The 89,350-nt window shown below is 57.5% G+C and carries 86 protein-coding genes, 2 tRNA genes and 2 pseudogenes (1 of these 90 cut by a window edge); 27 read left to right on the top strand and 63 right to left on the bottom strand.

Going from position 1 to position 89,350, the window contains the following annotated elements; all coding sequences use genetic code 11:
- Nucleotides 1–262: 262 nt before the first annotated feature.
- The 3 genes and pseudogenes from HBO10_RS05750 to HBO10_RS05740 form a co-directional block, all read right to left on the bottom strand.
- Entirely contained in the window at nt 263–1,678 is a 1,416-nt protein-coding gene (locus tag HBO10_RS05750; protein WP_019818107.1) for a heavy metal sensor histidine kinase, read from the bottom strand.
- Nucleotides 1,675–2,349, bottom strand: a complete 675-nt coding sequence (locus tag HBO10_RS05745) for a heavy metal response regulator transcription factor (protein ID WP_019818106.1) — start codon at nt 2,347–2,349, stop codon at nt 1,675–1,677. Before HBO10_RS05745 ends, HBO10_RS05750 begins: the two co-directional genes overlap by 4 nt.
- Before the next feature lie 486 nt (nt 2,350–2,835).
- Nucleotides 2,836–3,742, bottom strand: a pseudogene (locus HBO10_RS05740) (cation diffusion facilitator family transporter).
- Between the two features lie 848 nt (nt 3,743–4,590).
- Here HBO10_RS05740 and HBO10_RS05735 point away from each other — a divergent pair.
- Nucleotides 4,591–5,331, top strand: coding sequence for an NAD(P)-binding domain-containing protein (locus tag HBO10_RS05735; RefSeq protein ID WP_073845723.1), 741 nt, complete (start codon nt 4,591–4,593; stop codon nt 5,329–5,331).
- Nucleotides 5,332–5,816: 485 nt separating this feature from the next.
- Here HBO10_RS05735 and HBO10_RS05730 read toward each other — a convergent pair whose 3' ends face one another.
- The 18 genes from HBO10_RS05730 to HBO10_RS05645 all read right to left on the bottom strand — a co-directional run bounded on the left by HBO10_RS05730 (nt 5,817) and on the right by HBO10_RS05645 (nt 21,479).
- A complete protein-coding gene (locus HBO10_RS05730; protein WP_019818103.1) occupies nt 5,817–6,041 on the bottom strand; it encodes a hypothetical protein in 225 nt (74 codons plus the stop codon).
- Between the two features lie 83 nt (nt 6,042–6,124).
- Entirely contained in the window at nt 6,125–6,730 is a 606-nt protein-coding gene (locus HBO10_RS05725; protein WP_019818102.1) for a DUF3275 family protein, read from the bottom strand.
- Between the two features lie 77 nt (nt 6,731–6,807).
- A complete protein-coding gene (locus tag HBO10_RS05720) occupies nt 6,808–7,143 on the bottom strand; it encodes a hypothetical protein (protein WP_019818101.1) in 336 nt (111 codons plus the stop codon).
- A gap of 74 nt (nt 7,144–7,217) precedes the next feature.
- Nucleotides 7,218–7,436, bottom strand: coding sequence for a hypothetical protein (locus tag HBO10_RS31660; RefSeq protein ID WP_032873290.1), 219 nt, complete (start codon nt 7,434–7,436; stop codon nt 7,218–7,220).
- Between the two features lie 387 nt (nt 7,437–7,823).
- The gene (locus tag HBO10_RS05710; protein ID WP_019818099.1) at nt 7,824–8,360 is read right to left on the bottom strand and encodes an STY4534 family ICE replication protein; all 537 of its coding nucleotides are present in this window, start codon (nt 8,358–8,360) and stop codon (nt 7,824–7,826) included.
- 95 nt (nt 8,361–8,455) lie between these two features.
- Nucleotides 8,456–8,707 carry a hypothetical protein gene (locus tag HBO10_RS05705; protein WP_008437363.1) on the bottom strand — a complete coding sequence of 84 codons (252 nt, stop codon included), beginning with the start codon at nt 8,705–8,707 and terminating at the stop codon, nt 8,456–8,458.
- A 304-nt stretch (nt 8,708–9,011) separates the two neighbouring features.
- On the bottom strand, nt 9,012–9,311 hold the full coding sequence (locus tag HBO10_RS05700; RefSeq protein ID WP_073451708.1) for a hypothetical protein: 300 nt from the start codon (nt 9,309–9,311) through the stop codon (nt 9,012–9,014).
- A gap of 931 nt (nt 9,312–10,242) precedes the next feature.
- The gene (gene pilM, locus HBO10_RS05695; RefSeq protein ID WP_019818097.1) at nt 10,243–10,683 is read right to left on the bottom strand and encodes a type IV pilus biogenesis protein PilM; all 441 of its coding nucleotides are present in this window, start codon (nt 10,681–10,683) and stop codon (nt 10,243–10,245) included.
- Nucleotides 10,684–10,740: 57 nt separating this feature from the next.
- A complete protein-coding gene (locus HBO10_RS05690; RefSeq protein WP_124356003.1) occupies nt 10,741–11,178 on the bottom strand; it encodes a hypothetical protein in 438 nt (145 codons plus the stop codon).
- Complete coding sequence (gene pilV / locus HBO10_RS05685) at nt 11,111–12,427, bottom strand: shufflon system plasmid conjugative transfer pilus tip adhesin PilV (RefSeq protein WP_019818096.1); 1,317 nt, start codon at nt 12,425–12,427, stop codon at nt 11,111–11,113. The genes HBO10_RS05690 and pilV overlap by 68 nt, the downstream gene beginning before the upstream one ends.
- Nucleotides 12,417–13,358, bottom strand: coding sequence for an ATPase, T2SS/T4P/T4SS family (locus tag HBO10_RS05680; protein WP_034126246.1), 942 nt, complete (start codon nt 13,356–13,358; stop codon nt 12,417–12,419). Before HBO10_RS05680 ends, pilV begins: the two co-directional genes overlap by 11 nt.
- A gap of 10 nt (nt 13,359–13,368) precedes the next feature.
- Nucleotides 13,369–13,821 (bottom strand): type 4 pilus major pilin, encoded by a 453-nt coding sequence (locus HBO10_RS05675; protein WP_171902656.1) that lies wholly within the window; start codon nt 13,819–13,821, stop codon nt 13,369–13,371.
- Between the two features lie 88 nt (nt 13,822–13,909).
- On the bottom strand, nt 13,910–15,049 hold the full coding sequence (locus HBO10_RS05670) for a type II secretion system F family protein (protein WP_019818094.1): 1,140 nt from the start codon (nt 15,047–15,049) through the stop codon (nt 13,910–13,912).
- The gene (locus HBO10_RS05665; RefSeq protein WP_019818093.1) at nt 15,039–16,598 is read right to left on the bottom strand and encodes an ATPase, T2SS/T4P/T4SS family; all 1,560 of its coding nucleotides are present in this window, start codon (nt 16,596–16,598) and stop codon (nt 15,039–15,041) included. The genes HBO10_RS05670 and HBO10_RS05665 overlap by 11 nt, the downstream gene beginning before the upstream one ends.
- A 12-nt stretch (nt 16,599–16,610) precedes the next feature.
- Nucleotides 16,611–17,183, bottom strand: a complete 573-nt coding sequence (pilP, locus tag HBO10_RS05660; RefSeq protein ID WP_008437355.1) for a type IV pilus biogenesis protein PilP — start codon at nt 17,181–17,183, stop codon at nt 16,611–16,613.
- Nucleotides 17,173–18,504 (bottom strand): type 4b pilus protein PilO2, encoded by a 1,332-nt coding sequence (gene pilO2, locus HBO10_RS05655; RefSeq protein ID WP_024073376.1) that lies wholly within the window; start codon nt 18,502–18,504, stop codon nt 17,173–17,175. Before pilO2 ends, pilP begins: the two co-directional genes overlap by 11 nt.
- 3 nt (nt 18,505–18,507) lie before the next feature.
- A complete protein-coding gene (locus HBO10_RS05650; protein WP_019818091.1) occupies nt 18,508–20,322 on the bottom strand; it encodes a PilN family type IVB pilus formation outer membrane protein in 1,815 nt (604 codons plus the stop codon).
- Nucleotides 20,322–21,479, bottom strand: coding sequence for a TcpQ domain-containing protein (locus HBO10_RS05645; RefSeq protein ID WP_019818090.1), 1,158 nt, complete (start codon nt 21,477–21,479; stop codon nt 20,322–20,324). Before HBO10_RS05645 ends, HBO10_RS05650 begins: the two co-directional genes overlap by 1 nt.
- Before the next feature lie 456 nt (nt 21,480–21,935).
- On the opposite strand from HBO10_RS05645, the gene HBO10_RS05640 reads away from it, so the two are divergent.
- From HBO10_RS05640 to HBO10_RS05620, 5 genes are read left to right on the top strand one after another with little or no spacing between them, the layout of a single operon-like run.
- On the top strand, nt 21,936–22,286 hold the full coding sequence (locus HBO10_RS05640; protein WP_008437351.1) for a metalloregulator ArsR/SmtB family transcription factor: 351 nt from the start codon (nt 21,936–21,938) through the stop codon (nt 22,284–22,286).
- 22 nt (nt 22,287–22,308) lie between these two features.
- Nucleotides 22,309–23,598 carry an arsenic transporter gene (locus HBO10_RS05635; protein ID WP_008437350.1) on the top strand — a complete coding sequence of 430 codons (1,290 nt, stop codon included), beginning with the start codon at nt 22,309–22,311 and terminating at the stop codon, nt 23,596–23,598.
- Nucleotides 23,599–23,607: 9 nt separating this feature from the next.
- A complete protein-coding gene (locus tag HBO10_RS05630; RefSeq protein ID WP_008437349.1) occupies nt 23,608–24,078 on the top strand; it encodes an arsenate reductase ArsC in 471 nt (156 codons plus the stop codon).
- Nucleotides 24,078–24,812, top strand: a complete 735-nt coding sequence (arsH, locus tag HBO10_RS05625) for an arsenical resistance protein ArsH (RefSeq protein WP_008437348.1) — start codon at nt 24,078–24,080, stop codon at nt 24,810–24,812. The genes HBO10_RS05630 and arsH overlap by 1 nt, the downstream gene beginning before the upstream one ends.
- 19 nt (nt 24,813–24,831) lie before the next feature.
- Nucleotides 24,832–25,380 (top strand): arsinothricin resistance N-acetyltransferase ArsN1 family B, encoded by a 549-nt coding sequence (locus tag HBO10_RS05620; RefSeq protein ID WP_008437347.1) that lies wholly within the window; start codon nt 24,832–24,834, stop codon nt 25,378–25,380.
- Nucleotides 25,381–25,635: 255 nt separating this feature from the next.
- Here the strand turns inward: HBO10_RS05620 and HBO10_RS05615 are convergent, their stop codons facing one another.
- The 22 genes from HBO10_RS05615 to HBO10_RS05510 all read right to left on the bottom strand — a co-directional run bounded on the left by HBO10_RS05615 (nt 25,636) and on the right by HBO10_RS05510 (nt 45,570).
- Nucleotides 25,636–27,591 (bottom strand): DEAD/DEAH box helicase, encoded by a 1,956-nt coding sequence (locus HBO10_RS05615; protein WP_024073377.1) that lies wholly within the window; start codon nt 27,589–27,591, stop codon nt 25,636–25,638.
- On the bottom strand, nt 27,588–29,468 hold the full coding sequence (locus tag HBO10_RS05610; RefSeq protein ID WP_019818088.1) for a hypothetical protein: 1,881 nt from the start codon (nt 29,466–29,468) through the stop codon (nt 27,588–27,590). Before HBO10_RS05610 ends, HBO10_RS05615 begins: the two co-directional genes overlap by 4 nt.
- A 110-nt stretch (nt 29,469–29,578) precedes the next feature.
- Entirely contained in the window at nt 29,579–31,483 is a 1,905-nt protein-coding gene (topA, locus tag HBO10_RS05605) for a type I DNA topoisomerase (protein ID WP_008437341.1), read from the bottom strand.
- Nucleotides 31,484–31,582: 99 nt separating this feature from the next.
- The gene (locus HBO10_RS05600) at nt 31,583–31,780 is read right to left on the bottom strand and encodes a CrpP family ICE-associated protein (protein WP_073845721.1); all 198 of its coding nucleotides are present in this window, start codon (nt 31,778–31,780) and stop codon (nt 31,583–31,585) included.
- Nucleotides 31,781–31,958: 178 nt separating this feature from the next.
- Nucleotides 31,959–32,384, bottom strand: coding sequence for a hypothetical protein (locus HBO10_RS05595; protein WP_008437339.1), 426 nt, complete (start codon nt 32,382–32,384; stop codon nt 31,959–31,961).
- Between the two features lie 110 nt (nt 32,385–32,494).
- Nucleotides 32,495–32,959: a single-stranded DNA-binding protein gene (locus tag HBO10_RS05590; RefSeq protein WP_169921945.1), complete on the bottom strand. Its 465-nt coding sequence runs from the start codon at nt 32,957–32,959 to the stop codon at nt 32,495–32,497.
- Between the two features lie 15 nt (nt 32,960–32,974).
- Entirely contained in the window at nt 32,975–33,514 is a 540-nt protein-coding gene (locus HBO10_RS05585; protein ID WP_008437334.1) for a DUF3158 family protein, read from the bottom strand.
- A 5-nt stretch (nt 33,515–33,519) separates the two neighbouring features.
- Complete coding sequence (locus HBO10_RS05580) at nt 33,520–34,245, bottom strand: PFL_4669 family integrating conjugative element protein (protein ID WP_008437331.1); 726 nt, start codon at nt 34,243–34,245, stop codon at nt 33,520–33,522.
- A 68-nt stretch (nt 34,246–34,313) separates the two neighbouring features.
- Nucleotides 34,314–34,997: a hypothetical protein gene (locus tag HBO10_RS05575; RefSeq protein ID WP_125919920.1), complete on the bottom strand. Its 684-nt coding sequence runs from the start codon at nt 34,995–34,997 to the stop codon at nt 34,314–34,316.
- Nucleotides 34,994–36,295 carry an STY4528 family pathogenicity island replication protein gene (locus tag HBO10_RS05570; RefSeq protein ID WP_019816979.1) on the bottom strand — a complete coding sequence of 434 codons (1,302 nt, stop codon included), beginning with the start codon at nt 36,293–36,295 and terminating at the stop codon, nt 34,994–34,996. The genes HBO10_RS05575 and HBO10_RS05570 overlap by 4 nt, the downstream gene beginning before the upstream one ends.
- On the bottom strand, nt 36,292–36,987 hold the full coding sequence (locus HBO10_RS05565; protein ID WP_008437329.1) for a DUF2857 domain-containing protein: 696 nt from the start codon (nt 36,985–36,987) through the stop codon (nt 36,292–36,294). Before HBO10_RS05565 ends, HBO10_RS05570 begins: the two co-directional genes overlap by 4 nt.
- Nucleotides 36,988–37,015: 28 nt before the next feature.
- Nucleotides 37,016–38,782, bottom strand: coding sequence for a ParB family protein (locus HBO10_RS05560; protein ID WP_008437328.1), 1,767 nt, complete (start codon nt 38,780–38,782; stop codon nt 37,016–37,018).
- On the bottom strand, nt 38,779–39,015 hold the full coding sequence (locus tag HBO10_RS31625) for an Arc family DNA-binding protein (protein WP_008437327.1): 237 nt from the start codon (nt 39,013–39,015) through the stop codon (nt 38,779–38,781). Before HBO10_RS31625 ends, HBO10_RS05560 begins: the two co-directional genes overlap by 4 nt.
- A 33-nt stretch (nt 39,016–39,048) precedes the next feature.
- Complete coding sequence (gene yejK, locus HBO10_RS05550; protein ID WP_008437326.1) at nt 39,049–40,050, bottom strand: nucleoid-associated protein YejK; 1,002 nt, start codon at nt 40,048–40,050, stop codon at nt 39,049–39,051.
- Complete coding sequence (locus HBO10_RS05545; RefSeq protein WP_008437325.1) at nt 40,050–40,289, bottom strand: type II toxin-antitoxin system HicA family toxin; 240 nt, start codon at nt 40,287–40,289, stop codon at nt 40,050–40,052. Before HBO10_RS05545 ends, yejK begins: the two co-directional genes overlap by 1 nt.
- Nucleotides 40,286–40,807 carry a hypothetical protein gene (locus HBO10_RS05540; protein ID WP_008437321.1) on the bottom strand — a complete coding sequence of 174 codons (522 nt, stop codon included), beginning with the start codon at nt 40,805–40,807 and terminating at the stop codon, nt 40,286–40,288. Before HBO10_RS05540 ends, HBO10_RS05545 begins: the two co-directional genes overlap by 4 nt.
- A gap of 180 nt (nt 40,808–40,987) precedes the next feature.
- On the bottom strand, nt 40,988–42,337 hold the full coding sequence (gene dnaB, locus HBO10_RS05535; protein ID WP_008437319.1) for a replicative DNA helicase: 1,350 nt from the start codon (nt 42,335–42,337) through the stop codon (nt 40,988–40,990).
- Nucleotides 42,334–42,552 (bottom strand): hypothetical protein, encoded by a 219-nt coding sequence (locus HBO10_RS05530; RefSeq protein ID WP_008437317.1) that lies wholly within the window; start codon nt 42,550–42,552, stop codon nt 42,334–42,336. Before HBO10_RS05530 ends, dnaB begins: the two co-directional genes overlap by 4 nt.
- Nucleotides 42,536–43,255 (bottom strand): HNH endonuclease signature motif containing protein, encoded by a 720-nt coding sequence (locus tag HBO10_RS05525; protein ID WP_020301295.1) that lies wholly within the window; start codon nt 43,253–43,255, stop codon nt 42,536–42,538. Before HBO10_RS05525 ends, HBO10_RS05530 begins: the two co-directional genes overlap by 17 nt.
- A complete protein-coding gene (locus HBO10_RS05520; RefSeq protein WP_008437315.1) occupies nt 43,252–43,953 on the bottom strand; it encodes a DUF2786 domain-containing protein in 702 nt (233 codons plus the stop codon). Before HBO10_RS05520 ends, HBO10_RS05525 begins: the two co-directional genes overlap by 4 nt.
- A complete protein-coding gene (locus HBO10_RS05515; protein WP_008437314.1) occupies nt 43,950–44,708 on the bottom strand; it encodes a hypothetical protein in 759 nt (252 codons plus the stop codon). Before HBO10_RS05515 ends, HBO10_RS05520 begins: the two co-directional genes overlap by 4 nt.
- A gap of 1 nt (nt 44,709) precedes the next feature.
- Entirely contained in the window at nt 44,710–45,570 is an 861-nt protein-coding gene (locus tag HBO10_RS05510; RefSeq protein WP_008437313.1) for a ParA family protein, read from the bottom strand.
- 242 nt (nt 45,571–45,812) lie between these two features.
- Between HBO10_RS05510 and HBO10_RS05505 the strand changes: the two genes are divergently transcribed.
- Nucleotides 45,813–45,889, top strand: a tRNA-Pro gene (locus tag HBO10_RS05505).
- A 207-nt stretch (nt 45,890–46,096) separates the two neighbouring features.
- Here HBO10_RS05505 and HBO10_RS05500 read toward each other — a convergent pair.
- From HBO10_RS05500 to HBO10_RS05490, 3 genes are read right to left on the bottom strand one after another with little or no spacing between them, the layout of a single operon-like run.
- Complete coding sequence (locus tag HBO10_RS05500) at nt 46,097–47,395, bottom strand: NAD(P)/FAD-dependent oxidoreductase (RefSeq protein ID WP_034126247.1); 1,299 nt, start codon at nt 47,393–47,395, stop codon at nt 46,097–46,099.
- Nucleotides 47,396–47,455: 60 nt separating this feature from the next.
- The gene (locus HBO10_RS05495) at nt 47,456–47,629 is read right to left on the bottom strand and encodes a DUF3094 family protein (protein ID WP_034126248.1); all 174 of its coding nucleotides are present in this window, start codon (nt 47,627–47,629) and stop codon (nt 47,456–47,458) included.
- 54 nt (nt 47,630–47,683) lie between these two features.
- Nucleotides 47,684–48,313 (bottom strand): DUF1780 domain-containing protein, encoded by a 630-nt coding sequence (locus HBO10_RS05490; RefSeq protein ID WP_003188431.1) that lies wholly within the window; start codon nt 48,311–48,313, stop codon nt 47,684–47,686.
- Between the two features lie 128 nt (nt 48,314–48,441).
- Here HBO10_RS05490 and HBO10_RS05485 point away from each other — a divergent pair, with 128 nt between their 5' ends.
- The gene (locus tag HBO10_RS05485; protein WP_034126249.1) at nt 48,442–49,131 is read left to right on the top strand and encodes an energy-coupling factor ABC transporter permease; all 690 of its coding nucleotides are present in this window, start codon (nt 48,442–48,444) and stop codon (nt 49,129–49,131) included.
- Nucleotides 49,132–49,195: 64 nt separating this feature from the next.
- Nucleotides 49,196–49,411, top strand: a complete 216-nt coding sequence (locus HBO10_RS05480; RefSeq protein WP_034126250.1) for a hypothetical protein — start codon at nt 49,196–49,198, stop codon at nt 49,409–49,411.
- Here the strand turns inward: HBO10_RS05480 and yacG are convergent.
- Genes yacG through HBO10_RS05460 form a run of 4 tightly spaced genes read right to left on the bottom strand, consistent with a single transcriptional unit; the run spans nt 49,408 to nt 52,296 of the window.
- Nucleotides 49,408–49,608: a DNA gyrase inhibitor YacG gene (gene yacG / locus HBO10_RS05475; protein ID WP_003188437.1), complete on the bottom strand. Its 201-nt coding sequence runs from the start codon at nt 49,606–49,608 to the stop codon at nt 49,408–49,410. The two genes, HBO10_RS05480 and yacG, sit on opposite strands and share 4 nt — an antisense overlap.
- Nucleotides 49,605–50,228: a dephospho-CoA kinase gene (gene coaE, locus HBO10_RS05470; protein ID WP_034126251.1), complete on the bottom strand. Its 624-nt coding sequence runs from the start codon at nt 50,226–50,228 to the stop codon at nt 49,605–49,607. The genes yacG and coaE overlap by 4 nt, the downstream gene beginning before the upstream one ends.
- The gene (locus HBO10_RS05465; protein ID WP_034126252.1) at nt 50,225–51,091 is read right to left on the bottom strand and encodes an A24 family peptidase; all 867 of its coding nucleotides are present in this window, start codon (nt 51,089–51,091) and stop codon (nt 50,225–50,227) included. Before HBO10_RS05465 ends, coaE begins: the two co-directional genes overlap by 4 nt.
- Complete coding sequence (locus tag HBO10_RS05460) at nt 51,088–52,296, bottom strand: type II secretion system F family protein (protein ID WP_034126253.1); 1,209 nt, start codon at nt 52,294–52,296, stop codon at nt 51,088–51,090. Before HBO10_RS05460 ends, HBO10_RS05465 begins: the two co-directional genes overlap by 4 nt.
- Before the next feature lie 201 nt (nt 52,297–52,497).
- Between HBO10_RS05460 and HBO10_RS05455 the strand changes: the two genes are divergently transcribed.
- The 3 genes from HBO10_RS05455 (at nt 52,498) to HBO10_RS05445 (ending at nt 53,506) form a co-directional block, all read left to right on the top strand.
- Nucleotides 52,498–52,911 carry a pilin gene (locus HBO10_RS05455; protein ID WP_034126254.1) on the top strand — a complete coding sequence of 138 codons (414 nt, stop codon included), beginning with the start codon at nt 52,498–52,500 and terminating at the stop codon, nt 52,909–52,911.
- Nucleotides 52,912–52,975: 64 nt separating this feature from the next.
- A tRNA-Thr gene (locus tag HBO10_RS05450) sits at nt 52,976–53,051 on the top strand.
- 149 nt (nt 53,052–53,200) lie between these two features.
- Nucleotides 53,201–53,506: a DUF6388 family protein gene (locus HBO10_RS05445; protein WP_034126255.1), complete on the top strand. Its 306-nt coding sequence runs from the start codon at nt 53,201–53,203 to the stop codon at nt 53,504–53,506.
- Nucleotides 53,507–53,580: 74 nt separating this feature from the next.
- Here the strand turns inward: HBO10_RS05445 and nadC are convergent, their stop codons facing one another.
- On the bottom strand, nt 53,581–54,429 hold the full coding sequence (gene nadC, locus HBO10_RS05440) for a carboxylating nicotinate-nucleotide diphosphorylase (RefSeq protein ID WP_034126256.1): 849 nt from the start codon (nt 54,427–54,429) through the stop codon (nt 53,581–53,583).
- A gap of 245 nt (nt 54,430–54,674) precedes the next feature.
- On the opposite strand from nadC, the gene HBO10_RS05435 reads away from it, so the two are divergent.
- The 5 genes from HBO10_RS05435 (at nt 54,675) to HBO10_RS05415 (ending at nt 61,129) form a co-directional block, all read left to right on the top strand.
- The gene (locus HBO10_RS05435) at nt 54,675–56,822 is read left to right on the top strand and encodes a DUF1631 domain-containing protein (protein ID WP_169921944.1); all 2,148 of its coding nucleotides are present in this window, start codon (nt 54,675–54,677) and stop codon (nt 56,820–56,822) included.
- Nucleotides 56,823–56,883: 61 nt separating this feature from the next.
- Nucleotides 56,884–57,447: a 1,6-anhydro-N-acetylmuramyl-L-alanine amidase AmpD gene (gene ampD, locus HBO10_RS05430; protein ID WP_034126258.1), complete on the top strand. Its 564-nt coding sequence runs from the start codon at nt 56,884–56,886 to the stop codon at nt 57,445–57,447.
- Nucleotides 57,444–58,280 (top strand): regulatory signaling modulator protein AmpE, encoded by an 837-nt coding sequence (gene ampE, locus HBO10_RS05425; protein WP_034126259.1) that lies wholly within the window; start codon nt 57,444–57,446, stop codon nt 58,278–58,280. Before ampD ends, ampE begins: the two co-directional genes overlap by 4 nt.
- A 264-nt stretch (nt 58,281–58,544) precedes the next feature.
- Nucleotides 58,545–60,575 (top strand): methyl-accepting chemotaxis protein, encoded by a 2,031-nt coding sequence (locus HBO10_RS05420; RefSeq protein WP_034126260.1) that lies wholly within the window; start codon nt 58,545–58,547, stop codon nt 60,573–60,575.
- A gap of 125 nt (nt 60,576–60,700) precedes the next feature.
- A complete protein-coding gene (locus tag HBO10_RS05415; protein ID WP_034126261.1) occupies nt 60,701–61,129 on the top strand; it encodes a hypothetical protein in 429 nt (142 codons plus the stop codon).
- Here HBO10_RS05415 and HBO10_RS05410 read toward each other — a convergent pair.
- Nucleotides 61,076–61,852: a TatD family hydrolase gene (locus tag HBO10_RS05410; protein ID WP_034126262.1), complete on the bottom strand. Its 777-nt coding sequence runs from the start codon at nt 61,850–61,852 to the stop codon at nt 61,076–61,078. The genes HBO10_RS05415 and HBO10_RS05410 overlap by 54 nt on opposite strands.
- 2 nt (nt 61,853–61,854) lie before the next feature.
- Nucleotides 61,855–62,850 carry a catabolite repressor/activator gene (gene cra, locus HBO10_RS05405; protein WP_034126263.1) on the bottom strand — a complete coding sequence of 332 codons (996 nt, stop codon included), beginning with the start codon at nt 62,848–62,850 and terminating at the stop codon, nt 61,855–61,857.
- 284 nt (nt 62,851–63,134) lie between these two features.
- Here cra and ptsP point away from each other — a divergent pair, with 284 nt between their 5' ends.
- The 5 genes and pseudogenes from ptsP to HBO10_RS05375 form a co-directional block, all read left to right on the top strand.
- A complete protein-coding gene (gene ptsP, locus HBO10_RS05400; protein ID WP_034126264.1) occupies nt 63,135–65,993 on the top strand; it encodes a phosphoenolpyruvate--protein phosphotransferase in 2,859 nt (952 codons plus the stop codon).
- A complete protein-coding gene (gene pfkB, locus HBO10_RS05395) occupies nt 65,994–66,914 on the top strand; it encodes a 1-phosphofructokinase (RefSeq protein WP_034126265.1) in 921 nt (306 codons plus the stop codon).
- Between the two features lie 11 nt (nt 66,915–66,925).
- Nucleotides 66,926–68,635, top strand: a complete 1,710-nt coding sequence (locus tag HBO10_RS05390; RefSeq protein ID WP_034126266.1) for a PTS fructose-like transporter subunit IIB — start codon at nt 66,926–66,928, stop codon at nt 68,633–68,635.
- A 205-nt stretch (nt 68,636–68,840) separates the two neighbouring features.
- Entirely contained in the window at nt 68,841–70,382 is a 1,542-nt protein-coding gene (locus HBO10_RS05385) for an alkaline phosphatase D family protein (protein ID WP_096143135.1), read from the top strand.
- 117 nt (nt 70,383–70,499) lie between these two features.
- A pseudogene (locus HBO10_RS05375) lies at nt 70,500–70,859 on the top strand (alkaline phosphatase D family protein); the annotation flags it as partial.
- Between the two features lie 116 nt (nt 70,860–70,975).
- Here HBO10_RS05375 and HBO10_RS05370 read toward each other — a convergent pair.
- Together HBO10_RS05370 and HBO10_RS05365 are read right to left on the bottom strand one after the other, a co-directional pair.
- The gene (locus tag HBO10_RS05370; protein ID WP_034126268.1) at nt 70,976–73,501 is read right to left on the bottom strand and encodes a sulfite reductase flavoprotein subunit alpha; all 2,526 of its coding nucleotides are present in this window, start codon (nt 73,499–73,501) and stop codon (nt 70,976–70,978) included.
- A 123-nt stretch (nt 73,502–73,624) separates the two neighbouring features.
- Complete coding sequence (locus HBO10_RS05365; protein WP_034126269.1) at nt 73,625–75,910, bottom strand: TonB-dependent siderophore receptor; 2,286 nt, start codon at nt 75,908–75,910, stop codon at nt 73,625–73,627.
- A gap of 205 nt (nt 75,911–76,115) precedes the next feature.
- On the opposite strand from HBO10_RS05365, the gene HBO10_RS05360 reads away from it, so the two are divergent.
- Together HBO10_RS05360 and HBO10_RS05355 are read left to right on the top strand one after the other, a co-directional pair.
- Nucleotides 76,116–76,796, top strand: a complete 681-nt coding sequence (locus tag HBO10_RS05360; RefSeq protein WP_034126270.1) for a Fe2+-dependent dioxygenase — start codon at nt 76,116–76,118, stop codon at nt 76,794–76,796.
- Nucleotides 76,797–76,798: 2 nt separating this feature from the next.
- Nucleotides 76,799–77,542, top strand: a complete 744-nt coding sequence (locus tag HBO10_RS05355; protein WP_034126271.1) for a tetratricopeptide repeat protein — start codon at nt 76,799–76,801, stop codon at nt 77,540–77,542.
- A 123-nt stretch (nt 77,543–77,665) separates the two neighbouring features.
- On the opposite strand, the gene HBO10_RS05350 is transcribed toward HBO10_RS05355, so the two are convergent.
- The 5 genes from HBO10_RS05350 to HBO10_RS05330 form a co-directional block, all read right to left on the bottom strand.
- Nucleotides 77,666–78,829: a type III PLP-dependent enzyme gene (locus HBO10_RS05350; protein ID WP_014716890.1), complete on the bottom strand. Its 1,164-nt coding sequence runs from the start codon at nt 78,827–78,829 to the stop codon at nt 77,666–77,668.
- Between the two features lie 447 nt (nt 78,830–79,276).
- Nucleotides 79,277–80,434, bottom strand: coding sequence for an ABC transporter ATP-binding protein (locus HBO10_RS05345; RefSeq protein WP_034126272.1), 1,158 nt, complete (start codon nt 80,432–80,434; stop codon nt 79,277–79,279).
- Complete coding sequence (locus HBO10_RS05340) at nt 80,431–81,084, bottom strand: ABC transporter permease (protein WP_034126273.1); 654 nt, start codon at nt 81,082–81,084, stop codon at nt 80,431–80,433. Before HBO10_RS05340 ends, HBO10_RS05345 begins: the two co-directional genes overlap by 4 nt.
- Nucleotides 81,085–81,096: 12 nt before the next feature.
- Nucleotides 81,097–81,990, bottom strand: a complete 894-nt coding sequence (locus tag HBO10_RS05335) for a glycine betaine ABC transporter substrate-binding protein (protein ID WP_034126274.1) — start codon at nt 81,988–81,990, stop codon at nt 81,097–81,099.
- A 20-nt stretch (nt 81,991–82,010) separates the two neighbouring features.
- Nucleotides 82,011–82,727 (bottom strand): ABC transporter permease, encoded by a 717-nt coding sequence (locus tag HBO10_RS05330; RefSeq protein WP_003188475.1) that lies wholly within the window; start codon nt 82,725–82,727, stop codon nt 82,011–82,013.
- A 331-nt stretch (nt 82,728–83,058) separates the two neighbouring features.
- Between HBO10_RS05330 and HBO10_RS05325 the strand changes: the two genes are divergently transcribed.
- From HBO10_RS05325 to HBO10_RS05315, 3 genes are all read left to right on the top strand, one after another.
- Complete coding sequence (locus HBO10_RS05325; RefSeq protein WP_034126275.1) at nt 83,059–84,642, top strand: peptide chain release factor 3; 1,584 nt, start codon at nt 83,059–83,061, stop codon at nt 84,640–84,642.
- Between the two features lie 153 nt (nt 84,643–84,795).
- Nucleotides 84,796–85,041 carry a hypothetical protein gene (locus HBO10_RS05320; protein WP_034126276.1) on the top strand — a complete coding sequence of 82 codons (246 nt, stop codon included), beginning with the start codon at nt 84,796–84,798 and terminating at the stop codon, nt 85,039–85,041.
- Nucleotides 85,042–85,136: 95 nt separating this feature from the next.
- Complete coding sequence (locus HBO10_RS05315; protein WP_034126277.1) at nt 85,137–85,391, top strand: hypothetical protein; 255 nt, start codon at nt 85,137–85,139, stop codon at nt 85,389–85,391.
- A 79-nt stretch (nt 85,392–85,470) separates the two neighbouring features.
- Here HBO10_RS05315 and HBO10_RS05310 read toward each other — a convergent pair whose 3' ends face one another.
- The 3 genes from HBO10_RS05310 to HBO10_RS05300 all read right to left on the bottom strand — a co-directional run.
- Nucleotides 85,471–87,729, bottom strand: coding sequence for a TonB-dependent siderophore receptor (locus tag HBO10_RS05310; RefSeq protein WP_034126278.1), 2,259 nt, complete (start codon nt 87,727–87,729; stop codon nt 85,471–85,473).
- A gap of 412 nt (nt 87,730–88,141) precedes the next feature.
- Entirely contained in the window at nt 88,142–89,113 is a 972-nt protein-coding gene (locus HBO10_RS05305) for a peptide ABC transporter ATP-binding protein (RefSeq protein ID WP_003188483.1), read from the bottom strand.
- Nucleotides 89,113–89,350, bottom strand: the 3' end of a protein-coding gene (locus HBO10_RS05300) for an ABC transporter ATP-binding protein (protein ID WP_034126279.1). The gene runs 731 nt beyond the window's last position; the window shows 238 of its 969 coding nt (coding positions 732–969); its start codon lies off the right edge, out of view — the gene reads right to left on this strand; its stop codon occupies nt 89,113–89,115. The genes HBO10_RS05305 and HBO10_RS05300 overlap by 1 nt, the downstream gene beginning before the upstream one ends.

Raw genomic sequence — 89,350 nt, 5'->3', positions numbered from 1 at the left:
TTGTGTCATGGATGGTTGTGTGAATTTTTTTGACTCCGTCTGTGGTTCATTCCGAGGGGCGTGAAAGAGTTTAGGGGGGGGGGGGGGGGGGCGTGCCGATAAGGTCGCGTTATATGTGGCTGCTCGCCATATTTTCGGGTAGGGCTGCCTTCCCCTCTAGACGTCGAGCTAAAGACCAAAACAATACGGCAGCCCTCAGGCATTAAAGCTTTCAAGTAAAAAAGAGAGCTCTTCTAAAATCGGCCCCCTCCATATACGGGACCTAGGCTGCGCCCATTTGCGTTTGCTTCATTTGGGTGTCGGGAAAGTTGAGGTGAAACCAGGTAAAATTCTGATCAGTCACTTCTACGCTCGCAGAACCCTGATGCAATCCCATAATTGACTGTACTATAGCTAGGCCCAGACCCGTACCACCTTCATTTCGTGCTCGGCTTTTGTCTACACGGTAGAACCGCTCGAACAAATGCACCTGGTGTTCCTTGGCGATTCCGCGCCCCGGGTTACCAACACTCAAGGTAGTTCCGTTAGCACCGCGTTGAACTTTCACGTAAACCGTCCGGCCTCTTGGGCAGTAGCGAATCGCGTTCGAGACAAGGTTCGAGATGGCTCGTTGAATCATTATCTGATTGCCACGCACCACGCCATTTCCTGTGAGCTGGAGTTGTATTTCGCCTTCTTCGGCCGTAATGCTGAAGAGGTCGCAGACCCGCTGAATTTCGTCGAGCAAACAGACATTTTCGAATTCTACCATTGACGCGGGGTGGCTGACCTGGGCTAGAAATAGCATGTCGGAAACCATTCGACTCATGCGGTCCAACTCTTCCGTGCACGACTCCAAGACTTCTCGGTACTCAGGAAGAGACCTTTCCCGGGTCAGCGCAACCTGAGCCTTACCCATGAGATTGGACAAAGGTGCACGCAGTTCGTGAGCAAGATCGTCCGAGAACTGCGATAGCTGCTGAACCCCATCATCTAGACGCATCAGCATGATATTGATTCCATCGCCGAGCTTCTTCAGTTCTGCCGGCATCCCCTTCGTTGGTAGGCGATGATCAAGGCTCTCGGTGGAAATTTTCGAGGCAATCCTCAAGAACTTGGTCAGAGGCAGTAGTCCTCTGCGCACAGTCCACCATCCAATGGCCAAGATCAGCAAGAGAATAAGAGGCGAGACCATCAGCGCCCAGGTTAGCAATGCATCGAGCAGGGCTTGGTTGGCTGACTGGTCCATGGTCATGAACACACTAACTTCGGTTCCATCGCCTAGATTCATTACTCGCGAAGCGCTAAGTAGCGGGCGACCCGTGGAGTCACGCCACTCGTGCTGTTTAACCTGCTCGGTTGGCTTGAACTTGTGCACTTCCAGGTTGACTGCCTTCGAACCTATTGAGAGCAGTGGAGTTTGCGTTTGTCCTGACTCAAAGATGCTGACGTACAGATTATTGTGCCCCATGACCAAGTCAACTAGCTGGTGCGCGTCTGGATTGACATCAGCGATACTAGTGATAGCGGATAGGTTGTGAGTCATACCCGCCATTTTCACTTCGAGGTCCATTCGGGAGTTTCTCTCGAGAGCTTGGCTCACCATCACATACCCAAAGGTGGCGAAAAGGAGGAGCAGCGCTGCGCTCATCAAACCGACTTTGAATCCCAGCTTCACAGCCAGACTGAACGGCCTCATGCGCGCTCCTCCAGAACGTACCCTATGCCTCGAAGTTTATGTATGAGCTTGGTCTCAAATGGATCATCGATCTTCGAGCGTAATCGCCGGATAGAGACGTCAATAACGTTATTATCGCAGTCAAAGTTCATGTCCCATATCAGCCAGATGCTCTGAGAGCGTGTAAGTGCTTTGCCAGCTCGACTAATGAGAAGGTGCAGGAGAGCAAATTTCTTGGTGTTGAGGTCTATGCGTGTAGATCCACGGAACACCCGATGGCGCACAGAGTCGAGCTCTACATCCGAAATTCTCAGCGCGTTTTTCTCAAAAAGCTCGTCGCCACGTCTTTGCAGCGAGCGCATGCGAGCAAGCAGCTCGGGAAACTCGAAGGGCTTGACGAGGTAGTCATCTGCGCCACCGTCCAAACCCTTGAGCTTGTCGTTGGTTCGTCCCCAGGCAGTCAGCATAATGACGCGGACCCGGCTGGTTTCTCTAATGACTTCCAAAAGGTCCAAGCCATTGATGTCAGGGAGGTTCACATCGAGAAGCAGAAACGAATAAATATTAGTATTGAATAAGTGAGCGGCATCAACACCATTGTTTGCTATATTTACGATGTACCCGCTTTCAGAAAGGCCCTGCTGAAGGTATTCTACGTTTTTGGTTTCGTCTTCCACAACTAGAACGCGCATAACTTATCTCAGGATGTGAGTAAAATAATAGTCCAATCGGCCGCCAGTGTGGTTATACGCTGATTGGTAGTACTGCTGTGTGCTTGGTGTTTAATTTCATTATTTATTTTCATGCGCATTACATTAACTCAATAATAACTGATCCTAGCGCGAATTGGCTAAATGCGCGTAAGCTTTGCAAATTTGTAATTTTTGCGCAATATTATTGATAGTTATGATAAATTGATTGTTTGGAATAATCGAGAATCTGTCAATGGTAAGGTTTTTAAGGCCAAAGCTGGCGGATGCCTTCAGTGCGCGTAGCAGGCGAATCTGCCTGAAGGCTCCTTTAATATTGGCCGCCGGTCAACTCGATTAGTCGTTAAATTTAGAGGTGGCAGTAATGCATATTTAAAAGCGCGTATAGTCTTGGGGAACGCATCTTAAGTCGATTTTTCTTAGGGCTTCTGCCTGCAAATACAACAATTAGCGTCATCAAAAAAACGACTAGTGTGAAGGCTTCGGAGCATTATCATGAAAGGCTGCTTGCTCCATTTGAATCGTGCAGTGATGAATTTCGAACGATTTACTCACCGCGTCAATGACTGATGCGAGAATAACATCTCGATTTAATGAATCTCGCACGACTACGTGCGACGTCAGGATATTGCGGCCACTACTTAGAGCCCAAACATGCAGATCATGGACCTCCATGACCCCATCTACTCCAAGTATCAGGGACTCTATTTCCGCAATATTGAGATTGTCGGGTACCCCTTCCATAAGTACCCCCCAAGCTTTCGCGCAACAACTGCCAAGTACGTGGAAACACCCATATACCGATTGCTACGGCGACAATCGTATCGACCCAGCTCCAACCTGTAAATCGGATGACAAGTGCCGCTATGATCACGCCCAATGAACCAAGCATGTCGCTCCAGACTTCAAGATAGGCTCCCTTGAGATTCAGACTTTCACTGCTGGCAGAGGAGAGCAGACGCATCGATATCAGGTTCACAAAAAGACCCCCAATTGCGATCCACATCATCGCACCGGTAGCAATCTCCGACGGTACTAGCAAGCGCTGATACGCCTCGTACAAAATGTAGGCAGCGACCATAAAGAGTAATAAGGCATTGAACGTTGAGGCTAGGATCTCTATGCGAGCATATCCAAAAGTCCGTTTCTGGTCCGCTGGCCGCTTGGCTATTTGGAGAGCAATCAGTGAAATTGCCAGAGCAGCAGTATCTGTGAGCATATGTGATGCATCAGACAGCAGGGCTAGGCTGCCGGTAACGCATGCTCCGATAACCTCCGCAATCATAAAAATACCAGTCAGGGCAAGCGCCATGAGTAGTTTTTTCTGGTGTCCTTCACGTAGAGCGGCACCGCCATGAGCGTGATTGGATCCCACATGCTTCTCCTTGCCTAATGTAGTGGTTGGCTTCAATCTAGATTCTCATCGCTACAAACAAAAACACAAATATGGATCCTACCTTTCAGAACGGCTAATAAAACTCATTTAAACTAATTGTAGTTTAGGATGAAAGTATGTTGTTGGTATGCGATTTTTTGCAGACCTGCGTCTCCTCTAGCCGGCGATACGGTGCTAGTCAACAGCCTACTTTGACACGGCTCAAAAAAAGAAGGTTCCGCTGGGATTGTGTCAGAATTGTAATTCTGCTGTAGCTATCTCGTTATCCGTCGTCAAAAATAATACGGCTAGCTAAAAATTTACGCTACGTAGCGGTGTCGCTAAGCACAGACACGAAATTACCTCAAACTCCTCGCAACGCTGCTGAGTAACATAATTACCTAGTTTTTTAACGCCGGCCGCGGTCAATATTTTCATCGCAAATTCTGATTCCTTAATCACTGAACTATCTCGTAAGGAAGAAACCGCGGGTTTTGAAATGATGCTCGGCGATACGGAGCTCGAGAGTGCCGTTCGATGTGAGGGGTTAGGTCGATGACACCGTTGAGATGCGGAACGGACTGAGGCTTAACCATTAACACCGATTGTCGAAAGTGGTCGTCGCTACCGACCCAAAAGGGGCGAATGGCGGTAATTTGGATGCCGCTAGACGCTGGCATCGTGTGCCGATTACCGACAGCGTAACCTTTCATTCTTGAAGAGTCGTATTTACCTGAGTCAAGCGACATGCGTGCTCACCCCAGATCGCAGCGGCTTTGCGACACGCTTGATTCATTCGCACACCTAGCCAGGTAGCAACTTGAATATTGGTTGTGGGTGAGGAGGTTATTGAAGTGAAAATCGGAGTTAGCGGCGCCGGCAATATTGGGGCTACCCTTGCCCGCAAGCTCGTCGCGTGCGGCCATGAAGTTAAGCTGGCAAATTCGAAAGGCCCCGAAAGCCTTCAAAACCTGGTCAGTGAAATCGGCGCACACGCTGTGACCAAGGAAGAGGCAGTGTCCGAGGTAGGCGTTGTGATCCTCTCGATACCCTTCCCAAAATATCCAGATCTCAAACAGACGTTAAAGAATGTCCCCGAGAAAGTCGTTGTCATTGACACGTCCAATTACTATCCGGGACGCGACGGGGCAATCATAGAAGTTGACGACGGCAAGCCCGTGAACGTTTGGGTAAGCGAGCAGTTTAGCCGCCCGGTCATTAAGGCTTGGAACGCCGTCCTTGCAGCGACTCTTGCCGACAATCGGCAACCAACTGGATCTTCGACACGCATTGGCTTACATGTAGCAGGGGATGACACTCATGCAGAGGCCGTCGCGCAGGATCTCGTTGAGGATACGGGCTTTATCGCGCTTGCCGCTGGTAGCCTTGAAGATTCGTGGCGTCAGCAACCAGGAACACCAGCCTACTGCACCGAGCTAACATTGCCGGAGCTGAAGATGGCGCTGGAGGCGGCAGACAAGGTACGGGCACCTCAAAACCGAGACGCACTTATCGCAAAATTTATGGTTCCCGGCAGTCAGTTTACAGATGAGCAAATTGTTGCCACAAATCGCGCTAGGACGGCCTGACTACCGGATTAGGCGGGATTCTTTGCTAGAATTTCGCCTAATTGATCTAGTCGCTAAACTCATCTCTTTACGTAAACAGGGCACTGCAGACGCGTGCCTAACTCAGCGTCTGGATGAGGCCGCGAATTTCCTAACCTGTCCTGTATCGCGGCCTAGGCCACGTCACGTTGTTCAAGCATCCGCTCAATCTCAGCGCCAGCTAAAGCGTCGCAAGCGTGCGGCGTGGTCTACTACCGATCTCAACTATTAAGGCGTTGGCGTCAGGAAGGCGTGTTTACCGGACGCTTACCTTCAAGGAATTCCGGGCAACACAGAAACAAGAACGCCGATTTGATTGATGATGTTCGTGCGAGCAAACACATCTAACAAACCGGCGTTCTTATGTGCGATATTATACTTTTCTTCCTTTTTGGGAGGGCTTTTCTGTCGTTAACACAAAGCCTGATGGTGATGCCCTCCAGATCGATCTGACTCCCCGCGCCAAACTAGACCGTCTCGTTTTGAAATAGTGGGCTGTGCCCAGTGAGAAAGATTTGCCCCAGGTATTTGGGGCGAAGGGCAACGGCGCCATCGGCTTGTTCTGCCGTCATTTCGAGCTCCTCTACGAAGAAGTCCCAAAGCTCCTCATTCGTCGATACCTCGTTATTGGCGAGCTGATCTTCGATGTTTTCAAGGATTTGTTGGGTCAGGTTATTGAAGATTAGATTCATGTGCTGCTCCTGTTGAGTCGAGGAGCGCCCAGGAGGGAGCCTCTCATGAATGTGCCGATTGGCTTGGCGTATCGCCGGCATCGTTAGGTATTGGAGATATTCCATACCTGCAGTTTGAAGTTGTGTAAATAGCCGAGCTCCGAGAGCCGACTGCACTGTTGGCGTAGTTGCTGACGATCAACAGTTGTGTCCAGCCTGACTGTATAGCTTAGAGGCCAGATTGTGCCGAACAACTCGGCATCTGCCTCGAGGTCGTTGGTTGCGCCGGTCGGGGTCATCCCGAACGGGGCATCCTCTTTTGATACCTGTTTATTGGTGGCCGGTAGGGCGGGCGGATTATTACGCTGCACAGGCTTGGAGAGGTTGGAAGAAGACTCTTCATCCATAGGGTCAGGCTCGTTTGGCGAGAGCCTGGCGGCGTCTTCTGGTGTCAGATTGTCGACGTCGTCGAGGCTCATGCTTTCCAGCCTTGCACGGATCTCAACGATCAGGCGGCCTGCTGTGGAGTAATACGAAGGACGGATCTCCGTTATCAGAAAGTCGCCTCGGTATTTGCCTTCATCGTACTGATCGAGGAGTGCGTCTTTGATCACGAACTCACCGATAGAGGTCGAAAGCCGTCCGACGTTGAATTCGCCATTACGGCCGCTGATGGTACGGATGGCCAGTTGGCCGGGGATGTTGATCATGGGCAGCTCCACACTGCTACGAATGAAAAAAGCCCGACAGGTGTCGGGCTTTGGGCAGTGCTGTGATTGTCGAAGGATTACGGGCAAGAAGTATGAGTTTCTTCCTTGAGTGAGATGTACAGATAGAAAACGCCTGGCGGTGATTCTATACGGTCAAGTTTTAGGTCCAGCCAGACTCGATCAGTGCTATTGCCGGCAGGCAATAAACGATAGAGGCCGAAATGGATCTGTGTGCTGTCAGGTTGCAAGTGCAGTTCTCGGTAGGCCTCCAGGACAACTTCGCCCAGTCGCTCACTGACAACACTTGCATCCTGAGGGTTTTCAATATGCACCGCTTCCTGCCAGGCCCGGGGTGTTAAAACGACCGGGAGCTTGAGCAGGTCAGACGACACGAGGTTAGTGGTGCTTTGCATGTTTATCTCCAGGTGTGAGAAACCACCCGGCCCGTCCGGGAAGTGGTTTCCCGGTTAGGTATGTTTTGGTTATGTCAGGACCAGCACACGTGGCGTTGTGTCCAGAGGTTGAGGTCAAAAGCTTGTTTCGCGGCATATTCGCTGCGGTAGTATTCTTCGGACTCCCTTGATACCGGTTCAAACTCATCAGCGGTACCAATGTAATAGCCCGCAGCGCTCTTCAGTATTTGGAGGGGGTACTCGATACCGCACTCGGCGAATGCAAGTTTCCCGTATGCAAAATCCGACACAATGTATGGTTCCGGTGTTATTAGCTGCTGCTGGTCTTCTTCAGTAAAGCGTGACCAACCGCCACCATTAATGGCCGCGTTCACTCCTTCGCCCCAAGCTCGACTGAGCGCAGGAACGGTTTTGAACAGCTCGGGTACGATCGGCTGGCCGGCGCGGTACGCGTCGGCACCCAGAATATGAGCCTCGATCTCAGCCTCATATTGGGTAATCTCGTCGCCATAGATTTCCGCTTTTGCATAAGCAACGCGTATATCGAGAGATTGCGTAAATAACGTGTTCATAAAGGTGAGTCTCCAACGGACGAGAATCACCGTGCCCGGAAGGGAGGTGTTCCCTGCGGACTTTGATAATAATGAAGGCACCCGAAGGGTGCCTTTCAACAAAGTGAATCAAGATGCCGTACGCTGCTGTTTAGCGGGCGTTGGCTTGGATTGTTCCTCTGCTACTGGCTCGGATGCTTCTTCGCTTGCGAGCTGTGCTTCAGGTTCCGCTTCGCCGTCTTCAACAACTGGTTCTACTTCACGAGGCTTTGCTTCATAGACGGTTTGGCCATCCACCTTGATCCAGCCGATAAACAACAGGCGTCCCTTGAGGCTTGCTCCAGGTTGACCTTTTTTATCGCCTTTCTCGTAGGTAAATGCGTCGGTCCAGATATCACCGATGCGGAAGCTCACAAGGACCTTCTTTCCGGCTTCAACGGCTGCTTGGCTGCGACGAATCAGCTTTTCAGCTTCAGCGCCGACCACGTTGCAGTCGATATAGGAATACTCGGCATCATCCATCGAGCCGCGCAGAGCCGCAACGGTAACTGCCATGAATGGCTTACCTTTGCCGCGAGGTTTCACTTCACGGATACGGTTGAGATAACCGATACCAGTGGTGTGAAGGTCGAAGAATTTTGCTTCGTTGGATTGATTAGTGCTCATGGTGATTCTCCAGTTTCGAAATAACAGAAAGCGGAGAAACACTTCGCCCTAGGGGGAAAGTATTCCCCGCGAGGGTGGGTGGAGCTTAAGGTTGTTTAATGCATCAGCTTCATTGCAGCAATCATTACACCGACAGCTGCAGACAACATGACGCCCATGCGAATGGTGAGCTTGACTTCAAGCTGTGAAATCTCAGATTTGAACTCTGCAGCAAGAGCAGTTAAATCTGCCTTGGTAGCCAAACGTGAAAGCATGTCGGTCTCCAAAGCTTCAATAACAGCATTTGCCTTCTGTTCCGGGACGTTAATCGAAATCAACGCCTGGTAGAGAGCCAGTTCAGTTTTCATCAGACCTCCAAAAGTGAGAGGCCTGCCCTGACGGGGTAGGCCCGTCATGGGTGGGAAAGGTGCTTCCATCGACTAAGTCGACTGATCGCGCTACCGGAAGCTATGGCGATCTTGGGAGTGGATCAATGCAGAAAACCGCATCGTAGTCTTGCGGATCCAGACTACTTGGGCATGTTGCTGACGACGTCAGCGATACATGTGCAGATCATGGAAATACGATTGTCGCTTGTCAAGCCCCTACCGTGAAAACTCTGAGGAAACCTTCCCTTTGGGAAGGCTCCCTACAGAGGCGAAGGACGCAGACTTAGCAAGTTGCTGGCACCAACGAGCGTGCAGCTGGCTTCTTACGCGGTTTCCGAGCTGGCTTTTCGACCACTCGAGTGTTAGCCGCGTACCAAAGGTTCAGGTCGACACCTTTACGAGTTATTGCCGGTACATGATCCATCTCACGTACGAGACGCTCAGGTACGCAGGGCGGTGGAAGCAACGGAGCTGCTTTGGTATGGATAGCTGTGGGCGCAGCGCTGGTTTTCTTTACCGCACGCAGAAACTGTCGCGTGATGGTGCCAAGCGCGAAACCGAAGCCATAAGCAAGTTTGGACATGGTGATTCTCCTGCAGGTTGAATGCGGAGAACCCACTGACCCCGTTGGGGAAGTGATTCCCCGCGAGGTGAGTTGCATAAGGTGCTTCCATCGACGATTGTCGACCGACCGCGCTACCAGAAGCTCAGCGGTCTTGGGCGGATCTGACACGAACATCGTGTCGCAGTCTTCAAGATCCTGACTGCCTGGGCATGATGCTGACGACGTCAGCAAAGCACGTCCATATCATCGAAGGGGGGATGGTGATGTGTCAAGCGGAGAGGGATATTTCGCGGAGGGCAAAGAAGGTTCAGGTCGACAGGAGAAGCTACCGAGAGTAGCTGGGTCAACAGTCACTCTCGGATGTAGTAAGTAGCGTCTTTCAGAAAAAAATACCACCTGTGCGGGATGAAGGCGTTGTTGATCCCTGGGCTGTGATCTGAACGTCTTACTTCCAACACCTGGCCGATTATCGTGGCTGAGGCCAGCTAGCATAAGGCACGCATCCGCGCACAAAGGGAGCCCTGCGTTTCGCCGGCGGGCCACCGGCAAGGAAAAGCAGCTACCAATAGGTAGCCTGATCATCCTTTGCAAGATGATCAGGCTACCTATTGTGTGAGCTTTAAAAAGTGTGGGCCACAACACCAGTGTGGCCCTTAGACTACGGTGCTTCGAACCTCAACAGAGCCCTATGTGCCTTTGAACTCGCAATTCACGAGTTAGACGGCTGCGTGTCTGGCTTGAACAGGGAGACACAGGGAGAGCTCTGAACCAGGTCCGCACGCCCTTCCCGGAGCTATGCGTGCTTTGGGGTTGGTGATGAGGCAAGCCGCATCACCGGGCGCTACTGATGACCGCCAGTAGCCAACGGGGTGGAAACGTTGTTGTGATCATTATGTTGATAGGCCGGAGCTTATGCAACCCGGCGCCTTTCAAAGTCGGTCGACTCAGACTAATTGACTGCGACGACCGCACCTTCGGGAACAGGGGACGGAATTGCTATACCGGTCGCCCCAGTTATCTGTGAAATCAGCATTCCTGAACGCTTTAAACCAACGGTAGTTGTCTTTGTCAGGTCTACCAGCACAGAAGGCAAGCCTGACGGTGCAACCCCATCAAAATAAGTATAGGCCGTTCCTGATGAGATGTAAGAACCTACGCCCACAGGTTTCACAAACCACCCAGGTAGGTTGAGCGCAGAATCGCTCGGTACTCCGCTGAAGCCCGGGTTGGCCTGGGCATATTCGGTAGCGGCAGATCGGTACACCAGAAAGCCGCGACCCAGTGAGTCGAGGGTAGCGTAGTCGGATGTACGTTGGTCCTGATGTTGGTTCTCCATGAAAATGCTGGAGGCAATGAGCACAATCATCAAAACGAGCCATTGCATTGTCATGATATGAGCTCCATCCACAAAATGGTGGTTGTTACCACCTACGCGTCAATAACAAAACTATTTCGTGAGGATAATCAATGTTAAGCAAATTCCTACTAGGCCAAGCGCAATGACAGTCCACTTTGCGGCTCGCTTGATGCTCATTGGTTTGCGTTGTGGATTGATTAATTCCATAGTGGCGATCTTTTTTACTAAATAACGACCAGAGGCCGTTGGTTGTAACTTGTAAGTGAACTCGCCGACCTCGAATGCCTCTTTTTCTTCTAGTGCGCGACGCCATAGCACAGTTGAGCATATCCTGCTTCGGGTGCTTAGCCAGGTCTGTAATTCTCCAGCACTATACTCAACGTTATTCTCAAGCGTCTGCACTGCAATAATCCCCATAAACATACTATAAAACGTTTTTGAAATTTTATAAATGGATGCTTTATTTGAAGCAGCTCCAATAGAAAAGACCTGGCCAGGAAAGTCGAGATGTGGAGAGAAACCATCCACTTGCATTTCTGAAGATGTACCCAGTCTCACTATCCCCGATGCCAAAAGCGCCAGTTAAAGAGCATGACTTCCATGTAGTGTCGCCAAGGGAGCAGGTCACACTTCCTCTGGCAGGCGCCTGGCAGGTGCCCTGGATCAGCTGGAATTCCCACCCACCTGGTCTTTTCCATAAGCCTTGTTCGCAGGACAACGTTATTCCCGCGGCGCTTTTTGCAAGAAGGGTTCGGTCACTGCACTGTTGCCCCTCGGTAGCTATGCCTCCCAGGGACAAATATTCATTTGTCTGAATGCGATCATAGGCCGTTATCTTGCCCGTCGAGGTTATCTTTCCACCCCATAGTTCACCTCCGGTTGAAAAGTTTTTGTCGTTATAAACTTGGACCCAGTTGGGGCTATTTTGATAAATCCCGCCTCCCCATTTTTCGCTGTACCAGCCTGTGTCACCACGTGTTCTGAACCAACCACCTGTGCTGGTATCACCGGTAATGGTTGCAGTAGCGGCATTAACATTGGCTGTGGCGATAACGTTTCGAGCTGTAATGTCGGCGTTAGCTGTTATGTTGCCTGACGCTGTGATACTTCCTGCGTTGTTAATATTGTGGTTGCCCATCGTGATATCAGTATTCATCGTGTTGAATTCTGGATGATTGGGCACTGCGTTTCGATATAGATAGTCATTAGCCAACGCTCCATCCATAAGAAAAAGTGCGCTAGCTGTATGTCCTGGGCCAGGAGCTATAGCATAGTTACTTAGTGCTACCTGCCATCCACCCCGCACGCCCTGGACGATGTTCGGATTGGCAGAAGAGATGAACCCACCAGGTCCTCCGAGATTTTCAGCGATGGTTCGAATACCCATTTCAGGAATCGTCTGCCCACCTGTAGTAACCACAATCACTTCCAGTTGATTGGCGTTGGGTTTCCGGGCGAGGCCGACAATGGTCTGCCCAAAGGCGTTAGTGGGGCTATAACCTGCAGGAAGGTAGTTGGTGTTGACGAGCATCGGAACGGTTATTTGCACCGGTACGGTTGCTGCCGCGTTGGCCAGCACCACGCTGTAGTTATCCTTCAGATATTTGGCCAATGCCTCTGAAATGGTTCTCTGTTGATCAGCCGCAATTCGATAGTCCTGAGAATCCATCTGCTTGATTTGCCATGCGATCGCCAAAGTGACGACAACGGAGAAAACGGCCAATCCGATCGCCATGTCCAAGCTCAAGAACCCCCGCTGCTTGATCCTACTGGTCATTCCAGAGACTCCTTGATGATTGGTGAGCGATGTCGTGATCGAGCATCGTGATCTTTCCTGCATGGACTTTCTCTCGGATGCCCGGTCCGTCATCGCCTGTGAAAAGCAGGCTCTGCAGGGTTAATCGACGACTTCCTTCGTTGCCACTTGATAAGGACTGGTGAGGAACAGCCACCAACCCCTTGGAGAGCAGCTCTCGGGCGTTATTGAGTAACGGCTGAGCCAGGGCTGATATACGTTCAATGCCTTGAGTAACGCTGCCGGCATGACCTGTGCTGATAATGAGATGGCCATTGATCGAGGCTTGAATTACTTGTGCTGCTGTCGAGCTGTCGCGAATTTCTCCCACGAACAGGAAATCGGCTCTTGTGCGCAGCGCTAGGATCAAAGCTTCCTCGTATCCCCCCATCCGGCGAGAGACCGGAACTTGAATGCAGCGCCCACTCCCATGCCTGCCATTCAAAAATGGTTCTGGAGGATCCTCTACAGCCACACAAATGCCTCCCCAGGCCTCGAGACGTGCTTTCACCAGTGATGCAGCACTTGAGGTTTTCCCTGTGCCCATTTCCCCACAAATAAATATCAGGCCGCGTACCGTGTCGCTCATCAGCGCGTCCTGCAGATAGTCGGGCAGACCCAGCATGTCCAATGGACGGATCTGGACTGAGGATTTGCTTACGACAAACACAGGCTTGCCATTCAAATCCAGCAACTGGGTTACACGAAGGACGACGCCATCTTCAATTAGGGCGAACTCTGGATCCTGGGTTGCCTTGTGCTTTTCCTCGCACTGCGCCCGTAAGCGCTCAAGGTCTGCCCGCCATTCGGCGGGCGCTTCAACCCTTCGTGCCTGCCCAGGGAGACCTTTGGCGTCGGCAAATCCATCGCCGAGGTACAGGTCGACGAATTCAGCATCAGAGATCACGCTCACACTGAGTTCCTTAGTACGAAGTCCAAGCGATGGTATTGGCGTCCGAGGAGCAGCTGGTCGCAGCTGCCACCGCAGTGATTTCGCCGGCAATTGCAGTGCCGCCATTGATCGCCGTCGTTGTCTGTTTGTCCTTGGCCATGTTCGAGGCAAGGGTGATGCAGGCATTTTTCGGAAGGTTGGATTCTGTGATGGTGAAGGTCATGCCGTTGCTCATTACGGTCACTGCGCCGTTCCAGCGGTTGGACAGGGCATTACCGTTGATGCTCATGCCGCCAGTTGCCTCGAGGTTGATCAAAGAAGGCGCCAAGTTGGTGCCTGCCGTGGCGTAGCCCGTGGTGCTTTTCAGTCGTTTGGTATTGCTCAGCAACGTGCCGAGATTGCTCTGTTCAATGGTGACGTCCGAGCTGCCGAACGTTCTGTAGCCCATGAACACGATGAAACCAAGTGCCACCGCGATCAGCATCAACCAGAACATCCCGTCCAGGGAGAGAAATCCGCGTTGGTTGTTTTGAGTGTTTGTTGGCATTTCCAGTACCTCATTTAGGTTTGATTTAAAGCGTTGCAGTCACATTGCCGGCCAACTGGAAGATCCCGACCACTACCAGAATCATCATGACCCCCATGGCCATGGAGGACATGCCGATAAGAGATTTGGCGATGGCTTCGACGCGCTGAAGCGTTTGCTCCAGCCACCGGTTGGAAAACCGTTCCATCGACTCAGCGAAGCCTTTGCGGGTGGCGAGCACTTCCAGAAAATGCATCGCCATGGGGTCTGGGAATTGATGACCCGCAAGCTTCAATGCGGTACCGAAGTTTTTGCCGGCGCTCACTCCGTAATGAATGGCGCTCAGGCGCTCTTTCAACCATGGAGAGGCATTGCGTTGAAGAGAGGTCAGCGCATCTAGTTGGTTGATGCCGGAGCGCAGCATCACAGCCATGTTGAGCAGAAAGATCGATCCGTGGAGCGCCTTGTAGACTGACCAAGGCGGGAGCCTCTCTGCTCGGACTCGCAGGACCTGGAGCAGCTTGTTCAACTGCAGCTTCCACGAAGGGCTGGCGGCCGTAATCTGAAGGCCGCAAAACACGGGTAGAGTGATGATCGATATGAGGATAAAGACGATTACAGCTATCAGCGTCACTAGCCCGTAGTGGGTCACGAAATTCGATAGGGCATAGAGGAAGGCCGGCACGCCGGTCCACGCCTCGGGGTTGGAGCGTCGTGTCATGGAGGGCACCATCCACACTGCAATCACATACAGCAACGCCGCCATGACGCTCCACACCATGGAGGGGAAAACGGTGGCGGACGCTACGAGTTTGCTGATCCGCTGACGTACTTCGATGATCCTCACGCAGTCCCGAAATGCCTGCACCAGGTTGCCGGTGTCTTCCCCGGAAGCGATCAAAGAGTTCTCGTCATAGGGAACCCAGCCTTCGCAGGAAATGCTCAGCGATTTCCCACCTTTTACCGATTGCGCGATATCCCTGCAGGCAAGGGACACTGGATGGAGCTTCTGCCCGTTATCGCTGAATGCTCTGGCCACCGTGTGCAGTGCGTCTTCAAGCGACACACCATCCTCAAGGATGCCCATCAGGCTCTCGTAGAACTGGATTCTTTCGTTTTTGCCAAACTGCTTGGCATAGAAGGTCTCTGCCCAACGATTCAGCATCGCTCTGACGTCACTCAGCATGAGCGAGCTCCAGGATTTGCCGGTCAAAGTCCAACGGCCCCACCGTCATTTCGGCGTGGCGGGGGTCTACTAATCCTTGTTTCAGTTTGATGATCGTGTGTGCGGTCTTGGTAATACCGCCCATTTCCTTGACCCAGTGGCGACGTGCCGCACTTGCACCCTGCCCATTGAAAACGCGCATGAATTCAAGGTCGGTGAGCAAAGTTTCCGCAACCACCGTGCGACCGGTGATGCCCAAGCCTTTGCAATGCGGGCATCCCGGTCCTTTGAGGTAGGTCTCATCAATCGCTTCCAAATCGCGCAAGTGCTGCACCAGCGCACTGTTGAGCTGCCCGAGATGCTCGCGTGCGGGGACGCGGCAGTGGGAACACAGCACGGGCAAGAGGGATTGATTGACCACGCTTGTCATCAGTGCAGGATCAGTAACCAGGTGTCGGTCTACACCCATGTCGATCAGTCGTTGAAGAGCTGCTACAGCGTTGTTGGTGTGCAGTGTCGTCAGCACCAGGTGACCAGTCATACCGCCGCGGAAAGCCGCTTGTGCTGATGCAAGGTCCCGGATCTCCCCATACATGAGAATGTCAGGGTCGAGTCGCATGGAATTGGTGATCCCGTCATTCCAGGTTTCACCGGCGCCCAGCGGTGACTGATTGGCGAGAAGTGGATATTCAGGTGGATCTTCCATCGTCAGAATGTGTTTTGTTCCACCGCACTCTTCGTGCAAGAGGTTCAGGTTTACCTGCAGCGACTTCGATTTGCCGGAACCGGTGGGTCCAGTGATCAGGTTCACCCCATAAGGCAAGCTGCGGATGCGGCTGAATGCATCAATTTGCTGCGTCAGGAAACCGAGATCACTAAGCGTCATTTTGGTTTTGTCGTCATACAGCAGACGCAAAACCATCAGAGGGCCATCTACGAGCGGCCGAGTGGCGACTCGGGCACCGAACAAACCGAGTTGGTCGACATAGGCGCGTTTTACCCTGGCGTCCTGGCTCACCTGCGGCTGGTAGTGGTCTTTCGCGACATCGCACATGCTGTTGTAGAGGGACGAGCAGAGCTCCATGCCCACCTGGCTCTGGTGCTGTTCTGCCTCCCACAAGAGCCCGTGGATGCGAAAGAAGATTCGAGTGATATCGTGACCTACGACAAAGTGGACGTCGCTGGCATTGCGCCGGTGGGCTTCTCCTAAAAGCTGCACCACCTGGGCCTGGCGCTTCGTCTCAGTCGCCGATAGTGCTTTACCATTTGCATCATCATTGGCGCGGTAGAGTGCCTTGATTGTGCTCATCGAGCAGACCTTGACCTCAAAGTGGTGATTTTCGTGTTCCAGCTGGTCCTCGAATGCCATGACATAGGCATCCGTTTGGTGTTGGGCTGACACATACAAAATCCCATCGCTGGTCAACGCACATAGTTGACGCAGCTCGGGTTTCAGCTCAAACGGTCCACCAGGGGCCGTCAGCAGTATTTGGTGCGACGTCAGTAGGACTGCAGCAGACTCATCACTGTCAGGCTCTATGACATCTGGTTTTTCAGTCAGGATCGTCATCGAACTTCTCAATCAACGTTGGCCAGGGATCAGCCCAGGCGGCATAGGTGCTGATGGGGTAATGCTGGGGGCTGAATTGTTAACGTTGCTCAAGCTGGCCGGGGGCGTACTGGAAAAGCCGAGGGGGTAGCGCTTACCGCCACGCTCGAGGGTCACGTTTTCGACGGAGAGGATGGCCATGCGATAGCCACCGGGTAACTCCCGAGATGAGGCATCTGCGTCTACTTCAAATCCGCTGCTGTAGAGCAGAGTCGCACGCAGCCGTTTTGCTGAGCCGAATACCGCTTTCACGACAGGCAAGTCAGACTGTGTATCACTGCTGTGCGCCGAGGCTGCAGCCGGCTGTGTGAGGTTTCCTTGAGAAAAAAACACAGTTGACGGCTGCGTCGTCGCACTTTGGTCTTCGCCCTTGATCGATCTTTCGGCCTTGGCCTTCTCGGCTTTGGCATTCAACAAGATCGTCTGGCTTTGAATCTGGGCCAGCTCGCCGACGTTCACCCCAGATAGGGTGTTCTCATCTGCCCAGCTCGATGGTGCCCCTAACGCAAGGATGGAGCACAAAAAGCACAGCGCTTTATTTCGCATATAGGTCACCTATTACTGACCAGACAAGGTGGCCGGTCTCATATTTGGTTGTGATTTCGCGCAGCCGTAAGCCCTGACTGGGTGCGCCGGATAATGAGTCCAGCGGCGTAATGCCAGTGGCATAGCTCAGCTCGAATTGCTTCCATTGAGGCGGTGGGGGCGGCGGTGGCGCAGGTTGGCCCGGTATCGCTGGTTGAATGGGCACAACGACCGGCACTTCTTTCAGCACTGGGGTTTGAGTGAAGCTGTGCAGCCAAGACGACAGGTTCGCCAACATCACGATGGCGTCTTTTAGAGGCTCATCACCGGCTGCGGGTAGAGAGATGTCGAATTTCAACGTGGCCGAGTTGCCCTCGTCAAAGAAGGCCGGCCGATCAGAAAAGTGGCCCTGCGTCGCCTGTATCAGTTTGTCGGCCGTGCTATTGCCCGAGCGCTTATAGGAGGACAAAACCTGTGCGCCGTCGCAGACGGCACTCGTGAACTGCCATCCCTGAATGGACAGAGGCAACTGATAAATGACGTTGCTGCAACCCTCCAGGAAATCTGCAACAGATGGACGTTTGGCCCAAGGGTGTTCAAGCGCTTGGGGCGTCTGTTCCATACCGGATTCTTTTTGCAGTCTGGCCAACTCTGCCAGGCGTTGCTGTTCAGCCTGGAAAGCCGCCTCTTTGGCTATCTGGTCCTGATGGTTCTGCCATTGAGCCCATCCGATGATGCCGGCAGCGATCAGCACGCCAAGAACCGCCAGCTGTACAAGTTCTGGTTTGGATAGCCCAAAGACGAGTGGCCGTAGCCGGTACTCGCGTTTTAGATGCGACGGCTGAAGCAGCTCTGCCACGTCCAGTGGTTGACCGCCCATATCGAACTCTGGGGGCAGGTACTCGTTGTCGAAGTTGATCCCACGACTGCGTTGTTGCGCGACTCGGCGGCGGACCTCAGCACCAGTGCCGATCATGTCGCAGCCAGAGATCACGCCACCTTGATACACAGCAACGAGGGCATATTGGTCAATCTCGCTTTCAGTTTTCCAGGCCGCGATCCATGAGTCCCCCAGCTGTCCAGCCAGGGTGGCCGCGAGCGAGTACATCCCTTTGATGACCTCCTCGCTGCGCGCTACAAAACCTGCCTGAATAATGGCTGGTGTTCTTCTAATGGCGACAATGTCGAGGTGGTGCTCACGACCGTACTGGCGCGCTTCCTTCATGTGCCCGGTGACACTACCCAGCGGATGCCAGCGCAGACCGGTGACAAATGATTTTCCACGATACTGGAGTACCTGGACTCGAGCAGAGCGTGCATTTTTTGAGGTTTCCGCAACCATGGCTTACCCCTTGGAACCTGTGCAATGCAGCAGTGGGGTAGGGCAAGAGCCCCAAGGCTCGTTGGCAGCAGGTGAAATCACCGCGCTGGGGCTGCCTGTGTCGCTATCAACAACAGGAGTAATCAGCACTACGAGTACGCTGTGCCCTGTGGTGCGGACACGGCTGCCGCCCAAACCGAAGAATCCAGGATCCCCTACGCCAGACTTGGTTGCGTTTTCGCTGTTCTCCTCAAAACCAGTCAGTACGAGGGTTTGACCGCTGCGCAATTTGACCTTGGGCGACAGATTCTTGGTGTCGTAATCCGCTGTCTGGACACTGGAGCCGTTGCTCGTAAAAGTGGTGAAGGTCGGTTTGCTACTCATGCTCAGGGTGATCATCAGCAACATGTTGTCCTGGTCGATGATTCGAGGGAGCAACATCATGTTGAAGCCGCTGGTGATAGTCGCGGGGGTGAGCGAAGTAGACGATCCAACGGAAGCCGTAGTGGTTGTCGAGCTTGATGCGACATAGCTCTTTACGTTGCCGATCTGGATGGGTGCCGGCTGCAGATTCAGCGTGGTGACCGACGGCGAGCGAACGTTCGAGATTCGGCCCTGTTCGGAAAGTGCTTTGATGATTAAGTTGGAGCCAGCCCAAGGAGACTTCGACGTGTCCAAAATACTCAACGAGCCCGACACCGCGCCCGTGCTTATGCCGGTGGTGGCATTCTTCAGCGAAAAGCCCCATTTGTTGCTCAAGGACGTATAGACAGCCGTCCAGTCCAGGCCGGTCTGGTCTGTGTCGGTGAGAGTTACCTCGAAAACTTTGACGTTGAACAACACCTGACGGGTGATACTGCTGTTGATCGAATTCAGGTATTTAGCAACGTTTGAGAGTACTTCTGGTCGATCACTTACCGTCAGGGTGCCAGTGGAACGCGAGAGGAACATCCGACCTTGGGGCTGTTGGCTCAGCATCGCCTTGACGTTTTTTTCAATGTCTCCGATCAGCGAGGTCTTGATGGTAACGGTGGTGCTCTGGTTGCTGCCTGATTCACCCGATGCACCTGTCGACGAAGATCCGCCGCCACCACCACCGGAACTGCTCCCGCTGCCTGTAGCGGTCAGCAAGCCCGACTTCACTGTGCTTTCAATGACCTGGTCATCACCAAATGCCCAGACGTCGAACGTCTTGGTGTCGAAGTAAGTGACATGCACGCTTCGATCATCGGAGGAATAATTCCACGCTAAGCCCAACTGGGAGGTCGCTTGATTCAACAACCCTGACAGCTTGCCGCTGTACTTAATGGGGAATGTGTTGGGTGCAGTCAGCCCAATCGAATTCATTGAGCGGGCGTTGCTCGGAACATTGCCGATGACGCCGGCGGGCATGAAGTTGGTCAGGTTGTCGGCAGAGCCCAAACCAGGTGGAACTGCAGGTCCTGAGTTGCCCTGCGTCGAACTGGAAAGGACACTTGGGTCGATTGCGTCAGGGGCTACGATGACCGGTACACCACATTCACTAGTGATGTACTGCGCGATCTCAGCGATCCCAACGTTATATGAGGGGCGATAGGTGATGTCGCAATCCATGGTCAGCGGTAAACCACGCTTGGCGACCAGCGGTTTTTTGGACACCCATGGTTTGTCGCTGAACACCACCGTAGCGCGCGCGGACTCTTGCTGCTGATTTCTCAGAAATCGGCTGTATTGAGAGGCTGTCGCAGCGTCATTTTCAGCTCGGCTGGCCGATTCATTCACACGCTGCAGCGAACAGGAACTCACCAGTGCGACGATAAGTGACAAGGCTGTGCTTTTGATCCAGAGACGAGCAGTCATCATTTGTTCCTCTCTGTAATAAAAATCAGCCGCTGTGAGGAGTTACTGTCGACCACATCGACCAGAAAGGACCGTGGAGCCGAGTCGTAGAGAGGGAAAATCGACCCAATGGCTTCTTGGAAACTGCCCTCAAATCGAAGTGGAGCGTCAATTGAGTAATCCAAATCATCGACCTGCCACATCAGTTTCCAGCCCGCTTTTTCAGCCCAGCCTTCGACGGTTTGACGAAGGGTTGAGCCAGTTGAAGCCGTCCATGTCTGGGCCAGCGGCTTCGGCGCTGCAATGTCCGTCGCAACCGGCTTTGGCGCTGCAGAAACTGCGGACGGCGCGGTGACCAGTTTCGGAGTTGAAGCGGCCTTGGCATCTGGGTTGCTGGACGAAGTCGAGGCCGGACTCTGAGTCGGCAAGGCAGACGTTTGTTTTGTAGAGCCATCCTTGGTAATCACCGTAGGAGGGGCCACGGTTTTGGCTGGTGCAGCGTTCGCCACAGGGGTAGCGGCTGATGCCGTTGTTGTGAAAGGCGCTGTTTGGGGAACGGCGGCGACTACTACTTGGCTGCCCGCATCATTGTTATTGCTCTTCGCTGCGATAGGCTGTGCAGCTGTCGATGTGTTGAGTTGAGCAATCTGAGTTGATGCAGGACGTGGAGAGTCCGGGAGCTGGTAGCCAGGGCGCAGGACGTAGCACACCTGACGGTTGACCTCGTCGACCTTCACCTGCCAGGCCGGACCTGCGAGCACCTGCAGGGTGTTACGCAGGGTCATAGGGCCAAGTTTATATTGGGCTGCTGGGAGTGGTCGGGTGTAAAGGATGTTGACGTGGCCAGAGTCTGCCGAGCAAAGCGTATAACCTGAACGGTCCACCACGTACTGCATGGCCTCATGCACATTTGGGTGCATGTTGGCTGGAATGCTGATGTCGATAATCTGAGCCATCAGGTCACGTTGGCCAGAATCTGGCAGCGTGCTGACGAGGGTGTAGCGGCCATAGCGCACTACTGGTTCTTTTTCAGGAACGGCGCCGCCAGGATAGAGGTCTGGCGTCAACATGTCCGGATTGCGACTGCTGTCGAAAGCGGGCTTGGGTGTCTGCGCCGTTTGGGTCGTGCAACTGGCGATTAACGCTAGAAGCGAGAGCGTGGTGACGTGCCTGATCATGTGCCGAGAGGCCCCCTGTAATGATAGGGGAACGGTGACAGGCTGGTACCAGCTGCGCAGTAGGAAATAGAAAACTACGTCTATAGGTATTTATAGGCTATACAAAGATGACGCGACCGAGGTGGAAAATTACCTAGTATCTGATCACCCATTTCCATTCACGCTGAGCATTCATTTGCATTCACGCTGACCACTCAATTGCATTCGACCTGACCAGCTATCCTGCCATTACGCCTAGAGTAATGAATCCAAAATCGCGTTCAGCGAACATCCATTCGAACATCAAATCTCCGTCCGCGTGCTGAGGCGATTGTTAATCCCTCCTGGTCGTTACCCTGTGGTCGACCGGTGAGCATTGATCCCCATCGTTAACTCCCGCCACAGGCATTTGTGCAAGCAGGCTGAACGTGGTTAAATCTGCATATTCGATTATCCACATATGCAGGGCGATTGCTTATGAGCCTTACACCACACACATTCTTCAAGTGCTTGGGTGATGAAACTCGCGCCCGGATCATGCTCATGCTTTCGGCTGAGGGTGAGTTGTGCGTGTGCGAGTTAATCTGGGCACTGGACGATAACCAGTCGAAGGTCTCCAGGCATCTTGCCCAACTGCGTGCTTGCGGGTTACTCGCAGATCGGAGGCAGGGTCAGTGGGTTTACTACCGGCTGCATCCCGAGCTTGAACAGTGGGCACTGGATGTTCTGAACGTCACTACGCAGGCACACCAGTCCTGGGTTAACGACCATCAAGGACGGCTGGCTTCCATGGAAGACAGACCCGTGCGCCAAGCCTCCTGCTGCTGACATCCTGATCTGGAACATACTCATGCTCATCGCAGCATCGATTTTCGTAGTTACGCTCGTCTTTGTTATCTGGCAACCCAAGGGGTTAGGTGTCGGCTGGAGCGCGGCAGCGGGTGCCGTTCTGGCACTACTGACTGGCGCCGTAAGTCTAGGGGATGTGCCGGTTGTGTGGCACATCGTCTGGAACGCTACCGCGACCTTCATTGCTGTGATCATCATCAGTTTGTTGCTCGATGAAGCGGGATTCTTCAAATGGGCGGCGCTTCATGTCGCTCGCTGGGGTCGGGGCAAAGGCGGACGTCTGTTTGCGCTGATGATCCTGCTCGGTGCAGCCGTTTCGGCACTGTTCGCCAATGATGGAGCCGCACTGATTCTGACCCCAATCGTCATCGCGATGCTGACGGCGCTTCGCTTCAGCCCGGCATCCACCTTGGCATTCGTGATGGCCGCAGGCTTCATCGCTGATACCGCCAGTCTGCCGATGGTGGTGTCCAACCTGGTGAACATCGTTTCGGCAGACTTTTTTGGCGTGGGTTTCGGTGAATACGCTTCTGTCATGTGGCCAGTGAACCTAGTGGCCGTGGCCGCGACACTGTTCATGCTCTGGATGTTCTATCGCAAGGACATTCCCGCCCAGTACGACGCGGATCAGCTTGAGGCCCCGGAGTCGGTGATTCGAGATCGGGCGACCTTTATTGCTGGCTGGTGGGTACTTGGCCTGCTGCTGGTTGGTCTGTTCGCACTGGAGCCGTTAGGTATCCCCATCAGCGCTGTTGCTGCTGCGTGTGCAATGATCCTGCTGGTCATCGCAGGTAAAGGCCAAATCATCTCCACGAGAAGGGTCATCAAGGACGCGCCCTGGCAAATTGTCGTGTTTTCGCTGGGCATGTATCTGGTGGTCTATGGCCTGCGTAATGCTGGCCTAACCGACTCGCTCTCGGGGCTGCTGAACATATTTGCCGAGCATGGCCTATGGGCCGCTACCTTGGGCACCGGTATCACCGCTGCGCTGTTGTCCTCGATCATGAACAACATGCCGAGTGTGCTTATCGGCGCTCTGTCCATTCAGGGCAGCGACGCTACAGGACTGGTACGTGAGGCCATGATCTACGCCAACGTCATCGGTTGCGATCTTGGCCCCAAGATCACGCCCATCGGAAGCCTGGCCACGTTGCTGTGGCTGCATGTGCTAGCGCAGAAAAATATCCGCATCACCTGGGGTTACTACTTCAAAGTCGGCAGCATCCTCACCCTCCCTATCTTGCTGGTAACGCTGGTGGCACTGGCGTCGCGGCTGAGCATCCCTGTCTAGGAGAAACCCATGAAAGTGCTATTTATGTGTACGGCAAACAGCTGCCGGAGCGTTCTCTCGGAGGGGTTGTTCAACCACCTGGCCCCGAGCGGTTTTAACGCCGTCAGTTCGGGCAGCTTCCCAAGCGGACAACTGAATCCACGCGCCGTGAGTACGTTGCAAGCGCTTGGTATCGACACCACAGATCTCTACAGCAAAGGCTCAGAGGTGTTTTCGGACTCACCACCGGATGTGGTGATCACCGTGTGTGATAAGGCTGGAGGCGAACCCTGCCCGGTCTATTTCGGGCCTGCTGTCAAAAGCCACTGGGGCCTCGCCGACCCTTCCGATGTAGAAGGCACAGACAGCGACATCCAAGCCGCATTTGACGCGACCGTCGTCCAGATTAAAAAGCGTTTCGAGGCATTCTTCAGCTTGGATCATTCGGCGCTCACACCGCAGGAACTGAAGCGCGAGCTAGATCAAATAGGTGAACTGTAATGGACGAATTTTCCTCGGAAAGCAGCCTGGATCTACCTAATCTGGATCAGTCGCTAATCGACTTCGTCACACTGGATCGCCTGCAAGGCAACGAGCAACCGACTCACAAACCACGCATCTTGTTGCTGTATGGCTCAACCCGTGAGCGCTCTTTCAGCAGGCTGCTGACCCAAGAGGCCGCGCGCATCCTGACCCTAATGGGAGCCGAGACCGTCATCTTTGATCCCTCGGGTCTGCCTCTCCCTGATGACGCTCCGGAAGACCATCCAAAGGTTAAAGAGCTGCGGGATCTGGTTCTGTGGTCAGAGGGACAGGTGTGGTGTTCGCCAGAGCGTCACGGTGCAATGTCTGCTGTATTCAAAGCCCAAATAGACTGGATACCTCTCACGTTGGGCGCTGTCCGCCCCAGCCAGGGCAAGACGTTGGCCGTCATGCAGGTCTGCGGTGGATCACAGTCCTTCAACACGGTAAACCAGCTTAGGATCCTCGGGCGCTGGATGCGGATGATCACCATCCCAAACCAGTCGTCAGTACCCAAAGCCTTTCTGGAGTTCGACGACGCAGGGCGTATGAAGCCATCCGCCTACTACGACCGTGTTGTGGACGTGATGGAGGAACTGATGAAGTTCACGCTGATGGTTCGGGGCCGGGAAACGTATTTGGTAGACCGCTATTCGGAGCGCAAGGAAAGCGCCGAAGCACTCTCGAAACGAGTCAATCAAAGATCGATTTGAGCGACCAAGGGGATAGAGGATGAGCAACACCACAGTAAGGATTGCGCAGATTTCGGACGCTCAAGCCATCCAGGCAATTTACGCACCGATGGTTGAGCATACGGCGATTTCGTTTGAGCTTGAGCCGCCCACAGTCGAAGAGATGGCCAAGCGGATTGGGTCGACTTTGCCGACTTACCCGTATCTGGTAGCGGAGCGAGACGGCCAGCTCATCGGCTATGCATATGCCAGTCAGCACCGGGCTCGTGAGGCCTATCGCTGGTCGGTCGACGTCACCGTTTATATATCGCCAGAAGCGCACCGTAGCGGGGTCGGCCGGGCACTGTATGGCGTGTTGCTGCCGACATTGAAAAGGCAAGGGTTTCACGCAGCCTTTGCCGGGATCGCGCTGCCAAACGATGGCAGCGTGGGGCTGCATGAAGCACTAGGCTTCGCTCACATCGGTACGTATCCAGAAGTAGGATTCAAGCATGGCGCTTGGCATGATGTTGGATATTGGCGTATCGCGCTGGATTCAACGAGTCCGCCAAAACTGTCCGTGCCTTTCAGTGAGATCAGTCTCTTCTGAATGGGTCTCGACGGCCATTATGAGCGATGGGAAGATTCTAATACGTAACAAAGTCAATTATGTTCGACTCCTCGAAATGAATACGAGCAAAGTGGGTAAAATCGAAATAGATTTGCCACTTTCGGAAGTTTGCAGATATCGAACGAAACTATTGTTGCCGATGGGGAGGCCTATTAGATTCCAGAAAACAAAAGTAATGGTTCCAAGTACGTTTACAAGGTCTCAGCCACTAAGAAGCAGTGATATACCGCAGATCTACAAATTGGTCGCCAATGCTTGTCTCGCGTTGCCGGCCGCGTCGGGCTCAATGAGGTCACTTGCCAACTGACGCTTATCCTGCAGCATTTGCCAAAGCATCTGGTCGATTGTGTTTTCCACCAGCGGGATTTTCACCACGACCATGCGCAATTGCCCATTGCGGTAGGCCCTGTCCTCAGCCTGGTCCTGCAGTCCAGGCGTCCAGGGGAGGCCCAGGAACATCACATAGTTGGCCGCAGTGAGGTTGTTGCCGGTGCCGGCAGCGGAGGTAGTGGCGGCAAAGACGCGGGTTTCTGGATCACTTTGGAATTGATCGATCGCCTTCTGCCGTTTGCCTACAGAGTCACTGCCGACAACCGTGACGCACCCGTACTCAGCTTGCTTGCACCGAGTGCGAAGTGTTCCTACCGTATCCTTGAACTCACAGAACAAGATTACTTTGTCCTCCGCGTCCAGTTCGCACAGCAGATCCATTACGACACGAATCTTTACCTGCTCAAGCAACTGACGCAGTGATCCCAACCTGGCGAGGCTAGGCCTGTCTTCGAGCCGAATTTGATCGTATTGCTTGCGCTCTTCAGCAGTGAGTTCGATGGGTAAAGTTTGGCGCTGTTTGCCCTTGAGACCGGGCAAGACATCCTTGCGTCGACGGAGCATCCAATCGCCGATTGCGCCCCGCAGATTCATGCGGAAATCCTGACTGCCGGCGAACTGTTCGCAGAATTCTTTCAAGGGCAGTTTCCCAACGGGGTGGCCGGATAGCCGTAGCAGCGTGTGCAGCTCAGATTCTCGGTTGAGGACTGGCGTACCCGTCAGCAGGTAACGGTTGGGTATCTTGGCGGCAATGTCGAAGCCGTGACGTGTCCACGCGGCGGTCGGCTCTTTCAGGCGGTGCGCCTCGTCGATGATCATCACTTCAAAGTGTCCTGCATGCAGAACAAAATCGCCAAGGCGTTCGTAGTTGGTGATAATCCATTGCGAAGAGGGATCAAAGACCTGTTGGCCGATAGTGGCCTTGGGATACACCATCTGGATTTCGCGTTGCCAGTTGATGATCAACGTCGACAGGGTGATAACCAAGATGGGTCTATTAGCTGCTCGGATTGCAGCGGCAATGATTGCTTGGCGAGTTTTACCAAGCCCCATGTCATCCGCAAGCAAGGCGCTTGTGCGCTGTAGCAAGTGCCGGATGCCTGCCGGTTGATGGTCCAGTAAAGAATAACCAGCCAATGCCTGGTTAATCTGTTCGGTAGTGGACCCGGTGCGCTCGATTGAGGGCACCGCGGCTAAATACACATCGGTTGAGGTGCTATCGTCAGCCGCTTTTGCTGCGCGCTCTTGTGGCGGTCCACCAAGACTGATGCGGGTGATTTCATCAGCTGGAACAACGGATCCGTCGGTCAGCAGCTCTTGCACGGTGTCGAGGATTTCGAACTGATCCTCCGACAATCCAAGCTCCAGGATCAAGTTGCTTCGCACCACTTCCGCACCAGCGTCAATGCGCCAGGACTTGGAATGCCCGAGAAACACGCCGTGCATGCGCCTTGAAACGGCGACCGCGCCAGGATGGTAGTCACCTGACAGCAGGATCCCGCCCTGAACGAGTGGAGCTATCCGAAAGGTCAGCCCCCACGTGAATGCCTGCCGATCTGGGTCGTTTTGTGCGGCTGTGATTTTATGTGAAAACGTCTCCCAACTTTCATTGAAACGGTCCTCGGACAACTCCATCAAACGGTGGAAGAGCACATCCAGGTCATCCAGCAACTTGCCTTTTGGTAATCGCCAATAGCGATGTTGAGGATGCTCGGCACGCCGAATATAGAAACCATTACGTTCGAGAAACAGCCGGTTCGCACCCTCAACGTATTGCATTAAGACCCCGAAGTCATAGCCGTCAAAAATGACTTTTTCGACCAGGTCCTGCCGGCGGTTCATCAGACGTGGACGACTCATGTCCTGCTCAATCGCTGGTTGATCCATTCCGCACAGGCCTGGGCATGCATTTTTTTCCGGTTTCGATTTGTATAGCGCGACATGGATAGTGTTTGGTCGGGCCATTCCAGGTTAATGGCGAGCTCACCCGATTTGATCTTTGCCCAAAACCATTGATAGGCCCGGTCAACCCTGGAGCCCGACTTAGGTGTGCGATTGCGGAGCCCTCTCAGTTGTATCGTCACCAGGTGTTTGGGAGTCAATTTTGCTAACGTTTCGCCCCAGGCACTTTCATCCATTTGGATTTCTGCAGAGGCCAACGATTTCCCGTTTTCGCGAACCGAAAAAAGACGGCAGATGCCCCGATAAGCACTGTAGTCGTAACCATCAATGCAATGGCCCAGCGCTCGATGTTCCGCATCAAGATCGGCGGGGCACTTCAGTTCGATAATTTGCAGCCCATTTGGACTCACGAGGGGTGTGCTGGTTGAATAAAGCAGCGGCTTCCAGGGCGTTAAAGAGTCTGTTCTTGTTTGTGGATCTACTGCATCTAAAGCCTCACGGATGTCTATCAACGCGAGGTGAAAGCCATTCACCAAGCTGGCGATCTGGTGATAGGAAGCAGTAGCAATGAAGCTTTTGAGTTTCTGCAGTGCTTCACCAGAAGCTGGTCCGTCGCTCTCATCAACGTTGTTAAAGAGCTCGTTCAGGTCTCGAAAGTCGTCGGCGATTTTGGACCAATTGTCGTCCGACCAATCAGTTGGACACCCTGACAGCAGCCTGTTCCAGTCCTGCGTTTGATCCAGCAGTTGATACGGGATTTTATCCAGCAGCGCGAAGAGAGTGATCCAGTGCGCTTTTTTAAGAGGACGGCGATTGCCCAGTGAGGCTCCCAGCAGCAGTCGATGCCAGGGTCCTTGTGGCCCCTCGCGGCTGATACGGGTCAATGCACTGCCGGTATCGAATACCCGCTGTTGACCCAGGTAGCGCACTGCAGCGCGCGGCGCCTGTAGCAGCCAAGCCAGTGTGTCGGAAAGGGGGAGGCCCGCGTCGGCTATGCGACCTACCAGGCACTCTTCAGCGGAAATCAAATAACGGTCCTCACTCCAGTATGGGCGCCACGCCTGAAGTTCATCCCATGGGCAGTTCATGTATACCTGCTGCTGCCCATCCCACGGCCACGGCCATTGATCTGCTAGTACCAGAAGTGGAATCAGTACTGGCTGGGCTTTTAGGGCCTGAAGGCGGCGTTTTCGGTCACCTTGAGCCAGCCAGTTATAGAGCTTGGGTGAGGGACATTGCGCTGAACGAATGGCGAATAAAAGCTCTTGGTCCAGACACTGGCAAAACTGCTTCAGCGTGCTGCCAATCTGCTTCAGGTAAAATCGGGTGCGGGGATTGAAGTACCGATTGTTGCTCGCCGTCCAATCGAAGCCGCGGCGATTAAAGCTTCCTAGATCTTCAATCGAAAGGGCTTTCGCCCTCTCTCCAGCAGACTTGCAGAAGGAGGTCAGTAGGACGTCTGCATACCAGCGTTTTTCAAACCTGAGCAGTAGCTGCTGGGCCACCATTGCGGTGGGTTTTCTCTTATGCACGCGGTCCTTGCTGAAGATTTTGCAGGCCTTAACCTGATGACCATCGAAGTACTGGAGGTGATCGCCGATTCTGGCCAGGAGCCGCCGTGTTTGATCATCTGTAGAGGGCAGGGCTACGCACCAGCAACGAGTATGGACAGTGGAACTCAGATAGGTATCGATGAAGGAGGTCAGCTGGGAGGGCGGTACGTTAAATTGTAAAGCCCAGGTCTGGGCGACTTCAATTTGCCGGTCTGAGAACTTCTCCAGCTTCGGCGCTAAGATGCGCAGCCCCACCACCGATTGTCTCTTCTGTACGCTCACCCATGACCTCCTCTGCAATTTCGCAGAGGACTGTCAGGTATAGGAATGGTGGGCTTCTAGGGTTAATGCGTAACGGCGTTGTCGGTGATTTATATCGGCAATGGCAGAAGTCACACCCCTCTGGGTTTATTGAGATCTGGTTTGCCATTCAAGTTTGGAAAACTCACCTTGCATCCATTCGATTTGAAGCCTGTGCAACCCCAAAAGTCATAGCCACCGCCCCCTTTTTTTTGTCGCCTTGCGAGGGGTTGATTGCACTTGGGACAGTTGAAAGCGCCACCTGCTGTGGCTGGGCGTGGAGCGGACGCCATCGGCACACTCGGCATTCCACGTTGCTGAGACAGTTCCTCTTCCAGGCGTCTATGCAGACGCGCAACGACAGCTCCATAGGTGTCTTGGCCCTGGGCGACTTTGTCCAAATCCCGCTCCAGCTCCCTCGTAAAATCGAGCTCCACGAAACTGTAGAACCCTTCCAGCTTCGCGATTGTTTCCTCCCCCAGCGGCGCCGGTACCAGCTTGCGGCTTTTTTCCTCAATCATTCCTTTGCTGGTGATGTTCTTCAAGATCGAGGCGAACGTGCTGGGACGACCAATACCGCGGCGCTCCATTTCTTTGATTAGACTGGCCTTGGTGTAGCGGGATGGCGGCTGAGTTTTCTTCTTCAGCAGTTCTCCGTTGTGCACAGAGATGATCTGTTTTGGTGTGAGTGCAGGAACTGGGTTGCTCGCTGCTCCATCTTCCTCATCGTCTGTGTCATCGCCCTTGAGCAGTTTCCGCCACCCAGGATGAAAAAGGGTTTCACCAGTTGCATTGAATCGCAAAGCCTTACCATTTGGGCCAACCGCGAGCAGTTTTACAGCACGCACGTCGAATACCGCCGCTTCGATCTGGCTGGCCAGCGCCCGGACCCAAATCAACTTGTACAGGGCGAGTTCCTCGTCGTTCTCACCAGCTTTTGTATCAGCCCAATGCGTCGGGGTAATAGCGGGGTGGCCTTCCTGCGCGCCTTCGGCGGCCTTGAATGTACGTCGCTCGTCGACGGTCTTCAATCCGATAGATCTAGCTACGGTTCTAATATCCTCCATGGCCTCGTCTGGTACGTTGGGATTATCCGTCCTGTGGTAGGTGATCACGCCTTGTTCATACAATCGCTGGGCGACTTGCATGGTCTTGTCCGGGTCCCATTTCAAGGCGTTGCTGGCTGCTTGTTGAAGGGTGGAAGAGATGAAGGGCGCGGGTGGGTGGCGCTCGGCCTTGCGGTCTTCACAGGACTCGACGACGACATTACGTGTGCCGGCGACGAGTCGGGCCAGGTTGGCATCTTGAACGTAAGGAAAGTCTTTGCTCGCGAAATCCGGTACCGGTTGCCAGTCTGCATACCAGGTGGTGCCCTGATTCATATCCACAAAGTTCAGACGCACACCGAAGTGGTTGATTACCTGAAAGTTGCGGATCTCGCGCTCGCGCAAAACCACCAGGTATACGGCAGGCGATTGCACGCGGCCTGCAGAGGTGGGCTTGCCCATCAGTCGGCGTAGCTCCTGAGTCACCAGGTAACCCACCAAACGATCAAGTACACGCCGGCATTCTTGTGACGCGACTCTGTTCAAATCGATTTGGCGAGGATTGGCTAGAGCCTCTGCGACACGCTTCAGGGTGATTTCATTGAAGGTGATGCGTTTGTAGGATTTGACCGCCAGTACCTGCTGGATGTGCCAGCTGATGCTTTCACCTTCGCGATCCGGATCGGTTGCGAGGTAGATTTCATCGGCCTGTTTAGCTGCGGCCTTGATGGTCCGCACGGCCTTGGCGCTCTTATCCAGGATCTCGTACACCGGTGTGTAATTTTTGCGGACGCCTGTGGTGATCATGCTGTCGTCCTGCCCTCTGGCGGGCAAGTCACGTATGTGCCCACCACTGGCGACAACCAACCAGTGTTCGCCTGGGCGCAGTTTCTTCATCATTGGCTGAAGCTTTTTCAGCTTCCCAGGTGCCTCGATGATCAATAGCTTCACGGTGTGCCCCTTCTCAATTATGCAGAGCGGGACTGTCACGTCATGGCAGGTAAGGCTTCAATGGGAAATGGTCAATGCACAACGGGAGGCTTTTAGCGGCTAGAGGTCCAGCGTCAGCTGCTGTTCCTGGGCAAAGCCCTTTAGCCACGACGCGCGCATCGCAGGATGGTGGTAAGGGCAGTCATACACCCGTAGCCCTTTTCGGGCGGCGTCAGCACCGGCTATTTGAACGGCAGTATGGGGGTTATTGAATTGCCGCCTATCTGCTGGTTTCAAAGAAGTTCGAGATTGCGCCATTGGCTATCGGTCCCCGAAGAACAGATCTATCAGACAGTAACATCACGAATAGCGCATTTTTTTGCATCAAAAACGGAAGTTTTAAACTTCTGTGCTTGAGATAGCCGAATGGAAGTGTGACTCAACCTGAAAGTTAACGAATGGCGCGATTTTTTGCCAACCAATTGGCGGTTTGATGTCAATTCGAAGCTGGCTCGTCCGTCCAGTTCGCAACTCTGATCCACGCGATGAAGTCCTGAGTGGATTGTCCGCTTTGAACACGTAGTTGTTCCAGCTTGCCGTATAAGTGTTCAGTCATTTCGTCGTCGTCGTCAAAGTCGACGCGGTATTCAGTATCTAAGCGGTATTCATCGAGCAAGGTGTTGATAAATCGGCGGGCTTGCCAGGTATCAAGGTCTGTCTCTCCACGGCCCCCCATCAGATACTCTCCCGTTCGCCACCCAACTGGAGCCCATGATGCTCGGTTTATGTCCAGGGTGAGCCCGTAGTAGTCCGGAGCATTCACCTCGCTTTCATCAAAGTAAGCCCAGTAAACACGGCCTAAAGCTGGGTGCTCTGCGCCAATGACAACGTACCCTGTTGGGTCCCTCAAAACTTCATCCATCGGCACGTCCTAATTTGTAGTGGTTCTCTAATGAGGTCGGGGGAAACGATGAGCTGTTTCCCCCAACACCGACAGCTACACGAATGGGCCGAAAAATTAAGCCCCTGTTTTCAGAATTGCGGTGGATCGGTATCTGGATATTCATCCGGGCCTGGAGCTGGCTGCGGCCGCGATTCGGGTCTGTTGGACTGTTGCGAATTCTGGTTTTGCGAAGGCGCCAGATTCACCATGGTCACGCGGTGTGGCAGCATGCCGACCCGGCTGGCCTGGATTTTCAAAGCTTCGAATTCGTCATCGTCGTTCTTCCAACGGTCCATAACGGCGCGACCGGAAACCAGCACTCGCATACCTTTCTGGAACAGTTGCGAATAATGCTCGGCGTCCTTGTGCCACCACTCCACATTCGCCCAAAAACCGCCACGATCTTCGTAGCCGCCTTTGCCATCCGGAATCGAATTGTCGAAGTAAACGTTGGCTCGCATGAGTCGACGTGGGTCTTTATTGCCGTTGGGGAATTCTTTGAATTCCGGTGCAGAACCGATATTGCCTTCCCAGCCTTGTACGGGCGTGCCCATGAGTATTCTCCGAGGTTATTGGTGTTGCGTTGGGTTGTTGAGCTGCTGCAGGCGAGCGGTATACACGGCCTCTGCCTGGCCCATTTTTTCTGCGCACTCGGCGGCCTGTTTGGTGATCGAGTGCAGCAAACTCATTTGCATATTCAAGGTGATGCGCTGCAGCTCCATCACGTAAAGATCCTGCAGCATGGATTCCGGTGTTCTGGGTGAGCCCATCATTTCTGCCCAAACCCCTACGCCCATCCGCCGATCTGTCACCTGCTGCCATCTCAAAAACTGGGTGCCGGCTTGGGTGTTCTGCTCAGTCAACCGCACTGGAACTAGGGTGAATGGATATCGGCGGGCCTGGCTCAGCACTTCCTGGGCAAGAGCTTTTAAGTCCGATTCTTGAGCTCGGCAAAGATCGGCAAATTGGGTCAGCTCCCCCTTACCTTTAAAAGGCTTTAAAAGGCCCTTTAGTGAGGCAGCCTGTTGCAGTCGCTGAAAGGCTTCCTGTTGCAGTGGCCGGAAGGCGGTCTGTTGCAGCGACCCATCATTGGAGGGAATCTGGCCCATGCTCTTTAACCCTCAACGGGGTCATCGAGATGATCATCCGTCTCGGTTTGCTGCTGACCGCGGATGATCGGTGGCGCGAAATTCGAACGGCGGGTGCCTTCCAGGATGTCTTGTGGCAGCTCACCGTACCGCTCGTACATTTTGCGGGCTGCTTCAGCCTTGGCATTGTTTGCAGCGAAGTCGTCGCGGGCAGCGCCTGAGTACTTATAGATCTGGGCCAGACCAAACAGTCTCCGCAGTACCGCTGCGCCTTCGTCGATCCAGGTTTCCATATCGTGGCGCCCGACAAGGCCAACGTGCTGGGCCAACAGAATGCGTCTGACAATTTCGTCGTAGTTCGTCAGCAGGTACACAGCCTGAAATCCCAGGGGATTGGAGATGTACAGCGGGAGGCTGACAGGCTGGATCGAGAGGTTTTCGCTAATGCTGATGGCCGGTGGAAGAGAGGCCATGGCTGTGTCCAGGCGATCTTCGATGGTCTTTAACGCTTCCTTGGAATCGTTGATCTTTTCCTCGAGGAGGATCATCCACCAGTCAGAGTAGGGATCATCCTGTTGGGCGCCTCGAGACATTCGATTGACGACAGTGCAGAACCCTGACAGACCAATGATGCCGGCTTTGAGGTCATTTTTAGGGCGCCCCATCCATATACGAGCGGCGTGGTGAGTGTGAAGGGTGAGCTTCACATCGCTGCGCAGTGAACCGATGTTGAGCCGGAAGTTATCAGCCATGGTGCAGTGTTTCCTTGGGAAGAGGATTGACGTACCCATGCTGCAATTTGGCTATAGGGGACGCAGCATTAAATACGTAGCCCGATGGAAGGGGATTTGTTGAGGCTTCTATATAGGAAGAGCTGAAACTCGCCGGTGCGGACCGAATCCCTTGCGTGGCGGCCACCTCCGGTGCCGGATGCTGTCAGGGTGTTGTGGGCCACAACACTTGCCATGTCGCCGGCACGGATGCCGGATCCTGCCAAGGTGGTGCGGGCCGCACCACTTATATGGCTGCCACCTCCGGTGCCGGATGCTGTCAGGGTGTTGTGGGCCACAACACTTGCCGTGTCGCCGGCACGGATGCCGGATCCTGCCAAGGTGGTGCGGGCCGCACCACTTATATGGCGGCCACCTCCGGTGCCGGATGCTGTCAGGGTGTTGTGGGCCACAACACTTGCCATGTCGCCGGCACGGATGCCGGATCCTGCCAAGGTGGTGCGGGCCGCACCACTTATATGGCGGCCACCTCCGGTGCCGGATGCTGTCAGGGTGTTGTGGGCCACAACACTTGCCGTGTCGCTGGCACGAATGCCGGATCCTGGGCAAGTGATTTGGGCCGAGTCACTTGCGTGGCGGCCGCGGCGTATTTCGGTTCCTGTCAGGGTGTTGCGGGCCGCAACACTTGCTGTGTAGCTGGCACAGATTCCGGTCACGACCGCTTCGCTCTGGGCCGCGTTACCACGATATTCTGGTTGTCCACCTGACATCATGGATGTGTACCCCGATTAGGCTTCAGCAGATGCAGCATTCCGCTGAGTGTGTGTTTTGCGGTTTGTATCGACTCAGGGCTACGCGTCTGCGTTAGCGTCTTCGTCGGCTGCTCTGCGCCCTCTGGCGGGGCTGAAGCGTCTTGACGCTCGGGGCTCGCTTTTGCCTTGTCGTCAGGGTTCCATTGGCTGTTGAAATCGCCGCGAACGGCCATGCCGACGAGCGTCATTAAGTATCCAAGCGGGTTTCGGACCCCTCCCGAGTCACAGCGGTGGACCCATTGTTTGATGAGCGCGGTTTTCAACTCTGCTGGAACCTTTTGCAGCGCCAGGACCGCGTTCTGTTTTTGCTCGACCGGTAGTCGATGCAGTGCACCGAGCAAATCGGCAGCGATGTCGTTTGGTGTGGGCGGTACATGTACAGAGCTTTTACAAACATCTTTGTGTGTATCTGTATACGTACTATATGAGTTCGGATGCCGAACTAAGTCCGAACTCAGTGATTTACGGCTGAGTTCGGCATCCGAACTCTGCTCCAAAGCGATTCGCTCTTCGCCTTTTTCACTGAGTTCGGTATCCGAACTCAGTGGAGATAGAGCTATATTTTGCTGAGTTCGGATTCCGAACTCAGTCGCTTTAAGAACGACTGGAGCCTGCGCTTTGGTCCAGGCCTGGCTATTCATGCGGGATTCGATGATGTCCAGCCTGCTAGGTAAGCGTTGGCCAACATCAGGATCAGCTGCAAATTCCTTCCAGGCAATTTCTGCCACTTCGCGAATCACCTTGGTCTGGTGCTGCATTGACTGCGCGAGTAGCTGCAAGTAGTCCTTGTCGAACTCTATAGCTTCGGCCGGTGTGACCGGTTCGTCGTGAAGCAGGTAGACGTTGCCTTGCACTTGTCCACTCAGATCATTGCGCACCCGTCGCCCCAGGCTAAGCCAACGGGTGAGACGTAAGGTCACTAATGCTTTTGATACAGTTTCACGCGAGGCAGGCCTACCGGGTTGCATACCCAAATATGGCCGCAGTTGGTCATAGGTAGGGAACGCCGTAAGGCCGTCGTCATTGATCAGTAGGCGAAATACCTGCCAGGTGTTTCTTTCAAGCGGGGTTAAGCGATCATCCAAAAGCAATCGGCGAGGAACCGTTTCGTGTGGGTTCCCGCTGAAAATAATTCCGGAGTAGGGGGAAGACCCTTCAATCCCCGGAGGCGCCGACTCTTTTTTCTGAAGCAAATGAGCTTCAAGGTGACCCGAGGCCGAGTCTAAAAGCGTCGACAAGGGAAGCCGAGACAACCTCATAATACAGAGTCACCTTCCACCGATGTCGCTGCAGGCTGTGCAAGTCGTTGAGAAGACACAAGCTGTAGCCTTCTCGGAAGGCCAGGGTTTGCAGGAGGGTAAAGCCCTTCCTTTATCCAGGACTGAATGCGATGCCAGATGATGGCCAGGCTGAGGTTTTCGTGGGTCTCATCTGGGCTAGTATCCTGTGGAGCATTGAGTTCCTCGGCGACCAACATGGCGATGTCCAGCAACGCGAGACTGTCGCCAAGCTCTACCTGATGCTCTTGCATTAGGTGCGTCCATCGGTACCAAAGCTGAGCGTCCATCTCCTCACTGAATTCGCGCCAACGGCCACGACGTGCCGTCACGCCGATCATTAGGCGTTGAAGGGCCACATCCTGCGGAGACAGCCCGAAGAACTGTTGCAGCATTTGAGTGGTCGCGCCAAGTCGCAGCGCACGTTCAATCATGCGCACTTCTTCATCAGAACGCTGCGCGCCTGACAGTAGTTTTTTTACCATGTCCCCATCAATGGTGACGTTGCACCAAGACACGGGAGTGTTAAGCAGCAAGCTCAGTACTGAAGGTTGTTGGAGCTGAGCCAATATCTCTGGCTCCAGGCCCATTTCGATGCAGCGCCGAAGTTGGCCATTACGCATGTGATGAAGCACCTGTGACAGGATTGCTTCATTTATTGGTGTCTTGGACATGACGACTCCCCCTTGTAGAGTCCGTGTGTTAACTGGCTGAATTCGGACCGTTGTTGGCGACTGACTGGATTTCCAGGTCAATCAAACGTCTTGCGAGACGAATAATGCGGAACAGCTTCACTAGAGCGCCGTCGCTGAGACGGCATTCACTTTCAGGGGGCTGATCTTTTGTGTGAGGCTGGCCCAGTAAGATCTGGCCCAGTCCGGCTGCGAACTCAAAGTCAGCCAACGCGTCGATTTGAAGCTTGGGTTGCTGCTGAATCATTTTCAGTACGATGGCCATCGAGCCGCTCAAAGACTGGAGCAGCGTCAAGGTATGTTGGGCTGTGGCAGTAATTTCGACTTCCGCTTCGGGGTGTCGGTAGCTGAACCCGACGCCACCATCGATATCGATAAATTGACCTGGGGCTTTGACCGAGCTGGCTATTTCGCGAGCCAATTGAGCGATGTGCTGACGCAGGGTCGCGGTATTGTCTATTTCGCGTTCGATGTACCAAAGGTCAGAAATGGGATTGAGTCCGCCAGCTTGAACAGGGATGGCCACCAAGGCATTGGAGGCGAAGTCGGGCAAGACCTCACCGTCAAGCGCAGCGAGCTCCCGTTTCATCTTGTCGACTCTGGGAGAAGTCTTCACAGGGCTCGCAACGTGCCCATCGATACGTGCTTGGCGCTCTTGTGGGCTCATTTGCTCCTGCGGAGTTGGGGCCAGTTGCTGTTGCACCCCTTGAGGTGAAGGACTCTCTTTGGAGGGCGTCGTCTTATGTGTGCTGCCCCCCGAAGTAGTAGGGGGTAGTTGTAGAGGGTTCTGATTAGCCTCAATGCCATTGTTCGAAACGTTAAGTTGAGTCCCCCCCTCAAATTGCGATGCAGGGTACTGTGGCAGCTCAAGAACCGGCGTAGACCGGCGCAATTGGTCCTGGTTCTGAGTGATTTCCAACAGTATTTGCTCGTAGCCGAGGTTCAGCGGCTTTTTAAGGTGATCTATCAGTTCGTCCTGAAATCGCTGGAATAGAAATTCTTCAGCGTCGCCCTCAAACTGGGACAGTACATCTTGGAAAAGCGTATCGAAATCAAGGTGCTGCTCCTGCTCTTGATAATTGCGATCCCAGCACTGAAGAGCTGTTTTGCGCAAAGACAGAAGCTTTATGATTCTGTCTACTCCCAGTCCAGAGTACAGCGCGCCTGGAATTGCTGGCAGTAAGTACCGAATGGTGTCGTGCATACGACTCAAGTGAGACGCGGAGACCGGGTAGCCATCCGCTGACAGCCGCCGTGAAAGCTCACGTAATGAGATAGACTCCCCTGCCTCTGTTTCATACAGCGCTCTCGCTTTGTCGACCCCAATAGCCCGCTCAATGAACAGGAGCTGGCCTTGGAGGTCGTTTTCAGCCAAGTGGCCGGTGAGCGAGATGATTTCGCCCCGAACGGCGTCCCAGGGTCGAAATAGGCAGTGAAACTTGAAGTACTTCTCGTCGCCGGTCTCACGATACAACTCGTTTAAAATTGCCAGGCGAGTGTTGCCGCCGTTGCGGATCCGGTACTTATCTTCCCCAGGTTTACGAGTGACGGGAGGTGGCGTATCGAGTCCCCGATTTCGTATCGACTCTTTAATTTCATCGTACTTCGGGTTACGAGTCGTCCTTGGGTTTTCGTCATACGGCAGCGTTTCGTCGAGAGTCAACAGCATGGGGGTATCGACGATGGGGTCGCTCATTCGCGCTGCCACCGGCGACTTCGATTCAAACGCCGGCAGCAACAGCTTATCTTTCATGGTTTGGGCCAAAGACGCTTTCATACTCTGGCTCCTGGCTGCTCATAAGCCGGGCTTGCCGCCAAAAGCTGGTCAATGATTTTCAAAGCACGATCCAGAGCAGCTTCAAGTTCGGCAGTTGTCTCCAGCCGATAAACAATTTCTGAGTTCATCGACCTGGCGTTTTCACGTGCTTCCAACGCGATGCGTTCGCGCATCCCGTCGGGCAGGCGAATAACGAATTTTTCTTCATGCAGACGCTGTGGTTTGTTACTCATGGTGGGCTCCGATGCCTAGGGTAGAAAGTGTGTTCAGCGACGTTTCAACTGATCAGTGAGTTGGGTAGGTAACCCCTTGATGACTAATGAATTGGACGCCTCGTCGTACTCGATCTTGTCCCCTAGCAGATGCGCTTCAAAACTGATGGACAAGCCTTCGGCACGGCCGGTGAACCGACGGAATTGGTTGAGAGTGCGTTTATCCAGGGGGATTTCCGGCGACAGGCCGTAGTCCTTATTGCGGATATGGTCGTAGAACGCCTTGGGGCGATCTTCATCGATCAAGCCTGACAGTTCCTCCAGGCCCATGGGTTCACCGAGCTTGGCCTGGCTGGTGGCGTAGTCCACCAGGGCCTTGGTTTTCTCGCGGGCCGATTCGTCTGGCAGGTCTTCGTTTTCAACGAAGTCGCTGAACGCCTTGAGGAGGGCGCGGGTTTCGCCCGGGCCGTCGACGCCTTCCATGCAGCCAATGAAGTCGCTGAAATACCCCGAGATCTTCTTACCGTTTTTGCCTTTGATGTACGAGATGTACTGCTTGGATTGCTTGTTGTTCTGCCACTCGGACAAGTTGATACGCGCTGCCAGGTGCAACTGGCCAACGTCCAGGTGGCGTGAAGGAGTGACGTCCAGATCGTCAGTAACCACCACGCCTTCACTGTGGTGGAGCAGGGCGACAGTTAGGTAGTCGGTCATGCCTTGCTGGTAATGGGCAAACAGTACGTGGCCACCGGTGGAGAGGTTGGACTCTTCCATCAGCTTTTGCAGATGCTCGACCGCCGTGTGGCTGAAGGCGGTGAAGTCCTGGTCACCTTCAAAGTACTGCTTTAACCAGCCGCTAAACGGGTGCGCGCCGGACTCGGCATGGAAGAAACCCCAGGCCTTGCCTTGTTTGGCGTTATAGCTCTCGTTGAGGTCGGCAAGCATGTTCTCGATGGCGACCGATTCGGATAGCTCCGAATCGCGTGCCTGGAGAACAGCAGGTGTGCCATCGGGTTTTTTGTCGATCAGGTGGACGATGCAATGACGGATAGGCATTAGATTGCCTCCTGCGAGTGTAGGGTTTGAGCTCGATCAGCACGACGAATACGGGCTTTGGCGTTGAGGCCTGAGCGGTAATCGCTTGCGGTTGATGAGGTGTAAATCGATCCAAGGCCAGATTTCGTGAACTTGATATGGCCACCTTGAGTGCGAGACACCGTCCAGCCATTCGCTTCAGCAAACTTCACGAGTACACGAAGGCTCTCGCTTTTTCCGCGTAGGAGATTGGTGGTCATAGCTCTGCATCCCTGTCTGCCAGAACGTTACCGGTCTGGATCGCGATGATTTCAGCCTGATCGCCAGGAAACTTGGTACCGAGCTCATGCAAAAAGTGACGCGTAGCCTCACGTGCTCCAGGCACGCGGAACACCACGCTGCAGTGCTGAACTTCCGCGGGGTGTTGCAGGTGAGACATGACGGCCACTTTCAGCGAGCAGCACTGGAGGTAGCGGGGCACCCAAACCGACCAGAAGTAGCTGGATAGCAAGGCGCCCGCACAGAGCAGTTCAACGGTAATTGTTGCGCTGGGCGTGTTGGTCAGCTCGACGTAGCCGAGCTTCTCAAACTCCAACAGATCCTCACGCATGCTCATTGGGACCACGGTGCTGTGGTCACGAGCAAGGCGGCCGATCGCTTGAGCTAATGCGTCGAGCTCCACCGGGTTGATCCCAGATTTATGGGCATGAGCCACAGCAGAGGCTTCGAACACGGCACCGGCATGGATACTAGGAAATAGCTCGGCGCTACTGTGCATCCGACACCTCCTGAAGCTCCTCGATGTCATAGCTATTGCAAGTAGGGCAAATAAGCTCGTCCACTTCACCGCCGGGTAAGGCTGGAGCGCCACTCACTTGATGTTTCGGGTGGTGGCTATCGCATTGAAGGCACCAGTGAGTGATGCGTACGAGAGTATTCATCGCTGAGGTGTGCTTTTTCATAGTTGAGCCCCTTGCCAGCCGGCGTTGGGACTGAGGTTGGCAAACCGGGTCTGATTGGCGATGAAGGCTGTTCGTACGGTCCCAGTTGGGCCGTTACGCGCCTTGCCGAGAATGATTTCTGCAATGCCTTTGTGTTCGCTCTGAGGGTGGTACACCTCGTCCCGGTAGACGAACATAATCAGGTCCGCGTCCTGTTCAATCGCACCGCTATCACGCAGGTCTGCGTTGATCGGACGCTTATTTGGCCGTCGCTCCAGTTCTCGGTTGAGCTGGGAAAGCGCAACCACCGGGCAATTCATCTCTTTCGCTAGGGCCTTGAGGGACTGGGATATAGCGCTGATCTCGTTGGCCCTGTTTTCCTGACCTGGGCAGCGCATGAGCTGCAGGTAATCGATCAGGATCAAGCTCGGGTGTCCGAAGCGACGAGCTGCTCGACGAGATTTAGCTCTGATTACTGCAGGCGTGAGCGCTGATGAGTCGTCGATGACCAGCCGCTCTCCATAGCCATTAATACGAGAAACCGCTGCAGTCAGCTTCGGCCAATCATCATCATCGAGCTTGCCCTTCAATAGCCTGCCCAGATCGATATGGCCTAGGATGCCCATCAATCGATACATCAGTGCTTTGGCCGGCATTTCCATGCTGAAAACCTGAACTGTACGATCAAGCTTTGCCTGCAGAGCCGTATCTATGAAGTTCAAGGCCAGAGAGGTCTTCCCCATAGACGGGCGCGCGCCGAGGATGATCAGGTCGGCTTCTTGAAAACCCGACGTCAGCTCGTCCAGGTCCTCCAGGCCTGAAGGCAGGCCGGTCACGGTGATATTGCCGTTGAAATGTTCGTCTATTTGTTCGACGACGTTCGTCAGGCATTGGTTGATATTGACGAATTCCGTTGCGCTCTTGCCTTCACCCAGAGCGAACAGTTGCTGTTCAATTGATTCTTGAACATCCTCCGCACTTGCCAACGGGTCTGTCGCCTCGCGAGAGCATTGGTATCCAAGGGACATGAGCTGTCTGAGCCGAGAGCGATTACGCACGATGGATGCGTAATGCTCGATGTTGGCTACAGACGGCGTGTTTTTGGCCAGCTCGCCCAGATAGCTCAGCCCTCCGGCTTCGTCTGGCTCCTCCAACGCGTTGTGGACGGTGACGATGTCGAACGGAATGGACTTGTCAGCAAGGCTTGCCATTGTCCGGAACAGCAACCGATGGTCGTGTCGGAAAAAATCAGAGGCATCCAGTTTGTCTGCGACGAGATCCCAGGTGTTGTTGTCGAGCAGTAGCCCACCTAACACACCTTGTTCAGCCTCTACGGAGTAGGGAGGTGAGAGGTCAAGGTGATTCATTTCCCAGACTCCTGGCCTATCTGAAGAAAACCACTCCCGTTGCGTGCCCCTAGGGCTTTGACCATGTCGACTTCAACCTTCGCTGAATTGATCATGACCTGAGCAACCTCGGCAACCGCTTTGGCCCGTTCGATTTCCATTGGTCTTTCTGGGTCCAGGAGGCTCTCGATCGCGACGAACAGGTGATTACGTAGATCTTCAATCTTGTTCTTCATGTTCAACCTCCCGGATGGTGCGTTTGAGTTTGCCGATAGCGCGTATTGCGGATTTCAGCTCTTCCGGATACCGATGAATGGTGTTCCGACGCATACGTTCTGCTCTCGTCAGCAACTCCAGGTTATTCAGGGCTATATGGGCCTTGTTGCCGTCCTTGAAGCACACGCACATGTTTATAGGGACTGGTCCGTGATGCTCCTCCCAAAGCAGTACATGCACGGCTTTCCAGTCAACGGGTGGGTAACCGGTATCGGTGATTTTCTTCTGCTGATAACCGTCAGGAGTTGTGCGCAGGCTGCCAATAGGCAGCCAGTTCCCCGGTTTATTGCCGGCCTTAAACTGCGTCTGAGTCATACGGCCAGAGGAGGGGAGCCCCTTAAGGCCCTTATTCCATGGGACGGATCCCTTGGGAAAGCGGAATTCTGCGCCCAACTTGCCGTCAAGCCGGCCACAGAGACTACTGCGAAGAAACTCGGCGCTTTTGCTCAAGCCCAGCCGTTTGGCTTTGGCATAGACCTGATAGACGCTGAGCCCCAATTCGGCGGCTAGGACCTGAGTCGGTTCATTGGGATAGCGGGCAATGAGCGAGCGCTCTTCTGCCTCACTCCAAACATGGTGTTTGTGAACCGGGGCAAGCCCAAGTTGGGATCTGGCTTGTTCCAGCGCCGCCATGGCCAAAGGTGAAAGCGAATGAGTTCTCATTGGCTCCCTCCATGCCCAAGGGCTCCTTGTGACTGCTGTCCGACACCACGATGCAGCCTGGCATGCTTGCCCTGGTCCCATCCCGCTTGCAAAGAGCGGGTGTCATGACCTTTGGCTTCGATGGGCTTGATAATGGCTAGCGTTAGTTTTGGATGATGCCATTCCAGGTAGGCTTGGATCTCCAGCGCAGTGTTTTCGTCTATCCCACCTGCAAACTGGTTCACCTTAGAGGCGACGGCATTGAGCCAGCCCTCGGCAAACAGTTGGCCGCGGTGACGTTTGGTTTTCAGTTGGCAGCGCTTCTGCTGGGCAACATGAGCTCGTCGGGCTGCGACAAGCTGGTGATGCAGCGTTGAATAGGTGTGAGCTGCCAGATCGGGTGAAATACCTTTCCCCAAGAACTTGAAGGACCAGCCAAGTAGCGGATTGAAATACGCCAAGTGGCTGCAATCGAAGGCTTGGGAACAGATTGAGGCCAGGTTGTGCAGCCAATCCTGCGGTGCCCGACGGGTTTTGGTACCCACAATGGATTCTTCGATTGTATGGGCAGCGACTTCGGTGTGTTCCAAGTTGTACTGATTCATCAAATGGCGAGCTTGACGAAGTGCAATTTCCACTTCGTTTGGGGCAGCGCCTTGTGACTTGGCCAGCGCCATGAGTTTGGCGACCTTGCTGAGGACTTTTTGCTTGTCCATCATTCACCCCCTTCCTGTTGGAGGCGGGGGGAGAGCGCCTCTGACCACAGGCGAAGTGTTTCTTCCTCATCAGCAGAGAGGTGAGTCCGGGCAAGGCAGTCCGCAACCTTCTGTTTCAGGGCATCAAGGCGGTCTTGAACACTTGACCCATCGTCGTAAGCAATCTCTTGCTCAACAGCTTGCACAACGTCATTACGAAGAGAGAGAACCGTGCTTATCCAAAAAGCACTTGGGCTGGTCCAGCCAATGAGCTTTCGAGTTCTGGCAGGCGACAGGTAATCACGGAGCCTGAGATTGAACTCCCTAGGGGAATAACCATTCCTGAAAACGTCTGCTCGATTAAGCGTCAGCGCTGTTTTAAGAATATCTAGAAGAGGGTCCAAAGCCGTTGGCTCAGGAGCAAAGGGTTCTAAATATGTTTCAGCTACCAGGCGTTTGGCTTCGGCATATCGACTTTGCTGACGGCGTTTGGCTTGGTTTTCGTCGCGGCCGCGCTTTTCCTTCGCGTGCTTAATGTTCGAGTTCACTGACTCGATAAGCTTCGCGGCGTCCTGCAAAAGCTGAAGCTGGTCAACGCTCAACTGAGCGCCAATCCGACCGGGTAATTGGTAACCGCTTGTCAGGGCTCGGATTTCTCGTGCGGTTCCACTGAGCTTGGCTTGCAAGCTGCGCAATTGCTGAGCGCTGTAGTACTTGCCAACCTCTAGGATGAGGTTTGCAGTAATACTGCGGGCGTCGGTAATGGAGGGCTTCGCCATTTCAACGACCCTCCCTCACCAAGTTAGCTACCTTTTCCTCGGTCATGGCCTCGAAGCGGTCACGCCATTCTGGAAAAAGCTCAATGGCCAATTGGCGGATCACGACAAGGGCTGCAGGGGATATGCGGTTGGAAGGCTGTCTGTATTCCAAGCGGTGTACTGGGACGCCCAGGGATGAACTGTTACGAAACACCACTGCGGAGGGGACGACGCATTCCAGAACGTTGATTTCGTCATTGTCCTGGAAAATTTCCCGTACCGACTGCTCGATCATTTGCGCGTCGGTGGTTTGGTCGAGATTGTTGACGACGATCCGCACAGGAGGGATTTTCATGCCCAGGCGCCCATAGGCGCGCAGGCCGTCCAGCATCTGCATGGATCCCCGGCTGAACTCCCGTGCAGCGAGCATATTGGGCGGAAGTGGGGATATGACCAAATCAGAGGCTAGGACCACCATTTCGAGCATTGCCGACCTGGCGCCTTGGGTGTCAATCAGTACCAGGTCGAAATGATCTTTGAAGCCCGGCATCAGGTTGGCGAGTCGCAACCGTCCGTCAGGTGCTTGCAGGATCAGGCTGTTCAGTTGGTTGTTGATGTCGTTGGAAATGACAAGCGACAGGTTTGGTATCGTGGTGCTGGATATGATCTTGGCTGATTCGGTGATATTGAATGCCAGCAGGTCGTAGATGCCTCCTTGAGCTTCATCGACCAATTGGTAATACGAGGAGAGCGAAGGCTGTGCAGGATCTAGGTCGATCATGAGCACGCGCAGGCCTGCATCCGCACAAAAAGCGCCGAGGTTGGCCTCGATGGTAGTTTTGCCTACGCCGCCTTTGGTCGAAACGACCGCAGAGATTTTCATGGTTTGGAGCCTCTAATGTGGGTTCATTAGAGGCTGCGAGGCCACGGAAACAGCTATGTGTAGCGAACACGATCCTGGGCTATGAAGCACTAAAACCAATTGTCTTTTAACCAATTGGTCGTAGGTTCGAATCCCACACGACCCACCATTTTTGAGACCAGTTAACGCTGGAATCGAATCTTAAGATCAGAGGCCAAAAGCGCTGATCGAAGAAGGCGACTGAAAGGTCGCCTTTTTATTACCGGGGTATAGCGCAGTCCGGTAGCGCGCCTGCTTTGGGAGCAGGATGTCGGGAGTTCGAATCCCCCTACCCCGACCATATTAAAAATCCTCGTATCGAAAGATACGGGGATTTTTTTTGTGCTCGCAAATTCTGAATTCACCGCAAAATAAAGTGGGAGCGGCGGTGCGACGATTCGACTTGCTCGCGAATGCGGTGGTTCAGTCACAGATGTACTGACTGACACAGCGCATTCGCGAGCAAGCCCGCTCCCACATTTGCCAGGCCTCCTTCGAGACCAGGTTGTTAGTGCAATTTAAGGCGTGGCTCGGTGCCGCGGCCGATCTTGCTGCCCAGCATCCGCATCGCCGTGCGGAAGAACCCATACAGCGCCATCTGGTGCATGCGGTACAGCGACACGTAGAACATCCGCGCCAGCCAGCCTTCCAGCATCACACTGCCCGTCAAATTGCCCATCAGGTTACCCACCGCGGAAAAGCGCGACAGCGAGATCAGCGAGCCGTAGTCGGTGTACGTGTAGGTCGGCAGCTCCTTGCCTTCGATTCGTAGCTTCAGCGACTTGGCGAGCAATGAGGCCTGTTGATGAGCCGCTTGGGCACGTGGCGGCACATTGCGGTCGGTGCCCGGTTGCGGGCAGGCGGCGCAATCACCAAAGGCGAAGATATTTTCGTCGCGGGTGGTTTGCAGAGTTTGCAGGACTTGCAGTTGGTTGATGCGGTTGGTTTCCAGACCGTCGATGTCCTTGAGGAAACCGGGTGCGCGGATACCGGCCGCCCAGACCTTGAGGCTGGCCGGAATCACCTGGCCGCTGCTGGTGATCAAGGCATCGGCAGTTACTTCACTGACCGCCGAGTTGGTCAGTACCGTCACCCCTAGTTTTTCCAGGGTCTTGTGCACTGGCCCACCGATCCGCTCCGGCAGTGCAGGCAATACCCGCGGGCCGGCTTCGATCAGAGTGATGTGCATGTTTTCCGGCTTGATACGATCCAGGCCATAGGCGGCCAGTTCATGGGCGGCGTTATGCAGCTCGGCGGCCAGCTCGACCCCGGTGGCACCGGCACCCACGATGGCGACGCTGATCTGTTCAACGGCGTCGGTTTGCCCGGCATGGGCGCGCAGGTAGTGGTTGAGCAGTTGTTGATGGAAGCGCTCGGCCTGCTTGCGGGTATCGAGGAACAGGCAGTGTTGCGCTGCGCCCTCAGTGCCGAAGTCGTTGGTAGTGCTGCCTACCGCAATCACCAGGCTGTCATAGCCCAGCACGCGGGCAGGCACCAGTTCGCGGCCTTCTTCGTCGAGGGTGGCGGCCAGCTGGATTTTCTTCTGCTCACGATCAAGCCCGCTCATACGGCCCAGCTGGAACTCGAAGTGGTTCCATTTGGCTTGGGCGACATAGTTGAGTTCGTCTTCCGAGGAATTCAGCGAGCCGGCAGCGACTTCGTGCAGTAACGGCTTCCAGATGTGGGTCAGGTTGGTGTCGACCAGCGTGATGCTGGCCTTGCCACGCTTGCCCAGAGTCTTACCCAGGCGGGTAGCCAACTCCAGGCCGCCGGCACCGCCGCCGACGATAATAATACGATGGGTCATGGGGATATCTCGCAAGGCTAAAAGAAATCGGAGCAGTTACCCTCGCGAGCGCCATGCGGCTCATAGCGTCAGGTAACTCAATAGGCGGCTCAGCGCACCGAGCCCGATTACCACGACCAGCACCACGCAGAGGAGCAGCCACGGCCGGAAAGGCTTGCGCTCGACTCTGTGCTGGGAAAGTCGCAGGTACTCTTCGACACGCTCTTGGTCATCGGGTTTCAGGCGGCTGGTCATAAAGGCCTCGTCAGGTAGACGTTGCAAAGGGGCGCCACGTTACAGCCAGGGGCATCAAAGGCTGATGCCGACATCAAACACTATGCTGCGGCCCAGGTTGTTGCGCAAGAAGTCCGGTGCGTCCGGGTGCGCGAACAACACCCGGGCGAAGGTTGGACCCACCAGTGACAGCGAGCGCCAGCCCTGGCGCAGGTATTCGGTCGGCGGCGGAAAATGGCTGTTGAGGTCCAGTACTTCGCGCTTGAGGCTGGTAAACGCAATGAGGTCCAACTCCCCCAGGTCCATCCCGCGCTCTTTATAGTTGTGGGCTTTTTTACGCAGTGTGGGGGCCAGGCGCAGCAGGAATTCATGGGCGGGGATTCGCCGTGGCTTGGCTTCGCGCCGTACCAGTTGACTCAAGGAGAAAGCACTGCGCCTGCGCAGCAACTCATCGCGCCACTCGTCATTCAGGCGGCGGCCCTCATCCAACACAAAAAAGACCTCGAAGCTGGCGTCGCGAAACAACACGTCGGGCGGCTCCTGGCCCGCTGCGTGGAATTCTTCGACACGGTAGGGCACATTCAAGCCTTGCAACAGGCGCTGGCAGACCCAACGCTCACGCTCCCACTTGCGGGCATTGGACAGAAACGCATTGGCTTGTTCGGCTGCTACGGTGAGCAGGCGCAAATAATCTGAGTCATCCATAGTCGCAGCTTAGCGTTCAAATGATGACCACAGGAAGTCTTGCCTTAAAACCCGGGTGTAGAATGCTTGCGTGAAACAGGCCCAGGGACGAGGTGTGTGATGAGGTTTTTGGTGAAGGCAGAGCATCCGTGATCAGTGCAGCGGTTCTGGCACCCCAGACTCTCGGCTTCGGCTGGCTGGTATATGCGCCCGTGATGATGTGGGCGATCCTGCGCTCGCCATGGGTGGAGTTGTTTGCCGACCGTCGGCGCCAGCATTTGCTGTTCGGTACGGTGTTTGCGCTGTTCATGCTGTGGCTGGTGCGACGGGATTTCGATACCGGCGTGTCCTACCACTTTATCGGCATGACCGCCGTGACCTTGCTGCTGGATTGGCCGCTGGCAATCGTCGGAGGCTTTGCCGCCCAGCTTGGCTTGATATTGCTGGGGCGCCAGGACCTGGCCGCGCTTGGCATCAATGGCCTGCTGCTGATCGTGCTGCCAGTGCTGGTCACCGAAGGGTGCGCGCTGCTGGTAGAGCGGGCGCAGCCGAGAAACCCCTTTGTGTATATCTTCTGTTCGGGCTTTTTTGCTGCCGCACTGTCGGCATTGCTGTGCCTGTTGGCCGGCCTGGGCCTGTTGTGGTTAGACGGTCTTTTTGCGATGCCTGAGTGGTTGGAAGATTTTGTCGGTTACCTATGGCTGATCATCTTTCCCGAAGCTTTCATCAACGGCATGGTCATCAGCGCGCTGGTGGTGTTTTGCCCGGAATGGCTGGAGACGTTCAACCGTACCCGCTACCTCTCGGCGCCGTGGAAGGACGACGATTCGCGGCGTTGATCCAGGTCAAATGCCAGGCAGCGGCGCGGGTCCATGCTCTGCAAAATTTTCAGGAGCACGGATCATGAGTGTGTACGAGTGGGCACGGCAGGAGTTGCGCAGAAGCCAGGATGCAGCGCAGGAAATCGGTTTTGACCCCGGCTTGACCTTGCGCGCCATGCTCAGTGCGGTGGTGCAGCAAAGCAAGGGGGTACGCAGTTTTGAAGACCTGGCCGACGAGTTGCAATACCTTGCAGAAAACCTCGACGACCAGCAGGATTATGCCTTTATGCGGCCTTAGTGGCGCGGCGGCAGGTCTTCGGAAAACAGTTCATCTTCGGCGTCAGGGGCCACGGGAATCTTGTGTTCTTCAGCGGCCCAGGCGCCCAGGTCGATAAGCTTGCAACGGTCCGAGCAGAACGGTCGGTTGAGGTTGGTCGCTTTCCATTCCACGGGTGCACCGCAGGTTGGGCAGTCGACGGTCAAGGGTTGGCTCATGATCGGCCTCCACGCAAAGTAAGGTAAAAGTGGTGCAGTCGCTCGACCTCGCCGTGCAGCCAGGCGAGGTCCTTATCGTTGACCAGCACGTCATCGGCATGGTTCAGGCGGTCTTCGCGGCTGGACTGGGCCTTGAGAATCGCCTGCACCTGTTGTTCGCTGATGCCGTCGCGCTGCAGGGTACGCTGAATCTGCAGCGATTGCGGCACGTCGATCACCAGGATGCGCTGGGTCATGCTGTACTGTCCGGACTCGATCAGCAGCGGCGACACCAGGATCGCGTAGGGCGATTGGGCGCGTGCCAGGTGGCTGCGAATTTCCTCGGCGATCAGCGGGTGCAGCAAGGCTTCCAGCCACAGACGCTCTTTTGGGATCTCAAAGATCAGTTTGCGCAGCGCGGCACGGTCCAGCTGGGCGTCGGGTTGCAGCACGCTGGCGCCGAAATGTTCGGCGATGCGTGCCAGGGCAGGGCGGCCAGGCTCGACCACCCAGCGCGCGGCATGATCGGCATCCACCAGGTCGATGCCCAGCTTGATAAAGTGCTCGGCCGCAGCGCTTTTGCCGCTGCCAATGCCGCCCGTGAGCCCAAGAATCCAGGGTGTTGCAACAGAAGTGGTCATCTGAAACCGACAGACTGCAAATAGAAGTCGGTTATTTGACCACCCCAGAGCAATGCAATCCAGCCGGCAATTGCCAGGCAGGGGCCAAACGGCATTGGCGCTGACACCTGGGCCTTACGCAAACGCAGCAGGATCAGCCCGGCAAATACGCCCAGCAGCGAGGCCATCAGCAGGGTCATCGGCAGAATCTGCCAGCCGCCCCAGGCTCCCAGCAAGGCCAACAACTTGAAGTCGCCATGGCCCATGCCGTCTTTGCCGGTGGCCAGCTTGAACAGCCAGAACAGGCACCACAAGCTCATGTAGCCGATGACCGCGCCCCACAGTGCATCGGGCAGTGGCGCCAGCAGGTCAGCACTGTTGAGGATCAGCCCCAGCCATAGCAGCGGCAGCACCAGCACATCCGGCAGCAGGTGGTGATCCAGATCAATCAGGCTCATGCCCAGCAAGCCCCAACTCAACAGCATCACCGCGCCGGCTTGCCAGCCGAAGCCGAAGTGCCAGGCGACAGCGGTTGAGATCAGCGCGCACGCGAGTTCGGTGAGGGGGTAACGCAGGCCGATGGGCTCGCGGCAGTGGGCACAACGCCCCCGGAGCAGCAGGTAGCTGAGCACCGGGATATTTTCCCAAGGCCGAATCGGTTGATTGCAGTACGGGCAGCAGGAGTTCGGGTGCATCAGGTTATAGGTCGGCCCACCGGGCTCGGCTGGCAAGTCGAGAATCTCGTGGGCCTGGGCACGCCATTCCCGCTCGAGCATTTTGGGCAGGCGCCACGCCAGCACATTGAGGAAGCTGCCGACGATCAGGCCCAACACCAGCGCCAGGCCAACAAACGCCCAGGGATGTTCGCTCAGCAGCAGGCTCAAAACGCCGTCCCCAATTGGAACACCGGCAGGTACATGGCGACTACCAGCGCGCCGACAACCCCTCCCAATACGACCATGATCAGCGGCTCCATCAGGCTGGTGAGGTTGTCGACCAAGGTATCCACGTCTGACTCGTAGTGGTTCGCGACTTTTTCCAGCATGCGGTCCAGGGTGCCGGACTCCTCCCCGATTGCGGTCATCTGGATCGCCATGCCTGGGAACAGGCCGCTGTTATGCATCGATTGATTCAGCTGCATGCCTGTGGATACATCGTGGCGCATACGTTCGATTGCCTGTTTGAAGGGGCCATTGCCGACGGCGCCGGCCACCGAACCCAATGCCTGTACCAGAGGGACGCCCGCCGCAAAGGTGGTGGAAAGTGTGCGAGCGTAGCGAGCAACCGCAGATTTGTGCAGCAGTTTGCCTGCCACGGGCACTTTCAACAAACCCGCCGCCAACCAATGGCGAAAGCCCGGGTAAGTTCGATAGGCGTGATGCCCAGCGACCATTATGGCGCCCACGCCCAGCCCCAGCATCCACCACGCCTGCTGCAGCAGTTCCGAGAGCGCAATGACCGCCAGGGTAAACCCCGGCAATTGGCCGTTGACCCCGGCGAACAGGTTCTGGAACTGCGGCACAACGTGAATCAACAGCACTGTGCTCACCCCTGTGGCAATTACCAGTACCACGACAGGGTAGGTCATGGCTTTCTTGATCCTGGTTTTGAGCCGTTGGCTTTTTTCCAGATGAATCGCCACGCGCTCGAGCAAGGTTTCCAGGGCGCCGGCTATTTCGCCAGCTGCTACCAGATTGCAATACAACTCATCGAAGTAGCGGGGATATTGACGCAGGGCAGTGGCCAAGGGGTGGCCGCTGGCAATGTGCTGTTTCAACGCCTTCACCAGTTCGCGCAGCTGTAGGTTTTCGACGCCTTCGCTGATGATGTCGAAGGCTTGCAGCAGCGGGATGCCGGCTTTGAGCAAGGTGGCTAACTGGCGGGTGAACAGGGCAATATCTGCGGGCGTTATTCGCGTCTTGAAGATGTGTAAACCGTAAGATTTCTTGCGCACACGCTCAGGGCAGATCCCTTGCTGGCGCAGTTGTACCTTGATCAGCGCAAGGTTATGCCCGGCGATTTGCCCGGAAACCCGGCGGCCTTTGCGGTTGATGCCTTCCCAGGCATAGATTGTCGACGTGTCGTTCATGTGAGGTTGGCGCACCCAGGTCGTGAAGAATTTATAGCTTAGTCAGGTGGCGAATTCGGGCAGGCTGGCGCTGGGCGATAAAATGTCAGATTGTGCGTCTTGCAGGCGAACGGCTGCGTGGGGATGAGTACACTGGCGCCGTTGCACACTACGGGGCGCAGGATGCGCCTTGTCATGGTTCTATTCTGGAGAGTGAAAGAGATGCGTCAAAAAGGTTTTACCTTGATCGAATTATTGATCGTCGTGGCAATCATCGGCATTTTGGCCACCATCGGTCTGCCCATGTACACCAAGCACCAGGCCAAGGCCAAGTTCACGGCGGGGTTGGCTGAAATCAGCGCGCTAAAGGCCGGCTACGAGGACGCCATCAACCAGGGCACCGTGCCAACCCTGGCCCTCATCGGGGGCACAAGCCCTACCGCCAACTGCACCATCGAAGTGACAGGCGATGTGGCCTCGGGCGCAGGTACCTTGCGTTGTGAAATCCTTGATGCACCCGCGCCCGTGCTGGGCAAGACCATCACCTTGACCCGCAGCGCCACCACCGGCTGGAGCTGTGCCACCACGGTAGAGGCTCAGTATGCTGCCAAGGGCTGCGGCGCCAACGGCGCGTGACAGTCGCTGGGCGGTGAGCGAGTTGGTTGCTGCATGCCCAATGCAGTGCTAGCTTTAGCCCACCGCCCGTGTAGCTCAGCCGGTAGAGCAGCGCACTCGTAACGCGAAGGTCGCAGGTTCGATTCCTGTCTCGGGCACCACAGGCACCACTGTTTCAACGGCAATGTTTTCAGATGATCCCAGAATGGTTCTGAAGGCCAGGTGAGCCGGGCATTTGCCCCCGCTCTTTTGTATCTGCGCAACCTTGAAGACCCAGATGCATTCCCATTCCTCGATCTAAGAGAACGACATGACCACGACTGAGATGACCCAGGAAGCACGGCACGAACAAGCGCTCAAGCATTACCTTGAAGCGACGCCGCAGCTTAAAGAAGAGATCAAGGACCTGAGTGCCGACGATCAGCGCGACCAGATTCAGTGGGCATTCGAAGATGAGGCCGAGAGTCAGGGCTACCAGCCTTGGGAGTTGACCCTCAAGTACACCTCGACGCCGGAAGAGTTCGAAGCCGCGCGGTTGGCCTTGCACAAAGAGGCAGCCGAGGTGCTGGGTGTCGATTGGGACGAGTACTGCGAGATGAATAATCTTGTAGTTTAAAAGCAGCCGCGAGCTTCAAGCTGCAAGTTGTCCCGCAGCCTTCTTGCAGCTTGAAGCTTACCGCTCGCAACTTCTCAGATACTGAGGCGCATCGACAGATCCACCGCCTTCACATCCTTGGTCATCGCGCCGATGGAGATGTAGTCCACGCCGGTTTCAGCGATAGGCAGCAAGGTGGTTTCATTGATCCCGCCGCTGGCTTCCAGTTTGGCCTTGCCTGCGTTCAGGCGCACGGCTTCGCGCATGTCTTCCAGGCTCAGTTCATCCAGCATGATGATGTCGGCACCCGCCGCCAGGGCCTCGCGTAATTCCTCCAGGCTTTCCACTTCGATTTCCACCGGCTTGCCCGGGGCGATCTTGTGGGCGGCGGTGATCGCTTGGGCAATACCACCGCAGGCGGCGATGTGGTTTTCCTTGATCAGGAACGCGTCATACAGCCCGATACGGTGGTTGTGGCAACCGCCGCAGGTCACCGCATATTTCTGCGCTAAACGCAGGCCGGGCAATGTCTTGCGGGTGTCCAGCAGCTTGACCTGGGTGCTGGCGACAAAGTCCGCCAAAAATTGCGCACGGGTGGCAACCCCTGACAGCAATTGCAGAAAATTCAACGCGCTACGTTCACCACTGAGCAGCGAGCGGGCCGGGCCCTCAAGGTGGAACAACGCCTGGTTGGGGCTCACTCGTTCACCATCAGCCACCTGCCAGTGCACAGCGACCCGTGGGTCCAGTTGACGAAACACCGCATCCACCCACGCCGTGCCGGCGATAACAGCCGCCTCACGGGTAATGATCGTGGCCTTGGCCAGCCGTTCGGCCGGGATCAACTGCGCGGTGATGTCGCCACTGCCGATGTCTTCCAGCAGTGCGCGGCGCACGTTGGCTTCGATTTCGGCGGTGAGGTCGGCAAGACGGAGGTTCGGCATAACAGGCTCCACAAACAAAGTGCCTCGATTATAGGGCCAGCGTGCGTTCTAACCCAGGCTCGCCACTCATTTACCGCACAAAGTCAGAGTGTGCTGGCGCAACTGCCCTCGTTTGCAAGATAATCTCGCGCCTTGCAATTGGCGTCATAGCTTTGACGTCCTGGTGGTGATCGGGTGTTTGCAGTGCCTGCCAGGCCTGCGCTCCGTCTCTCCACCGCTCAAAACCGCCGTTTCAGGAGGCCAGGATGCACAATGACGGGAAGGTGGTGCCTATCAACAGGGCACAGGCCACGCCATCGCCGCTCGCGCGCCTGCCGGTGGTGTTGCTGCAGGTGCGTGACAAGGCTGCGCAACAGCTGCAGCAAGGCTTGCAGGAGCTGTTCGATAACGCCGACGACACCCTGTTCGAAATGGCCGAAAAGGCCCGTAGCACCGTCGACCATCATATTTTTCTCGAGGCCATGCGCGACCTGCGCCTCAAGCGCAAGAACTTCGAGCGCGTGTTCATGGAGCAGCTGTTTGTGGCGTTCGCCAACCTGGGCCAGGCCCGGTGCAGCGGTGCACACCTGGTGCCGCTGGTGTCTTATGAGGCGGCACCCGGCACCAGCGCGGATGATGTGGAAAAAGCCGTGGCTCTGGAGGCGATGCTCGGTCGGGTGCGGCATCGTGATGGCTTGGCCCTGGGGCAGTTGGACGCACGCTTGAGTGAACTGCTCGGCAGGCGCCTGGAGGACCCTGAAAACCCCTTGGGCCCTGCGCGGCTTTGTGAGTTTTTCCTGCAAGCAGGGCGCAGCCTGGGGGTGGAGATTCGCGTCAAGCTGGTCATGCTCAAGCTGTTTGAGAAATACGTGCTCAGTGATGCCGACCTGTTGTATGGCGAGGCCAACCAATTGCTGATCGCCACCGGCGTATTGCCGCAACTCAAGACGGTCCCGTCCCGTCGAGCTGGCGGGCGCGAGGCCCGGGAGCACCAGCATTACACCAGCCAAACGATGGCCGACCCGCCGCTGGATAAAAGCGGCCAGCAAGCGTTCAGTGCCTTGCAAAAGTTACTGGTAGCCGTGCGTGGCAGCGTGGCCCCGACCCTTGAAGCCAGTGCCGAGCCGCAGCCGATTGCCACCCGCGATCTGCTACGGCTGTTGTCGCATTTGCAGCAATATGTCCCGGAGCCCGGTGGCGAGGACGATTTCGACCTGCGCAACCAGCTGGAACAGTTGCTGACCCGGCGCAGCGTCAAAAGCGGCAAGTCGAGGGTGTTAGAAGAGGCAGACGAAGATGTGACCAATCTGGTCGCCATGCTGTTTGAGTTCATGTTCGATGACAGCGGTGTGCCGGACGCTTTCAAGGCGCTGATCGCTCGCTTGCAGATCCCGCTGCTGAAAGTGGCGGTGCTGGACAAGAGCCTGTTCAGTTGCGCAGAGCATCCGGCGCGGCGCTTGCTCAATGACATGGCGAGCGCCGTCATCGGCTGGAGCCCGCCCCATGACCACCCACGGGACAACCTCTATCTGTGTATCGAGCAACTCGTACAGCGTGTGCTGAATGAGTTCGTCGAAGACCCGGCGATTTTCTCCCAGTTGCTCACCACGTTCAGCGCATTCATAGCCCAGGAGCGCAAGCGCAGCGAGCGACTTGAGCGACACACCCGTGACGCCGAGCAAGAGCGCCTGCAGGTCGAGGTGGCGCGCCAGCGTGTGGCGCACGTGCTCAATCGGCGGCTCGTGGGCAAAACCTTGCCGCCATCGGTGCTGCAATTTGTGCAGCAGGCCTGGAGCCAGGTGCTGTTAGTGGCCGTTCTCAAGCACGGTGAACAATCGCTGCAGTGGCAGGCGGCACTGCGCACCGTGGATGAATTGATCTGGAGCGTCGGCCTGCGTGAAGACACCGAAGCGGGCCGGCGTTTGCTCGAGCAATTACCCGGGCTGCTCAAGGCCTTGCGTGACGGGTTGGCCGGTGCGGCCTTCGATCCTTTCAGTACCCGCGAGTTCTTCCTGCGGTTGCAGGCCATGCATGTTCAGCCGCTCGACGACGAGGTGCTGGTTGAAGTCCGTGAGCCTTTTATCCTGGGGGCTGGCCCGCCGGGTGCCGACGAACCACTGCCCCATGATGACCCCGACCTGCTCAAAGCCAAGCAGTTGCGAGCCGGTACCTGGGTAGCGCTGCAGCAAAATGAAGCCGGTACCCTGCGCTGCAAATTGACCGCCATCATGCCGCCCGCCGATACCTATGTTTTTGTCAGCCGCGCCGGCCTCAAGGTGTTGGAGAAAAGCGCGGGCCAGTTAGCGCTGGCGTTCAAGCAGGGCGTCCTGCACGCCTTGGATGATGGCCCGCTGTTCGAGCGTGCGCTGGCAGCGGTGGTGGACAACCTGCGGCAACTCAATCGCGGCAAGTGATCGCAACCGCAGGGTGGAACGCGGCATACTGGTCACACCTCTTATCATTCAAGGAGCCTGTATGCAGTTGGACCCCGCCAGCGGTTGGTGCCAGGGCATTCGTCATTGCCCTTCGCCCAACTTCAACGAGCGCCCTGAAGGCGAAATCTCGCTGTTGGTGGTGCATAACATCAGTTTGCCCCCGGCGCAGTTCAACACCGGCAAGGTGCAGGAATTTTTCCAAAACCGCCTGGATGTCTCAGAGCATCCCTATTTTGAAGGGATTGCGAGCCTACGAGTGTCTGCGCATTTTCTGATTGAACGTGACGGCACTGTGACGCAATTTGTTTCGTGCCGCGACCGCGCCTGGCATGCCGGTATTTCCGTCTTTGAAGGGCGCGAGGTCTGCAACGATTTTTCTCTGGGAATCGAGCTGGAAGGCACGGATGACCTACCGTTTACCAATGCCCAGTATGCGGCGCTGATCGACCTGACACGCCAACTGCTGGCCGCATACCCAGATATCACCCGCCAACGTATTTGTGGTCACAGCGACATCGCTCCGGGGCGCAAGACCGACCCGGGCCCCGCTTTTGATTGGGCGCGCTTTCGCAGCGCCCTGCAGGATGGAGGACACGAACGATGAGTTTCCTGGTGTTGGTGCTGGCCGTGTGGATCGAGAAGTTCTCGGCCCTGCGCCTGCGGTTGCAGCGCGACGGTGGATGGCTGCGTGAGCTGGCCAAGCTGGAATCGAGCCCGCGCATGGGCAAGCGCCCTTGGTTGATCCTGCTGATATTGGTGCTGCTGCCGGTGGCATTGCTGGCATTGTTGTTGCTGGTCCTGGAGCCGGTGGCCTATGGCCTGTTGGCATTGCCGGTGCACTTGCTGGTGGTGATCTACAGCCTGGGCCGTGGCGATCTATTGGCGGGGCTGGGGCCGTTTCGCGATGCCTGGCGGCGCGGTGACCTGCAAGCGGCCGAGCATGTGGCCGAACGCGACCTCAAACTTGGCGCCGACAGTGGCGAGCAATTGTTGGAGCGCGTCCAGGGCTACCTGCTGTGGCAGGCGTATCAAAGCTTTTTCGCGGTGATTTTCTGGTATTTCCTGCTGGGCCCGGTGGCCGCCCTGGCCTACCGCCTGTTGGCACTGGCCAGCGAAAACAGCCAGAACCCGTTGGTGGCCGAGCGCGCCACGCAATTGCGCCACGCGTTTGACTGGTTGCCGGTACGCCTGCTGGCGGCCAGCTTTGCCTTGGTGGGCAATTTCGTCGGGGTCAGCCGTGTGATGCTTCACGAACTGTTGAGCTGGGACATCAGCGCGGCACAGTTGGTGGAAAGAGTCGGCCTGGCCGCCGCGGAAATTCCTGCGCCAGTGGTGGGGGCCGATGGCATCAACAGCCTGGATCGCCTGTGGGAACTGCTGCTGCGTGCGGCGGTGCTGTGGTATGCCGGGTTTGCGATCTGGACGGTGTTGCCCTGATGGTAGGAGCGAGCTTGCTCGCGAAAAACGTCAAAGATAACGCGTGCTTCCTGAATAAACGCGGCGTCTGTGAGTCTTTCGCGAGCAAGCTCGCTCCTACATGGCGTTAGGGCTTTCTCCTTGCCACATTTGGCCTCCAGACACGCCGTTAACCTTACGTTACAAAACTCCCTTTCGAATTGAGCTATACAGATAGCGCGCCCAATAGTGGCTATCTGCCGCCGCCCTGCGCCTCAATAAAAATAAAAGAAGGGGAGGTCACCTGTGAAGAGCTTGCTCTATCCCGCCGTCGTGCTGATGAACCGCCTGAGCTTCGGCATGAAGTTCAGCCTGATCAGCGTGCTGTTCCTGCTGCCGATGCTGGCGACCAACTATTACCTGGTGCGCGATTCGTGGCGCGAATACCAGGGCACCCGGGTCGAACTGCAGAGTCTCGACCTGCTCGGCAGCAGCCTGGCGTTGCGCCGCGATCTGGAAACCCTCAACAACCAGGTAGAGATCAATGCCACCCTCGGCCAGTCCGGCAAAGCAGCAGACCTGGAGACCAGGATCAGCGCCTTGGAAGCCAGTGTGGTGGAGCGCTTGCAAGGCTTGCGCGCCATCGCGACCCAGCCCGAGCAAGTTGCCGTCTTCGACAGTAAGCGCGATGAGCTGATCGCTGCGTTCAAGGCCCAGCAACAGGAAACCTCGTTGCTCAACAAAGCGGCGTTGATCGGCAAGTTACTCAACCAGGCCCAGATGTTCAGCCAGATCATTGCCAGCCAAGCCGGCTTGAGCCGTGATCCGCAAAGTGATCTGCGCCAGCTCAGCGACCTGGTCACCACCGTCACCCCTCAAGTCACCCAGGCCTTGGGCGAAGGCCGTGCGATGGGCGCGTACTCCCTGGGGCAGGGCTTCATCAATTCATCCTCCAGCACCCGTTTTGACGAACTGCTGCAGCAGCTGGAAAAACTCCACGGGGAATATGGCTTGAAGCTGCAGGACGCGTTGGGCGCCAGCCAGGCCGCGCATGCAGCCCTCGACGTTTCGGCGCAAGCCAGCCGGGCCAGCCTCAAGCAAGGCAGCGAGTTTTTTGAAGAGCAGGTGGTGATGGCCGAGACCCTCGATACGTCTTGGCAGGGTTTTTATGACGGCGTCAGCCAGTTGATGGCCAAGACCTATCAATTGGATGACGCCACCCTGGCGTTCCTCGGGCAGCAGTTGCAGCAACGCCTGGCGCAAAACCGCCTGCACATGGTGTTGCTGGTCACGGCCCTGGCGGCGGTGTTTGCGTTGATTTTCTATCTCTATGCCGGTTTCTTTGTCTCCACTCGTACCACCTTGCGCCGCCTGGGGGCGATGATGGACAAAGTGGCGGCAGGTGACATGACGGTTACCTTCGTTGCTCAAAGCCGCGACGAGCTGGGCGACTTGGGCCAGGTGTTCAATGGCACCGTGGCCAAGATTCATGACCTGATCGAACGTGTTGGGCATACGGTCAGCCAGGTGGAGTTGCAGGCCGGCCAGGTGCAGGCGGTGTCGGCACAGAGTAACCAGGCGGTGTCCGGCCAGCGCAGCCAGATCGAACAAGTGGCGACCGCGATGAACCAGATGTCCGCCACTGCCCAAGAGGTGGCGCGCAGCGCGGCGGCGGCGGTCAGTAGTGCCCAGAGCGTCAATGATGAAACGGTCACCGGGCGTGCGCTGGTGCAATCCCAGCAAGGCGGCATCGCCCGCCTGGCGGCGGAGATTGACGAATCGGTGCGGGTGATCAACCAACTGGCTGCCGACAGCCAGTCCATCAGCAGCGTCCTGGAAGTGATCAAGAGCATTGCCGAGCAGACCAACCTGCTGGCGCTCAACGCGGCCATCGAAGCCGCGCGCGCCGGTGACCAAGGGCGTGGTTTTGCGGTGGTGGCTGACGAGGTGCGCACCCTGGCTCGGCGCACCCAGCACTCCACCGAGGAAATCGAGCAGATGATCAGCCGCTTGCACAGCGGCGTGGGCGCGGCGGTGAAGGCCATGGGCAGCAGCCATGAAATGGCGAATGGCACGGTGGGGCAGTCGGAAAAAGTCCAGCAAGCCTTGGAAAATATCCTGGGGGCAGTTGGGATGATCGTCGATCAGAACCAGCAAATCGCCGCCGCCGTGGAGCAGCAAACGGCGGTCGCCCACGACATCGACCAGAACATTGTCGAAATCAACCGTGCTGGCGAGCATGCAGCGCAAGGCGCCCAGCACACGGAAGCGGCCAGTCGACAACTGGCAACCCAGGTGGTTGAGTTGAAGCAATTGATTGGTGCGTTTCGGGTGTAGGGAGGTTCTGAAGGGCGGAGCCACGGGCCCTGTGGCCCATGTCTTGATTTACCGATGCGTGTTTTATCGGGGCGTGAATAGGTGAAAATTTATTTCATCCGTCACGGTCACGAGGGGACAAAACGATGGCCGCCGCAATCGGTATCAGGGGGCATTGCGCCCAGTGCAACATGACGTTTGAACTCAAGCCTTGGCAACTGAACGCCATCGCAATCGATGTGCCATTTGACTGTATGTATTGCCACTGCGGGTTGCAGTTGGGCTGCGTCAAGCAGTTGCGCCAATTCAGGGCCCTGGACCAATGGGCGCTGGTGCGGCCGAGCATGATCATGCTGACGTGCGCGACCTTGCTGGTGGCCTTGGTCGCCGAGTGGCTGGGGCTGCTCAGTGTCATCGCGCAGTTCAACATTTCACTGGTCGCGGTGTTGATCCATTTGCGGGTGGTGCGCTACGCCCGTCATCGCCAGACAATGACCTTGAACTTGCAGGCCATCAGTGCGCTACCAGTTGAACAGCTCGCACGCATTGCGTGTGCTCGCCTCAGCCAGCAATAGAGGGCTGATACCCATGCGCTCGGCCAGGGCCGTGCAGATGTCTGGCAGGTGCTGCGGGCTATTGCGCTGGTTGGGGTACATGGCCGGGGCCATATCCGGCGAGTCGGTCTCCAGCACCACGGCGTCGAGGGGCAATTGGGCCAGTACCCGGTGCATGCGCAGGGCCTGGGGCCAGGTGGCAGCGCCACCCAGGCCCAGTTTGAACCCGAGTTTGATGTACTCGCGTGCCTCTTCAACGCTGCCGGCGAACGCATGGATGATGCCGCCTCTGGGCAGGCGGATACGCTTTAAGGTGGCAATTACCGCGGCGTGGCTGCGGCGAACGTGGAGCAGGGCCGGCAGCTGGAAATCCACCGCGAGTTTCAGCTGGGTTTCAAATAGCGGTTGCTGGCGCTCGTGGTCCAACTGTTCAAGAAAGTAATCCAGGCCAATTTCGCCCACGGCGCACAGTTGCCGGTGGCCATGCAGGCGCGTCAACCAGTCGCCCAGCTCCAGCAGGTCGGCGGGGCGATGCTCATCGAGATACACCGGGTGCAAGCCGAAGGCGGCGAACAAGCCTTCGTCCTGTTGCACCAAGTCCCATAGCCGCTGCCAATTTTTCTGGTACACCCCCAGCACCACCAGGCGCCGCACGCCGAGGTCACGGCTGTGGGCGAGGACGTGCGTGCGATCCTGGTCGAAGTCCTCGAAGTCCAGGTGCGTGTGGGTGTCGATCAGCTCCACGCTCAGGCCTCGAGGATACGCTGCTTGAAGGTCCGGCCAATCGCATGCACGCCGGGTTGGTACTGTTCTTCTTCAACGGCGGCCAGGGCCAGGCGCAGGGCGGTCTCGGCAATCAACTGATGTTGTTGGGCCATGGCGTTGACCGGCAGCGGGAGGAAATCCAGCAACTGGGTATCGCCGAAGGTGCCCAGGCGCAGGGGGCGTGACTTGAGAGGGAAGTCATGCAGCGCATCAAACACCCCTTGGAGCAGTACGTAGGAGGTGGTTACCAGCGCGTCCGGCAGATGCCCCAGGCGTTGCAGCAATTGCTCCATCAGCTCTCGGCCGCAGTCACGACTGAAGGCTTCGCCCTGTTCGATGATCACTTCGCCCGTAAAGCCTTGCAGCGCATCGCGGAAACCGGCGGTACGCGCCTGGCTGATGCTCAGCTCGGGCCGTGCGCCGATCAGCGCGATCTGCTTGGGCAACGGTTGCAGCAGGCTGCTAGTGAGTTGCTGGCAGGCCTGGTGGTCGTCGCTGACCACGGAGCAGAACTGGTTCGGCTCCATCTCCCGGTCGATGGCAATCACCGGCAGCCCCTTGGCCTGCAGCTCGCGATAGCTGTCATCGCTGGCCGGCAGGCAACTGGCGACGAACAACGCATCGCAACGCCGCGCCCGGAACAGTTGCAGCAGTTGGCGCTCGCTGTCCGCTTCGTCATCGGAGCTGGCGATCAGTAACTGATAGCCGCGCGCCCGCGCACCTTGTTCCAGCAGTTTGGCGATGCGTGCGTAGCTGGGGTTTTCCAGGTCTGGCAGGATGAACCCCAAGGTCCGCGTATGCCGGCTGCGCAGCCCCGCGGCTTGAGGGTTGGGGGTAAAGCCATGGGCTTGGACCACGGCACGCACACGCTCAACGGTGGCGTTGCTGATGCGCTGCTGTTCGGCCTTGCCATTGATGACATAGCTGGCGGTGGTAACGGACACACCGGCCAGACGTGCGATATCACTGAGTTTCAAACCGGGATTTCCTTGTTTTTTGGCGCTCGCCCCGACATTTTGTCCAATCGTAACCGATTCCAGCATTCGACCAATGTCCCACAGCAAGCGCCGAGTGGCCCTTCAAGCTTGCGTAATTAACGCGTAATCTGCCATAAATTCTAGATTAAACGTTTCAGCAAGCGTATTTTTACGATGTTCGCTACTGAGTGACCACTGCCAATTGACCGCTCAGTCAGTTAATTTTGATCATATTTACCTACAACAATACCTAGTGCGCCTGTCGCACTAACTAGGAGAACGGCATGCTTGAGCTCACTGTAGAGCAGATATCCATGGGCCAGGTGGCTGTGGATAAATCTGCTGCCTTGCACCTGCTCGCTGACAAATTAGTGGCCGATGGCCTGGTTGCCGAAGGTTATCTCAGTGGCTTGCAAGCCCGTGAAGCCCAAGGTTCGACCTTTCTCGGCCAAGGCATTGCTATCCCCCATGGCACGCCAGAAACCCGCGACCAAGTGTTTTCCACCGGTGTGCGCCTGCTGCAGTTCCCCGAAGGGGTGGACTGGGGCGATGGCCAGATCGTCTATCTGGCGATTGGCATCGCGGCTAAATCCGATGAACACCTGCGCCTGTTGCAACTGCTCACCCGTGCCCTCGGTGAAACCGACCTGGGCCAGGCGTTGCGCCGTGCCGGCAGTGCCGAAGCGCTGTTGAAACTGTTGCAAGGCGCGCCCCAGGAACTGGCGCTGGATGCGCAGATGATCAGCCTGGGCGTGTCGGCCGATGATTTTGAAGAGTTGGTGTGGCGCGGTGCGCGCCTGCTGCGCCAGGCCGACTGCGTGAGCAATGGCTTTGCCGCCGTATTGCAGCAAGTCGACGCGCTGCCCCTGGGCGATGGCCTGTGGTGGTTGCACAGCGAGCAGACGGTCAAGCGCCCGGGCCTGGCCTTTGTGACGCCGGACAAACCTATGCGTTACCTCGGCCAGCCCTTGCACGGCCTGTTCTGCCTGGCGAGCCTCGGTGAAGCGCACCAGACCCTGCTTGAACGCCTGTGTGCCTTGCTGATTGAAGGGCGCGGCCACGAGTTGGGACGCGCCACCAGCAGCCGCGCGGTGCTGGAAGTGCTGGGCGGTGAACTGCCGCCGGACTGGCCCAGCGCCCGTATTACCCTGGCCAACGCCCACGGCCTGCACGCGCGCCCGGCCAAGATCCTGGCGCAATTGGCGAAAAGTTTTGACGGCGATATCCGCGTACGCATCGTCGATGGCGCGGTGGGCGCCGTGTCGGTCAAAAGCCTGAGCAAGTTGCTCAGCCTCGGCGCACGTCGTGGCCAGGTGCTGGAGTTTGTGGCCGAGCCGACGGTGGCCGGCGATGCGCTGCCCGCCCTCTTGGCCGCCGTGCAAGAGGGCCTTGGCGAAGAGGTCGAGCCCTTGCCCACGGTGAGCGCACAGCCCGCACAGGTCGATATCGAACCGGTGCTCAGCGCGCCACTGAGCGGTAGCCAACTCCAGGCCATTGCCGCCGCGCCGGGTATCGCGATCGGCCCGGCTCATATCCAGGTGCCGCAGGTGTTCGATTACCCGCTACGGGGTGAATCCGCCGCCGCCGAACGCCAGCGCCTGCACACCGCTTTGAGCGACGTGCGCACGGATATCCAGGGCTTGATCGAGCGTAGCCAGGCCAAGGCCATCCGCGAGATTTTCATTACCCACCAGGAAATGCTCGACGACCCGGAACTGACCGACGAAGTCGACACCCGCCTCAAGCAGGGCGAAAGCGCCGAAGCCGCCTGGATGAGCGTGATCGAAGCCGCCGCCAAGCAACAGGAAGCCTTGCAGGATGCCTTGCTGGCCGAGCGTGCTGCCGACTTGCGTGACATCGGCCGGCGCGTGCTGGCCCAGTTGTGCGGCGTCCAGGGCGTGCAGGAACCGAGCGAGCCCTACATCCTGGTGATGGAAGAGGTCGGCCCTTCGGACGTGGCGCGCCTGGACCCGGCCCGCGTTGCCGGCATTCTCACCGCCCGGGGCGGCGCCACCGCTCACAGCGCCATTGTTGCCCGCGCCCTGGGCATTCCGGCCTTGGTCGGCGCTGGCGCTGCGGTGTTATTGCTCAACGCCGGCACGCCACTGTTGCTCGATGGCCAGCGTGGTCGCCTGCATGTGGACCCCGACGCCGCTATTCTGCAACGGGCCACCGTGGAGCGCGACAGCCGCGAACAGCGCTTGCAAGCCGCATCGGCCCAGCGCCATGAAGCGGCGCTGACCCGTGACGGCCATGCCGTGGAAGTGTTCGCCAACATTGGCGAAAGCGCCGGGGTGGCCAGCGCAGTGGAGCAGGGCGCCGAAGGCATTGGCCTGCTGCGCACCGAACTGATTTTCATGGCCCACCCCCAGGCGCCGGACGAGGCCACTCAGGAGGCCGAATACCGTCGCGTACTCGACGGCCTCAATGGTCGCCCGTTGGTGGTGCGCACCCTAGATGTGGGCGGCGACAAGCCTTTGCCCTATTGGCCGATCGCCGAAGAGGAAAACCCCTTTCTGGGTGTGCGCGGCATTCGCCTGACGTTGCAACGCCCGCAGATCATGGAAGCGCAACTGCGCGCATTGCTGCGTGCAGCAGACAACCGCCCGCTGCGCATCATGTTCCCCATGGTCGGCAGCGTGGATGAGTGGCGCGCCGCCCGGGACATGACCGAGCGCCTGCGCCTGGAGATCCCAGTGGCAGACCTGCAACTGGGGATCATGATCGAAGTGCCCTCAGCCGCGCTGCTGGCGCCGGTCCTCGCCAAGGAAGTCGACTTCTTCAGCGTCGGCACCAACGACCTGACCCAATACACCCTGGCCATCGACCGCGGCCACCCGACCCTGTCGGCCCAGGCCGATGGCTTGCACCCGGCAGTTCTGCAACTGATCGACATCACCGTGCGCGCCGCCCATGCCCACGGCAAATGGGTAGGCGTGTGCGGCGAGTTGGCGGCGGACCCGCTGGCGGTGCCGGTGCTGGTCGGCCTGGGCGTGGATGAGTTGAGCGTGTCGGCCCGCAGCATTCCTGAAGTGAAGGCGCGGGTGCGTGAATTCAGTCTGAGCGAGGCCCAGGGCCTGGCGCAACAAGCACTGGCGGTGGGTTCGCCCGCTGAAGTGCGTGCCCTAGTGGAGGCCGTGTAGATGGCGAATATTCTGACCCTGACGCTGAACCCGGCGTTGGACCTCACGGTACGTCTGGCGCACCTGCAACCCGGTGAGGTCAATCGCAGTGAAGCGATGCTCACCCACGCGGCCGGCAAGGGCGTGAATGTGGCGCAAGTGCTGGCGGACCTGGGCCATTACGTCAGCGTGGGCGGGTTCCTCGGCAGCGCCAACCCCCAGGCTTTCAATGCGCTGATCAAGCGCCGTGGGTTTGGCGATGCCTTCATCCGGGTTCCCGGCGAAACCCGGAGCAACATCAAGATTGCCGAACAGGATGGGCGTGTCACCGACATCAATGCACCGGGGCCGCTGGTGACTGAAGAGGCGCTAAAAGCGCTGCTCAAGATGGTCGCGATCATTGGCCCGGAGTTCGATGCGGTCGTGGTGGCCGGAAGCTTGCCGCGCGGCGTCAGCCCGCAGTGGTTTAAAGGTCTGCTGGAGGCGTTGAAGGACCTCGGTTTGAAAGTCGCCCTGGACACCAGCGGCGAAGCGCTGCGCCTGGGGTTGGAGGTTGGCCCGTGGCTGGTCAAACCCAATACCGAAGAGTTGGCCGAGGCCTTGGGTAACGCCACCGATGCCATCAGCCGCCTGCATCAGCAAGGCGTCGAACATGTGGTGGTCTCCGATGGGGCCGCAGGCGTGACCTGGTACCGCCCGGGTGCGGCGCTGCACGCCACGCCGCCCAAGGTGGCAGTGGCCAGTACCGTGGGCGCCGGCGACTCGCTGCTGGCCGGGATGCTCAACGGTTTGCTCAGTGGCGATACGCCGGAGCACACCTTGCGCCGGGCCACGGCGATTGCCGCGATGGCGGTGACACAGATCGGTTTTGGCATCAGCGATGACGCGCAGTTGGCGCATCTCGAAAGCGGCGTCGATGTGCGCACGCTGACAGAACAATAAGAGGGTTTTTGATGAAGTTAGCCATTGTTACCGCCTGCCCGAACGGCATGGTCACCAGTGTGCTGTGCGCCCGCTTGTTGGACGCCGCCGCCCAGCGCATGGGCTTGCACACCAGTGTTGAAGTCGTCGATGCGCAGCGCCCGGAGCGCCAGTTGTCCCAGGCGACGATTGATGATGCCGAGTGGGTGCTGCTGGTCAGCAGTACCCCGGTGGAGATGCAGCGGTTTGTCGGCAAGCGTGTGTTCCAGAGCACACCGGCCCAGGCGTTGGCGGATGTCGAAGGCGTGCTGCGCCGGGGCGCCGAAGAAGCCCAGATGTATGTCGCCGACGCCGCCCCGGTGGCGGCCAAGGCTGCGCCGCGTATCGTCGCGATTACCGCGTGCCCCACCGGTGTGGCCCACACGTTCATGGCCGCCGAAGCCTTGCAGCAGACTGCTCAGCGCCTGGGTTATGACCTGCAGGTCGAGACCCAAGGTTCGGTGGGCGCCCGCACGCCGTTGAGCCCGCAAGCGATTGCCGATGCCGATGTGGTGTTGCTGGCGGCCGATATCGAGGTGGCCACCGAGCGTTTCGCCGGCAAGAAGATTTACCGCTGTGGCACCGGCATTGCCCTCAAGCAATCCGAAGCCATCCTCAACAAAGCCCTGGCCGAAGGCGCGGTGGAAAGCGCGGCCGGCGGTGCACCGGCCAAGGCGGAGAAAACCGGCGTCTACAAACACCTGCTCACCGGCGTGTCGTATATGTTGCCGATGGTGGTGGCGGGGGGGTTGCTGATCGCCTTGTCGTTTGTGTTCGGCATCCATGCTTTCGAGCAGCCCGGCACCTTGGCTGCGGCGCTCAAATCCGTGGGTGACCAGGCGTTCCTGTTGATGGTGCCGTTGCTGGCGGGCTACATCGCCTACTCGATTGCCGACCGTCCTGGCCTTGCGCCCGGCATGATCGGCGGGCTGCTGGCGGGGACGCTGGGGGCTGGGTTTATCGGCGGCATCCTGGCCGGCTTCGTCGCCGGGTATTGCGTCAAGCTGATCAGCCGCGCAGTGCAACTGCCCCAGAGCCTGGAAGCGCTCAAGCCGATCCTGATCATCCCGTTACTGGCGAGCCTGTTTACCGGGCTTGTGATGATCTACCTGGTGGGCCCACCGGTCGCCCGCTTGCTCACGGGCCTGACGGATTTCCTCAGCACCATGGGCACCACCAACGCGGTGCTGCTGGGCATTCTGCTCGGCGGCATGATGTGCGTGGACTTGGGCGGGCCGATCAACAAGGCGGCCTATGCGTTCTCGGTTGGCCTGCTGGCCGCGTCGAGCGGCGCGCCGATGGCCGCGACCATGGCCGCCGGCATGGTGCCGCCGATTGGCATGGGCATCGCCACGTTGCTGGCCCGGCGCAAGTTCGCCCAGACCGAGCGCGAGGCCGGCAAGGCGGCGATGATCCTGGGGCTGTGCTTTATCTCCGAAGGCGCGATTCCCTTCGCCGCCAAAGACCCGCTGCGCGTCATCCCCGCCAGCATCGCCGGTGGCGCGTTGACCGGTGCGCTGTCGATGTACTTCGGCTGCAAACTCGCCGCGCCCCATGGCGGGTTGTTTGTGTTGGTGATTCCGAATGCGATGAACCATGCGTTGTTGTATTTGTTGGCGATTGTGGCGGGCAGTGTGTTGACCGGCTTGGTGTATGCCGTGCTCAAGCGACCGGAAGCGGCCGAGCTGGCCGTGACTGCCTGACCAGTAAAAGTGTGGGGGCAAGCCCAAATACCCTGTAGGAGCGAGCTTGCTCGCGAAGAACTCGCAGGCGCCGCGTTCATTCAGCAAGCCCGCGTGATCGTTGACGTTTTTCGCGAGCAAGCTCGCTCCTACAGTTGTAGCCTGTCATCTGCGCTTCATCCCATCATGCTTTAGTGGCCCTTTTGATACTCAAGAGGGCACCTCCATGAGCCATTTCGATCTCGGTCGCCGCCGCGTGATGCAAGCTGTGGGCGCTGGCCTGCTGTTGCCGGGCCTGGCGCCTGCGGTGATCGCTTCGGTGAAGGACCGACCGCAACTCACTGACGGCGTGCAATCGGGCGACCTGCAGGGCGATCGCGCAATGATCTGGAGCCGCAGTGACCGCCCGGCGAAGATGGTAGTGGAGTGGGATACCCGCAGCGTGTTCAGCAACCCGCGCCGATTCGTCTCGCCCCTGGCCGACAGCCGCACCGACTTTACCGCCCGTGTCGAGCTCACCGGGCTGCCGGTTGATCAGGCGATTTTCTACCGCGTGCATTTCGAAGACGCCCAGACCGGCATTGCCAGTGAACCCTGGTTCGGGCACCTGCGTAGCGTGCCGCAACAGCGGCGTGATATCCGTTTTGTGTGGAGCGGCGACACCGTCGGCCAAGGCTTCGGCATCAACCCGGACATCGGTGGCATGCGCATCTATGAAGCCATGCGCCTGCGCCTGCCAGACTTTTTTATCCACAGCGGCGACACCATCTATGCCGACGGCCCGGTCCCCGCGCAGCTCACCACTGAAGGCGGGCGCATCTGGCGCAACATTACCACTGAAGCCAAAAGCAAAGTCGCGGAAACCCTCGATGAATATCGCGGTAATTACCGCTACAACCTGCTGGATGAAAACGTGCGCCGCTTCAATGCCGAGGTACCGCAGATCTGGCAGTGGGACGATCACGAGGTGATCAACAACTGGTCATCGAGCAAGCAGTTGGATGAGCGTTACCAGACCCGCGACATCAATACCTTGGTGGGCCGTGCCCGCCAGGCCTGGCTGGAATATTCACCCATGCGCCGACAGAGCGCCGACGGTGGCGGGCGCATTTATCGCAAGCTCAGTTATGGGCCGCTGCTGGATGTGTTTGTGTTGGATATGCGCAGCTATCGCGGGCCGAATGACGACAACCTGGGCGCTGAAAAACCCTTCCTTGGTCGTGAACAGTTGGACTGGCTCAAGCGCGGGCTCAAGGCATCGCAAGCGCAGTGGAAGGTGGTAGCCGCCGACATGCCTATCGGCCTGGGCGTGCCCGACGGTGAGGTCAGCCCCGGCGTGGCGCGTTGGGAAGCGATCGCCAATGGCGACCCTGGCCCGGCGCAAGGGCGTGAGCTGGAGATCGCCGAACTGCTAGGGTTCCTGCATGAGCACAAGGTGCGCAACCACCTGTGGCTGACGGCCGATGTGCATTACTGTGCGGCGCATCACTATCACCCTGACCGCGCGGCGTTCCAGGATTTCGAGCCGTTCTGGGAGTTTGTGGCGGGGCCGTTGAATGCCGGGAGTTTCGGGCCCAACCCACTGGATAAAACCTTTGGCCCGCAGGTGGTATTCCAAAAGGCGCCACCGGCACAGAACACCTCGCCGTTTGCGGGTTTTCAGTTTTTTGGTGAAGTGCAGATTGATGGGCAGACGGCGGAGTTGACGGTGACGCTGCGCGATCTCGATGGAATCTCGGTGTTCGAGCAAAAGCTGCAACCGGCCTGATCGTTCCCACGCTCTGCGTGGGAACGCATCCTGTGACGCTCCGCGTCACGCCGTCAAGAGCGGACGCGGAGCGTCCAGGGCGGCATTCCCACGCGGAGCGTGGGAACGATCAAATAACTGCTAGGGTTCCTGCATGAGCACAAGGTGCGCAACCACCTGTGGCTGACGGCCGATGTGCATTACTGTGCGGCGCATCACTATCATCCTGACGGCGCGGCGTTCCAGGATTTCGAGCCGTTCTGGGAGTTTGTGGCGGGGCCGTTGAATGCCGGGAGTTTCGGGCCCAACCCACTGGATAAAACCTTTGGCCCGCACGTGGTATTCCAGAAGGCGCCACCGGCACAGAACACCTCGCCGTTTGCGGGCTTTCAGTTTTTTGGTGAAGTGCAGATTGATGGGCAGACGGCGGAGTTGACGGTGATGCTGCGCGATCGCGATGGAGTCTCGGTGTTCGAGCAAAAGCTGCAACCGGCCTGATCGTTCCCACGCTCTGCGTGGGAGCGCATCCTGTGACGCTCCGCGTCACGCCGTCAAGAGCGGACGCGGAGCGTCCAGGGAGGCATTCCTACGCGGAGCGTGGGAACGATCAAATATCAATAGACATCCCTGCGATAGCGACCCTGTTCGATCAGGCGCTCCAGCGCCTCATTGCCCAAGATGTCTTTCAGTGCCTGATCCACCCCCGTCGCCATCCCCTGCAAGCTGCCACACACATAAATCGCTGCGCCGTCCGCGAGCCATTTGCGCAGCACATCCGCTGACTCGCGCAGGCGATCCTGTACGTAGATCTTATCCTCTTGATCGCGGGAAAATGCCAGGTCCAGCAGGGCCAGGTCTCCACTGGCGAGCCAGCCTTGCAGTTCGTCCTGGCACAGGTAGTCGTGGGCGATATTGCGCTCGCCGAACAGCAGCCAGTTTCGCTGCTGGCCGTCGGCAATGCGTGCTTTGAGCAAGCTGCGCAGGCCCGCAAGCCCGGTGCCGTTGCCCAGCAGAATCAGCGGCACAGGCGCGTCGGGCAAATGGAAGCCGCTGTTGCGCCGCAGACGCAGGCTGATGGCCGAGCCGAGGGCGGCGTGTTCAGTCAGCCAGCCGGAGCCAAGCCCCAGGCTGCCGTCGGGGTGGCGCTCCTGGCGCACAATCAGCTCCAGCACGCCGTCGCTGGCAATCGAGGCGATGGAGTATTCGCGCATGCCCAGGGGGACCAGCGCATCCACCAATGCCTGGGCGTGCAGGCCGACCAGGTGCGTGCGGTTTTCCGGCAGTTGGCGCGTGGCCAGGGCCTGATCAAGGGTGTGGGCGACGCCGTCGATCACCACACCGTCGCTGCCGACCAAGCCCAGGCCGGCCAGGAAGTGTTCGATGGCCCAGGGGCAATTGCGCGGCAGGACTTCCACCAGGTCGCCGGCCAGCCAGCTGTGCGCAGACGTGGATGTGAGGCCCAGCAGGTAGACGGGCGAGCCGACACTGTCGGGGTTGAGCAGGGTGCGTTGGCTCAGGGTCCAGTTTTCGTACTGGGCCGTCGGCCAGGCCGCTGCCGGCGCATGCCCGGTGAGCTGGCCCAGTTGCTGTTGCCAGGTCTGCAGCGCCAGTGTATCGCCGCTGTCGACTTCCACCGGGGCAAACAGCGGGGTGCCGCCCTGGTTGGTCAGCCAGAAATGCAGGCGCCGGGCAAAGCCGCAAAAATGTTCGTACTGCCGGTCACCCAGGGCCAGCACCGAGTAGTTCAAGCCTTTGAGGGATAGCGCCTGGCCGAGCACGCTACGCTCGAAACCTCGGGCGCTGTCGGGCGCTTCGCCGTCGCCAAAAGTACTGACCACGAACAGCGCGTTCTGCGATTGGCTGAGGTCGTCGCGGCTGACACTGCCCAGGGGCTGCACCTTCACCGCCAGGCCCGCAGCCTGCAGTTGCCCGGCCGTTTGCCAGGCCAGTTGTTCGGCAAAGCCGCTCTGGCTGGCGAAGCCGATCAGCCAGGCCGGGGCATCGCTGTGGTTATCTGTCAGACCTTTGCGGGCATCGCGGACCTGGCGCTTTTTGCGGCGTCGGTCGAGGTACAGCAGCCAGCCCGTGATGAAAAACAGCGGCATAAGCAGTGAGCTGACGGTGAGGACGATGCGCCCGACCAGGCCGAAATAGCTGCCGGTGTGCAGCGCATACACGCTCGTCAGCAACTGCGCCTTGAGGCTTTTGCTGGCGTAGCGCTCGTGAGATTTGACCTCGCCAGTGGCCGGGTCCAGGTTGATCTGGTTCAGCGCACGGTCATGAGGCGATGAAGTGAGCAGGTAATACACGGTGGCCGGTTGCCCGGCGACCGCGGGCATCCGAATGTTGTAGGCGCTCAAGTCGGGGCCGGCGTTGCTGTAGATGCTGCTCCAGATCGCGTCGTAGTTGGCCACCGGAGCCGGGCCTGCGGGGGCTGGGCCGCGCTTGCGCATGCGCTCGTTCTGCGGCGCGTCGGACAGCAGTTTGGTCACGCCACGGTTGTACCAGTCGTACGACCAATACAGCCCGGTCAGCGCCGCCAACAGATAAAACAGCAGGCACCAGGTGCCGAATACCGAGTGCAGGTCCCAATTGAAGCTGCGGCCCTTTTTGCGCCAGTCCAGGGTCAGCCAGACACGCCAGCTTTTCACCTGGCGCGGCCAGCGCAGGTACAGGCCGGAGAGGCAGAAGAACAGCAGGATCAGGGTGCAGGCGCCGGTGATGTTGCGCCCGGTGTCGCCGATGGCGAGGAAGCGGTGCAGTTGCAGGATAAAACCGAACAGGTCCTGGCCGACCGCGTCGCCCATGTAGTCGCCGGTGTACGGGTCAAAGTAGCGCATCTGGCCACGGCGCTCGCCAGGCGGCGGGGTGAAGGACACGCGGCCGGCGTTGCCGCTCTCGCTTTCTACCCACAGCATGGCCACGGTCTTGCCTTCGGCCGCTTCCAATTTGCGTACCAGCTCGGCGGGCGGCAGTACACCGGCCTCGCGTTTCTGCACGCTCAACACGGTGGGGTTGAGCGCCCGCAGGATCTCGTCCTGGAACGAGTACGCGGCCCCGGTGACCCCCATCAAGGCCAGCACCAGCCCGGCCGTGATGCCGAAGAACCAATGCAACTGGAACAGGGTTTTCTTCAACACGTCGGAGCGCCTCGCTTAGCTGGATATCTGATCACGGCGCGCATTATGCCGTGAGTTGCCGGGAAACACGCAAAAGCCCCACGCATCCGATGTGTGGGGCTCCTGGCTGAACCTTGACCGCTTTTAGAAGTGGAAGCTGGTGGTCAACAATGCCGTACGACCGGCCGCCTGGTTGGCGAAATGCGTGGAGAAGGCCTTGTCGTAGTAGGTCTTGTCGGTCAGGTTCTGCACGTTCAGTTGCAGGTCGACGTTCTTGGTCAGCTTGTAGCTGGCCATGGCGTCATAGCGGGTGTAGGAGGGTACATACACCGTGTTGCCGACATCACCGTAAACCTCATCGACGTAGAAGGCGCCGCCGCCGACGGTCAGCTTGGGCGTGATGTCGTAGGTGGTCCACAGGCTGAAGGAGTTCTTCGGCGTGTTGGGCATTTGGTTGCCTTTGTTGGAGCCGGCACTGACTACGCCGTTACGCCCGTTGAGGCCGGATTTGACCAGTTCGCTGTCCAGATAGCTGTATCCCGCAAACACCTGCCATTGATCGGTGATTTTGCCGCTGGCGGACAACTCGATGCCGTCGACCTGAGATTCCCCGGCGTTCTGGTAGGTGAGCGCATCCACCAGGATGCGGGTGTTTTTCTTCTCGGTGCGGAACACGGCTGCGGTCAGGGACAGGCGGTCGTGGAACAGGTCCCACTTGGTGCCCAGTTCGTAGTTGACGGTTTCTTCTGGCTGCAAGTCGCTGGTGGCGGCACCGGCAGACAGCGGGTTGCCGTCGGATCCTTCGCCTACCAGGCCACCGGCTGGCGTGGCCGATGTGGCGTAAGAGGCGTAGATGCTGGCGTTCTCCACCGGCTTCCACACCAGGCCGGCCTGCCAGTTGAAGAACTGGCTGTCGTCCTTGATCTTGGTGCGCCCGGCGACGGCGTTGGTGTTGGCTTCGGTGTCAAAGGTGTCGTAGCGCAACCCCACGTTCAGCAGCCATTTAGGATCGAGCTCGATGGTGTCGAACACGTACGCGGCGCGGCTGGTGGCCTTGGTGTTGGTACCGTTGTAGTTGCGCGCGATGCTGCCGTTCCAGGCGTCGTCGGGGTTCGGGTTGCTCAGTGAGGTGCACTGGCCGCCCAGGCTGCCCTTGGCCGTTGTGCACACCGGGTTGGCGTTAGGGCTGACGGTGTAGCCGCTGACACGGGTTTCTTCGCCGGTAAATTCCAGGCCGGTGGAGTAAGTGTGCTTGAAGCCCAAGGCCTGAAAGCTGCCAAACAGATCGGTCTGGTTGGTGGTTGTGGTCGTGGTGGAGACACGGCTGTTGGCGCGACGCCAGACAGTGCCGTAGCGGTTGACGTTGAACTTGCTGTCATCCGGCTGAGTGAGCACATAGTCCTGGCCGGTGCTGCCGTGGCGCAGGGTGTTCTTGAGCGTCATGTTGTCGTTCAAGTCGTGTTCGATGGAGAACGTGCTGATGTCCGCACGGGTCTTGCGGAAGTCACGGCTTTTCAAACCGTAGAAGTTGTTGCTGTCGCCGCCGTCGTTGGGTTTGTCATGCACGTGGGCTGTGGCGGTCGACGAACCGTAGCCGTAGGGAATCCCCGAATCCGGCAGGTCATCACTTTCCATATGGTAGTAGCTGAGGTTGACACGGGTCGGTGTGCCCAAGCCGAAAGTCAGCGACGGCGCCACGCCCCAACGGTCGTAATTCACCGCGTCGCGGCCGGCCACGTTTTGTTCATGGCTCATCAGGTTCAGGCGGAATGCCGCGCTGTCGTCCAGGAACTGGCGGTTCACGTCGAGCACGTAGCGGCGGGTCTGGTCGGAGCCGTAGGTAAAGCCACCGTTGGTGAAGTCCCGCGCTTGCGGGGTCTTGCTCACCAGGTTGAGGCTGCCACCGGCCGAGCCACGGCCGCCGAACGAGGAGTTCGGGCCTTTGCTGACTTCGATGGATTCGATGTCGAAGATCTCGCGGCTCTGGCCACCGGTATCGCGTACGCCATCGAGGTAGGTATCGCCCTGGGCGTCGAAACCACGGATGAACGGGCGGTCGCCCTGAGGGTTGCCACCTTCACCGGCGCCGAAGGTGATACCCGGTACGGTGCGCAAGGCGTCCTGCAGCGAGGTGGCGGCGGTGTCCTTGAGTACTTGTTGCGGCACCACAGTGACCGAGCGCGGCGTGTCCACCAGCGGCGCGGTGTACTTCTGCGATGAGGCTTTCTCTACCTGGTAGGAGGTGTTGTCCTGCTCTTGGCCGGTGATGTTGGTGGCGCCGAGGGAGATAGGGTTGCGCTCGCCTGTTGGCTCGGTATTTTCAGCGGCCTGTGCCAGGTGGGCGGCGGAGCCGGCACTCAGGGCAACGCCAATGGCGGAGGCCAGCATGCGTGGCGAACTGGCCGGTATTTTTAGAATAGTGCGCGACATGACGTGTCCCTTCCCCAAGGATGTGAGGCCGCGGAATATAGGGCCAACAAGACTTTGTATCAATTGCGAGATATTGCTATTCGCATCAAATTTACATTCTTTACACTTTTTTGTTACGGATTTTGCGCTCTCGTTCGTCCCTGTGTTTTACAGAGAGGATAAGAATCAATACCATTGACGCCTCTCTGATCCCAGGTATTGCCCCATGTTGCTGCACATTCCCGGCCTGTTCTCTCGCGAGGAGGTGCTGCGCATTCGCCAGGCCCTGGAAGAGACCGAATGGGCTGACGGCAAAATCACCGCCGGTCACCAGTCGGCCAAGGCCAAGCACAACCTGCAATTGCCTGAAGGTCACCCGTTGGCCAAGGAAATTGGCGCAGCCATGCTGGAGCGGTTGTGGAGCAACCCGCTGTTCATGTCGGCCGCGCTGCCGCATAAAGTCTTCCCGCCACTGCTCAACTGCTACACCGCTGGCGGCAGTTTTGACTTTCATATCGACAATGCGGTGCGCCAGCCCAAAGGCAGCCACGAGCGCGTGCGCACCGACCTGTCGTCCACGCTGTTCTTCAGCGATCCCGACGAGTACGACGGCGGCGAACTGGAGATCCAGGACACCTTCGGCCTGCAGCGGGTCAAGCTACCCGCCGGCGACATGGTGCTGTACCCCGGCTCCAGCCTGCACAAAGTCAACGCGGTGACCCGTGGCGCGCGTTATGCCTCGTTCTTCTGGACCCAAAGCCTGGTGCGCGAAGACAGCCAGCGCACCCTGCTGTTCGAGATGGACGGCGCGATCCAGCAACTGACCCGCGACGTCCCCGACCACCCTGCGTTGATCCAGCTCACCGGCACCTACCACAACCTGTTGCGCCGCTGGGTCGAGGTCTGAGCATGGGTTTTTTATTGCGCCGCGAAGAAGTGCTCAACGTTGCACAATTGCAGAGCATGCTCGATGACTCCCCGGTGCGCGCCGCCCAGGCCATCCTGATCGCCGCCAAGGCAGGTGTGGCCGAGGCCCAGGCCCTGCTCGGGCAAATCTTGCTGGAAGGGCGCGGTATTGCCCGCGATGAGGCCCTGGCGCTGCGCTGGTTCCAGATTGCGGCGCAGGGCGGGCACCTGATGGCGCGCAATATGATCGGGCGTTGCCGGGAGCATGGCTGGGGCTGCGCTGTCGATGAGGCCGCCGCAGCACGGGAATATCGCCTGGCGGCACACGCCGGGTTGGATTGGGGGCAGTACAACTACGCCAACCTCTTGGCTACCGGCCGTGGCGTTGTTGAAGACCAGGCGCAAGCACTGGCGCTGTATCGCCAGGCTGCCGAACAGGGCCATGCCAAGTCGATGAACCTGCTCGGGCGTTACCTGGAAGACGGGCAGCATTGCCCCAAGGATGTTGAGGCGGCCGTTGAGTGGTACCGCCGCTCAGCCGAGGCAGGTGATTTTCGTGGGCAGTTCAGCCATGCGGCGGTGCTGGCCGACAGCGGCCAGATCGACGCGGCGCTGGAATGGTTGCGCAAGGCGCTGGCAGGCGGGAATCTCAAGTTTCTGCAAACGGCACACAAGGCGCTGGCACGGGCGGATGACCCGCGAATTCGCGCCATGGCCAAGTTGTACCGGCAACGAGCTACGAGCTGATCGTACCCCCACGCTCCGCGTGGGAATGCCGCCCTGGACGCTCCGCGTCCGCACTTGAGCGCATAACGCAGAGCGTCACAGGAGGCGTTCCCCCGCAGAGCGTGGGAACGAGCGGGGGAGGGGTTAAACGTAGAAGGATTTCAGCGGCGGAAACCCATTGAACTCAACCGCGCTGTAGCTGGTGGTGTAGGCACCGGTCGACAACCAGTACAGACGATCACCAATGGCCAGGTTCAATGGCAGGCCGTACTTGTAGTTTTCGTACATGATGTCGGCGCTGTCGCAGGTCGGGCCAGCGATGACCACTTCTTCCATCTCGCCTTTCTTCTCGGTCCAGATCGGGAACTTGATGGCTTCGTCCATGGTTTCGATCAGGCCGGAGAACTTGCCCACATCCGTGTACACCCAGCGCTCGACGGCGGTACGGGACTTGCGCGCCACCAGCACCACTTCGCTGACCAGGATACCGGCGTTGGCGATCAACGAACGGCCTGGTTCCAGGATGATTTCCGGCAGGTCGTCCCCGAAGTCTTCCTTGAGGAAGCGGATGATTTCTTCAGCGTAGGTTTCCAGGCTGTTGGTGCGGGTGATGTAGTTGGCCGGGAAGCCGCCGCCCATGTTGATCAGCTTCAGGTGGATGCCGTCTTCTTCTTTGAGGCGTTCGAAGATCACCTTGACCTTGGCGATGGCCGCGTCCCACACGCTGATGTCGCGCTGTTGCGAGCCGACGTGGAACGAGATGCCGTAAGGCACCAGGCCCAGGTCGCGGGCGAGGATCAGCAGGTCCATGGCCATGTCGGTCTGGCAGCCGAATTTGCGCGACAACGGCCAGTCAGCAGTGGTCGAGCCTTCGGTGAGGATACGCACATACACTTTCGAACCCGGCGCGGCCTTGGCGATGTTGCGCAGGTCGGCTTCGGAGTCGGTAGAGAACAGGCGCACGCCCTTCTCATAGAAGTAGCGGATGTCCTTGGATTTCTTGATGGTGTTGCCGTAGCTGATACGGTCGGCGCTGACGCCGCGGTCCATGACCTTGTCCAGCTCGTAGATCGAAGCGATGTCGAAGCTCGAACCCTTGTCTTTCAACAGGTCGATGATCTCGACGGCCGGGTTGGCCTTGACCGCGTAATACACCTTGGCGAATTCGAAACCGGCGCGCAGGTCATCGTAGGCCTGGCTGATCATCGCGGTGTCGATCACCACGAACGGGGTTTCTTGCTTGTCGGCGAACGCCTTCATTTTGTCAAAAGTGGCGCGCGCGAAATAATCTTCGACGTTGATCGACATGCTGGGGACTCCTAGGGGCAAACAGTAGTAATCAATGGGTGCAAATGAACGTCCTCCGTATCCCCACTTTGGTTCGCCTACTTCCCAAGGCATGTCGCCGAAAGCAAAAAGGCCATGGGATCAACCGCTTCCCTTGGCCTTGCTGTCTCGTCGTCAGTACTTGAGCCGGATGGATCGTTTCCAGCATGGACGTTCGGCGCGAACTTTAGGGCTTGGCGGGCGTGGGATCAACTAAAAATGTCGCGTTTTTGCACGCGTTCGTCGCGCGGCCGCGTGCAGCTACTTATGTAACCGACCGGTGTGACGGATTGATGTTCCCCGGATGGGGCCAATCAGGTGGATTTGCGGTGTATTCATCGCAGGCAAGCCAGCTCCCACAGGGGAATGCATTCCAACATAAGAATGCAGTTCAAATGTGGGAGCTGGCTTGCCTGCGATAGCGGCGGATCAGACCAGCGCGGTCTCGGCTGGAGACACGATACTGGTCTTGCCCCCACGCGATTTGCCAGAGCTCAGGTACTCGGCAATCGACTCCTGGGTCACCTCACCCAAGAACACCCGCTCCGCATCCATCACCGGCAGCCACGAACGGTTGAACTCGTACATGCGCGACAGCAGGATGCGCAAATGCTCGTCATACGCTGCCGTGGCGTTGAACTCGCGCAGGTACTGGCCGCAGGTGCCGGCCTGGCGGTGCAGGTCGCGACGGCGTACGTAGCCCAGCGCCTTGTTCTCCGAACAGGTGACCACCACATAGCGGCGGTCGTGCTCGTCCATCAATTCCAGCGCATCGGCCACGGGTGTTTCCGGGCTCACCGACGGGGCGTTGTCCGCCGCGTCTTCTGCTTTTACCAGCAGCAGGCGCTTGAGGGTGCTGTCCTGGCCCACGAAATTGCTGACGAACTCGTCGGCCGGGTGCGCCAGCAGCGTGTCCGGGTGGTCGATCTGCAGCAGCTTGCCGGCGCGGAAGATGGCGATCTTGTCACCCAGCTTGATGGCTTCGTCGATGTCGTGGCTGACCATGATCACGGTCTTGTTCAGCGCGCGCTGCATCTCGAAGAATTCGTTCTGGATCATCTCGCGGTTGATCGGGTCAACCGCGCCGAACGGCTCGTCCATCAGTAGCAGCGGCGCATCCGCCGCCAGGGCGCGGATCACACCGATGCGCTGTTGCTGGCCACCGGACAATTCACGCGGGTAGCGATGCAGGTACTGCTTGGGCTCCAGCTTGATCATGCTCATCAACTCGCGGGCGCGGTCGTGGCATTTCTGCTTGTCCCAGCCGAGCAGCTTGGGCACCACCACGATGTTCTCTTCGATGGTCATGTTGGGGAACAGGCCGATCTGCTGGATCACGTAGCCGATGTTGCGACGCAGGGTCACCTCGTCGAGGTCGGTGGTGTCTTCGCCGTTGATCAAAATCTTGCCCGAGGAGGGCTTGATCAGTCGGTTGATCATTTTCAGCGTAGTGCTCTTACCGCAGCCCGAGGGCCCCAGGAACACGCAAATCTCGCCTTCGTTGACGGTCAGGCTCACATCGTTGACGGCGGTGACGGTCTTGCCGTTGCTTTGAAAAGTCTTGGACAGGTTTTGAAGTTCGATCATTTGAGCAATCCTTTTGGAGTCAGCGAGCGTTGCAGCCATTGCAGAAGCAAGTCGGCGAAGATGGCCAAGAGACTGACCAGCACGGCGCCGACGATCAGCATCGACATATCGCTGCGGCTGATGGAAGCCAGAATAAGTACACCCAGGCCGCCGGCACCGATGGTGGCGGCGATGGTCATCACACCGATATTCATCACCACGGCGGTACGCACGCCAGCGAGAATCACCGGCACCGCAATCGGCAGTTCGACCATGCGCAGGCGCTGGCCGAAGGTCATGCCGATGCCGAGTGCGGCTTCGCGAATGCCTGGCTCAACGCCGGTGAGGGCCAGGTAGGTGTTACGCATGATTGGCAGCAGGGAGTAAAGGAACACGGCGGTGATCGCCGGCATTGGCCCCAGGCCCTGGCCAAACTTGGAGTAGAACGGCAGCAGCAGGCCGAACAGCGCGATGGATGGCACGGTCAGCAACACTGTGGCGCTGGCTTGCAACGGGCCGGCCAGGGTCGGGAAGCGCGTCATCAGAATGCCCAGGGGCACGCCGATGAAGATCGCGAGGATCACGGCGATGCCGACCAGGGTAATGTGCTGCCAGGTCAGGTGCAGGACCTGGGCCCAATCAAGATGGGAAAAGGCGTTCAAAAATTCCATGTCTTCTCCTTTTTAGTTGATTGGATGTTGGCGCAGGAAATCGGCGGCAACGGCGGACGGGCTTTCATGGTCGACGTCGACCCGTGCATTGAGCTGACGCATGGTTTCATCGTCGAACAGGTTGGCCAAAGGCTTGAGTTCGGCGGCCAGCTGCGGGTGTTTGTCGAGGTATTCCTGGCGGATCACCGGGGCTGCGGTGTAGTCGGGGAAGTAGTGCTTGTCGTCTTCGAGCAGCTTCAACTTGAACGCGTTCAGGCGGCCGTCGGTGGTATAGACCAGTCCGGCAAACACCTGGCCATTACGCAGGGCGGTGTAGACCAGGCCCGCGTCCATCTGCCGGGTGTTGTTGCGCGTCAGGTTCATGTCGTACAGCTTGACCATGCCCGCCAGGCCGTCGGAGCGGTTGGCGAACTCGGTGTCCAGGGCGACCAGGCGGTGCTCTTTGGTGTCTTCGGCCATGGCTTTGGTGAGATCGCTGATGCTGTTGATCTCGGGATGTTCCTCGGCAACTTTCTCCGGCAGCGCCAGTGCGTAGGTGTTGCTGAAACGCGACGGCGACAGCCAGACCAAGCCTTTTTTCGCATCGAGTTCTTTGACCCGAGCGTAGGACTGTTCGCTGTCGAGTTTCTCGTCGATATGGTTGTAGGCCACCAGCGACACGCCGGTGTATTCCCAGATCAGATCCAGTTGCCCGCTTTCCTGGGCACTGCGCGCCAGGTTGCTGCCCAGGCCGCCGGTTACACGGGCGTCGTAGCCCTTGGTGCGCAGGTACTGGGAGGTGATTTCGGCGAGCAGGGTTTGCTCGGTGAACACCCGGGCGCCAATGCGGATCACGGGTTTTTCAGCGGCTTGCGCAATACCTGCAAACAGCAGGGCGCAGCCTAATATCAAGCTCAGCTTTTTCATGTGATTTCCTTTACCGGGCCTTAAGACGGGCGCAACCCGCGTTCCAGCCAGAGGCGGCTGGCCATGGTCACCAGGCCATCAAGCAGCAATGCCAGCAGCGCGGTACACGCGGCGCCGAGCAACAGTTGCGGCTGGTTGTTCAGGGCGATGCCAGGGAAAATCAGGCTGCCCAGGCTGTTGGCGCCAATCAGGAACGCCAGCGGTGCGGTACCGACGTTGATCGCCAGGGCCACGCGTACACCGCCGATGATGATCGGCACGGCGTTGGGCAGCTCCACGCGAAACAGCACCTGGCGCGGGGTCATGCCGATGCCGGTGGCGGCTTCCTTGAGGGAGCCCTGAACGTTTTTCAGGCCTTCGTAGGTGTTACGCACGATGGGCAGGAGCGAGGCGAGGAATAGCGCGAAGATGGCCGGGCCGCTGCCGATGCCGAGGACGCCGAGGGCGATGGCCAGTACGGCCAGGGGAGGGACGGTGTTGCCGATGTTGAAGATCTGCATGAAACGTTCTGCGCGTCCGACCATGTTGGGTCGGCTGAGCAGGATACCGGCGGGGATGCCCACAATCAGGGCCGCCAGCATGGAGACTAAAACCAGAATCAGATGAGCTTGCAGGTAAAACAACAAATCGTCGCGGTACAGTTCGATCGTGTTGATGCCGATCCAGTGGACCAGCAGGGCCAGGAGAGCGACGACAACCACTGCTCCTATCAGCCCTTTGCCATAGCGAATAGCCACAGGCGGACTCCTTTTTTTCTTTTGTCGGCGAACACATTTCCGAGCGGCAATGCCATTCCTGGCTGCCTCTGATGAGTTCGCGAAAAGCAGCTCGCCGATACTGGCAATGCAGTATGCGATCGAGCCATAAGCGCAGCCTCGTCAGGCTAACTTGCTGATTTTTCAGCCCCTGTTCCGAGTGCGGTAGCAGGGGAGTGGACGTCTCGACCTTTTAAAAGGTTCCACACTTGGGCGCATTTAGCCACCCCCAATGGGCTCAACGGTGGTCCGTACCCTCGCGTTTGCGCTATACTCGCCGCCCTTTTTTGACTCACCTGCCAGGCGATTTCCCATGACCCACCAGGCCGCCGAAGTCGCGAAACGCCGCACTTTCGCCATTATTTCCCACCCCGATGCCGGTAAAACCACCATCACCGAAAAGCTGTTGCTGATGGGCAAGGCGATCGCGGTAGCCGGCACGGTGAAATCGCGCAAATCCGACCGCCATGCCACCTCCGACTGGATGGAAATGGAAAAGCAACGGGGTATTTCCATTACCACGTCGGTCATGCAGTTCCCCTATCGCGAGCACATGATCAACCTGCTCGACACCCCAGGGCACGAAGACTTCTCCGAAGATACCTACCGCACCCTCACCGCGGTGGACTCGGCGCTGATGGTCCTCGACGGCGGTAAAGGCGTCGAGCCACGTACCATCGCGCTGATGGACGTGTGCCGTCTGCGTGACACGCCGATTGTCAGTTTCATCAACAAACTCGACCGCGATATCCGCGACCCCATCGAGCTGCTGGATGAAATCGAAGCCGTCCTGAAGATCAAGGCCGCGCCGATCACCTGGCCGATTGGTTGCTACCGCGACTTCAAGGGCGTGTACCACCTGGCCGACGACTACATCATTGTCTACACCGCCGGCCACGGCCATGAACGCACCGAAACCAAGATCATTGAAAAACTCGACTCCGACGAAGCCCGCGCCCACTTGGGTGACGAGTACGACCGTTTCGTCGACCAACTGGAACTGGTGCAGGGCGCCTGCCATGAGTTCAACCAGCAGGAGTTCCTCGACGGCCAGTTGACCCCGGTGTTCTTCGGTACCGCCCTGGGCAACTTCGGCGTCGACCACGTACTCGACGCCGTCGTGGACTGGGCCCCGCGCCCGCTGGCCCGCGTCGCCAACGAGCGCACCGTGGAGCCGGTGGAAGAGAAATTCACCGGCTTCGTGTTCAAGATCCAGGCGAACATGGACCCCAAGCACCGCGACCGTATCGCCTTCATGCGTATCTGCTCCGGCCGCTACGAAAAAGGCATGAAGATGCGCCACGTGCGCACCGGCAAGGACGTACGCATCGGCGACGCCCTGACGTTCTTCTCCTCCGAGCGTGAACAGCTCGAAGAAGCCTACGCCGGCGACATCATCGGTTTGCATAACCACGGCACCATCCAGATCGGCGACACCTTCACCGAAGGCGAAGCGCTGGGCTTCACCGGTATCCCGCACTTCGCCCCGGAACTGTTCCGCCGCGTGCGCCTGCGTGATCCGCTCAAATCCAAGCAACTGCGCCAGGGCTTGCAGCAATTGGCCGAAGAGGGCGCCACCCAGGTGTTCTTCCCCGAGCGCAGCAACGACATCATCCTCGGCGCGGTGGGTGTGCTGCAGTTCGACGTGGTCGCCAGCCGCTTGAAAGAGGAATACAAGGTGGAGTGCTCCTACGAGCCGATCACCGTGTATTCGGCGCGCTGGATTGATTGCAGCGATAAGAAGAAGTTGGAAGAGTTCTCCAACAAGGCCGTGGAAAACCTGGCGATCGACGGCGGTGGTCACCTGACCTACCTGGCCCCGACCCGGGTCAACCTGGCGCTGATGGAAGAGCGTTGGCCGGATGTGAAATTCCGCGCGACCCGCGAACACCACTAAGGCCTGGGCGGGTGAAAGAGGGGCGAAGCTGTGATGGCTTCGCCCCTTTTTATTGGCTTCAACTACCCTGGGTCTGGTCTCTATAAGGTTGGAAATTGGCGATAACCCTGCATTGGGTCTAGCTTTCACACAGTGACTGTGAAGGAGAGCACCGTGCGAAATGTTCGATTCGCCATCCATCTGGTGTTGCTGGCAAGCCTGGGAGCGACGACCTTTCCGACTTTTGCCGATACCGGCACGCCCCAATGGAAAGACACCGGTCCGGTCAGCAAAAAAAAGGCCAACGAGGTCAACTCCGGCAGTTGGCAGCCCCAGGTCCAACCGGCGCCCAAGGAGGATCAGGAGAACCCCTATAACGAAGGGGAAGCCAGCGATACCTATGACGACGGCGAGACCTGAAGCCTGGCGTAAATCCAGAATCGCGACTAGCGTCAACGCGGGTGGCGGCAAGTTATTGCCGGCAGAGTTCATCTATTGACTGGACGGAATCGACCATGGGTATTGTTCAACGCGTAGTGCTATTGATGAAGGTGCTGGTGCTGTTGTGGTTGGGGATGTCGACGGCCTGGGCGCACGCCCCGGTGCATGGCCCAGAGATGGTGGCGAGTAGCCAGATTTCGGACTTGCAGTTGGCCAAGTCCGAAGCGGAGCCAGGCGATAAAGGCCAGGGTGGCAGCGAAGACGATGACGACTCGACCACCGACGAGCCTGACAGCGACGACGCAGACGAAGGCGATAGCCAGACGTAGGCTCGCCAAGGGGGAGCGTTTCAAACAATCAGTGCCTTGGAAGGGACCCCCAAGGCATTTTTATTGGCCGCCCTTTTCTTCAGAACGAAGTGGTCACCGACGCGAAGTAAGCACGGCCCGGCTCGTTGTAAGTCTGCGCGCCCGCATCCTCGGCGTTGCCTTTGCGCGACAGGCGCTTGTCCAGCAGGTTGTTGATACCCACCCGCACGCTAAGGTTTTTGCTGAACTCATAGCCGCTGCTCAGGCCCATCAACCCGTACGGGTCGACGTCCTGCTGGGCGCTGCGATCGTAACGGCTGGCGCTGCGTGAGTTGAGCGTCGGTGCTTCTTGTTTGCCGTAATAGGTGCCGCTGACCTGGAATGACAGCTTGTCAGTGGCTTGCCAGTCCAGCGTGGTGTTAACGGTGTACTTGGGGATGATGCTCAAGGGCTCGCCTGTGTCTTTGTCCTTGGAGTCGATCATATAGGTCAGGTTGGTGTTCAAGTCCAAATCATCGCGCAGGCTGACGAACAGGTTGCCTTCAACGCCCTGTACCAAGGCTGGGCCGCTGTTTTCCCACTCCAATACACGTCGGCCGTTGCCCAGACGGAACGCCGCCTCGTTACTGGCGTTGATCTTGTTCTTGTAGTCATTACGGAAATACGTCGCACTGGTGCGCCAGGTGCCCTTGTCGAAAGCCAGGCCGATTTCCTTGTTGACACTGATTTCCGGCTTCAGGTCCCGGTTGCCCACCAGATAGCAACCGCCCATGTTGGCTTCGCTGGCGTTGCAGCCATTACCACGGCTGTAGAGCAAATAGTTCGGGTTGGACTGGTACAGGTTGGGGGTTTTGTAGGCGCGGGCAATGCCGCCCTTGATGCTCAGTTCGTCGGTCAACTGGTGCGAGGCATTGAAGCTGGGGCTCCAGTTGCCGCCGTATTCCTCATGATCGTCGAAGCGCATGCCAGGCGTGATGACGGTTTTGCTGCCCAACTCGATGTTGTTCTCGGCAAACAAGGCGTAGCTCGAGGCGGTGGTCTTGGTGCTGTTGCGGCTGACGCCCGGGATGGCGGGTACGCCGCCGGTGCCCGGGTCATAGCTTTGCGGGCGCAACGAGCCTGGGTCGTTCATCGACTCGTAGAGGTATTCGCTGCCCAGGGTTAGCACCTGTTCGGCACCGACGCTCAGGGGCAGGTTGACCTCGGCAGTGGCCCGGGTGTTGCGCAATCGCGACTCGAAACGACCAGCGCTGGCGGAGGGCGCGCCTTCGCCGGAACCAGCCAGGCCTTCGTTGAGACGTTCGTTGCGAGTCAGGTCGTGGGTCAACGAGGCCAGGGTCGAACCCCAATCGAACTCGCCGCGGTGCGTGGCTGAAAAGCTGCTGCGCTGAATCACACTGGTTTCCTTGCCCACCAGGCTTTCCACGAATGCGCCACCGCCGTTGAGCATGGTGTCACCGGCGAAAATATTGCCCTGGCGGCTGTAGCTGGCCTCCAGGTCGAGGGTTTGCTCAGGAGTGAACTGCCAGCTCAGCAAACCATTCACATCTTTATTGCGCACGCCTTCGCGGCCGGCCACCAGCGAGTCCGGGGTCGCCTGCGCTGCGCGGTTGATGTCGGCGTCATCGGCATCGGTCTTGTTCAGGCCGCCATAGACGCGGAACGCCAGGGTGTCGGTCAACGGGCCGCTGAGGTTGAAGTTGGTGCGTTTGCTCGCGCCTTCGGCATCGTTTTCGGGGAAGGCGGTGTAGGCGGTCAGCGAGCCGTGCAGTTGGTCGGTGGGGCGTTTGGTGATGATGTTGATCACCCCGCCCATGGCGCCGGAGCCATAACGGGCAGCAGCCGGGCCGCGCAGGATTTCAATGCGTTCGACTTCTTCGGCCGGTACCCAGTTGGTTTCGCCACGGGTATCACGGTCGCCACTCCAGCCATAACGCACGGCGTTGCGCGAGGTCGACGGTTTGCCATCGATCAGAATCAGGGTGTTTTCCGGGCCCATGCCCCGCAGGTCGATCTGACGGTTATTGCCACGGCTGCCGCTGGAACTGTTGCCGGTCAGGTTCACGCCCGGCTCGCGACGGATGATCTCCGACAGGTCGTTGGTGGGCGGGCGCTTCTTGATGTCTTCGGCAGTGATGATCGACACGCCGGGCGCTTGCTTGAGTTCTTCGGCGGCGGTGCCCAGCACGTGCGTCTCGCCCAGCACCAGAGCTTGGGGCGTGCCGTCCAATGGCAGGTCTGTCGCTTCGATCGGCACCTTGTCGCGTTCTTTTTCCACACTCTGCGCCAGCAGCGCGGGGGACGAAAGGGTAGCGATAAACGCCAGCGATAGATGGCTGAGCCTGAATTGAGACGACATGTCCACAAAGTCCTTTAGGAGGGGCGATTGAACGAGAGTCGTCTGAATTTTTTCCTGCATCCAGCGCTCTCCATGCGCCGTAATGGTATTGATTCTCAAACAGAAGTAAATTGCATTTACAATCTATACACTTTCCTTAAGGCTCTGGCTCAATGTTTTCAAGGCTGTCGACAGTGAAGGGCGCGGTTTAATCGGTATGTTCTTTGTTACAAACGCGCAAAAAAAAGCCCCTCCGGCCAGACTGATGCGCAATCTGGCGGGAAGGGCGATGGAACTCATTGAAACCGCGGCCCCTGTAGGAGCGAGCTTGCTCGCGAAGAACGTATGAACACCGCGTTAAACCAGACTACCCGCGTTATCGTTGACGTCTTTCGCGAGCAAGCTCGCTCCTACAGGAGGAGGTTGTGTTGCTTCAGGCCACGAATTGCTCCGCGTAGTGGCAAGCCACCTGCCGGTTATCCAAAGGACGCAACAGCGGCTCTTCACTGCTGCAACGCGCCGTCGCATACGGGCAACGCTTGTGGAACGCGCAGCCAGGCGGCGGGTTCAGTGGGTTGGGCAGTTCGCCGACGATCTTGATCTTTGGCTTGCTCGGGTCCGGGTGAATGGTCGGCGTGGCCGACAGCAGCGCCTGGGTGTAAGGGTGCAGCGGACGTGCGTAGATGTCTTCCTTGGGCCCCACCTCAACCGGGCGGCCGAGGTACATCACCATCACATCGTCAGCCACGTGCTGCACCACCGCCAGGTTGTGGGAGATGAATACGTAGGCGGTGTTGAATTCCTGCTGCAAATCCATGAACAGGTTGAGCACCTGCGCCTGGATCGACACGTCCAGCGCCGAGGTCGGTTCGTCCGCCACCAGCACTTTGGGTTGCAGCATCATGGCGCGGGCCAACGCGATGCGCTGGCGCTGGCCGCCGGAGAACATGTGCGGGTAGCGCTGATAATGCTCAGGGCGCAGACCCACTTGCTTCATCATCGCCTGCACTTTCTCGCGGCGTTCGGCGGCGGACAGGTTGGTGTTGATCAGCAGCGGTTCGGCCAGTTGATCACCGACTTTCTGGCGTGGGTTCAGCGAGGCATAGGGGCTCTGGAACACCATCTGCACGTCTTTGCGCAATTGCTTGCGCTGGGCCTTGTCGGCGCCGGCCACTTCTTGCCCGGCGATTTTCAACGAGCCCGACGAGGGCTCTTCAATCAGCGTGAGGGCGCGGGCCAGGGTGGATTTGCCACAGCCCGACTCGCCTACCACGGCGAGGGTTTTGCCGGCTTCCAGCTCAAAAGACACACCATTGAGGGCACGCACGGTGGCATGACCCTTGAACAGGCCGCGGGACACTTCGTAGTGACGGGTGAGGTCGCGGGCGGTAAGTACGACGGCCATTACGCCACCTCCTGGTTCAGCGGGTAGAAGCAGCGGGCAAGGCTGTGGCTTTTAGGATCAAGGCCCGGCCGCTGGGCGCGGCAGGAGTCCTGCACGTACGGGCAGCGCGGCGACAGCAGGCAACCCTGCGGACGGTCGTAGCGGCCGGGCACGATGCCCGGCAACGTGGCCAGGCGCGTTGCGCCGAGGCTGTGCTCGGGAATGGCCTTGAGCAACGCTTCGCTGTACGGGTGTGCC

The organism is Pseudomonas sp. WS 5503 (genome assembly GCF_012985385.1).
GTDB classification, from domain to species: domain Bacteria; phylum Pseudomonadota; class Gammaproteobacteria; order Pseudomonadales; family Pseudomonadaceae; genus Aquipseudomonas; species Aquipseudomonas paracarnis.
This window is presented reverse-complemented; position numbering and strand designations above follow the sequence as displayed.

Excerpts from the sequence above, each read along its gene's own strand:
- HBO10_RS05750 (WP_019818107.1), bottom strand. The coding sequence starts at position 1,678 with ATGAGGCCGTTCAGTCTGGCTGTGAAGCTGGGATTCAAAGTCGGTTTG.
- HBO10_RS05745 (WP_019818106.1), bottom strand. The coding sequence starts at position 2,349 with ATGCGCGTTCTAGTTGTGGAAGACGAAACCAAAAACGTAGAATACCTT.
- HBO10_RS05730 (WP_019818103.1), bottom strand. The coding sequence starts at position 6,041 with ATGAATCTAATCTTCAATAACCTGACCCAACAAATCCTTGAAAACATC.
- HBO10_RS05725 (WP_019818102.1), bottom strand. The coding sequence starts at position 6,730 with ATGATCAACATCCCCGGCCAACTGGCCATCCGTACCATCAGCGGCCGT.
- HBO10_RS05720 (WP_019818101.1), bottom strand. The coding sequence starts at position 7,143 with ATGCAAAGCACCACTAACCTCGTGTCGTCTGACCTGCTCAAGCTCCCG.
- HBO10_RS05710 (WP_019818099.1), bottom strand. The coding sequence starts at position 8,360 with ATGAGCACTAATCAATCCAACGAAGCAAAATTCTTCGACCTTCACACC.
- HBO10_RS05705 (WP_008437363.1), bottom strand. The coding sequence starts at position 8,707 with ATGAAAACTGAACTGGCTCTCTACCAGGCGTTGATTTCGATTAACGTC.
- HBO10_RS05700 (WP_073451708.1), bottom strand. The coding sequence starts at position 9,311 with ATGTCCAAACTTGCTTATGGCTTCGGTTTCGCGCTTGGCACCATCACG.
- pilM (WP_019818097.1), bottom strand. The coding sequence starts at position 10,683 with ATGACAATGCAATGGCTCGTTTTGATGATTGTGCTCATTGCCTCCAGC.
- pilV (WP_019818096.1), bottom strand. The coding sequence starts at position 12,427 with ATGACCAGTAGGATCAAGCAGCGGGGGTTCTTGAGCTTGGACATGGCG.
- HBO10_RS05675 (WP_171902656.1), bottom strand. The coding sequence starts at position 13,821 with ATGCTGATCGCGGTGGCACTTGGTTTCATCGTGTTCATGGGCTACAGA.
- HBO10_RS05670 (WP_019818094.1), bottom strand. The coding sequence starts at position 15,049 with ATGCTGAGTGACGTCAGAGCGATGCTGAATCGTTGGGCAGAGACCTTC.
- HBO10_RS05665 (WP_019818093.1), bottom strand. The coding sequence starts at position 16,598 with ATGACGATCCTGACTGAAAAACCAGATGTCATAGAGCCTGACAGTGAT.
- pilP (WP_008437355.1), bottom strand. The coding sequence starts at position 17,183 with ATGCGAAATAAAGCGCTGTGCTTTTTGTGCTCCATCCTTGCGTTAGGG.
- pilO2 (WP_024073376.1), bottom strand. The coding sequence starts at position 18,504 with ATGGTTGCGGAAACCTCAAAAAATGCACGCTCTGCTCGAGTCCAGGTA.
- HBO10_RS05650 (WP_019818091.1), bottom strand. The coding sequence starts at position 20,322 with ATGACTGCTCGTCTCTGGATCAAAAGCACAGCCTTGTCACTTATCGTC.
- HBO10_RS05645 (WP_019818090.1), bottom strand. The coding sequence starts at position 21,479 with ATGATCAGGCACGTCACCACGCTCTCGCTTCTAGCGTTAATCGCCAGT.
- HBO10_RS05640 (WP_008437351.1), top strand. The coding sequence starts at position 21,936 with ATGAGCCTTACACCACACACATTCTTCAAGTGCTTGGGTGATGAAACT.
- HBO10_RS05635 (WP_008437350.1), top strand. The coding sequence starts at position 22,309 with ATGCTCATCGCAGCATCGATTTTCGTAGTTACGCTCGTCTTTGTTATC.
- HBO10_RS05630 (WP_008437349.1), top strand. The coding sequence starts at position 23,608 with ATGAAAGTGCTATTTATGTGTACGGCAAACAGCTGCCGGAGCGTTCTC.
- arsH (WP_008437348.1), top strand. The coding sequence starts at position 24,078 with ATGGACGAATTTTCCTCGGAAAGCAGCCTGGATCTACCTAATCTGGAT.
- HBO10_RS05620 (WP_008437347.1), top strand. The coding sequence starts at position 24,832 with ATGAGCAACACCACAGTAAGGATTGCGCAGATTTCGGACGCTCAAGCC.
- HBO10_RS05615 (WP_024073377.1), bottom strand. The coding sequence starts at position 27,591 with ATGAGTCGTCCACGTCTGATGAACCGCCGGCAGGACCTGGTCGAAAAA.
- HBO10_RS05600 (WP_073845721.1), bottom strand. The coding sequence starts at position 31,780 with ATGGCGCAATCTCGAACTTCTTTGAAACCAGCAGATAGGCGGCAATTC.
- HBO10_RS05595 (WP_008437339.1), bottom strand. The coding sequence starts at position 32,384 with ATGGATGAAGTTTTGAGGGACCCAACAGGGTACGTTGTCATTGGCGCA.
- HBO10_RS05590 (WP_169921945.1), bottom strand. The coding sequence starts at position 32,959 with ATGGGCACGCCCGTACAAGGCTGGGAAGGCAATATCGGTTCTGCACCG.
- HBO10_RS05585 (WP_008437334.1), bottom strand. The coding sequence starts at position 33,514 with ATGGGCCAGATTCCCTCCAATGATGGGTCGCTGCAACAGACCGCCTTC.
- HBO10_RS05580 (WP_008437331.1), bottom strand. The coding sequence starts at position 34,245 with ATGGCTGATAACTTCCGGCTCAACATCGGTTCACTGCGCAGCGATGTG.
- HBO10_RS05575 (WP_125919920.1), bottom strand. The coding sequence starts at position 34,997 with ATGATGTCAGGTGGACAACCAGAATATCGTGGTAACGCGGCCCAGAGC.
- HBO10_RS05570 (WP_019816979.1), bottom strand. The coding sequence starts at position 36,295 with ATGAGGTTGTCTCGGCTTCCCTTGTCGACGCTTTTAGACTCGGCCTCG.
- HBO10_RS05565 (WP_008437329.1), bottom strand. The coding sequence starts at position 36,987 with ATGTCCAAGACACCAATAAATGAAGCAATCCTGTCACAGGTGCTTCAT.
- HBO10_RS05560 (WP_008437328.1), bottom strand. The coding sequence starts at position 38,782 with ATGAAAGCGTCTTTGGCCCAAACCATGAAAGATAAGCTGTTGCTGCCG.
- HBO10_RS31625 (WP_008437327.1), bottom strand. The coding sequence starts at position 39,015 with ATGAGTAACAAACCACAGCGTCTGCATGAAGAAAAATTCGTTATTCGC.
- yejK (WP_008437326.1), bottom strand. The coding sequence starts at position 40,050 with ATGCCTATCCGTCATTGCATCGTCCACCTGATCGACAAAAAACCCGAT.
- HBO10_RS05545 (WP_008437325.1), bottom strand. The coding sequence starts at position 40,289 with ATGACCACCAATCTCCTACGCGGAAAAAGCGAGAGCCTTCGTGTACTC.
- HBO10_RS05540 (WP_008437321.1), bottom strand. The coding sequence starts at position 40,807 with ATGCACAGTAGCGCCGAGCTATTTCCTAGTATCCATGCCGGTGCCGTG.
- dnaB (WP_008437319.1), bottom strand. The coding sequence starts at position 42,337 with ATGAATCACCTTGACCTCTCACCTCCCTACTCCGTAGAGGCTGAACAA.
- HBO10_RS05530 (WP_008437317.1), bottom strand. The coding sequence starts at position 42,552 with ATGAAGAACAAGATTGAAGATCTACGTAATCACCTGTTCGTCGCGATC.
- HBO10_RS05525 (WP_020301295.1), bottom strand. The coding sequence starts at position 43,255 with ATGAGAACTCATTCGCTTTCACCTTTGGCCATGGCGGCGCTGGAACAA.
- HBO10_RS05520 (WP_008437315.1), bottom strand. The coding sequence starts at position 43,953 with ATGATGGACAAGCAAAAAGTCCTCAGCAAGGTCGCCAAACTCATGGCG.
- HBO10_RS05515 (WP_008437314.1), bottom strand. The coding sequence starts at position 44,708 with ATGGCGAAGCCCTCCATTACCGACGCCCGCAGTATTACTGCAAACCTC.
- HBO10_RS05510 (WP_008437313.1), bottom strand. The coding sequence starts at position 45,570 with ATGAAAATCTCTGCGGTCGTTTCGACCAAAGGCGGCGTAGGCAAAACT.
- HBO10_RS05500 (WP_034126247.1), bottom strand. The coding sequence starts at position 47,395 with ATGACCCATCGTATTATTATCGTCGGCGGCGGTGCCGGCGGCCTGGAG.
- HBO10_RS05495 (WP_034126248.1), bottom strand. The coding sequence starts at position 47,629 with ATGACCAGCCGCCTGAAACCCGATGACCAAGAGCGTGTCGAAGAGTAC.
- HBO10_RS05490 (WP_003188431.1), bottom strand. The coding sequence starts at position 48,313 with ATGGATGACTCAGATTATTTGCGCCTGCTCACCGTAGCAGCCGAACAA.
- HBO10_RS05480 (WP_034126250.1), top strand. The coding sequence starts at position 49,196 with ATGAGTGTGTACGAGTGGGCACGGCAGGAGTTGCGCAGAAGCCAGGAT.
- yacG (WP_003188437.1), bottom strand. The coding sequence starts at position 49,608 with ATGAGCCAACCCTTGACCGTCGACTGCCCAACCTGCGGTGCACCCGTG.
- coaE (WP_034126251.1), bottom strand. The coding sequence starts at position 50,228 with ATGACCACTTCTGTTGCAACACCCTGGATTCTTGGGCTCACGGGCGGC.
- HBO10_RS05460 (WP_034126253.1), bottom strand. The coding sequence starts at position 52,296 with ATGAACGACACGTCGACAATCTATGCCTGGGAAGGCATCAACCGCAAA.
- HBO10_RS05455 (WP_034126254.1), top strand. The coding sequence starts at position 52,498 with ATGCGTCAAAAAGGTTTTACCTTGATCGAATTATTGATCGTCGTGGCA.
- HBO10_RS05445 (WP_034126255.1), top strand. The coding sequence starts at position 53,201 with ATGACCACGACTGAGATGACCCAGGAAGCACGGCACGAACAAGCGCTC.
- nadC (WP_034126256.1), bottom strand. The coding sequence starts at position 54,429 with ATGCCGAACCTCCGTCTTGCCGACCTCACCGCCGAAATCGAAGCCAAC.
- HBO10_RS05435 (WP_169921944.1), top strand. The coding sequence starts at position 54,675 with ATGCACAATGACGGGAAGGTGGTGCCTATCAACAGGGCACAGGCCACG.
- ampD (WP_034126258.1), top strand. The coding sequence starts at position 56,884 with ATGCAGTTGGACCCCGCCAGCGGTTGGTGCCAGGGCATTCGTCATTGC.
- ampE (WP_034126259.1), top strand. The coding sequence starts at position 57,444 with ATGAGTTTCCTGGTGTTGGTGCTGGCCGTGTGGATCGAGAAGTTCTCG.
- HBO10_RS05415 (WP_034126261.1), top strand. The coding sequence starts at position 60,701 with ATGGCCGCCGCAATCGGTATCAGGGGGCATTGCGCCCAGTGCAACATG.
- ptsP (WP_034126264.1), top strand. The coding sequence starts at position 63,135 with ATGCTTGAGCTCACTGTAGAGCAGATATCCATGGGCCAGGTGGCTGTG.
- pfkB (WP_034126265.1), top strand. The coding sequence starts at position 65,994 with ATGGCGAATATTCTGACCCTGACGCTGAACCCGGCGTTGGACCTCACG.
- HBO10_RS05390 (WP_034126266.1), top strand. The coding sequence starts at position 66,926 with ATGAAGTTAGCCATTGTTACCGCCTGCCCGAACGGCATGGTCACCAGT.
- HBO10_RS05385 (WP_096143135.1), top strand. The coding sequence starts at position 68,841 with ATGAGCCATTTCGATCTCGGTCGCCGCCGCGTGATGCAAGCTGTGGGC.
- HBO10_RS05365 (WP_034126269.1), bottom strand. The coding sequence starts at position 75,910 with ATGTCGCGCACTATTCTAAAAATACCGGCCAGTTCGCCACGCATGCTG.
- HBO10_RS05360 (WP_034126270.1), top strand. The coding sequence starts at position 76,116 with ATGTTGCTGCACATTCCCGGCCTGTTCTCTCGCGAGGAGGTGCTGCGC.
- HBO10_RS05355 (WP_034126271.1), top strand. The coding sequence starts at position 76,799 with ATGGGTTTTTTATTGCGCCGCGAAGAAGTGCTCAACGTTGCACAATTG.
- HBO10_RS05350 (WP_014716890.1), bottom strand. The coding sequence starts at position 78,829 with ATGTCGATCAACGTCGAAGATTATTTCGCGCGCGCCACTTTTGACAAA.
- HBO10_RS05345 (WP_034126272.1), bottom strand. The coding sequence starts at position 80,434 with ATGATCGAACTTCAAAACCTGTCCAAGACTTTTCAAAGCAACGGCAAG.
- HBO10_RS05340 (WP_034126273.1), bottom strand. The coding sequence starts at position 81,084 with ATGGAATTTTTGAACGCCTTTTCCCATCTTGATTGGGCCCAGGTCCTG.
- HBO10_RS05335 (WP_034126274.1), bottom strand. The coding sequence starts at position 81,990 with ATGAAAAAGCTGAGCTTGATATTAGGCTGCGCCCTGCTGTTTGCAGGT.
- HBO10_RS05325 (WP_034126275.1), top strand. The coding sequence starts at position 83,059 with ATGACCCACCAGGCCGCCGAAGTCGCGAAACGCCGCACTTTCGCCATT.
- HBO10_RS05315 (WP_034126277.1), top strand. The coding sequence starts at position 85,137 with ATGGGTATTGTTCAACGCGTAGTGCTATTGATGAAGGTGCTGGTGCTG.
- HBO10_RS05310 (WP_034126278.1), bottom strand. The coding sequence starts at position 87,729 with ATGTCGTCTCAATTCAGGCTCAGCCATCTATCGCTGGCGTTTATCGCT.
- HBO10_RS05305 (WP_003188483.1), bottom strand. The coding sequence starts at position 89,113 with ATGGCCGTCGTACTTACCGCCCGCGACCTCACCCGTCACTACGAAGTG.